At 68.3% G+C, this 85,722-nt stretch carries 77 protein-coding genes and 2 pseudogenes; 34 read left to right on the forward strand and 45 right to left on the reverse strand.

The window, feature by feature from the left end:
• Positions 1 to 104 precede the first annotated feature (104 nt).
• Positions 105 to 695, forward strand: a complete 591-nt coding sequence (locus tag ACRWNM_RS32770) for a hypothetical protein (RefSeq protein WP_431972031.1) — start codon at positions 105 to 107, stop codon at positions 693 to 695.
• A 116-nt stretch (positions 696 to 811) separates the two neighbouring features.
• Here ACRWNM_RS32770 and ACRWNM_RS32775 read toward each other — a convergent pair whose 3' ends face one another.
• From ACRWNM_RS32775 to ACRWNM_RS32785, 3 genes are read right to left on the reverse strand one after another with little or no spacing between them, the layout of a single operon-like run.
• Entirely contained in the window at positions 812 to 1,663 is an 852-nt protein-coding gene (locus ACRWNM_RS32775) for a helix-turn-helix domain-containing protein (RefSeq protein ID WP_431972032.1), read from the reverse strand.
• Positions 1,660 to 2,172 carry a DUF6879 family protein gene (locus ACRWNM_RS32780; RefSeq protein ID WP_431972033.1) on the reverse strand — a complete coding sequence of 171 codons (513 nt, stop codon included), beginning with the start codon at positions 2,170 to 2,172 and terminating at the stop codon, positions 1,660 to 1,662. Before ACRWNM_RS32780 ends, ACRWNM_RS32775 begins: the two co-directional genes overlap by 4 nt.
• Entirely contained in the window at positions 2,153 to 2,479 is a 327-nt protein-coding gene (locus ACRWNM_RS32785) for a hypothetical protein (RefSeq protein WP_431972034.1), read from the reverse strand. Before ACRWNM_RS32785 ends, ACRWNM_RS32780 begins: the two co-directional genes overlap by 20 nt.
• Positions 2,480 to 2,722: 243 nt before the next feature.
• On the opposite strand from ACRWNM_RS32785, the gene ACRWNM_RS32790 reads away from it, so the two are divergent.
• The 4 genes from ACRWNM_RS32790 to ACRWNM_RS32805 all read left to right on the forward strand — a co-directional run bounded on the left by ACRWNM_RS32790 (position 2,723) and on the right by ACRWNM_RS32805 (position 5,142).
• A complete protein-coding gene (locus ACRWNM_RS32790; protein ID WP_431972035.1) occupies positions 2,723 to 3,028 on the forward strand; it encodes a hypothetical protein in 306 nt (101 codons plus the stop codon).
• Positions 3,025 to 3,195 carry a hypothetical protein gene (locus ACRWNM_RS32795; RefSeq protein WP_431972036.1) on the forward strand — a complete coding sequence of 57 codons (171 nt, stop codon included), beginning with the start codon at positions 3,025 to 3,027 and terminating at the stop codon, positions 3,193 to 3,195. The genes ACRWNM_RS32790 and ACRWNM_RS32795 overlap by 4 nt, the downstream gene beginning before the upstream one ends.
• A 29-nt stretch (positions 3,196 to 3,224) precedes the next feature.
• Positions 3,225 to 3,698 (forward strand): hypothetical protein, encoded by a 474-nt coding sequence (locus tag ACRWNM_RS32800; protein WP_431972037.1) that lies wholly within the window; start codon positions 3,225 to 3,227, stop codon positions 3,696 to 3,698.
• 562 nt (positions 3,699 to 4,260) lie between these two features.
• Positions 4,261 to 5,142: an HNH endonuclease gene (locus tag ACRWNM_RS32805; protein ID WP_431972038.1), complete on the forward strand. Its 882-nt coding sequence runs from the start codon at positions 4,261 to 4,263 to the stop codon at positions 5,140 to 5,142.
• A 60-nt stretch (positions 5,143 to 5,202) separates the two neighbouring features.
• Here ACRWNM_RS32805 and ACRWNM_RS32810 read toward each other — a convergent pair whose 3' ends face one another.
• The 4 genes from ACRWNM_RS32810 to ACRWNM_RS32825 form a co-directional block, all read right to left on the reverse strand.
• Positions 5,203 to 6,234 (reverse strand): Shedu immune nuclease family protein, encoded by a 1,032-nt coding sequence (locus tag ACRWNM_RS32810; RefSeq protein WP_431972039.1) that lies wholly within the window; start codon positions 6,232 to 6,234, stop codon positions 5,203 to 5,205.
• Positions 6,235 to 6,423: 189 nt separating this feature from the next.
• The gene (locus ACRWNM_RS32815; protein WP_431972040.1) at positions 6,424 to 7,839 is read right to left on the reverse strand and encodes a vWA domain-containing protein; all 1,416 of its coding nucleotides are present in this window, start codon (positions 7,837 to 7,839) and stop codon (positions 6,424 to 6,426) included.
• A 148-nt stretch (positions 7,840 to 7,987) separates the two neighbouring features.
• A complete protein-coding gene (locus tag ACRWNM_RS32820; protein ID WP_431972041.1) occupies positions 7,988 to 8,869 on the reverse strand; it encodes an AAA family ATPase in 882 nt (293 codons plus the stop codon).
• An 80-nt stretch (positions 8,870 to 8,949) separates the two neighbouring features.
• Positions 8,950 to 10,314, reverse strand: a complete 1,365-nt coding sequence (locus ACRWNM_RS32825; RefSeq protein WP_431972042.1) for a DUF2252 domain-containing protein — start codon at positions 10,312 to 10,314, stop codon at positions 8,950 to 8,952.
• A gap of 490 nt (positions 10,315 to 10,804) precedes the next feature.
• On the opposite strand from ACRWNM_RS32825, the gene ACRWNM_RS32830 reads away from it, so the two are divergent.
• On the forward strand, positions 10,805 to 11,110 hold the full coding sequence (locus ACRWNM_RS32830; protein ID WP_431972043.1) for a hypothetical protein: 306 nt from the start codon (positions 10,805 to 10,807) through the stop codon (positions 11,108 to 11,110).
• Between the two features lie 67 nt (positions 11,111 to 11,177).
• Here ACRWNM_RS32830 and ilvC read toward each other — a convergent pair whose 3' ends face one another.
• The 3 genes from ilvC to ACRWNM_RS32845 all read right to left on the reverse strand — a co-directional run bounded on the left by ilvC (position 11,178) and on the right by ACRWNM_RS32845 (position 14,761).
• The gene (ilvC, locus tag ACRWNM_RS32835) at positions 11,178 to 12,179 is read right to left on the reverse strand and encodes a ketol-acid reductoisomerase (RefSeq protein WP_431972105.1); all 1,002 of its coding nucleotides are present in this window, start codon (positions 12,177 to 12,179) and stop codon (positions 11,178 to 11,180) included.
• A gap of 70 nt (positions 12,180 to 12,249) precedes the next feature.
• A complete protein-coding gene (ilvN, locus tag ACRWNM_RS32840) occupies positions 12,250 to 12,753 on the reverse strand; it encodes an acetolactate synthase small subunit (protein WP_067832673.1) in 504 nt (167 codons plus the stop codon).
• 73 nt (positions 12,754 to 12,826) lie between these two features.
• The gene (locus ACRWNM_RS32845) at positions 12,827 to 14,761 is read right to left on the reverse strand and encodes an acetolactate synthase large subunit (protein WP_431972044.1); all 1,935 of its coding nucleotides are present in this window, start codon (positions 14,759 to 14,761) and stop codon (positions 12,827 to 12,829) included.
• A 428-nt stretch (positions 14,762 to 15,189) separates the two neighbouring features.
• Between ACRWNM_RS32845 and ACRWNM_RS32850 the strand changes: the two genes are divergently transcribed.
• The 3 genes from ACRWNM_RS32850 (at position 15,190) to ACRWNM_RS32860 (ending at position 18,962) form a co-directional block, all read left to right on the forward strand.
• Positions 15,190 to 15,657, forward strand: a complete 468-nt coding sequence (locus tag ACRWNM_RS32850) for a PH domain-containing protein (protein ID WP_431972045.1) — start codon at positions 15,190 to 15,192, stop codon at positions 15,655 to 15,657.
• Positions 15,658 to 16,036: 379 nt separating this feature from the next.
• Positions 16,037 to 17,878: a dihydroxy-acid dehydratase gene (gene ilvD / locus ACRWNM_RS32855; RefSeq protein WP_431972046.1), complete on the forward strand. Its 1,842-nt coding sequence runs from the start codon at positions 16,037 to 16,039 to the stop codon at positions 17,876 to 17,878.
• 190 nt (positions 17,879 to 18,068) lie between these two features.
• The gene (locus tag ACRWNM_RS32860) at positions 18,069 to 18,962 is read left to right on the forward strand and encodes a hypothetical protein (RefSeq protein ID WP_431972047.1); all 894 of its coding nucleotides are present in this window, start codon (positions 18,069 to 18,071) and stop codon (positions 18,960 to 18,962) included.
• A 136-nt stretch (positions 18,963 to 19,098) separates the two neighbouring features.
• Here the strand turns inward: ACRWNM_RS32860 and ACRWNM_RS32865 are convergent, their stop codons facing one another.
• Positions 19,099 to 19,938 carry a DoxX family protein gene (locus ACRWNM_RS32865; protein WP_431972048.1) on the reverse strand — a complete coding sequence of 280 codons (840 nt, stop codon included), beginning with the start codon at positions 19,936 to 19,938 and terminating at the stop codon, positions 19,099 to 19,101.
• Between the two features lie 255 nt (positions 19,939 to 20,193).
• On the opposite strand from ACRWNM_RS32865, the gene ACRWNM_RS32870 reads away from it, so the two are divergent.
• Both ACRWNM_RS32870 and ACRWNM_RS32875 read left to right on the forward strand, forming a co-directional pair.
• Positions 20,194 to 21,294 (forward strand): PQQ-dependent sugar dehydrogenase, encoded by a 1,101-nt coding sequence (locus tag ACRWNM_RS32870; RefSeq protein WP_431972049.1) that lies wholly within the window; start codon positions 20,194 to 20,196, stop codon positions 21,292 to 21,294.
• A 98-nt stretch (positions 21,295 to 21,392) separates the two neighbouring features.
• Complete coding sequence (locus ACRWNM_RS32875; RefSeq protein ID WP_431972051.1) at positions 21,393 to 21,797, forward strand: DUF4259 domain-containing protein; 405 nt, start codon at positions 21,393 to 21,395, stop codon at positions 21,795 to 21,797.
• A gap of 157 nt (positions 21,798 to 21,954) precedes the next feature.
• On the opposite strand, the gene gatB is transcribed toward ACRWNM_RS32875, so the two are convergent.
• From gatB to ACRWNM_RS32920, 9 genes are all read right to left on the reverse strand, one after another.
• Positions 21,955 to 23,460, reverse strand: coding sequence for an Asp-tRNA(Asn)/Glu-tRNA(Gln) amidotransferase subunit GatB (gene gatB / locus ACRWNM_RS32880; protein ID WP_431972052.1), 1,506 nt, complete (start codon positions 23,458 to 23,460; stop codon positions 21,955 to 21,957).
• 65 nt (positions 23,461 to 23,525) lie between these two features.
• Entirely contained in the window at positions 23,526 to 24,905 is a 1,380-nt protein-coding gene (locus ACRWNM_RS32885) for an alpha/beta hydrolase family protein (RefSeq protein WP_431972053.1), read from the reverse strand.
• Between the two features lie 103 nt (positions 24,906 to 25,008).
• Positions 25,009 to 25,437: a hypothetical protein gene (locus tag ACRWNM_RS32890; protein WP_431972054.1), complete on the reverse strand. Its 429-nt coding sequence runs from the start codon at positions 25,435 to 25,437 to the stop codon at positions 25,009 to 25,011.
• A 33-nt stretch (positions 25,438 to 25,470) separates the two neighbouring features.
• Entirely contained in the window at positions 25,471 to 26,505 is a 1,035-nt protein-coding gene (locus ACRWNM_RS32895) for an ATP-dependent 6-phosphofructokinase (RefSeq protein ID WP_431972055.1), read from the reverse strand.
• A 149-nt stretch (positions 26,506 to 26,654) separates the two neighbouring features.
• Positions 26,655 to 27,536: a hypothetical protein gene (locus ACRWNM_RS32900; protein WP_431972056.1), complete on the reverse strand. Its 882-nt coding sequence runs from the start codon at positions 27,534 to 27,536 to the stop codon at positions 26,655 to 26,657.
• 564 nt (positions 27,537 to 28,100) lie between these two features.
• On the reverse strand, positions 28,101 to 28,532 hold the full coding sequence (locus tag ACRWNM_RS32905; protein ID WP_431972057.1) for a hypothetical protein: 432 nt from the start codon (positions 28,530 to 28,532) through the stop codon (positions 28,101 to 28,103).
• A gap of 397 nt (positions 28,533 to 28,929) precedes the next feature.
• Positions 28,930 to 31,011, reverse strand: coding sequence for a protein kinase domain-containing protein (locus ACRWNM_RS32910; RefSeq protein WP_431972058.1), 2,082 nt, complete (start codon positions 31,009 to 31,011; stop codon positions 28,930 to 28,932).
• Between the two features lie 51 nt (positions 31,012 to 31,062).
• Positions 31,063 to 31,752, reverse strand: coding sequence for a response regulator (locus ACRWNM_RS32915; RefSeq protein WP_431972059.1), 690 nt, complete (start codon positions 31,750 to 31,752; stop codon positions 31,063 to 31,065).
• The gene (locus tag ACRWNM_RS32920; protein WP_431972060.1) at positions 31,749 to 33,119 is read right to left on the reverse strand and encodes a sensor histidine kinase; all 1,371 of its coding nucleotides are present in this window, start codon (positions 33,117 to 33,119) and stop codon (positions 31,749 to 31,751) included. Before ACRWNM_RS32920 ends, ACRWNM_RS32915 begins: the two co-directional genes overlap by 4 nt.
• Positions 33,120 to 33,310: 191 nt before the next feature.
• Here ACRWNM_RS32920 and ACRWNM_RS32925 point away from each other — a divergent pair, with 191 nt between their 5' ends.
• The 3 genes from ACRWNM_RS32925 to ACRWNM_RS32935 are packed head-to-tail and all read left to right on the forward strand — an operon-like array spanning position 33,311 to position 36,901.
• Positions 33,311 to 33,631: a hypothetical protein gene (locus tag ACRWNM_RS32925; RefSeq protein WP_431972061.1), complete on the forward strand. Its 321-nt coding sequence runs from the start codon at positions 33,311 to 33,313 to the stop codon at positions 33,629 to 33,631.
• Positions 33,632 to 33,659: 28 nt separating this feature from the next.
• Entirely contained in the window at positions 33,660 to 34,412 is a 753-nt protein-coding gene (locus ACRWNM_RS32930; RefSeq protein WP_431972062.1) for an ABC transporter ATP-binding protein, read from the forward strand.
• Positions 34,409 to 36,901 (forward strand): FtsX-like permease family protein, encoded by a 2,493-nt coding sequence (locus tag ACRWNM_RS32935; RefSeq protein WP_431972063.1) that lies wholly within the window; start codon positions 34,409 to 34,411, stop codon positions 36,899 to 36,901. Before ACRWNM_RS32930 ends, ACRWNM_RS32935 begins: the two co-directional genes overlap by 4 nt.
• 36 nt (positions 36,902 to 36,937) lie before the next feature.
• Here the strand turns inward: ACRWNM_RS32935 and ACRWNM_RS32940 are convergent, their stop codons facing one another.
• Positions 36,938 to 40,579 (reverse strand): protein kinase domain-containing protein, encoded by a 3,642-nt coding sequence (locus ACRWNM_RS32940; RefSeq protein ID WP_431972064.1) that lies wholly within the window; start codon positions 40,577 to 40,579, stop codon positions 36,938 to 36,940.
• 391 nt (positions 40,580 to 40,970) lie between these two features.
• On the opposite strand from ACRWNM_RS32940, the gene ACRWNM_RS32945 reads away from it, so the two are divergent.
• On the forward strand, positions 40,971 to 41,867 hold the full coding sequence (locus ACRWNM_RS32945) for a hypothetical protein (protein ID WP_431972065.1): 897 nt from the start codon (positions 40,971 to 40,973) through the stop codon (positions 41,865 to 41,867).
• On the opposite strand, the gene ACRWNM_RS32950 is transcribed toward ACRWNM_RS32945, so the two are convergent.
• Both ACRWNM_RS32950 and ACRWNM_RS32955 read right to left on the reverse strand, forming a co-directional pair.
• Positions 41,868 to 42,533, reverse strand: a complete 666-nt coding sequence (locus ACRWNM_RS32950; RefSeq protein WP_431972066.1) for a response regulator — start codon at positions 42,531 to 42,533, stop codon at positions 41,868 to 41,870.
• A 55-nt stretch (positions 42,534 to 42,588) separates the two neighbouring features.
• Positions 42,589 to 43,806, reverse strand: a complete 1,218-nt coding sequence (locus ACRWNM_RS32955; protein ID WP_431972067.1) for a sensor histidine kinase — start codon at positions 43,804 to 43,806, stop codon at positions 42,589 to 42,591.
• Positions 43,807 to 43,974: 168 nt separating this feature from the next.
• On the opposite strand from ACRWNM_RS32955, the gene ACRWNM_RS32960 reads away from it, so the two are divergent.
• From ACRWNM_RS32960 to ACRWNM_RS32975, 4 genes are all read left to right on the forward strand, one after another.
• Positions 43,975 to 44,751 carry a hypothetical protein gene (locus ACRWNM_RS32960; protein ID WP_431972068.1) on the forward strand — a complete coding sequence of 259 codons (777 nt, stop codon included), beginning with the start codon at positions 43,975 to 43,977 and terminating at the stop codon, positions 44,749 to 44,751.
• Positions 44,748 to 46,160, forward strand: a complete 1,413-nt coding sequence (locus tag ACRWNM_RS32965; RefSeq protein WP_431972069.1) for an alpha/beta-hydrolase family protein — start codon at positions 44,748 to 44,750, stop codon at positions 46,158 to 46,160. The genes ACRWNM_RS32960 and ACRWNM_RS32965 overlap by 4 nt, the downstream gene beginning before the upstream one ends.
• A 316-nt stretch (positions 46,161 to 46,476) precedes the next feature.
• Positions 46,477 to 46,923 (forward strand): SRPBCC family protein, encoded by a 447-nt coding sequence (locus tag ACRWNM_RS32970; RefSeq protein ID WP_431972070.1) that lies wholly within the window; start codon positions 46,477 to 46,479, stop codon positions 46,921 to 46,923.
• Positions 46,924 to 47,013: 90 nt separating this feature from the next.
• Positions 47,014 to 48,258 (forward strand): SGNH/GDSL hydrolase family protein, encoded by a 1,245-nt coding sequence (locus ACRWNM_RS32975; protein ID WP_431972071.1) that lies wholly within the window; start codon positions 47,014 to 47,016, stop codon positions 48,256 to 48,258.
• 88 nt (positions 48,259 to 48,346) lie between these two features.
• On the opposite strand, the gene gatA is transcribed toward ACRWNM_RS32975, so the two are convergent.
• Both gatA and gatC read right to left on the reverse strand, forming a co-directional pair.
• Positions 48,347 to 49,873 carry an Asp-tRNA(Asn)/Glu-tRNA(Gln) amidotransferase subunit GatA gene (gatA, locus tag ACRWNM_RS32980; RefSeq protein ID WP_431972072.1) on the reverse strand — a complete coding sequence of 509 codons (1,527 nt, stop codon included), beginning with the start codon at positions 49,871 to 49,873 and terminating at the stop codon, positions 48,347 to 48,349.
• Positions 49,870 to 50,169: an Asp-tRNA(Asn)/Glu-tRNA(Gln) amidotransferase subunit GatC gene (gene gatC, locus ACRWNM_RS32985; protein ID WP_431972073.1), complete on the reverse strand. Its 300-nt coding sequence runs from the start codon at positions 50,167 to 50,169 to the stop codon at positions 49,870 to 49,872. Before gatC ends, gatA begins: the two co-directional genes overlap by 4 nt.
• Before the next feature lie 363 nt (positions 50,170 to 50,532).
• Here gatC and ACRWNM_RS32990 point away from each other — a divergent pair, with 363 nt between their 5' ends.
• On the forward strand, positions 50,533 to 51,183 hold the full coding sequence (locus tag ACRWNM_RS32990; RefSeq protein ID WP_431972074.1) for an amino acid-binding protein: 651 nt from the start codon (positions 50,533 to 50,535) through the stop codon (positions 51,181 to 51,183).
• Positions 51,184 to 51,233: 50 nt separating this feature from the next.
• Here the strand turns inward: ACRWNM_RS32990 and ACRWNM_RS32995 are convergent, their stop codons facing one another.
• The 3 genes from ACRWNM_RS32995 to ACRWNM_RS33005 all read right to left on the reverse strand — a co-directional run bounded on the left by ACRWNM_RS32995 (position 51,234) and on the right by ACRWNM_RS33005 (position 53,481).
• Positions 51,234 to 51,740: a GNAT family N-acetyltransferase gene (locus ACRWNM_RS32995; RefSeq protein ID WP_431972075.1), complete on the reverse strand. Its 507-nt coding sequence runs from the start codon at positions 51,738 to 51,740 to the stop codon at positions 51,234 to 51,236.
• A 123-nt stretch (positions 51,741 to 51,863) separates the two neighbouring features.
• Entirely contained in the window at positions 51,864 to 52,208 is a 345-nt protein-coding gene (locus ACRWNM_RS33000; RefSeq protein ID WP_431972076.1) for a hypothetical protein, read from the reverse strand.
• Positions 52,209 to 52,236: 28 nt separating this feature from the next.
• Entirely contained in the window at positions 52,237 to 53,481 is a 1,245-nt protein-coding gene (locus ACRWNM_RS33005; protein WP_431972077.1) for an AAA family ATPase, read from the reverse strand.
• Between the two features lie 160 nt (positions 53,482 to 53,641).
• On the opposite strand from ACRWNM_RS33005, the gene ACRWNM_RS33010 reads away from it, so the two are divergent.
• Positions 53,642 to 53,995 carry a hypothetical protein gene (locus ACRWNM_RS33010; RefSeq protein ID WP_431972078.1) on the forward strand — a complete coding sequence of 118 codons (354 nt, stop codon included), beginning with the start codon at positions 53,642 to 53,644 and terminating at the stop codon, positions 53,993 to 53,995.
• 117 nt (positions 53,996 to 54,112) lie between these two features.
• On the opposite strand, the gene ACRWNM_RS33015 is transcribed toward ACRWNM_RS33010, so the two are convergent.
• The 9 genes from ACRWNM_RS33015 to ACRWNM_RS33055 form a co-directional block, all read right to left on the reverse strand.
• Positions 54,113 to 55,180 carry an S-adenosylmethionine:tRNA ribosyltransferase-isomerase gene (locus tag ACRWNM_RS33015; protein ID WP_431972106.1) on the reverse strand — a complete coding sequence of 356 codons (1,068 nt, stop codon included), beginning with the start codon at positions 55,178 to 55,180 and terminating at the stop codon, positions 54,113 to 54,115.
• A gap of 118 nt (positions 55,181 to 55,298) precedes the next feature.
• Positions 55,299 to 55,991: an SDR family NAD(P)-dependent oxidoreductase gene (locus ACRWNM_RS33020; protein WP_431972079.1), complete on the reverse strand. Its 693-nt coding sequence runs from the start codon at positions 55,989 to 55,991 to the stop codon at positions 55,299 to 55,301.
• Between the two features lie 101 nt (positions 55,992 to 56,092).
• Positions 56,093 to 58,207, reverse strand: a complete 2,115-nt coding sequence (ligA, locus tag ACRWNM_RS33025) for an NAD-dependent DNA ligase LigA (RefSeq protein ID WP_431972080.1) — start codon at positions 58,205 to 58,207, stop codon at positions 56,093 to 56,095.
• Positions 58,208 to 58,277: 70 nt separating this feature from the next.
• On the reverse strand, positions 58,278 to 59,336 hold the full coding sequence (locus ACRWNM_RS33030; protein ID WP_431972107.1) for a methionine synthase: 1,059 nt from the start codon (positions 59,334 to 59,336) through the stop codon (positions 58,278 to 58,280).
• A gap of 254 nt (positions 59,337 to 59,590) precedes the next feature.
• Positions 59,591 to 60,706, reverse strand: coding sequence for a tRNA 2-thiouridine(34) synthase MnmA (gene mnmA / locus ACRWNM_RS33035; protein ID WP_431972081.1), 1,116 nt, complete (start codon positions 60,704 to 60,706; stop codon positions 59,591 to 59,593).
• The gene (locus ACRWNM_RS33040; RefSeq protein WP_431972082.1) at positions 60,706 to 61,935 is read right to left on the reverse strand and encodes a cysteine desulfurase family protein; all 1,230 of its coding nucleotides are present in this window, start codon (positions 61,933 to 61,935) and stop codon (positions 60,706 to 60,708) included. Before ACRWNM_RS33040 ends, mnmA begins: the two co-directional genes overlap by 1 nt.
• 291 nt (positions 61,936 to 62,226) lie before the next feature.
• Complete coding sequence (locus tag ACRWNM_RS33045; RefSeq protein ID WP_431972083.1) at positions 62,227 to 62,817, reverse strand: AAA family ATPase; 591 nt, start codon at positions 62,815 to 62,817, stop codon at positions 62,227 to 62,229.
• A 421-nt stretch (positions 62,818 to 63,238) separates the two neighbouring features.
• Positions 63,239 to 63,598 carry an MmcQ/YjbR family DNA-binding protein gene (locus ACRWNM_RS33050; protein ID WP_431972084.1) on the reverse strand — a complete coding sequence of 120 codons (360 nt, stop codon included), beginning with the start codon at positions 63,596 to 63,598 and terminating at the stop codon, positions 63,239 to 63,241.
• 206 nt (positions 63,599 to 63,804) lie between these two features.
• Positions 63,805 to 64,644, reverse strand: coding sequence for an alpha/beta fold hydrolase (locus ACRWNM_RS33055; protein ID WP_431972108.1), 840 nt, complete (start codon positions 64,642 to 64,644; stop codon positions 63,805 to 63,807).
• Between the two features lie 373 nt (positions 64,645 to 65,017).
• Between ACRWNM_RS33055 and ACRWNM_RS33060 the strand changes: the two genes are divergently transcribed.
• The 3 genes from ACRWNM_RS33060 to ACRWNM_RS33070 all read left to right on the forward strand — a co-directional run bounded on the left by ACRWNM_RS33060 (position 65,018) and on the right by ACRWNM_RS33070 (position 67,359).
• Positions 65,018 to 65,614 carry a hypothetical protein gene (locus ACRWNM_RS33060; RefSeq protein ID WP_431972085.1) on the forward strand — a complete coding sequence of 199 codons (597 nt, stop codon included), beginning with the start codon at positions 65,018 to 65,020 and terminating at the stop codon, positions 65,612 to 65,614.
• Position 65,615: 1 nt separating this feature from the next.
• Entirely contained in the window at positions 65,616 to 66,071 is a 456-nt protein-coding gene (locus ACRWNM_RS33065) for a hypothetical protein (RefSeq protein WP_431972086.1), read from the forward strand.
• A 1,012-nt stretch (positions 66,072 to 67,083) separates the two neighbouring features.
• Positions 67,084 to 67,359, forward strand: a complete 276-nt coding sequence (locus ACRWNM_RS33070; protein ID WP_431972087.1) for a hypothetical protein — start codon at positions 67,084 to 67,086, stop codon at positions 67,357 to 67,359.
• Between the two features lie 335 nt (positions 67,360 to 67,694).
• Here the strand turns inward: ACRWNM_RS33070 and ACRWNM_RS33075 are convergent.
• Positions 67,695 to 67,952, reverse strand: a pseudogene (locus ACRWNM_RS33075) (ATP-binding protein); the annotation flags it as partial.
• Positions 67,953 to 68,141: 189 nt separating this feature from the next.
• Here ACRWNM_RS33075 and ACRWNM_RS33080 point away from each other — a divergent pair.
• The 3 genes from ACRWNM_RS33080 to ACRWNM_RS33090 are packed head-to-tail and all read left to right on the forward strand — an operon-like array spanning position 68,142 to position 71,325.
• Positions 68,142 to 69,326: a tyrosine-type recombinase/integrase gene (locus ACRWNM_RS33080; protein WP_431972088.1), complete on the forward strand. Its 1,185-nt coding sequence runs from the start codon at positions 68,142 to 68,144 to the stop codon at positions 69,324 to 69,326.
• Positions 69,323 to 70,255 carry a tyrosine-type recombinase/integrase gene (locus ACRWNM_RS33085; protein WP_431972089.1) on the forward strand — a complete coding sequence of 311 codons (933 nt, stop codon included), beginning with the start codon at positions 69,323 to 69,325 and terminating at the stop codon, positions 70,253 to 70,255. Before ACRWNM_RS33080 ends, ACRWNM_RS33085 begins: the two co-directional genes overlap by 4 nt.
• Positions 70,252 to 71,325: a tyrosine-type recombinase/integrase gene (locus ACRWNM_RS33090; RefSeq protein WP_431972090.1), complete on the forward strand. Its 1,074-nt coding sequence runs from the start codon at positions 70,252 to 70,254 to the stop codon at positions 71,323 to 71,325. Before ACRWNM_RS33085 ends, ACRWNM_RS33090 begins: the two co-directional genes overlap by 4 nt.
• A 423-nt stretch (positions 71,326 to 71,748) precedes the next feature.
• On the opposite strand, the gene ACRWNM_RS33095 is transcribed toward ACRWNM_RS33090, so the two are convergent.
• A complete protein-coding gene (locus tag ACRWNM_RS33095; protein WP_431972092.1) occupies positions 71,749 to 72,369 on the reverse strand; it encodes a YdeI/OmpD-associated family protein in 621 nt (206 codons plus the stop codon).
• Positions 72,370 to 72,586: 217 nt separating this feature from the next.
• Here ACRWNM_RS33095 and ACRWNM_RS33100 point away from each other — a divergent pair, with 217 nt between their 5' ends.
• From ACRWNM_RS33100 to ACRWNM_RS33115, 4 genes and pseudogenes are all read left to right on the forward strand, one after another.
• The gene (locus ACRWNM_RS33100) at positions 72,587 to 72,799 is read left to right on the forward strand and encodes a hypothetical protein (RefSeq protein ID WP_431972093.1); all 213 of its coding nucleotides are present in this window, start codon (positions 72,587 to 72,589) and stop codon (positions 72,797 to 72,799) included.
• A gap of 298 nt (positions 72,800 to 73,097) precedes the next feature.
• A pseudogene (locus ACRWNM_RS33105) lies at positions 73,098 to 75,127 on the forward strand (FAD-dependent oxidoreductase); the annotation flags it as partial.
• Positions 75,128 to 75,537: 410 nt separating this feature from the next.
• The gene (locus tag ACRWNM_RS33110) at positions 75,538 to 76,554 is read left to right on the forward strand and encodes an alpha/beta fold hydrolase (RefSeq protein ID WP_431972094.1); all 1,017 of its coding nucleotides are present in this window, start codon (positions 75,538 to 75,540) and stop codon (positions 76,552 to 76,554) included.
• Positions 76,555 to 76,704: 150 nt separating this feature from the next.
• Positions 76,705 to 78,030, forward strand: a complete 1,326-nt coding sequence (locus ACRWNM_RS33115; protein WP_431972095.1) for a family 1 glycosylhydrolase — start codon at positions 76,705 to 76,707, stop codon at positions 78,028 to 78,030.
• A 70-nt stretch (positions 78,031 to 78,100) separates the two neighbouring features.
• Here ACRWNM_RS33115 and ACRWNM_RS33120 read toward each other — a convergent pair whose 3' ends face one another.
• Together ACRWNM_RS33120 and ACRWNM_RS33125 are read right to left on the reverse strand one after the other, a co-directional pair.
• Complete coding sequence (locus tag ACRWNM_RS33120) at positions 78,101 to 78,349, reverse strand: cytochrome P450 (protein ID WP_431972096.1); 249 nt, start codon at positions 78,347 to 78,349, stop codon at positions 78,101 to 78,103.
• A 21-nt stretch (positions 78,350 to 78,370) separates the two neighbouring features.
• A complete protein-coding gene (locus ACRWNM_RS33125) occupies positions 78,371 to 79,249 on the reverse strand; it encodes an NAD(P)-dependent oxidoreductase (RefSeq protein ID WP_431972097.1) in 879 nt (292 codons plus the stop codon).
• Between the two features lie 85 nt (positions 79,250 to 79,334).
• Between ACRWNM_RS33125 and ACRWNM_RS33130 the strand changes: the two genes are divergently transcribed.
• A complete protein-coding gene (locus ACRWNM_RS33130) occupies positions 79,335 to 79,652 on the forward strand; it encodes an ArsR/SmtB family transcription factor (RefSeq protein ID WP_431972098.1) in 318 nt (105 codons plus the stop codon).
• A 227-nt stretch (positions 79,653 to 79,879) separates the two neighbouring features.
• On the opposite strand, the gene ACRWNM_RS33135 is transcribed toward ACRWNM_RS33130, so the two are convergent.
• On the reverse strand, positions 79,880 to 80,671 hold the full coding sequence (locus ACRWNM_RS33135) for a helix-turn-helix domain-containing protein (RefSeq protein ID WP_431972099.1): 792 nt from the start codon (positions 80,669 to 80,671) through the stop codon (positions 79,880 to 79,882).
• Between the two features lie 73 nt (positions 80,672 to 80,744).
• Between ACRWNM_RS33135 and ACRWNM_RS33140 the strand changes: the two genes are divergently transcribed.
• The gene (locus ACRWNM_RS33140) at positions 80,745 to 81,206 is read left to right on the forward strand and encodes a hypothetical protein (protein WP_431972100.1); all 462 of its coding nucleotides are present in this window, start codon (positions 80,745 to 80,747) and stop codon (positions 81,204 to 81,206) included.
• A 442-nt stretch (positions 81,207 to 81,648) separates the two neighbouring features.
• Here ACRWNM_RS33140 and ACRWNM_RS33145 read toward each other — a convergent pair whose 3' ends face one another.
• From ACRWNM_RS33145 to ACRWNM_RS33155, 3 genes are all read right to left on the reverse strand, one after another.
• A complete protein-coding gene (locus ACRWNM_RS33145) occupies positions 81,649 to 81,825 on the reverse strand; it encodes a hypothetical protein (protein WP_431972101.1) in 177 nt (58 codons plus the stop codon).
• A 123-nt stretch (positions 81,826 to 81,948) separates the two neighbouring features.
• Positions 81,949 to 83,322 carry a PQQ-binding-like beta-propeller repeat protein gene (locus ACRWNM_RS33150; RefSeq protein WP_431972102.1) on the reverse strand — a complete coding sequence of 458 codons (1,374 nt, stop codon included), beginning with the start codon at positions 83,320 to 83,322 and terminating at the stop codon, positions 81,949 to 81,951.
• Positions 83,319 to 84,647 (reverse strand): hypothetical protein, encoded by a 1,329-nt coding sequence (locus ACRWNM_RS33155; RefSeq protein ID WP_431972103.1) that lies wholly within the window; start codon positions 84,645 to 84,647, stop codon positions 83,319 to 83,321. Before ACRWNM_RS33155 ends, ACRWNM_RS33150 begins: the two co-directional genes overlap by 4 nt.
• A 206-nt stretch (positions 84,648 to 84,853) precedes the next feature.
• On the opposite strand from ACRWNM_RS33155, the gene ACRWNM_RS33160 reads away from it, so the two are divergent.
• Positions 84,854 to 85,207 (forward strand): hypothetical protein, encoded by a 354-nt coding sequence (locus ACRWNM_RS33160; RefSeq protein ID WP_431972104.1) that lies wholly within the window; start codon positions 84,854 to 84,856, stop codon positions 85,205 to 85,207.
• Positions 85,208 to 85,722 lie beyond the last annotated feature (515 nt).

Here is an 85,722-nt window from a genome sequence, read left to right on the forward strand (position 1 = left end):
CAGATATATCTCATCTATGATCACACGGTCGGCGGGAGGGCCATGCGGGAGGCAAGCGGCCGACTTTCGAGCAGCCACGATCTAACGAGTCAGAGGGGAATGACATGTTCGAACGTCTGGCCATCGGCAGTTGGGTTGCCACGCAACGGGGTTGCCCAGTACGAGCCGCATCTGATGACGACGACGGAGACAGCGTAACGCTGATCTTCGGACCGTCACACGGGAGCGAGTTCGAGCTCTCGCTGGATCTCGGGACCTTGGGTGAAGTCGTTCGCTTGGGTGCCCGCGCGCTCACCCAGGCAACCCGAACAGTCGATTCAGCCCACGTATCGCTTCACGCGTCAGTGGATCCGCTCGAGATCAATCACGCCAGCATCGTTCCTAACGATGCAACGTCAGCAATCGAAGTCGTAGTCGCCCGGGATCCCGACGGGCCGACCGAGATACAGGTTTTCGTAGACGGATCCCCGAGAACGGTTACCGAGTACCACGTCGATCCGGGGGCAGGATGGACATGGACCGACTGGACGCGCGCTCGGGACCGCAATCTCGCAAACGCTTCGCACGCCGTCCGTGCAGCGCTCAGGGAGGTCTACGCGAATCCGCCAGGCGGTGAGTACATCAGTGACCGCGGCAGTGCGAGCTGGCTCGACGACGCAGAGGGCGACGGCGGAGAGCACGAAATCACCGCGTAAGAGTTCGCTGTCTGCATCCTTATCCATCTAGCTCAGATTCGTTGTCACGATAGTGACTGGCGAGCCCGCTAACCGGTCCTCAATGAGGTGGGGACTGCCGCAACCAGGAGCGGTGGCTAGCTCAGTTCGAAGCGGCCACGTCGGGTATCGAGTGCTGCCCCGATCAGCTTTCGCGCCGCCTCGCCCGTAACCGACTGCCGTGCAAGAGTGTCGAACGCCCGTCCGTAGAGGGCGATCTCCCGAGGTTGGGTGACGGTCAGTTCGGCGGTGATCGCTTCGACAAGGACGATCTTCTGATCGAACATCGAAAAGTTCGTTGGCGCGAACGGTATCCCCGCAGTCGCGGGCACGATCCCGAGCGTGACTCGGGGTAGCCCGGTCACAGCAAGCAACCGGTCCAGCTGCCCGGCCATTACACCATCGGCACCGACCGTTGTGTACAGCGCTTGCTCTCCTACTAGGAAGTGGAACCGGCGGTTCCCTCGGTACATGAGTTGTTGACGCTCCAGACGTTTCGCGACACCAACCTCTACATCGTTGGGTGTCTGGTAGAACGTGCTCACGTTCTGGAGCACCACCGCCGCGTACTCGGCAGTCTGGAGAAATCCGGGAATGAAGTGCGGGTTGTATACCCGGATGATCTGAGCCATCTCGGTCAGACTGACCAGGGCATGTTGACGCTGCTTGGTGCCTACACCGAGCACCTTCCGCCATTCGAGATAGGCGGTTTCGATGTTATGGCGGGTAGCGAGTAGGTCCGACAACTGGTCGTTGTTGCCGGTGTGGTGGCAGTAGGCGCGAATATCGTTGTCGGATGGATTGATCCGCCCGTACTCGATCTTCGGCACCTTGGTTTGATGCCATCCGTTTCGCCGGGCCAGTTCGGCGCCGGATAAGCCCGCGGCAAGGCGAAGCTCCCGGAGTCGGCCCCCGAAAGCTTCGCGCTGTTGCTGGATCGAACTCGTCACGTGGTGACGTACTCCGCGTACGGCGTCGCCAGGTCCCACAGCCGCGCTTGCACGCCCCGGCAGTACTCCGCGATCCGTGGATCGGTGGTAACCGCAGCGCCAGCCGGTCTGCCGTTGGCATCGGACAGATTGAAAGCGACATGTTCGTCATCGAACAACCACCAGTCATCTGGTGGGACTTCCCCGGCGAGATGGCGGGGCAGATACCGGATGTCTTCCCCGGATTCGATGTTCCGGCCCGTGATCGACAGTAGCCAACGGTGGTAGCCGCTGAGTGGCACGGTGACAACGCGGACCCGGCTCACGGATACGCCTCGGTCCGCGGTCTCCCGCATGAGGCCATGCCACGGGACAGGCGGCTCATCCGGTGGTGGGTCTCCGTCGAGGAACGCTCGCAGACGGTTGTTCTCGGCAGGCTCGGCGTACGAGTCCCGGACCTCGAGATGGAACGCGCTGCGTCGGAGCCCACGGAACCATTCCGGCCAGGGGTCACCGTCGACCAGTAGCACCGTAGAACGTCCTCACTCTCTTCTTGACCTCGATTGCCGTCTCATCGTCTGCCAGTTCGAGCTGTGCCAGCGTCTCAGGCTCGGTCACCGGTCGGCCCGACAGGGTGAACGTGCCTCGACCGGTGTCCGTCATGGTCGCACCGATGAACGTGTCTGGCTCGACGAATCCCGTTAGCATATGTGGGATTTCGACTGTCCCGGGCTCGTCGGTCTCCCATCCCTGGATCAAGTAACCGTGGTCGGTGGCGTACAGAGACGGGCATCCATTGGCTTCGCTTCCGCCTTTGCCAAGGAACGTAAGTCCCATGTCAGAGTCCTCCTGTCAGTTATGCACATGCATGGCATCGACAGATCCGAGTCTGACCGAAGAATGCCGATTGCGGGCTGGTATCCATCGATCCGTGCATTCCTGTGCATAGGCATGGACCCGAGACGCCGCCCTTTCGTAGCTTCAATTCCGCACGTGGCACCGGGTGAGTTCCAGTCACTAGGTCATCGGTAGGCGGCTTCCCCGGTGCCGGGTGCTGTCAATGGGAACAGGAGGGAAACCGTGTCGTTGGTGAAGCGCACCCCCAAGGCCAATCGCCCGTATCCGATGCCGGTTGCCCGGCCTGAGGATCCGGCGCGTAGCCGAAGCATCGACGCAGTGGGAACCGCCGAAGCGGTCGGCATGAGCGAGGTAATCCGGCCGATGCTGGAAGCGCTCTCAGCGCGTGCTGCGGTCCGCTCGCTCACGATCCGGCGTGTGAACCGGCCGCCGTATGGGTGGGAGATGTCCAACGATCACCGCGTCGTCTGCTCTGGGTCCCTGGACAGGCTCGCGGAGTGGCTGAACGCGGCAGAACGTCAGCCGTGATTGTGTTCGGTTGGGTTGTCGTGATCGGGCTACCGCTGGCGGTGACGGTCGGAGTGATCGTGTGGCCGGACCGGATTCCGAAGGGCCGCATCGCGAGAGAGATCCGCGAGCGGATCGAACGCAAGGACACGGGCGGGACGAAGCCCGACGCGTCACGGAAGACCTGATCGGTTGCGGACCGGTCAGGCTATTCAGAATGGAGACAACGTTGCTGTACAACACTTCTCGGCTTGTTGCGATAGCTGCGATGCTGGCCTCTGCGTTGGTCTTCAACGCGGGACCGGCCACCGCCGCACCGATCCAAGCGAAGAAACCTATATGCGACAACGGCTTCAGCCCATGGACCACACCAACGGTTTTACCGCCCAAGATTGAAGGCTACGGGTGGGCTGAATGCGATATGCCGACCGATGGCGACCCAGGTCTCACCCACGTGTACTACCTCACCATGCAGCGCCGTAACGCATCTGGCGGTTGGGATTCTGTGGGCGAGCATATCCGCACCAGTCTCGTCCCTTGGGCCCGCCAGACATACACAGCCAGCGCCCCATGCTCGGCTGGATACTGGCGGATCTTCTCGTCGGTGATGGGTACTATCCAGGGCAGGCAATACGGTCCCATCGAAACCGCGTCCGAAGCGCGGGCCGTCACAGCCGCCGAGTGCGGATAGAGGGGATGACATGGGTCTACCGAATGGACGACGTTACGCCGACTACATCGGCCCGGTCAGCATAAGCGCCCGGGTGACCGGGGTTGTCCGCGCGCTGGCGCTGACACTGCCACGTCGGCGGAAGCTGCATCCGCATGACACCGGTGGCGGGTACCAGGGCGTTCGCCGCGAGTTCGGTCGGTGGGTCGTACGACCCATGACTGGCCCTGGCTCGCGTCGTTGGGTTAGCAAGCCGCATTACGCCAACCGAGCCATTCCCCGCAACGATCTCAAAGCAGCCGAGGACTGGATGCTCGAGCGCCTCGGAATCTGACACTTCAAACGGCCATCGGCTGCGATCGAAGTGGACCCCGGTTTTCGCCGGGGCCTACGCAGTTATGCGCGCATCAAGGACATCGCTTGTCCCAAGGGTAGCCAACCTACGTCGCCGGTTCGAGGGTCGACTTAGTAGCCCTCACTAGCCGATCGGTGCATGGTGCACCCCGGGTGAATGACGCAGGTTCGCTCACGAATCCGTGACTGGCGAGGGTGAACATGGCACACTCCACACGTGGATCGTGGGGTGAAGCTGGAGCTCGAGTTGCGCGAGATGATCTTCGATCATCTCGCCCAGCAGGTGCAGGAGAAGGGTTCGTTGCACCGCGACGAGCTGTCCGCGTTTCCGCTCGAGGGTGGACCACGTCGTCTCATCGACCAGAACCGCGGCATCTGGAATCCCCGCGATCTGATGGCAACATTGTCGATCGTCTCGAATCCGAACAGCCCCTATGCGGATGAGGAGATCGGCGACTCCATGTTCGTGTACTCGTACCGAGCCGGAAGCACGGACGGCGACAACGCGAAGCTACGGAGAGCACACGAACTGCAACTGCCGATCATCCTCCTTCGATGGATTCGTGCAGGAATCTATGTTCCCGTGTTTCCTGTTTACGTCATCAACGACGACAAGGCGCGGAAGCGGTTCTTACTCGCGCTGGATAAGGATCTTGCGGAAGTTCCGGACCCGGACAACCTGAGTCCCCTGGAGCGGCGCTACACGCGCCGCCTGGCCAAACAACGACTGCACCAGCCCGAGTTCAGGGGAAGGGTTCTGGTTGCATACGACAATCGCTGCGGGATCTGCGGTCTCGGATACCGCCAACTGTTGGATGCAGCCCACATCATTGCAGACAACTACGAGCACGGGACGCCTGAAGTAACGAATGGCCTCTGCCTCTGCAAGATCCACCACGCCGCGTTCGACGCAAACCTGCTCGGCATCTCCCCCGACTTGGACATCGTCATCGGACCGAGGCTGATGAACGATCTCAGTGATGGACCGATGCTGCGACACGGGTTTCGCGAAATGAACGGCAAGCGACTAGTGCCGCCACCTCGACGGCGCGACCAGCCCTCACGGGATCGATTGAAAGAACGGTTCGCGTCTTTCGAGGCCGCCAGCTGATACCAAACCCGATCCGGCGGTGCGGACCGGACATCGCAAAATCGTCAGTTTGTTCGCGGCTCACTCATCGCTGACTGGTAGAGACGAGACCAACCACTCAGCCCTGGCATACAGCTCATCGAATGTCACTACTTCCGGCTCTACGAGCTGCCGACGGAAGAGTTCGAACGATCGGAACTTGTCCTGATGCTCCCCGCCGTCCGGGCCGACGAATTGAGACAGCTGACCTATGACCACATACGAACGCGGGCGCAGGAGATAGGTGAAGCGCCCCGGAAGATCGCTTCCGTCGGGAGCCTTGTCCTGCAGCCGCTCTTGGAGTTCCAAGACGGCGCGGTGAACCGTACCTTGCGACTGCGCCACTGCGCCCGACAAGGCCGTGGAGGGCGCCCAACAGCCAGAACGATATTTTGAACCCAGTAGACCCGTCTTGTGCGTCTTGAACTCGCCGAAAACCATCGATCGAATCCGACCGGATGTCCGCATGAGGGCATCCACCCGCTTGCCGACGCCGCCAACAGTGAAGCCCGCCACGACCTGTTCGAGGCTCCTGTCGTCCCACGAGGTCAGAAGTTGTGCGCCGACAGAAAGCCCAAAGATCCAGGGATTCTCATCGAAGAAGTTCTGCCAGACAGCCTCTGCTTTGCCCGATGCTGTGGCCGCGGCCTCCGCGTCGAAGAAGGCGTCGTCGGTAAGCAAGCGATGGAATCGATCGACCTGCTGCCTGCGATGAGCCATGGCCACGACATCGTGTGCTGCCTCGTCGTCCTCGATCAGCTTCCGGAAGAGAGCTGGGTTCGCTCGGTACGCCGCGATGAGCCGCGCCTCGTCCCTGCCAACACCTGCTGGCGCCACGAAACCGAACGCCTTACAAAGTATCTCGAAGAGCTCGGCGCCGCTCTCTCGGTCGAGCTGGAGCGATTGACTGCTCTTACGATGCGACGCGCGGTGCTCAGACCCGAATGTCGTCAGATGAAGCAGCGGCGAATCGTCGGCATCCTCGATCACCTGCCACTCGCACTCAACGCGGTTATCCAGTTTATGCGGCCGTACTTGTTGGCTATTCGGAAGAAATCCCTGAATTCGAGCCATGTCTGGACAATCCCCTCGCCGCGCCTCGACACCCCCTCCGAGACCAAAGCGAGCACCACACTGCTGGACGATTGTCCTGCAATGCCGAGTTGCTGTCAACGAATATTTCGACGGTGGACCTGAAATGCGCTCGATACCAGTCGATTTGACACAACACGAGGGCGCTTAACGGCGCCGATTCGGCTGACCTTACGCAGGGAGTAGGCGGCTGATCACTTCGGTCAGCTGACGCACATTGCGGCATTCGTGCATCGTCACGTGATCCGCGTAGGTCAACGCGGCGGAATCCCCCGTGGCCCACGACCGGGCCGGTTCCGGGTTCAACCAGTGGGCGTGTTTGGCTCGGTCGGTCATCGCCTCCAGGGCCGGGAGGTTGGGGTCGGTGCGGTTGGTGCGGGCGTCGCCGAGGATGAGGAGGGAGGTGCGGGGGCCGAGGGCTTCGAGGTGGGTGTCGGCGAAGGTGCGGAGGGCTTCGCCGTAGTTGCTGCTGCCGAAGCGAGAGACGTTCGCCTCGCGGATGATTCGGGTGGAGAGGCCGGGCTGGGGTGGTTCGCCGGGGGTGAAGAAGCCGGTGATCTCGTCGCAGGTGTCGATGAAGCCGAAGCTGCGGACTTTGCTGAATTGGTCTTGCAGCGCTTGGACGAGTTGGAGGGTGAATTCGGCGAAGCCGGTGACGGAGCCGGAGAGGTCGGCCAGGACGACGAGGTCGGGGCGGCCGTGTTTGCGGGCGCGCAGCACCGGGTTGACGGGGACGCCGCCGGTGGCCATGGAGCGGCGCAGGGTGCGGCGCATGTCGATCTGGCCGCGGACGGCCTTGCGGCGGCGGGCGGCGAGGCGGGTGGCGAGTTTGCGCGCCAACGGGTTGACGAGGCGGCGCATTTCGGCGAGGTCTTGTTCGCGGGCGCCGAGGAAATCGATCCGGTCGGTGGCGGTGTCGACGCCCCGGCGGGCGATGTAGTCGGTGCCGCGAAGGTCGGCCGAGCGCAGGCGCGCCTCGGTTTGTACGGCGCTGCGGAAGGCACGCAGCCGACGTTGCGCCTCGATGGTCTGGACGGCGGAGTCGAGTTCACCCGCGCCGCTCATGCCTGCGACGATCCGGTCCAGAAGTTCTTCCGGGCGAAGGGCTTTCATGGTCTGGTATGAGGACCAGCCCGCTCCGGAGGCGGTGGTGACCGGTCGGGAGGGTTGACCCGCCCCGCCCACTCCGCCGTAACCGCCTAGCTCGGTGAGTGTTTGGCGGGCGAGTTCGGCGAGGGCGGCCTGATCATCGGTGGCCAATGCGGCGGTCAGACGCTCGCGCAGCGTGTCGATGGATTCGGGAACCGTTGCGGGCGTTGGCCGCTCGGCGGTCAGGAAGTAGAGGTCGAAGAGTTGGTCGAAAACGGCGCGCTGGCCGTTGCGGCGGAGCAGACAGGCGGCCAGACCCGAACGCAGGCGGTCGCGGTTCTCGATGCCGAGCGCGACGATCGCCGCCGCGGCGTCGACGGTTTCGCTGGGTCCCGCGTGGATGCCGTGTTCGCGCAGCAGGCCGACGAAGTCGACGAGACGGTCTGTCAGCGTCTCGTCGGAACCGACCCGCAGGTCACGGTGGGACGGCGCGCTCACCATAGAGCCCTTTCCCCGGACCACCCGAGGCGCGACCTACCGCTGCCGCACCGACGGTCTCGCAGCTGGACGACACGAAATCCCCCACCGACGAAGGCGATTCGACAATTGCCCAGCTGCGGGACAACGCATTCGAGGCCGGGTCCCTTCATCGTCCGTCGCGCTCCGCGTCCGACAACGCCAGCTTCTCGACCGCGATGCGGTGGTCCGACTGATACTTCAACAGCACACCCAGTGTCGAGCGCACAACGCCGTTGGTCAGGTTCCGCGCCCCCAGCGCCACGAGCGTCTTCGCCCAATCGACGGTCTCGGCGATCGACGGCGATTTGCGCAGCGGCAGTTCGCGCAGCGCGCCGACCACCCGCACGATCGGCTCGCCGAGCGCCTCGTCCAGCTCGGGCACCTTCATCCGGACGATCGCGCGCTCGAGTTCTGCCGTCGGATAGTCGATGTGCAGGTAGAGGCAGCGCCGCTTCAGCGCTTCGGAGAGGTCGCGGTTGGCGTTGGAGGTGACGATGACGAACGGCTTGCGCACCGCGGTGACGGTGCCGAACTCGGGGATGCTGACCTGGAAGTCGCCGAGCACCTCGAGCAGCAGCCCTTCGAGTTCGACGTCGGCCTTATCGAGTTCGTCGATGAGCAGGACGGTGGGTTCGGGGTTGCGGATGGCGGCCAGCAGCGGGCGGTCGAGCAGGAACTCCTCGGTGAAGACGTGATCGCGCGTGCGGTTCCAGTCCTCGCTGTCGGCGGCGGTGATGCGCAGCAGCTGCTTGGCGTGGTTCCACTCGTAGAGGGCGCGCGCCTCGTCGATGCCCTCGTAGCACTGCAGGCGGATCAGTTCGGCCTGGGTCGCCGCGGCGACGGCCCTCGCCAGCTCGGTCTTGCCGACGCCTGCGGGACCCTCGATCAGCAACGGCTTGCCGAGGTGTCCGGCGAGGAACACGGCCGTGGCGATATCCAGGGACGGCAGGTAACCCGCCGCGGTCAGACGCCGGGTCACCTCGTCGACCGAATCGAAGAACTTACTCATCGGTAGCCAGTGTAGAAGGACTCTTCGACGCCGCTCGCTCGACCGCCGAACCGCGCACCCGCGACGGGCTCGGCTCGGTCTCACGCCTCCGGTTCGGCGGCGACGACGCGTCCGGTCTCGATCGCCTCGAGCAGCGCCTGGTGATCCTCGAGGGTCTGGTCCGCATACGCGAGGGCGAACGCCGCCATCGCGCGATCGAACGCATCACCGGTCCCGAGATACGCGGCGATGGCGACGCGATCGCCGGAGCGGGCGTGGGCACGCGCCAGGCTGTATCCGCACAGCGTGGCGTACTCGGTCAGCGCCGCGAAGGGCATGTCCTCGATCACCGCGGAGCCCTTCATGTCTCGCAGCTGACGCCAGTAGTAGTGGCGACCCTCCGGCCCGGTGGCCCAGCCGAGGAAGATGTCGCTGGCGGCCTGCATGAGTCGCTGCCCGTGGACCACCCGGTGGCCTTGGTGCCGGAACTGGCTCTTCGTCAGATGCGGGCTCAGCACCGACTCCTGGGCCTCTTTGACCTGGAGGAACAGCGGACCGGAGGTGTCGCGGTCGACGAGCAGGCCGATGAAGCATCTGGTGCCGACGCTGCCGACGCCTACCACCTTGCGGGCGACCTCGACCAACCGGTGCCGGTCCAGCAACACCCGGCGCTCCTCGGGCAGGCTGCGACGGTAAGCGGCGAATACCGACGAGACCGCCTCCTCTTCCGCCGGTTCGAGGGGCGTGAGCAACGGCGGACGGTGCCGGATCCGGACGCGACCGTCGGCGCCGGGCTCGGTGAGCTTCTCCAGCGCTTGCAGGCTGGTGCGGGCGCGCGCCGACGCCAGCGTCCGTTCGACGCCCTTGCGCCGCTTGGGATTGCGCACCACCGCCGCGACAGCGTCGGCGTTGACCTGCTGGTACCAGACCGTCATGCCGTCGAGCGCGGCGAACCGGAGCATCGCTTCGCGGTAGCCGCGGGCGGCGGCAAGCACGGCTTGCTCCGCGTCGACGTCGGGGCGGCCGTTGGCCCGGGCGGCGACCGCGATGCTGGCGGCCAAGCGCTTCACATCCCATTCGAACGGACCCGGCAAGGTCTCGTCGAAATCGTTCAGGTCGAACACCAGCGAGCGTTCCGGCGAGGCGAACAGGCCGAAGTTCGACAGGTGCGCGTCACCGCACAGTTGCACGGTCAACCCGGTGTTCGGGGACGCGGCCAGATCGGCGGCCATGATGGCGGGCGCGCCGCGCAGGAACGGGAACGGCGCGGCGGCCATCCGCGCGTAGCGAATGGGAACGAGCTCGGGGACACGGGTGGCAGCCTGGCGCTCCAGCGTGGTAACCGGATCGATGCGGTCGGCCGCAGATTGCCAGGCGCCGAGCGCGGAACGCGAGATCCGTTTGCGCGCCGCGCGTCCGAGCTCGGCGGCGGCCGAATCGGCTGACACCACAGACAGGGTTGTCATTTGCCCAGTCTGGCGCGTTGCGACGGCCGTGGCAAGGCTCGAGAGGCATCGTGGCGAGTCGGAACCGATTCGCGGGGAACCTTACACGCCGGGTCCATTGCCAGATAGTTGCTATTCGCGGGGTACAGGCACTGAGACGAGGTGAGCGCTCCGAACGCACGGGACGACGCGGCCGGTCGGCGGATACGTCTGCGGCGCAACGAGTACGCCAGGGCGGTCCGGTACAACCCCGGCGTCACACTCAGGGGATCCCCCCATCGGGGTAGTACTTCGGACTGAAAGTCTTCTCGAATGCCGATCTCCCAGTGACGTTTCGGCCCGAGTGGTGCAGAGTGTAGGCGTGCGGTCGCCCGCACGGCGGTATGTCCAGGGGGTCGCATTCCGGCGACGACGACGGCACGTCATGTCCCGACCCGTTCGCCCAGCTCAGGCGGACGTATCTCCGCGAGGGGATGGCGAACGAGCAGTTCGCCGCAGCGTGAAAGGATTGATGTTGTCCACCACAAGCAAGTCCGCGACCGGACGGATGCTGGCCCGCGTGGCCGTCGCAGGCGCGGTCGCCGCAATACCTTTGGCCGCCTTGGCCGTACCCGCAACGGCCGAGCCGGGCGCCCCCACCCTCACCGAGGTCCGCCACCACCCCAAGGATTGCCACGGGGACTGGGGCTGGGATCTCTGGGACAACGACTGGAACCGGTGGAACCAGTGGGATCGTTGCGACGGCTGGCACGACAACGGCTGGCACGGCAACGGTCACTGGGGCTGGCCGCGCGGCGTCTTCTTCGGCAGCAGCTAGACGCACAGCACCTGATAACAGAACGGCCCGGCACCTCGAGGTGCCGGGCCGTTCTGTGCCGCAACGATTACGCGGTCTCGGTGATCGGCCGGTCGACCCAGCTCATCAGGCCGCGCAGCTTGGCGCCGGTGACCTCGATGGGGTGCTCGGCGTTCTTCTTGCGCAGACCCTCGAGCTCCTTGTTGCCGCCCTCGACGTTGGCGACCAGGCGCTTGACGAAGGTACCGTCCTGGATGTCCTTGAGGATCGCCTTCATCCGCTCCTTGGTGTCGGCGTCGATGACGCGCGGACCCGACAGGTAGCCACCGAACTCGGCGGTGTCGGAGACGGAGTAGTTCATCCGCGCGATGCCGCCCTCGTACATCAGGTCGACGATCAGCTTCAGCTCGTGCAGCACCTCGAAGTAGGCCATCTCCGGCGCGTAACCGGCCTCGACCATGACCTCGAAACCGGTCTTCACCAGCTCCTCGGTACCACCGCACAGCACGGCCTGCTCACCGAACAGGTCGGTCTCGGTCTCTTCCTTGAAGGTGGTCTTGATGACGCCGGCGCGGGTGCCGCCGATGCCCTTGGCGTAGGACAGCGCCAGCGCCTGGCCCTCGCCCTTCGGGTCCTGGTCGATGGCGATCAGGGCGGGAACACCCTTGCCGTCGACGAACTGGCGACGCACCAGGTGGCCGGGGCCCTTCGGCGCGACCATGCCGATGGTCACCTCCGCCGGGGGCTTGATCAGGCCGAAGTGGATGTTCAGGCCGTGGCCGAAGAACAGCGCGTCGCCGTCCTTCAGGTTCGGCTCGATGTCGTTGGTGAAGATGGACGCCTGCGCGGTGTCGGGCGCCAGCACCATGATCACGTCGGCCCACTCCGAAACCTCGGCCGGGGTACCGACGGTCAGGCCGGCTTCCTCGGCCTTCGGGCGCGACTTCGAACCCTCAGCGAGACCGACGCGGACGTCCACGCCGGAGTCGCGCAGGCTCAGCGAGTGCGCGTGGCCCTGGCTGCCGTAGCCGATGACAGCGACCTTGCGGCCCTGGATGATCGACAGGTCGGCGTCGTTGTCGTAGAACATCTCGACTGCCACTTGGTTGGTTCCCTTCTAGTGATTCTTGATAGGTCTGTTTGTCCAGCGCGTCGCGGTGCTAGCGCGTTGCAGTAATTGATTTCGGCCCGCGGCCGACAGCGACCACACCGGACTGCACGATCTCGCGGATACCGTACGGCTCGAGCATGCGCAGCAGCGCGTCCAGCTTCGACCGGGTTCCGGTCGCCTCGACGGTCAGCGCGTCGGGCGAGACGTCGATCACCTTGGCGCGGAACAGCTGCACCGCCTCGATCACCTGGGTGCGCACGCTGGCGTCGGCGCGCACCTTCACCAGGATCAGCTCGCGCGCCACCGAGGCGTCGGCGTCCTGCTCGACGATCTTGATGACGTTCACCAGCTTGTTGAGCTGCTTGGTGACCTGCTCGAGCGGCAGGTCCTCGACCGTCACGACGATCGTCATGCGCGAGATCTCGGGGATCTCGGTGCCGCCGACCGCGAGCGACTCGATGTTGAACCCGCGGCGCGAGAACAGGCTCGCCACCCGCGCCAACACGCCCGGCTTGTCCTCGACGAGGACGCTCAGGGTGTGGGTGCTACTCATGCCTGCCCCTCGCTGACGCTCGGTGCCGGCATGCGTAGCGCACGCTGGCACATGATTCGTTCGCTGCGCTCACTCACGCCTCGGTCCCCTTGTTCTTCTCGTGCGACATCGCCTCGTGGATGACGGCGGGCTCGGCGGCCTGCTCGTCCTCGTCGAACAGCGGCCGGATGCCGCGCGCGGCCATGATCTCGTCGTTGCTGGTGCCCGCGGCGACCATCGGCCACACCTGCGCGTCCTTGCCGACGATGAAATCGATCACCACCGGACGGTCGTTGATGGACTGCGCCTCACGGATCGCGGCCTCGACGTCCTCTTCCTTCTCCACGCGAATGCCGTGGCAGCCCAGCGCCTCGGCCAGCTTGACGAAGTCGGGGATGCGCAGGGTGTGCGTGCCGAGGTCGGTGTTGGAGTAGCGCTCTTCGTAGAAGAGGGTCTGCCACTGCCGGACCATGCCCAGGTTGCCGTTGTTGATCAGCGCGACCTTGATCGGCACGCCCTCGACGGCGCAGGTGGCCAGCTCCTGATTGGTCATCTGGAAGCAGCCGTCGCCGTCGACCGCCCACACTTCCTTGTCCGGCGCGCCCATCTTGGCGCCCATGGCGGCCGGGACGGCGTAGCCCATGGTGCCGAGACCACCGGAGTTCAGCCAGGTGCGCGGCTTCTCGTACTTGATGAACTGAGCGGCCCACATCTGGTGCTGGCCGACGCCCGCGCAGTAGATCGCGTCCGGACCGGCCAGGCGGCCGAGCGCGTCGATGACGAACTCCGGCGACAGCGAGCCGTCCTTCGGCGGGGTCCAGCCGAGCGGGTACTGCTTGCGAATGCCGTCCAGGTAGGCCCACCACTCGGTGAGCTCGAGCAGCGGCGCCTCGCCCGCGGCCGGATCGGACTTCAGCGTCTCGATCAGCTCGGTGATGACCTCGCGGCAGTCGCCGACGATCGGGACGTCGGCGTGCCGGTTCTTGCCGATCTCGGCCGGGTCGATGTCGGCGTGGATCACCTTGGCGCCGGGCGCGAAGGAGTCCAGCTGGCCGGTGACGCGGTCGTCGAAGCGGGCGCCGAGGGTGATCAGCAGGTCGGACCTCTGCAGCGCCGCGACCGCGCCGACGGTGCCGTGCATGCCGGGCATGCCCATGTTCAGCTGGTGGCTGTCCGGGAACGCGCCGCGCGCCATCAGGGTGGTGACCACCGGGATGCCGGTCAGCTCGGCGAGCTCCAGCAGTTCGGCCGAGGCGTCGGCCTTGATCACGCCGCCGCCCACGTACAGCACGGGGGCCTTGGACTCGAGGATCATCCGCGCGGCCTCACGCACCTGCTTGCCGTGCGGCTTGGTGACCGGACGGTAGCCGGGCAGCCGCATCTCCGGCGGCCAGCTGAAGGTGGTCTGCGCCTGCAGCACGTCCTTCGGGATGTCGACGAGCACGGCGCCCGGCCTGCCCGAGGCGGCCAGGTAGAACGCCTCGGCGATCATGCGCGGGATGTCGACGCCGTCGGTGATCAGGAAGTTGTGCTTGGTGATCGGCATGGTGATGCCGGAGATGTCGGCTTCCTGGAAGGCGTCGGTGCCGATCAGGCTGCGGCCGACCTGGCCGGTGATCGCGACGATCGGCACCGAGTCCATCTGGGCGTCGGCGATCGGCGTCACCAGGTTGGTCGCGCCGGGACCGGATGTGGCCATACACACACCGACCTTGCCGGTCGCTTGCGCGTAACCGGTGGCCGCGTGACCCGCGCCCTGCTCGTGGCGCACCAGCACGTGGCGGACCTTGGTGGAGTCGAAGAGCGGGTCGTACACCGGGAGAATCGCGCCGCCGGGAATGCCGAATACGGTGTCGACGCCGAGCTCCTCGAGCGAGCGGACGACGGACTGCGCGCCGGTGACCCGCTCGGGCGGGACCTGGCGGCGGTTCGCCGCGGTCGTCGAGTTGCCAGCGGGCGATGCCTGCTGAGTAGCCGAAGGCGCTGACCTGCGGGCCGAGGGCCCGGGCCGTGCGGTTGGTGCGCTCACCGTCTTCGTTTCCTAACTTGTCGTTCTTGACCCCGGACAACACTGCTGTGCTTGACACGACCGGTCTTCGCGACCCGCCGCGCCGGAAAATGCCCGAACACAAAAAAGCCCCCGACCAGCGCTAGCTGTTCGAGGGTGGCGCGTCGCAACGCGAGCTGACGTATTCGACCTAGGTAGTCAGGCTCAACGCTGGACGCGCCGGCCGAGTACGAGCAACTCGTTTCGATTCACGCGCACGACGTTAAGCGGGCGTGAAGCGATGAGTCAAACAGATGACCCAGTGCATCCCATTATGTGGGACTCCAGTGGTTGCTTGTGTCCGATTACCAGGATGCGAGGATGGTGGTGTGTCATCACCGCATCAGTCCGTGCCACCGGCTAAATCGTCCCATACCTCCGACTCGGGATCGGATACGGGTCGACCGGAGGTGAAGGTCATCCGCATCCAGCCGCTCGCCTACCTCGGCGTGGTCGTGCTCGCGCTGTGCGTGTTCCTGTTCTTCGTCGGGTGGCCCGCGGGCCTGTGGTGGTTGCTGCTGCTTCCCGTGGTGGTGGCCGCCTGGGTGGCGCGCACCCGGACCGTCGTGTCCGACTCCGGACTCGACCTGCGCAGCCTCGTGGGATCGCGGCACCTCGACTGGGAGCAGATCAAGGGCGTGAGCATTCCCAAGCGCGGGTTCGTACGCGCGCACCTGACCGACGATTCGGAGGTGAAGCTGCCCGCGGTGAGTTACGACCAGCTGCGCACGCTGATCACCGCGTCGAAGGGGCGGCTGCCCGATCTGTTCGGCGCGGCCGCCGCTGCCGAGGCCGAGCGGGACGCCGAGGAGCGCGCGAGCGAGAAGCCGACCGGCCAGGACGCTCCGGAGACGGACAGCAAGTCGGAAGACGACTAGCGCCCGCGACACGACACGCGCCCCGCTCGCTCGCGCGGGACGAAACCCGATCGCGCACTCGGGTCTTCGCCGCGACGGAATATCGACTGGACGCGCGGCGCTAGTCTTGGCGTAGCCGCGCCGACGACGGACACCCGCCGCGCGGCTGGACGGTTCGAGTACCGACACACACTCGACGACACCGTCCGCGCCGACGACCACCACCCGCGGCGACCACGCGACGCGCACCACCGCCGCGGCGGATCGACTACCGCGACCGGCGAAATCGGCCCGCCACCCCCGGGAGTACCGTGGAACAGCCGCCGAGCGAGTTCCGCGCACGCCGAGCGAACTCCGCGCAGTCGCACCACAGCCCCCGCGACCCCCTCGAGGACCATCCATGCCACCGCTTCGTTCACGCACCACCACCGCCGGACGCAACGCCGCAGGCGCACGCGCGCTCTGGCGGGCCACCGGCCTCACCGATTCCGACTTCGGCAAGCCGATCGTCGCCATCGCGAACTCCTACACCCAGTTCGTGCCCGGCCACGTGCATCTGAAGGACGTCGGCGAGATCGTGGCCGAGGCGGTCCGCGCCGCGGGCGGCGTGCCGCGCGAATTCCACACCATCGCCGTGGACGACGGCATCGCGATGGGCCACGGCGGCATGCTCTACTCGCTGCCCTCCCGCGAGATCATCGCCGACTCTGTGGAATACATGGCCAACGCGCACACCGCCGACGCCCTGGTGTGCATCTCCAACTGCGACAAGATCACTCCCGGCATGCTGAACGCCGCCATGCGGCTCAACATCCCGGCCGTGTTCGTCTCCGGCGGTCCGATGGAGGCCGGTAAGGCCGTCGTGGTCGGCGGCGTCGCCCAGGCTCCGACGGACCTGATCACCGCGATCTCGGCCAGCGCCAACAGCAATGTCACCGAGGAAGGGCTGGACGAGGTCGAGCGCAGCGCCTGTCCGACCTGCGGCTCCTGCTCGGGCATGTTCACCGCCAACTCGATGAACTGCCTCACCGAGGCGCTGGGTCTCGCGCTGCCCGGCAACGGATCCACGCTCGCCACGCACGCCGCACGCCGCGCGCTGTTCGAGAGGGCGGGCCGGGTGATCGTCGACATCGCCAACCGCTGGTACCGCGAGGACGACGCCTCGGTGCTGCCGCGAAACGTGGCCAACGCGAAGGCGTTCCGCAACGCGATGGCGCTCGACGTGGCGATGGGCGGTTCCACCAACACGGTGCTGCACACCCTCGCCGCCGCCCAGGAGGGCGAGATCGATTTCGATCTGGGCACCATCGACGAGATCAGCCGCAAGGTGCCCTGCCTGTCGAAGGTCTCGCCGAACTCGGACTACCACATGGAGGACGTGCACCGGGCCGGCGGCATCCCCGCCATCCTCGGCGAGCTGCGCCGCGCCGGGCTGCTCGACTCCGACGTGACCACCGTGCACACCGCGAGCTTCGACGAGTGGCTCGACACCTGGGACATCCGCTCCGGCAAGGCATCCGACGAGGCCGTCGAATTGTTCCACGCCGCGCCCGGCGGAGTCCGCACTACCGAGCCGTTCTCCACGGAGAACCGGTGGTCCTCGCTGGACACCGACGCCGCGAACGGCTGCATCCGCGACAAGGAGCACGCCTACACCGTCGAGGGTGGTCTGGTCGTGCTGCGCGGCAACATCGCGCCGGACGGCGCGATCCTCAAGACCGCGGGCATCGACGAGGACCTGTTCTCCTTCCAGGGCCCTGCCGTCGTCGTGGAATCGCAGGAGGAGGCCGTGTCGGTCATCCTCGCCAAGCAGATCAAGCCGGGCGACGTGATCGTCGTGCGCTACGAAGGCCCTTCGGGCGGGCCGGGCATGCAGGAAATGCTGCACCCCACCGCGTTCCTGAAGGGCTCGGGCCTCGGCAAGCAGTGCGCGCTGATCACCGACGGCCGCTTCTCCGGAGGCACCTCGGGCCTGTCGATCGGCCACATCTCGCCCGAGGCGGCCAGCGGCGGCGTGATCGGACTCGTCGAGAACGGCGACCAGATCCGCATCGACGTCGCCACCCGCACCCTCGAGGTGCTGGTCGACGACGCCGTCCTCGCCGAGCGTCGCGCCAAGATGGAAGCCTCCGAGCGCCCCTGGCAGCCCGCCGACCGCGACCGCCCCGTCACCACCGCGCTGCGCGCCTACGCCGCCCTGGCCACCTCGGCCGACAAGGGCGCCGTCCGCCGCGTGCCCTGATCGCCCGCATGCGTAGAGGCCCCGGCACTCGCCCGGGGCCTCTACGCTGCGCGGTTCGCGGACGGGATCCGCGAAAAGGGTTGCCGCCGTGCGACTCAGCGCTGCTCACTGATCTCGACACACGAGCGAATCGCTCGACACGCGGGTATCGGGTGCGGTTCCGGTGGATTGCCGAACACACTTTCGATCGGTGCCCTACTGTGGCCGCCATGGTCGGTTCCCGCACGAAGCGATGCACCGGATCTTCCAGCACGACCCAGGCGTTTTCACGCGCGCCGTCCGGGCCCTCGGACTACCGTTCCTCGACCCTCTCGAGGTCGCGCTGCTACCCACCGATCTGACCGAGACCCGCCCGGTGGAACGCCGGGTCGACACTCTGCTGCGGATACGCACGGTCGACGGGGCGTTCCTGTTGTTGGTCGAAGCACAGGGAAAGATCGACCACGCCAAACCCGCAGCCTGGGCCTACTACCTGTCGCATCTGCACGCCAAATACCGGCTCCCGCCGGTGCTGCTGATCGTGTGCCAAGATCAGCAGACGGCCCACTGGGCGCGCAGGCCGTCTGCGATCGGCATGCCGTTCCGGCGCAGTCTCATCCTCGCCCCCATCGTCCTCGGTCCGCACAACGTTCCTGCCGTGACCGACCCAGCTACCGCGGCGGCCGACATCCCGCTGGCCGCGTTGTCCGCCGTCACCCACGCCAACGAGCCCGATATCAATGCCATACTGAAGGCGCTGGCTGCCGCGCTGCACGGATTCGACGAAGATCAGTCCATCTTCGCCGAACTCACCGAAATGGGGCTCGGGACCAGCCCGGCCGCCAAAACCTGGAGGAAGCTGATGTCTTTGGATCTGACGTTCTTCCGCTCGGAGAGCTCGCAGCGCCTGCGTGCCGAAGGGCACGCCGAAGGGCACGCCGAGGGTGTCTGCGGAAGCATCTTGCGTGTGCTCGAGCGCCGCGGTGTCGAGGTTCCGGCCGAGGCCCACGACCGGATCAATGCGTGCACCGATCAGGACACGCTGCACGCCTGGCTGGATCGGTCGCTGGTCGTCACCGACGTGCAAGACCTGTTTCACGACTGATCCTGGGAACGCGGAGCAGCGAACGTCCATAGTCCTGTCCTGACCGGGCTCGTCAGCAGGGGCGCGTCTGACCCGAACGAAGGAAAGGCCCCGGCTACCGGGGCCTTTCGCGTGTCCGCGTCTTCTCGGGCCGGTGTCAGTCGAAGGGGCCGATGCCGGTGAGGGGGTTGCCGCCGTGCAGGTACCAGTAGGTGCCTGCGGCGGCGGTGAGGGCGGCTGTCAGGGCGGCGAAGGAGCCGTAGGAGGGGCGGGTGGACCAGCCGCGGCCGCGGTCGAGGGACCAGCGGCCGGGGCCGGTGAGGATGATGACGGCGGCCGTGCCCGCGAGGATGGTCTCTAGTTCGACGCCGGTGGGGACCGAGCCCTTGTACTGGAAGCCGGGGATCATGCCCTGCTTCCACGCCCAGGCGTCGAGGATCACGGCGAGCACCGCGCCCGCGGCGAGCGGGGTGGCCAGGCCGAGGATCAGCAGTGCGCCGCCGCCGATCTCGCCCATGACGAGCAGGATCGTGGCGACGATCGAGTGGTCCCAACCGCCCTCGGCGATCATGTCGCGGGTGCCGTCCAGGCCCGCGCCGTGGAACCAGCCGGTGGCCTTCTGCAGGCCGTGGTAGACGAAGGTGGCTCCGACCATGAGCCGCAGCAGGAACAGGCCGAAATCGAGGGTGCCGCGCCGGTTTTCGGCCGCGCGGCGGAGCGCCGCCTTGCTCGGCTCACCTGGCGGGTTGGCCGCGGGCGGGATGCTGGCGTAGGAGTACGCGGACTCGCCGGATTCGGCCTGCTCGACACTCGGCACGTCGGGGTCGAGGCCGAGTTCGTCGTCGGTGCGTGGCACGTCGGCCGGGCGCGGCTTGGACATGTTCACCACGGGAAGCTGCTGGGTCGGCGAATCGAACGGGCTCGTGACCGTAGTCCCCGTGGCGGGCTGTTCTCCCGTGACAGGGGCGGTGGGAGTCTGTTTCGGCTTGTCGGTCACGGCCGGGCCTCGCTGCCCCTCGGCGCCGTGTTCGGTGAAAGCGCGGTGCCGATGCTTCGCTCGCTCATGCCTGCGCCTCGCTGACGCTCGGCTCCGGCGTGCGCGCAGCGCGCTGGCACACGATTCGCTCACTGCGTTCGCTCATGGGTGTACACCCTATGTCGCCCAGCGCGACGGCGGGAGTCGACGTGTTGTGGCGTGTCAACACGCACCCGGGAGCGGCGCGGGCGACGGTATTTCCGTAACGTCTGGGGCATGAGGTTGGTTGTCGTGGGGCGTCTCGCCTGGAGTGTGGCGCTCGCATCCGCTCTGCTGGCGGGGTGCGCACGGTTCGACGATTCCGCGTCGAGCCCGTTCACCCCCGAGCCGACGTTCAGTCCCGCGGATCCCAAGCCGCCGAAGCAGTCGCCGCCGTCGACGACCCGGCCGAGCGGGCCATGCATCGACCCCGACCCGGCGGTGGTCGCGACCTGCCTGGACACCACCGCCGGGATGGTCGGCGTCGCCGAGGGCGCACTGGTCGCCGAGCGGCGCACCGGCCGCATCCTGAAGGTGATCGATCCGGATCAGCCGCCGATCGAGATCGCCCGCCTCGACGTGGACGGCTCGGCCGACGGCGGGCTCAGCGATATCGCGCTCTCGCCCACCTACCGCGAGGACGGTCTGCTCTACGCCTACATCACCACGGCCAGCGACAACCGCGTCGTCCGCATCGCGGAAGGCGGCTCGCCCAAGGACATTCTCACCGGAATCCCCAAGGGCGCCAGCGGTAATCACGGTGCGATCGAATGGGCGAGCCCGGACCAGCTGCTGGTGCTGACCGGCGACGCGGGCAATCCGGGACTGGCCTCGACCCCGTCCTCTTTGGCGGGCAAGCTGCTGCGGGTGAACTCCCCCGCGCCGGGCAATGCGGCGCCGTCGGTCGCGGTCTCCGGCATCGGCATCGCGGGCGATCTGTGCCGCGACGGCAAGGACAGCGTCTGGTTCACCGACCGCACCCCCGTCGAGGACCGGCTGCAACGGCTCGGTCCGGACGGCTCGGTCAGCATCGCCTGGACGTGGCCGGACCGGCCGGGCGTCGCGGGCTGCGCCGCTGCCGCCGACGGTGTGGCGGTCTCGCTGACCAACGCCAAGGCGCTGGCCATCGCGGCGGCCGACGAGAACACCCGCGCCGTGACCACGGCCCCCAGCCTGCTCGCCCAGGACCGCTACGGCCAGCTCGGCGGCGCGACCATCGGACCCGACGGCAACGTCTGGGTCGGCACCGTGAACAAGACCGACGGCCAACCCGGTCCCAACGACGACCGCGTCGTTCGCATCCCACCGCAGAGCGGGGGCGGCACCGGACCGGACTAGGCCGCGACGCGCGGCACCGTGCCGCGCTCCGGCCCGGCCGGGATTTGTCGGACCTCGACGCTAACCTCGCCCGCACATCGGTCGAGGGAAGGAAAACCGTGGGCGCTTGGGGCGAGGGACCGTTCGACAACGACGGATCACACGACGCGTTGGCCGGTCTGCGCCACCGCGACCAGGCGGCGGCGGAGGCGCACATCCGCGAGATCTGCGACGGCGTGCTCGGCGAGGAGTACGTGGAGGTCTACGAGGCGCAAGCCGCCATCGGTATCGCCGCGCTCCTCACCCATCTGGTCGCCGAGGACGGCGGCGACCCCGAAACCGCCCGCCTCGCAACCGATATCGCGGTGACCCCGACGCGCGAACTGCGCGAGTCGATCGCGCGCTGCGTCCGTCGCATCCAGGACCCGGCCGACAACGAATGGTTCGACCTGTGGGACGAAACGAAAGACGGATTCGGCGAAACGATGGCGCGTTCCCTCGACCGCTACCGCGATGCCCTCTAGCGCTTCCGCACTCGAAATCGCTTGATCGGTAAGGGATCCCAGGCTGGTCCACGTGCAGCGGACCGCATCGAATGCCCGCTGGGACGCCCTCGAGATCAGGGAGCGGTGACCAACGCGCCGCCCGCGACCGGAGTCACGGGCGGCGCGACAAGCACGATCAGGAGCAGGCGGCGAGGACGAGTTCGCGCACGCGCGCGGCGTCGGCCTGTCCCCGGGTCGCCTTCATGACGTCACCGACGATCTTGCCCGCGGCCTGCACCTTGCCCGAGCGGATCTTCTCGGCGATGTCGGGATTGGCGGCGAGGGCCTTCTCGACCTCCGACTGCAGGGCGCTGTCGTCGCTGACCATGCCGAGGCCCTTGGCCTCGACGATCGCGGCGGGCTCGCCCTCGCCCGCGAGGACGAAGTCGACGACCTGCTTGGCGACCTTGCTGTTGACGGTCTTGGCCTCGACCAGCTTGGTCACCTCGGCCACTTGCGCCGGGGTGATGGGCAGGTCCTCGAGCCCGACTTCGCGTTCCTTGGCCTTCTCGGTGAGGTAGTTGACCCACCAGGAGCGCGCCTCGTTGGCCGGGGCGCCCGCTTCGACGGTGGCGATGATGGCGTCCAGCGCGCCCGCGTTCACCACGTCGCGCATGACCTCGTCCGACCAGCCCCAGTCGGCCTGGATCCTGGCCCGGCGCAGCCACGGGTACTCGGGGATGGTGCCGCGCAGCTGCTCGACCCATTCCGCGGCGGGCGCGACGGGTTCGAGGTCGGGCTCGGGGAAGTAGCGGTAGTCCTCCGCAGTCTCCTTGCGGCGGCCCGGCGAGGTGGTGCCGTCGGTCTCGTGGAAGTGGCGGGTCTCCTGCACGATGCTGCCGCCCTCGGCCAGCACAGCGGCCTGGCGGCGCATCTCGAAGCGCACCGCGACCTCGACGCTCTTGAGCGAGTTGACGTTCTTGGTCTCGGTGCGGGTGCCGAACTCGGTGGCGCCGATCGGCATCAGCGAGACGTTGGCGTCGCAGCGCAGCGAACCCTGCTCCATCTTGACGTCCGAAACGTCGAGCGCCTTCAGCAGATCCCGCAGCGCGGTGACGTAGGCGCGGGCCACCTCGGGCGCCCGCTCCCCGGCGCCGGTGATCGGCTTGGTGACGATCTCGATGAGCGGCACGCCCGCCCGGTTGTAGTCGAGCAGCGAGTGGCTCGCGCCGTGGATGCGGCCGGTGGCGCCGCCGACGTGCACCGACTTACCGGTGTCCTCCTCCATGTGGGCGCGTTCGATCTCCACGCGGAAGATGCTGCCGTCGTCGAGCACCACGTCCAGGTGGCCGTTGGTGGCGATCGGCTCGTCGTACTGGCTGATCTGGTAGTTCTTCGGCTGGTCCGGGTAGAAGTAGTTCTTCCGCGCGAACCGGCCCCACGGGGTGATCGAGCAGTTCAGCGACAGACCGATGCGGATCGCCGATTCCACGGCCTGATGGTTCACGACCGGCAGCGAACCGGGCAGGCCGAGGCACACCGGGCACACCTGAGTGTTGGGCTGCGCGCCGAATTCGGTGGCGCAGCCACAGAACATCTTGGTCGCGGTGGACAGCTCGACGTGGACCTCCATGCCGAGCACCGGCTCGTACCGGGCGATGACGTCGGTGTAGTCCATCAGCTCGACGGTGGTTGTGCTCATGCCGATCAGTCTAGGTAAGAGTCCGGCCGGCACCGCGCCGACCTCCGCGGTTCGCGCCGGGTCGATCACTTCGCCGGGAACCGCTTGGCGAGCCAGTCCGTCACGTAGGTGAGGACCTGTGGATCGATGGTCGTCTCGATCGTCGTGTACTCGCTGGGCAGCCCGGTCTGGGTAGGCTGCATCAGGTGGTTGAGGCCCGGGAAGACGTGCACGGTGGCATCCGGGTCACCGGCCAGCAGGGTGCGGGCGGGCGGCTCGTTCTGGGTGGCGAGCACCTGGAGATCCTTGTCGCCGAAGAAGGCGAGCACCGGGATCCGCAGCGCGGACAGGGCGGGCGCTGGATCGTAGGCGATCAACGCGGCGAAGTACGGGGTGATCTCGGCGCCCACCTGGCTGTCCGGCAGACGCTGATCCTCGGGCAGCGCCGCGTTGTTGCGCTTGGCCAGCGCCTTGGCCCCTTCCAGGTCACCCTTCTTCAGCAGACCGACCATCTCGGTGGTGTCGCGCACCTGCTTGTCGATCTCTTCGGGGGACGCGCCGTTGGCGGCGAGCAGCGCCCTGGTCTGTTCGATCAGCACGTCGCCGCCGGGCACCGTCGGCCCCGCCATCAGGATCGCGAAGGCCACGCCGCTGTCGGGTTGCGCCGCCACCATCGGTGCGAGATAGCCGCCCTCGCTGTGGCCGAGCAGCCCGACGCGCGCCGGGTCGATGTCGGGCCGGGCACGCAGGAAGCGCACGCCGGCGGCGACGTCGCCGGACAGGTCGGTGTAGTTCGACTGGTCGAGGTTGCCGCTGGTGCCGCCGACGCCGCGGTCGTCGGTGCGCAACACCGCGTAGCCCGCGCGGGTGAGGGTGTCGGCCAGCAGCAGGAAGGGCTTGTGGTGCATCAGCTCTTCGTTGCGGTCCTGCGGGCCGCTGCCGGTGATCAGCAGCACCGCGGGAAACGGTCCCGGTCCTTCGGGTTCGGTGAGGGTGCCCGCGATGGTGATGCCGCCGCTGGGGTAGCTCACGTCCTCGGAGCGATAAGGGAACGGCGGTCTCGGTTCCTGCGGCCGGGCGAGCGGCGCGACGGCGCCGCGCTCCAAGGTCAGCGGGAACGTCTGCCCGAACTGCCTGAAATCACCGGTGATCCGGTCGGATCCGGCGTCGTAGCTGCCCTTGAACACCGGGTCGCCCGGAATGTCCGGGATGGTGAAGGCGACGCCGCCGCGGTCGGATCGCACGTCCTTCAGCGGCTCGTCCTGCACGCCCTGCACCGGGATGTCGATGGTGGCGGTACCGTCGCCCGCGAAGGTCACCCCGATGTCCAGTGGCTGACCGGGGATCTCGATCGCACCGTGCCAGTCCCCCGTGGTCGGTTCGGGCGGGTTGGATTCCTCGGTGCAACTCGTCACCAGCGCGGCGACGACGAACAGGACCAATGCGAGCACTCGACCGGTACGCATGCCAGCGACAGTACCGATGACGACGCCCGACCGGGATCAACCGCGAGTCGCACGCGCGTACGCCGCGGGAATGATCCGGCCGCCACGACATCCCGGAGGCGGGTCACTCCCCGCGCGCGTACCTGACCGCGGCGGCGACGGCCGCCATGTCCATGTCCGGGTCCGCGACCTCGCGGAACTCGAGCATCGCGTCTTCGGCGGTGGTGCGCCGCGCCGAGGCGATCAGCTCGCGCCGCGCGAAATCGCCGAGCGCGTATCCGGCGGCGTGCGCCCTCCTGCCGAGCACAGACAGCGTCTCGGCGGGCAGGTCGTAGGTCGTGACGAGCGCCGACGCGTCCGGGTCGATCGCAGGCGTGACGTCGCGCCCCTCCGACTCGAGGAACTCGACGACGGAGTCCTCCGGCGTGCGCATCCGTGCCCGCGCGACGAGCTCCGCGCGCAGGTAATCGGCGACGGGAAGTTCGGCGGCGCGGGCACGGCGGCGCAGCACGGCGGCGGTGTCGGCGGGCAGATCGTCGATGGCAAGACCCATGGCGGCCAGCGTAATTGCCGCCGGGGCTGGGTGTCAGCCGAAGAACGCCTCCGCTTCGCGGTAGCGGTCGGCAGGCACCCGCTTGAGCTGCTTGGTGGCCTCCGAGAGCGGCACAAGGTCGATGGAGGTGCCGTGCAGGGCGACCATCTGCCCGAACCGCCCGGCGTGCACCGCCTCGGCGGCGTGCAGGCCGAACCGGGTGGCGAGCACGCGGTCGTAGGGCGTCGGGCTGCCGCCGCGCTGAACGTGGCCGAGCACGGTCGTGCGCACCTCCTTGCCGATGCGGCGTTCGATCTCGGCGCCGAGCTGCTGGGCGACACCGGTGAACCGCTCGTGCCCGAATTCGTCGATGCCGCCTTCGCGCAGCGCGAAGCCGGAGTCGGGCGCCGGATGCGAACCTTCCGCGACGACGCAGATGAAGTGCTTGTCGCCGCGCTGGAAGCGGCGCTTGACCATCGCGCAGACGTCGTCCACGTCGAACGGGACCTCGGGCACCAGCGTCAGGTGCGCGCCCGCGGCCATGCCGGAGTTGATCGCGATCCAGCCCGCGTGCCTGCCCATCACCTCCACCAGCATCACGCGCTGGTGCGATTCGGCGGTGGTGTGCAGGCGGTCGATCGCCTCGGTGGCGATGGAGAGGGCGGTGTCGTGGCCGAATGTGACATCGGTGCAGTCGATGTCGTTGTCGATGGTCTTGGGCACGCCGACCACCGGCACGCCCTCCTCGGACAGCCAGCTGGCGGCGGTGAGAGTGCCCTCGCCGCCGATCGGGATGAGTGCTTCGATGCCGTTGTCGTCGAGGGTCCGTTTGATCTGGCCGAGCCCGGCCCGCAACACGTCGGGATTGGTGCGAGCGGTGCCGAGCATGGTGCCGCCCTTGGTGAGCAGCCGGTCGGTGCGGTCGTCGTTGAGGATATTGATCTTCCGGTCTTCCAATAGGCCGCGCCAGCCGTCCTGGAAGCCGACGATCGCGTCCCCGTACCGTCCGTTCGCGGTGCGAACGACGGCGCGGATCACCGCGTTCAGTCCTGGACAGTCCCCGCCTCCGGTCAAGACTCCGATGCGCATGGCCGCTATCTTCCACCGCTCGGCGATGTTCGGCAGCCCCGCCCCCGTGAACCCTGGGTAACGTCCCGCTCAGCGCGGCATTCGCCGCGCGAGTCGGGCGTACCTGCGCCTTTCGGCGGTGCTTCGACGGCTCTGGTTCGGCGCGGCGCTCAGGGCCGGCACTTGCCGCCGGACAGTTCGTCGAGGTGTTCGGAGATCAGCGTGGCCATCTTGTCCAGCGCGCTCATGCCTTCCGCGAACGAGCCCGAATCGGGTTGGGCGGCAAAGGCGACGGCGATCTTCCCGGTCGGGCCGTCGATGATGCCGAACTGACGCACCAGGTAGTCGCCTGAGGCGTCGGGTCCCCAGCCGCCCTTGAACTCCGCGCCGCGAAAGGCGCCGAGGCCCCAGCGGTGGTTCGGGACGATCTGGCCCATCAGGTCCATGACGGTCTCCGACTGCGGTAGGCAGGGCAGCCGCGAGGCGAAACGGGCCTGTTCGGACAACGACCATTCCGCCTGACCGAACGCCGAATGCTCGGCGCGGCTACGCGTCGCGGGCACAGCGGTCTTGCTGTCGCCGCCCTCGCGCAACACCGCCTCGACGGCCTTGGCCGCCTCTTGCGGACTGCCGAGGCCCTGCCACAGTGTGTCGGCCGCGGCGTTGTCGGAGGAGATGATCGCGAGTGTCATGGCGTAGGTCGAGGCGTCGGGATCGCGGCGCTGCGCGGCGATGACCAGAGGCACCTTCATGGTCGACCAGGCGGGTCCGGTGGTCCAATCACCGAAGGTCAGGATCCGCTCACCACCCACCGGCATGGCCGCCATGCCGTAATGGCCGCGCAGCCCGGCGCGCAATTCCTGGAAGCCCGCCGCCAGCGTGCCCGGCAGCGTGAACTCCAGGTTCATCTGGTCGCTGCGCGCGGCGGCCTCGGTGATGGTCGTCGCCTCGGCGGAATCGCTGGAGCCGGTGCTGCACGAGGTCAGCATCGCCACGGCGAGCAGGCCCGCGCCCAGCGCCTTTCCGAAGCGCCCGCATCGATCAGTAGACATCTTTCGGTACATCCTCGTCGCGAACTCCCCCCGGTCTCGGTGTCAGTAGAGCGTGCCGACACCGTACTGGGGACGTCTGTCGATCACCCATTTCCGCCGGACGGCGGCCTATGCCGAACTGCCACGGCGGATTCCACGCGCCCTCTGGCCGCGGGTCGTCCGGCCGGCGCTCGGGGCGCGGACCAGCGAAGTTGTGGATCGGCCGGTTTCGGACACGCCGGACACGCCGGGCACGGCGCCCGGAACGCGGACGTGTACACGCGATCACGCGAGTACGCTCGTCGTCGCCGAACCGGGCGGGGACAACGGGAGAATCAGGAGGGGGCACCTTCACCTTCCAGCCAGGCTTCGCCGGGCGGTCGGAATCGGTACCGACACGCGCGTATTGCTGGCGGCCGATCCTACCCGGAACTCGCCCGTTGTGACCCCTTGAACCGCATGAGATTCCGCGACTCTGCCATGCCATTTCGACATCACCGCAGCGCAGAGCCTACGGCGGCGGCACTCCGAAAGTGCCGGCTCGCCATCCGACTGGACGGCTGGCCGCCAACGAAATTCGGGACGTCAGCGGTCGTAGGTCATCAGCACCGCCAACGACCCGACGATCTGCGCGCATCGCAACGGCGCGAGCTCCGGGGGAATCGTCACCGCGACTCCGCGCAGCACCTCCAGCGCCGTCGTGTGGCCGCCCCGCCGCTCCACCAACCGGGCGCCATGGACCGCCAGTTCCGCCATCTCCCGCCGATCCTCCAGGCACGCGGCGTCGGCGAGATCGAGAGCCGTTTGATATCGCCCGAGCTCCTCCTCGCTCGCCGCGGCGGCGAGATCGACGCCTGCCAGTTCGGACTCGAGCACGAGATCGGCGGGCTCGAGCGACGCGCCCGCGCGGTCGGGACGATCACCCGACGCAGCCCGCGGCCCGGCGTAGCCGAGCAGTGCGAGACAGGTCGCGAGGGCGAGGGCCGCCCCGAGGACGACCGTCCACACCTCCGACATCCGCTGCGGACCGTACGTGAGCCGCGTCGGAGATCGCCCCCGCGGGCTGCGGGACGTGGAGCGGACGATCGACGAGAGGGCGGGCATCGCGCCTCCTGCAGGGTCGCTGGCAGTTAACCAATCGATCGGTGTCGCGGTCGGCATCATTACGCCGCCCACCGCACCGAGTCCGCCGCCGATCGGCGCACTCTGGTCGCGGATTCCCATTAATACGCTTCCCACCTCGCGAAGCACGGAAAGCTACCAGTTCGTGACCTAGCAGGACACGCTGGTGGATTCGACGCACCTCATGCGTATTCTGGTCGCCGAACCAAGATAACTGGCCGTGCGCGATACCGATCTGATCGCCAATCGGCAAGCAGCAGGACGAACCGCCATCGCCTGACGCGAAATCACGTCAGTAGACGTAGACCACCGCGTTCTCACCGCCGGTGCAGACCACGACCTGCCCTTGGGCCGCGCACGTCATCGTGTAGCTCCGGCCGGTGACCGGGCTGACGGCTACCACCGACCGAGAGCCGCCCGCGCTGCCCGCCGCGGCGTAGGCCTTCCGCACTTCCTCGGCGAACGGGCAGCTGGTGACGGCGTTGCCGACTGCGGCCCTGGAGAACGCGCCGGATCCCTGACCCGCGCCGCACGGGGTCGCGCCGTCCGGGAGCCGCGCAGGAGCGGTGGACGTCGAGGCCGGAGCGGTCGTGCGCGCGGCCGAGGTGGCGGACGCGCCAGGCGGACGCGCCGAGGTCAGAGACGTGCCCGTGCTGCCTTCGGCGGCGGTGTCGACCACGCCGCCGCGGGAGCTCATCGTCTGCCAGACGACCGCGCCCGACACGGTGACCACGACGATCACCAGCACCGCGAACAGCAGCGGCAACACGATGGACCGGCGCGGCCCCTCCGCGGAATACGGAGAGGAATAGGGGTCGGCGTGGTCGTAGCGCTCGCCGTAGGCGTCGGCGCCGTACCCTCCGGGCGGATACGGTTCGCCGACCGGTCCCTGCGCGACGTAGTCCGCGTAGGTCGGCTGCGGGACGGGTTGCGCGCCGTGCCGCGGCTGGTGCGGCGGGGCGAACGGCGCTTCGGGGTACCGCTGGGTCTCGGGCGCGGGTTGCGGCACCTCGGGCACCGGGGGGACAACGTAGCGCTGCGTCTCGGGCGCGGGTTGCGGCACCTCGGGCACCGGGGGGACAACGTAGCGCTGCGTCTCGGGCGCGGGTTGCGGCGCCTCGGGCACCGGAGGGACCGCGTAGCGCCGGGTCTCCGGCGCGGTGAACTGCGCGGGCTCTTGCGGCGCCGGGTACGGATCCGCGTACCGGGGCTCGTTGTATCCGGTTTCGTGATTCTCGGCGTACTGGGGTTCGGCGTACCGCTGGGACTCGGGGTAGAGATGCGCGTCGGGAAACGGCCGCACCTGCGGCAGCGGTCCGGTCGCGGCCGGCGCTTGCGGCTGCTGGGGCGGCAGCGGGGTGAACTGGATGTCGGCGGGACGGATCTCGGTCGGCGCGGTCGGATGGATGATCGCGGGAACCGATAGCTCCCCGGTGGATTCCGGCGGCACCGTCGCCCCGCGCGCGGTGCGATCCGACTGCCCGAACCGAGCGGGATCGGGGGCGCGCACCACGAACATGGGCCCGGTCGCGGCGGGCGACGGCGATCCCACCACCGCGCGGGCCGCGCGCGCCAGCTCGCTCGCGGTCGCGAAACGGTCCGCGGGATCCTTGGCCATGCCGCGCGCGATCACTTCGTCCAGGGCGGGCGGGATCCCGGGACGCTCGACGCTCGGCTGCGGCGGTGGATCGGAAAGATGGGACTTGATCAGCACACTCATGCTCGCCGCCGGGAACGGCGTTGCCCCGGTGAGGCATTCGTGCAGCACGCAGGCCAGCGAGTAGATGTCGGCGCGGCCGGTCACCGGGCCGACGTCGAAACGCTCCGGCGCCATGTAGATGTAGGAGCCGACCGCCATGCCGACCTGGGTGACCGCCGAGTCGCCCTCGGTGTGCGCGATGCCGAAATCGACCAGGTAGGCGAAGTCGGCGTCGGTGACGAGAATGTTGGCGGGTTTGACGTCGCGGTGCACCAGACCGCTCTCGTGCGCGGCATCGAGCGCGGCGGCGATCTGTTCGATGAGGAAGACGGCGCGTTGCGGGCTGATCGGCCCCTGCCCGCGCAGCACGGTGCGCAGGTCGACGCCGTTGACCAGCCGCATATCGATGAACAGGACGCCGTCGATCACGCCCCAGTCGTGGATCGGGATGACGTGCGGCTCGGCCAGTCGCGCCGCGGCCTGCGATTCCCTGCGGAAACGCACCTGGTACACAGGGTCTTTGGCGAGTTCCTCGGACAGCAGCTTGACCGCGACCACCCGGTCCTTCACCGTGTCATAGGCCTCGTAGACCTCGCCCATGCCCCCTTTGCCCAGCAGCGAGCGCAACTCGTACGGCCCGAACCGACTACCGACTCGCCATCCAGGTCCGTCCACCCCGTGCAACCTCCACATCCCAGGCGGCGACCCATGGGTGCGGGCTGCCCGTCAGGGGGTAGATTCTCCGGGTGCGACCACCCCGTGGTCAAACGCAAAGACGATCGCCGCGGCGCGATCTCGCAGGTCGAGCTTGCCGAATATGTGCCCGACATGGCTTTTCACGGTGACTTCCGAGATGCCCAGTTGCCTGGCGATTTCCGCGTTGGCGCGGCCGCGGCCGATGAGTTCGAGCACCTCGTACTCGCGCGCGGTCAAGTCCGCGAGCCTGTTGTCGGTGCGGGTGGGCACCGGCCGGGCCGTTCGATAGGTCGACAGCACCCGGTCGGTCACCGAGGGATCGAGCCATGCCCCGCCGGTGGCCACCATCCGCACCGCGCGGATCAGGTCCTCGGCGGGCGAATCCTTGAGGATGAACCCGGCGGCGCCCGCGCGCAGCGCGCCGGACAGCAACTGGTCGTCGTCGAACGTGGTGAGCACCAGCACCGGCGGCGCGCCCTCGACGGCGCGCAGCAGCCGGGTGGCGTCGATGCCGCCGACGCGTTTCATGCGCAGATCCATCAGCACCACGTCCGGCTTGTCGGCGGCCACCGCGGCAGGCACCTCGTCACCGTCGGCGCATTCGGTCACCAGGAAACCGTCGCGACGGCGCAGGATGCGGCGCAGACCGCCGCGCACCAATTCCTGATCGTCGACGACGAGGACGGCGATGGTGTCGGCGTCCGGCGCAGCGGCTGTCACGCACCCTCCCGCAGGATGTTCCGCGGCTTGGAGCCGATGGGCGGTACTGCGGCGGCGTCGGCGAACAGCCCCGGCAGCGAACACGCCCACGCCTTGGTGGCGGCCAGCGGAAATTCCGCCCGCACCGACCAGCCGTCCTCGGTGGGTCCCGCGGTCAGCCGCCCGCCGAGCAGTTCGGCGCGCTGCCACATGCCGGACAGACCCATGCCGTGTCCCCGCTGCGCGGGCAATCCGGCGGGCAGCGTGTTGCTCACCGTGAGCGCGGCCGTGGCATCGTCCACCGTGAGCAGCACGCTCGCCGTCGCGCCCGGCGCGTGCTTGACCACGTTGGCCAGCGACTCCTGGCCGATGCGGTACAGCGCGAGACCCACCGCCGCCGACACCGGGGACAGATCGTCGGTGCACCGGTATCGCACGTCGAGTCCGGCGCGCACGAAATCGCCGACCAGGTCGTCGATGTCGCCGACGCTCGGTTCCGGAACCAGCTTCGAGGGTCGCTTGTCCAGCAGTCCCACGGTGCGCCGGATGTCGGCCATCGCCTGGCGGCCGAGGCGTTCGGCGTCGACCAGTGCCTCCACCGCCTCGTCCACATCGCGGTCGGTTTCCAGCGCGTGCCTGGCCGCGGTGAGGTGCAGTAGCGTGATGCTGAGCGAATGCGCGATCACGTCGTGCACCTCGCGGGCTATCCTGCGGCGCTCCTCCTCGGCCGCCTGGGCGGCGCGCATGCTCTGATAGTGGCGTTCCTGGTAGAGGAAGCGGCGCTGGTATTGCAGCATCAGCCCGCACAGCAGCCCGAGCAGGACGCCGATGCTGTACATCGGCATCCCTTGGAAGCGTTCGTTGTCGGCGCTCCACAGCACGTGGCCGAAGATGTCGAAGGCCACCAGTTCGGCGATCGCGCCGACGGCCACCGCGATGCCGACCCGCACCGACGCGATCGCCGCCACCTCGCCGACGATGATGACCAGCACGAACGGCGCGACATCCGTCGAGACCGGCTGGAGCAGGAACAGCGCCGCCGCCGCCATCCCGCACACGCCGAGGGTGCCCGGATTGGGCACGACGCCGAGCAGGCAGAACGCCGGGACCGCCATGAACAGCAGCAACACGGCCACCAAGGGCAACGCCGTCGGGAAGTAGGCGTGCCGCTGCACGGTCGCCGCGACGCCGATCACGAACGTCATGATGTCGGCGATGATGATGACTTTCGGCGGATAGTCGAACGGCAACTCCGTCAGACTGCGGTGGAACATGCCGATCGGATCGCGCACGAACTCGCGGACGCGATCGCGCACCCGCCCGAGCTCGCGCAGCGGAATCGCCTGCCTGGCGCCCGTCTCCGAAGGGATGACCTGCGTCACGTCCATGTAGCCAGGTTAGTCGGCCGTCGGCCGCCGACGCATCGTCCCGGGAACGGTCCGGTTCTCCTACCACGGTAGGAGATCGATTCTCGTCTCCGGGACGACGACACCCGTGGCCGCGCTCCGTAGCGTTGGCCGCATCCTCGCCGTACGGCCCGATCGGCGGTGCGGCGGACGCATCACGAAAGGCCGATGTCATGTCCTGGGAAGATCAACACGCTCGGACCGAAATCGTGCACACCGTGCTCGCCCGCGCGGCGGCCGATCCGGAGAGTCCCGACCTGTTCGACGGGATACCGGGGCTGGATCGGCTGTTCGGCGGCCCGGAGGGGGTACTGCTCGCTCTGAAGTACCGGTGGCAACTGCATTTGGACGTCAAAATGGAGCAGGCCTTGACGCAGGGGCAGTCCGCGGTCGAGGCCTATCTCGAGCTCGCCGCGGAGCAGCCCGTGCTGCGCGCGGTGCTCGATTGCCAGTATCGTCGCCGCCACCGGGCGTCCGAGGCGCTGGCGCGATAGCACAGTCGAAAGAAAGTGGGGGAACCACATGTCGGAACCGGCCATGCTGGAACTGTCGGACATCATCAAGCAGTACCGGGTCGGGGAGCAGACGGTGCGCGCGCTCGACGGAATCGGATTGCGGATAGAGACAGGCGAATTCACGTCGATCATCGGACCGTCCGGCTCCGGCAAGAGCACGCTGCTGCATCTGCTCGGCGCGCTGGACAGTCCCGACGCGGGGTCGATTCGCTTCCAGGGAAACGAGATCGGCGCGCTGAACGAGGAACAGCAGTCCGAGTTCCGCCGCCACCAAGTGGGATTCATCTTCCAGTTCTTCAACCTGCTGCCCACGCTGTCCGCCTGGGAGAACGTCGCGATTCCGAAGTTGCTGGACGGCACCGGATTACGCAAGGCCAAGCCGAAGGCGCTGGAACTGCTCGAGCGCGTCGGGCTGAGCAACCGGGCCGAGCATCGTCCCGCCGAGTTGTCCGGCGGCCAGATGCAGCGGGTGGCGGTGGCCAGGGCGTTGATCATGGACCCGCCGCTCATCCTGGCCGACGAACCGACCGGCAACCTGGACTCCAAGACCGGCGCGGCGATCCTGGAACTGCTCGGTGACATTGCGGGCAACGGCAATTCGGTGGTCATGGTGACCCACGACATGGGCGCGGTGGAGTACTGCGACCGGGTGATCACGCTGCGCGACGGCAAGATCGGCTCCAACGACCGGGTCGAGCGAAGGGTCCGCACCGAGCCGGACGAGGACTCGGCGCTGAACGAGGGCTCGGTGCGCGCGTGATCAGGGCGGCATGGGATCGGCTGCGGCTGTTCAACTTCGGCGAACTGCTCGCGCACCGCGGGCGGACGATCATGTCACTGACCGTGATGGGCGTGTCCGCCTCGCTGCTCGTCGCGGTGCTGAGCATCTCCGGTTCGGTCACCGGGTCGGTGGACCAGCTCACCAAGTCGCTCGGCGGGAAGGCGGTGCTGGAGATCACCGGCATCACCGACGCCGGCTTCGATCAGCAACTGCTGCCGCGTATTTCCGCGACACCGGGCGTCGACAAGGCGGTGCCCATGCTGCGCGCCCAGCTCGGCACGGGCGAGGATCGCGCGCTGCTGCTCGGCGCCGACGCGAGCATCACGGCGCTGGGCAGCGAAATCGCCGGGCCGATGGGCGCGCAGGCAGGCAAGTTGATCACCACGCCCAACGGCGTCCTCGTCGGCGCCGCGATGGGGCACGCCGAGGGTGACCGGTTCCCGCTCGGTGCGGGCACTGTCACGGTGGCGGGTGTGCTCGACGCGGAGGCGTCGGACAAGCTCAACGGCGGGTACATCATCGCCGCCCCACTGGGTTTGGCGCAGATGCTGACCGGCCGGGCGGGCAAGCTGGACTCGGTGCAGATCATCGCGACCGACGGCGCCGACCTGGGCGCGTTGCGCACCGCGCTGACCGCGGCGGTGGACGGGCGCGCCGTCGTCGCCGATCCGGATCTGCGCACCGCGCAGGCGAGCGGGGCGATCCAGATCGTCCGCTACTCGACGCTGATGTCCTCGGCCGCCGCGCTGATCGTCTCGGCGTTCCTGATCTACAACGCGATGAGCATGGCGGTCGCCCAGCGCAGGCCGACGCTGTCGCTGCTGCGCGCCATCGGCGGCAAGCGCGCACCGATGGTGCGCGATCTGCTCGCCGAGGCCGCGCTGCTCGGCCTGTTCGGCGGCGCGGTCGGCGCCGTCATCGGTATGTTCATGGGCCGCACCGCGATCGACCGCCTGCCCGCGGCCATGGTGCAGTCGGTGGAGGCGCGCACCGAGTACATGGTGCCCGGCTACGCGATTCCGGCCGCCGTGGCGGCCTGCGTCCTGGCCAGCGTCATCGCCTCCGCCCTCGCCGCCAGGCAGGTCTACAAGGTGCAGCCGATCGAGGCGCTCGCGCCGGTCGGCGTCGGCCAGACCGACTCCGTCCGCCCGACGCTGCGCTGGGCCGCGGCGGCATTCGGCATCGGGCTCGCGGTGGCCGCCGTGTTCGTCGCCAGGGCCGACCTCGGCAGGCTTTCGCTCGCGTCCATCACGATGGCGTTCACAGCGACGGTGCTCGTCTGCTTCGCGGCCACCGGGCCTATCGTGCGCACCGCTGCCGTCATCGCCCGCCGGTTCGGCGCACCGGGCGCGCTCGGCTCGACCACCTTGGAACGCGCGCCGCGCCGGGTCTGGGCGACGGCGATGACCGTGATGATCGGCGTATCCGCCACCGTGGCGATGGGCGGCGCGTCCGCCAACATGGTCGACTCGGCCACCGCCTCGTTCGAGGACCTGGGCCACACGGACGTCTACGTCAGCCCGACGGCGATGGAGCAGTTCCCGACCGGGCCGGTGTTGCCCGCCGGACTGGCGGACACCATTGCGCGCCTGCCGGGCGTCGAACAGGCGAATCCCACGCAGATGGCCTTCGCCACCCTCGGCACCGGGCGGGTCATGCTGCAGGGCTACCCGACCGTGCGTGGCGATGTGCGCACCAGCTCCGTCGATCGGAACATGTTGCCGCGCATGGCCTCCGGTGAAGGCGTGGTGATCTCCCGCGACGTGGCGCGTTCGCTCGGGGTGAGCGCCGGCTCGGAGCTGACCCTGCAGACCCCGACCGGCCCGCACCCGGTCGAGGTGTTGCAGGTGATCCCGTACATGTCCGCGATCTCGGGCATCGTGATGATGGACATCGAGTATCTGCGGCAGTGGTATCAGCGGCCGGGTGAGACCATCCTCGCCGTCGATATCGAGCCCGGCGCCGACCGGGCCGCGGTGCAGGCCGCCATCCGCGCTGCCGTACCGGAGGAGATCTACGTGACCTCGGGCGCGGACGCCGTGACCGCGATCTCGTCGAGTCTGCGGCAGGGTTCGGTGATGAGCCGGGCGATCCTGTGGATCGTGGTGCTTGTGGCGACCGTCGCGCTGCTGAACACCCTGATGCTCTCGGTGCTCGAACGCCGCCGCGAACTCGGCGTGCTGCGCGCCATGGGCACCAGTCGCAAGTTCCTGCTGCGCTCGGTGCTCGCCGAAGCGGCGGGCATCGGACTCATCGGCGCGGCAATAGGTCTCGCGGTCGGCACGGCGATCCAGTATCTGGCCACCGTCGCCATCGGCCACGCCATGACCATCGACATCGTCTACGAGCCGAGCCCGATGCTGCTGGTCTACGGCACCGCGGCACTCGGGCTCGCGCTGCTCGGCTCGATCCCGCCCGCGTTGCGTGCGGCGCGGATGCCGATCGTGGAGGCGTTGGCGGTCGACTGAACGACCGGGCGGTGCGGCGGCGCGTCGCACCACCGGTCACAGTGGCGTCGTCGTCCACCACTCCGCGAGCTCGTCCTCGGCGGGCCGCAGCGGCGACTGCGGATTCCGGGCCGGGCCCCGATGGCTCGCGTACACAAGGTAATTCGCGTGGTTCGTGTCGGTTGGAAAGCCGACCACGAGTTTCGCCGTGTAGTAATGCGACGGCACCGGTCCCGGCGGGTCCGCCCTGATCCACAGGTGCTGGGTGAACGGCACACCCGACTTGCGCCCGGGCGTCGCCGCGTTGGTGGGCAGCGTCTCGATCACCGCACGCGCCGCGGCGGCGGACTGGTACTCCAGCACGGTGTAGCTCATGCCGAACGGGTTGTCGACGTCGCGGCGGCATTCCCAGGCGAGGACCCACGGGCTCGAGGTGAGCGCCTCCTCGTCGATGCTCAACCGGTCCCCGCGCTTCTCGGCGTAACAGGTGGCCTCCTCGAAGCCCTCGCCGATGTTGCCCGCCTCCTGTGGTAGCAGCGTCGGAAACGCTCGTCTGCTCGCCGCCAGTGGATCCGGGGCGGGCGCGGGCGAGGCCGCCTTCGGTAGCGCGGTCGCCGGGGCGGCCGCGGTCCCCTCCCCCGCGTCGGACCGCGACACCAGCACGACGACCATTCCGACCGTCAGCGCGACGACCACCGCCAACCCCAGTGCCAGCACACCGATCAGCCCGGCGAGCCGACGTCGCGGCGGCACCGGCTGGGCCCCAGGGGGATTCGGCCCGTGCGGATACCCCGGAGGCGGACCTGACGCACCGTTGACCGGCCCCGGCCCCGGCCCCGGCCCCGGCCCCGTCATCGGCGGCATGGCCTGCGGCGGTGGCCCGCCGAGGTTCTGCGGTGGCGCGGAGGCGGAGCCCTGGTGTTGCGCGGCGGCTGCGGCACCGCCACTGGACGGCCGGCTACCCGGCGCGCCCGCGTGCTCGGAACGCTCGCTCGCCGTCGACTTCGCTTCGCCGCCTATGAACTTCGTTCGGTCCGCGGTCGACTCGACGAAACCCCCGACCTCCGAGCGTGACCGCGCCCCCTCCAGGCCCGACGCGGCCTCCTGTGGAGACGACTGCGATGGCTCCGCAGGACTTCCGGCCGTGGACGACTCCGAGTCCCCCGTGGCGCTTTCCAGCTCGCCCTGCGCACCAGGCGCCGCTGCCGTCTCCCCATCTGCTTGCGGCACAACGGCTTCAGCGCTTCGCCCCGGCACACTGTGCGGCGAGCCCATCGCGGCACCCTGCACTGACGAAGCGCCACGCGAACCCTCCCCCTCGACCGGCTGCACAGCCCCCGACGCAGGGTGTGCCCCGCCGCTCGCCTCGGATGCGTTCTGCGGCATCGGCAATGGGGTGGATACCGGCGAAACCGACTGCGCCATCGAGTCGGCCAACGGCTGTGCGGCGGCCGGTTGGTCCGATCCAGGCGGAGGCGCGTTGGACGGCAACGGTATCTGCATGGATTCCAGCGAACCCGGCGACTGCGGCACCGGCTGCGGCGCCAACGAGTCGGCTGACGGCTGCACTGCCGCTGGCCCGCCCGAACCAGGAAGGGGCGCGTTGGGCGGCATCGGCAACGGGGCAGGTTGCGGCGGAACCGGTGGCCGCGCCATCGGGTCGGCCAACGGCTGTGCGACGGCAGGCCAGCCCAGGTCAGACGGAGATGCGTTGGGCTGCACTGACCTCGGGTCCGGCTGCGGCGGAACCGACTGGGACGCAGGGGCGGCCAACGGCTGAGGAGAGGCCAGTTGGCCTCCGCCACGCGCGGATGCGTTCGGCGGAACCGGAATCCGATCCGGTTGCGACTGAACCGGCGGTGGCGCCGACGAGTCGGCTGACGGTCGCACCGCGGCAGGCCCGCCCGACCCAGGGGGAGGCACGTTGGGCGGCATCGGCAACGGGGCAGATTGCGGCGGAACTGGCGGCTGAGCAATCCGGTCGGCCAATGGCGGCGCGGCGGCCGACTGGTCTGATCCAGGTGGAGACACGTTCGACGGCGGCGGCATCGCGCCAGGTTCCGGCGGCTGCGGCATCGGCTGCATTGCCGCAGGTCGGCTCGCGCCAGGCGCAGATGCATTCGGCGGCATCGAAACCGAGCTCGGTTGCGGCGTGCCCGGCGGCGCGGACTCGGGCAACGGCGGCGGGGCGGCAGGCTGACCCGCCCCAGGCCGATATGCGTTGGGCTGCACTGGCATCGGGGCAGGTTGCGCCGGAACCGACGGCTGTACAGCCGGGTCGGCCATCGGCTGCGGCGAAGGCGGTTGGCCGACGCCGGGCGCAGATGCGTTCGGTGGCATCGGAATCGGAGCCGGTCGCGGCAGGACCGGCAGTGGTGCCGACGCGTCGACTGACGGTTGCACCGCGGCAGGCATGCCCGGCCCAGGTGCGGATGCGGTGGGCGGAACCGGCATCGAACCAGGTGGCGGCGGTACCGGTGGTTGCGGCGCAGGATTGGCCGACGGATGCACCGCGCCAGGCCGACCCGGAGGCGCGTTCGGCGGAATTGGCATGGGAGCCGCGAGAGGTGGCGGCGGCATGGGCTGCGGTGGCGCCTGCATCGGCACCGGCTGTTGCGGCACGGGCGGCGGCGCAGGCTGCGGTGTTGCCTGCATCGGCACCGGCTGTTGCGGCACCAGGTGCGGAGGAACCGGCTGTGGCGGCACCGGCTGAGATGGAACCTGCCTCGGAACCGGTTGCGGCGGAACGGGTTGCGGCGGCATCGCGTGCGGCGGCAGCGGCATGGGCTGCGGGTAGCCGGGTGGTGCGGGGTACGGCTGGGGCGGGTAGGCCGGTGGCGGGATGACCGGCAGCGGGGGCGGGCCGACGGCGGTCAGCGCCTTGCGGGCCGCGGCGGCGAACTCGGTACAGGAGCGGTAGCGGTGTTCCGGGCGTTTCGCCATGCCCGCCGCGAGCACCGCGTCCAGGGCAGGGTTCAGGTTCGGCCTGCGCAACCGGACCGAGGGCAGCGGGAGCTGGAGATGGCCGTGGATGATGTCGGCGGGATTGTCGGCGTCGAACGGCCCGACGCCGGCCAGCAGCCAGTACAGCGCGCAGGCCAGCGAGTACTGATCGGAGCGGTTGCCCAAGGGCGCGCCGGTCATCTGCTCCGGCGAGGCGTAGGCGAGGGTGGCGGTGAACATGCCGGTCTGGGTCAGGTGGGCGGAATCCTCGCGCAGCCTGGCGATGCCGAAATCGGTGAGGAAGACCCGCTCGCCCTGCCCGCCGCTGGACCTGGCCAGCATGATGTTGGCAGGCTTCACGTCCCGGTGCAGAACGCCCATGCCATGCGCGTAATCCAGTGCGTCCGCGACGCCTTCGATGATCTGCACGGCCCGCTCGGGCGGCAGCGTCAGCGGATTCACCGCCGCCGCGTCGACCCCGTCGACGTACTGCATGGAGATCCACAGCTGACCGTCCTCGGAGCCCCGATCGTAGACCGCGACGATGCCGGGGTGATCCAGCTGCGCGGCCAGATCGGCCTCCCGCTCGAAGCGCGCCCGCACCTCGTTGTCCAGGAACAGCTCGCGGCTGAGGAGCTTGAGCGCGGTCCGCCGGGACAACCTGGGGTGCCGCGCGAGGTAGACCGACCCCATTCCGCCCTGCCCGAGCAGCCGTTCCACGGTGAATCCCGCGAACACCTCACCGCTAGTGAGCAAGGCGATCCCCTTCCGGTCCAGAACAGCCAGCCTAATTCACGGCCGTGCCGGAGGCGGGAGGTACGGACAGCGAGCACAGCCGGACACAGTCGCACGGCCGGAGCGACAGCGAGGAGGTACGCACGACGAGCGCAGCCGGACACAGTCCGCCGACCGCGCCGCGCACGGCCGGAAGGCGGAGGTACACGCATTCGCCCTGCTCAGAACACTCGGTTTCGAATTCTGCGCGATGATCGGCAAACTATGTACAGCACATCATCATCGCGTCACTTCCCACGAGCGAGCACGGTGGTGGGTTCTCGGCCGGTGATTCACCCGGACGGGTTGGACGGGTAGAAGGCACCGCCGAGGCAAGCGCGGGACGCGCAGGGCGGTGGGGAGGTGCACGGTGGTGGAGTCGGCTCGAATCGTTTCGCTATGTCGTCCGGTGCTGCGTGTCGGCGTCGCGACAACATTGCTGGCCATGGTCTCGTGCGGCCTCGGCCCCGAGCGGGCGGAGAAGCACACCACCGCGACCGTGGCCGCGCAGACGGCGGGCACCTGGGCCGCGGGACGCACGGTGAGCCTGCCGAACTCGCTGGCGGCCGACTTCACTCAGCTCCAGCCCAGCCTGCCGGGGCAGGTCGGCCTGGCGGTCATGCCGGTGGGCGGTACCCGGATCACCGTCTTCGGGGATTGGACCAGCGGCATCGCCTGGTCGACCATCAAGGTTCCGCTGGCCATCGCGGCGCTGCGCCACGACCCCGAGGGCGCGATGCTCGACGCCGAAGCGGCCATCACCATCTCCGACAACGCCGCCGCCGACGCGCTGTGGAATTCGCTCGGCGACGGGCTGGAGGCGGCCCAAGCCGTGCAGCAGGTGCTCGACGAGGCAGGCGACGCCGTCACCGGTGTGGCCGGCCCGCGCACCCGGCTCGACTACGAGGCGTTCGGCGCGACCGAGTGGTCGCTGACCGATCAGGTCCGGTTCGCCTCGCGCCTACCGTGTCTGCCGCAGACCGAGACGGTGACCCGGCTGATGGGCGAGATCGTTCCCGACCAGCTCTGGGGTCTCGGGACCTTGGAGGGCGCCGAGTTCAAGGGCGGCTGGGGTCCCGACGACGACACCGGGGTCTACACGGCGCGCCAGTTCGGGCTGCTGCCGTCCCGGTCCGGTCTGGTGGCGATCGCCCTTGCGGCGCAGGCGGATTCGGGCGGCTTCGCGGACGCGACGGCGCTGCTCGACAGCCTCGCCGCGCTGCTCGGCCGCCACGTGGACGAGCTGCGCGGCGGCAAGTGCCCGGACTGATCAGCCGGGAGTGACCAGACCGGATTCGTAGGCGAGCACGACGGCTTGCGCCCGGTCGCGCAGGTTCAGCTTCGAGAAGACCTTGGAGACATGGGTTTTCACGGTCTGCTCGGCCACGAACAGCGCCTCGGCGATCTCGGTGTTGGACATGCCCTTCGCGATCAGCTCCAGCACCTCGCGCTCCCGCGGCGTGAGCGCGGCCAGTTGCGGCGCGGGTTTGGTGCGCGCCGCGGCGCGGCGGCTGGTGACATCGGCGATGAGCCTGCGGGTGACGGTCGGCGCGAGCAGCGCTTGCCCATCGGCGACCACCCGCACCGCGCGCACCAGTTCCTCGGCGGGCGCGTCTTTGAGCAGGAACCCGCTGGCGCCCAGACTGAGCGCCTCGTACACGTAGTCGTCGATGTCGAACGTGGTCAGCATCAGCACCCGCACCGGCGGGTCGAAACCCGCCGCGAGGATGGCGCGCGCCGCGTCCAGTCCGTTCATCTCCGGCATGCGCACGTCCATCAGCACGACGTCGGGACGCAGCCGCTTGGCCTCCGCCACCGCGACCTTGCCGTCGGGAGCGTCGCCGACGACGCTGATGTCCGGTTGGGCGGCGAGCAGCGCGCCGAAGCCTTGGCGCACCATCGCTTGGTCGTCGGCGATCAAAACCGTTATTGCCACGCGCCCACCCTAATTGCCGCGCCGAGTGTGCGAGCGTGCGCCCGAATCGCGGAGATCAGGACACGGTCGGCGGCGCGACCGCCGCCGTGACCTCGGCAGGCGCCGGGCCGAGCGGCAGGCGGGCCCGCACCTCGAACCCGCCGTCCGGGCTCGCCTCGGCGGTGACCTCACCACCGGCGGCCAACGCCCTGGCCCGCATGCCCGCGATGCCGTGCCCGCCGTTGCCGACCGGCCGCGCAGGCGTCGCGCCTGCCCCGTTCACGACCCGCAGGTGCAGCTCTGTACCGCAGACGATCTCCACCCGTACCGGGGCTCCCGGCGCGTGCCGCGAGGCGTTCGAGAGCGACTCCTGGGCGATCCGGTACAGCGCGAGCCCGGTGGTCTCGGGCACCGAGCCGAGCTCGCCCTCGACCGTCCAGTCGATGGTGACGCCCGCGCGCCGGGCGCCGTCGAACAGGGCGAGCACGTCCTCGGCCTTCGGCTGGGGCGCGTGTTCGGGCAGCTGTCCGTCGCTGCGCAGCACGCCGAGCATGCCGCGGATCTCGTTGAGCGCCTCGCGCGCGGTGGCGCCGATCGATTCGAATTCGGCGCGCGCGGCCGGGGTCACGCCCTCCACCCGGTACGGCGCGGTCTGCGCCTGCACCACCACCAGGGACATGTGGTGGGCGACCACATCGTGCAGGTCGCGGGCGATGCGCGCCTTCTCCTCGAGAATGGCGCGGCGGGCCCGCTCCAGCTCGTTCTCTTCCTCCTGACGCACCAGTTCCTTGCGCGAGAGCGCCAGCCACCGGACGAGCAGGGCGAACAGCACCACCGCCGCCAGCGCGATGGGCCAGCCCCAGGCGGCGTTGGCGAACGCCTCGCCCTCGCCCGGCATGGTGGTGCCGAACAACAGCGAGGTCGCGCCCCAGGCGACCGCCACGATCTGCACCGGAGCGCGCAGCCCCACCGCGAACAGCAGCGCGATCAGCACGATCACCTGCACCACCTGGAACGGCAGATCGTTGTTCGGCTGGTGCGGGATGGCCAGCGCGATGAGCAGCGCCGAACCCGCAGAGATGGCCCAGCCGAGTGCCGGGTTGACCCGCACCAGCAGGATCGGGAACGCGGCCAGCGCGGCGATGAACGGCTGCGCTCCCGGCGACACGGCGTGCGTGAGGTGCAGCGTCGGCCACGCCACCGAGTAGAGGATCAGCGCGGTGAGCACGACGGACACGTCGAACCAGGCGCGCGCGTCCATCCGCTCGGTCAGACCACGGGTCTTCTGCTTCATGATGACGACCCTAGGAACCCGGCCCGCCGCGTGCCTCATACCCACGGGTGAATTCGCACCCCGTACCTCGGTGGGAGGCGAAGGGGCCGCTCCCCCGACGGCACGGCGACGGAAACCGCACCGCGGCGGGAGGCCGGTGAGCATGGGCCGTTCCTAGCGTCGAGGCCCATGAGGATCGAGACCATCGCCGCCCCCGCCCGCCGCCCGGACGCCGCCCCCACCGGGCTGCGCCGGGTAGCGGCGCTGACGGCCGCGGCGCTGACCACGATGTCGGCCACCGTCGCCCTGGCCCCGGCGGCGCAAGCGGCGAGCGTCGCGCATCCCGCCGTCGAGAACATCGCGGCCGCCACCGCGATCGCCGCCCTCACCGCCGGCGAAACCGATTCGGCCGCAGCGCTTCCCGACGACTTCGCGACCGTGCTGGGTTATCGGCCGGTACCGATGCGCGGCCTGTTGACCAATCCGGGCGGTGACTGCTCCTCGCCCGTCCCGCTGCCCGCCGAGTTCGAGACCGCCTGCAAGGCACACGATCTCGGCTACGACCTGCTGCGTTACGCGGACCGGCGCGGCGAGCCGCTCGGCCCGTGGGCGAGGCAGGCCGTGGACGCGGCGCTGGACCGCAGGATGCGGGAGGCGTGCGACGTTCGCACCGAATCGTGGGGGCGGGCCAGGTGCTACGCGATGGCGGATATCGCCGATACCGTGGTGGATCTGAACTCGCGCCGCCAGCACTACGGCGCACCCGTCGTGGAGACGCTGCTCGGCGCGGGCGGTGCGGCGACCGGACGCAGCGGATGGCTGGTCGGTCTCGCCGGACTGGGCTTACTCGGACTCGGCGGGCTTTCGGCGCTGGTCCTCGGTGCGCTGCGATCGGCGGCCGACGGTCGATCAGCTCGTGCCAGCGACTTCACCAACAACGCTGTCGCCATGGAGGTTTCGGCGTGACGACGACGCGGCAGCACACCGAGCCCGCCGAAAGCCCCCGCCTCGAACCTGATACGCCGAAGTCCCGGCAATGGTCCGAATTCGCCACACCGCGCATCGGGACGACACTGGGAGTCGTTGCGGGAGTGTTCATCTCGCTCGCGCCGGGTCTGCTCCCCCGCACACCCGGTGCACAGGCGGTGCTCACCGCCCTGATGGTCGCGTGTTCGCTCGGACTCGCCGGCGCGCTACGATTCCTGCTGGGCCGCTGGAACTTCGACGTCGACGCGCGTTTCGGCCGCTACCGCCGTCCGCTGCTCGCGGTGGCCGGCCTGGTCGTGGCGTTCGCCGCCTGGCGCGCCGGGCATTGGCAGAACGAGCTGCGCGCCGCGATGGGGACCCCGCCGATCGGTCCCGGCTACTGGGTGCGCTGCGCACTGACCGCGACACTGCTCACCGCCGTTGTCGTCGGAGTGGCCAAGGCGCTGGGCTGGGCACTGCGCAAACTGGGCCTGCTTCGTGGACTGGTGATGGGACTGATCACCGCGGCGCTGGGTTACCTCGTGCTCGCGCCCGCGGTGGTCGGATGGCGGCAGCAGGTGTACGCGGCGGCCAATGTCGCGATGGATCCCGCTGTGACGCAACCTGTTTCGCACACCAGGTCGGGCAGCGCCGAGTCGGCGGCCAGCTGGCCGTCACTGGGCGCTCAGGGCCGCAAGTTCGTCAGCGGAACGCCGGAAGGACCGGTCCGGGTCTATGTCGGCGTGGATTCCGCCCCGGATCTGGACTCCCGTGTGGCACTGGCGATCCGGGAGCTGGAGCGCTCGGGCGGGCTGTACCGGTCCAATATCGTGGTCGCACTGCCGACGGGTTCCGGCTGGATCGACGCCAACGCGGTGACCGGCTTCGCCGAACGCTTCGGCGGTGACGTGGCGGTGGTCGGTCTCCAGTACTCCTACGCGCCGAGCTGGGTGACGTTCCTCTTCGGCCGCGCCCACGCGGTGCGGGCGGCGCGCGCCCTCTTCGACGCCGTGGAACGCCGCCTGCACGCCATGGCCGAGCCGCCCCGGCTGTTCGTCTACGGCCAGAGCCTCGGCGCGCTCGGCGGCAGCGCGATCTTCGCCAACGACGCCGAGCAGGACCGCCGCACCTGCGCCGCGCTCTGGGCCGGTCCGCCCGCGGGCGACGCGCACCGCGCGGGCGCGACCGTGCTGGCCAACAGCTCCGATCCGGTCGTGCACTGGTCGCCCGCGCTGCTGTGGCGCGCGCCCGACCTGACCGGCGTACGGGTCGACGCTCCCGTCCCGCGCTGGCTTCCCGTGGTGAGTTTCCTACAGACCAGCGCGGACTTGCTCGCCGCCCTCGACGCGCCGCCCGGCCACGGCCACCGCTACGGCACCGACCAGGGCACGGCGCTGGGTTCGTGCTGAGTGCCCAGTCTGCGCCAGGTTTCGTGCCGAGCGCTCCGGTCCGCGCCAGGTTCGCGCCGAGCGCATCGGTCCGCGCCAGGTTCGTGCCCAACGCACCGATCCGCGCCAGGTTCGCGCCGATCGCACCGATCCGCGCCAGGTTCGCGCCGATCGCACCGATCCGCGCCAGGTTCATACCAAGCGCACCGATCCGCGCCGGCTCCGTACCGAGTGGGCCGGTCGGCGCCGAGTCCTGCCGAGCGCACCGATCGGCGCCATCTCCCGCTGAGCGAGCCGTTCATTGACGCAGCGGTAGAACTTGTTCTAATTTGCTCCCATGGGCTTTGTCATCGACGCGGCGGTGTACATCGACGCACCGGCCGACCTGGTGTGGCAGGTGATCACGGACCTCCCCCGTTACGGCGAGTGGAACCCCTTCGTCACCGAATGCGAGAGCACGCTGACGCCCGGTGCGCCGATCGACATGCTCGTGCAGGTCTACGGCTCCACCCCGCGGCGTCAGCGCGAATGGATTCGCAGCCACACACCGGGCCGCGAGCTCAGCTACTCGATGAAACCCGTGCCCCTCGGCGCGCTGCACAGCCTCCGCTCGCACACCGTCACCGCGGTGAGCCCCGAACGCACCCGGTACGAATCGCATTTCGAGCTCGGCGGCTGGTTCCACCCGGTGGTGGCCGCGGTGCTCGGCGCGAATCTGCGCCGCGGTTTCGAAGGCATGACCGCCGGTATCCAGCGTCGCGCCGAGATGCTGCGTACCGCCTGACACACGCCGGGAATCGTCTCGTCCCTCTCGTGGTTGTGTCGTCCTGTTCGGCGATTCGCCGAGTTCGACCACGAGAGAACGGATTACGTCGTGCGCGTCGTTCGAGCCCTGCTGGCTCTGCTGCTGATCCTGCTACCGTTCACCGCCGCGGGCGCGGCGGCCCGTCCCGCGGACCCGCCGGGCTGGACCACGGCGTGGGCGACGTCGCCGCATCTGCCGAGCCGCGCGTTCGTGACCAACTGGGCCAAGGAAGGCTTCGCGAATCAGACGCTGCGCCAGGTGGTTCGGGTCAGCGAGGGCGGGCTCACCACCCGGGTGCGGCTGACCAACCGCTACGGCGCCGCGCCGCTGACGATCACCGGCGCGACCATCGCGCGGACCGCGGGCGCGGGCGCCATCCGGCCCGAGACCTTGTCGCACCTGACCGTCGGGCTGTCACCCACTTTCGTGATCCCGCCGGGCGCCGACCTCCTCACCGATCCGGTCGCGTTGCCGCTCAACGCCTTCGACTCGATCACCATCACGCTGTTCTTCGCCGAGCCGACCGGCCCCGCCACGCAGCACGCGCAGGCCATCGCCACCACCTACCGCGCCGCGGGCGATCACCGCGCCGACCCGACCGCCGCGGCGTTCACCGAGACCACCCCGACCTGGTACTACCTGGCGGGCGTCGAGGTGGCCGATCTCGCGCCGAACCCGCCCGCCGTGGTGGCCTTCGGCGACTCCATCACCGACGGCGTCGGCTCGGCCACCGACGCGGACAACCGCTTCCCCGACGAACTCGCCGAACGCCTCGCCGCGGCGGGCGCCCCGCGCGCGGTGCTGAACCAGGGCATCGGCGGCAACCGGGTGACCGTCGACTCCGATTGGCTCGGCGAGAGCGCACTGCGCCGCTTCCAGCACGACGTCCTCGACCAGCCGGGCGTCGGCACGGTGATCATCCTGGAGGGCGCCAACGACATCGGTCTCAGCACGGGCGCGGCCAACCTGGGTGAACCGCCGGTGCCGGTCTCGGCCGACCAGCTGATCGCCGCGCACCGGGAGCTGATCGCCCTGGCCCGCGCCGCCGGACTTCGCGTCATCGGCGCGACCATCCTGCCGCTGGGTGGTTCGCCGTACGACACGCCGGAGGCCGAGGCCAAGCGGTTGGCCGTCAACGAGTGGATCCGCACCTCCGGTGAATACGACGCGGTCGTCGACACCGCCGCCGCGCTCGCCGATCCGGCGGACCCGAGCCGACTGCACCCCGCCTTCGACAGCGGAGATCGCTTGCACCCCAACGACGCGGGCTACCGCGCGATGGCGCAGGCCGTGAACCTCACCGATCTGCGCTGAGGCGACAGATCGGCCGGACACGAGCATCGAAACGGCGAGCGGGCCGGGGCATCGCGCCCCGGCCCGCTCGCCGTTGTCCGGTCTACCGTCAGGCGACGGGTCCGCGGGCGGCCTCGTAGGCCGCGCCCACCCGGTACAGCCGATCGTCGGCCAACGCGGGGGCCATGATCTGCAGACCCACCGGCATGCCGTCGTCCTTGCTCAGCCCCGACGGCACCGACATGGCCGGGTGCCCGGCCAGGTTGGTGGGCAGCGTGCACAGGTCCGACAGGTACATGGCCAGCGGGTCGTCGACCTTCTCGCCCAGCTTCCACGGGGTGAACGGGCTCGTCGGCGAGACCAGAACGTCGACCTGCTCGTAGGCGGCGTCGAAGTCGCGCGCGATCAGCGTGCGGACCTTGAGCGCCTGACCGTAGTAGGCGTCGTAGTAGCCCGCCGAGAGGGCGTAGGTGCCGATCATGATGCGGCGCTTGACCTCGGGGCCGAAGCCCGCCGCGCGGGTCATCGCCATGACCTGCTCGGCGCTGTGCGTGCCGTCGTCGCCGACGCGCAGGCCGTAGCGCATGGCGTCGAAGCGCGCCAGGTTCGACGACACCTCGGACGGCATCACCAGGTAGTAGGACGGCAGGCCGTATTCGAAGTGCGGGCACGACACCTCGACCACCTCGGCGCCCAGCTCCTTCAGCACGCCGACCGCGGCGTCGAAGGAGGCGAGCACGCCGGGCTGGTAGCTGTCGGAGTGCAGTTCCTTGACCACGCCGATCTTCACGCCGCGCAGATCGCCCGCGGCGCCCGCGCGCGCGGCGGCCACCACCGGCGGCACCGGGACGTCGCGCGAGGTCGAGTCCCTGGGGTCGTATCCGGCGATCACCTCGTGCAGCAGCGCGGTGTCGAGCACCGTGCGGCCACACGGCCCGCCCTGATCCAGCGAGGACGCGCAGGCGACCAGGCCGAAGCGCGAGACCGTGCCGTAGGTCGGCTTGGTGCCGACGGTCGCGGTCACCGCGGCGGGCTGCCGGATCGAGCCGCCGGTGTCGGTGCCGATGGCCAGCGGCGCCTGGTGCGAGGCCAGCGCGGCCGCCGAGCCGCCGCCGGAACCACCCGGGATCCTGGTGGTGTCCCAGGGGTTGCGGGTCGGGCCGTACGCGGAGTTCTCGGTCGACGAGCCCATCGCGAACTCGTCCATGTTGGTCTTGCCGAGGATCGGGATACCAGCCGCGCGCAGCTTGCCGGTCAGCGTCGCGTCGTACGGCGACATCCAGCCCTCGAGGATCTTCGAGGCACAGGTGGTCGGCATGTCCGTGGTGGTGAAGACGTCCTTGAGCGCCAACGGAACTCCGGCCAGCGGCGAGGCCGGAGCTTGCCCCTCGGCCAGCGCCGTGTCCACCGCGGCCGCGGCAGCGAGCGCCTGCTCGCCCGCGACGTGCAGGAACGCGTTGATCTCGCCGTCCACCTCGGCGATCCGATCCAGGTGCGCCTGGGTGACCTCGGCCGAGGACACCTCGCGGGCGTGGATCTTCGCGGCCAGTTCGGCCGCGCTGAGGGTGGTCAGCTCTGGCCCACCCGTCTCCCGGCCCCCGCCCCTCACGGAATCGCCCTGCGATGCTGTACTCATTCGCCCTCTCCCAGAATCTGCGGCACCATGAAGCGCTGCTCGTCGACCGCGGGCGCGGCCGCCAACGCCTCGTGCGGCGTCAGGCCGGGTACGAGCTCGTCGGCGCGGGTCACGTTGGTCGCCGGATTCGGCGAGGACGTGGCCGGGACGTCGGCGGCGGCGACCTCGGAGATGGTCCGCACGTGGCTCAGGATCGAATCCAGCTGACCGGCGAACTGATCCAGTTCGGCGTCGGACAGCGCGAGCCGGGACAGCCGGGCGAGGTGTGCGACCTCGTCGCGGGAGATGGCGGGCACCGCGGAACCCCTTTCGGCATGGTTGTGCATGGGTGGCCGTGCACGACGACCGCGCTTGCGCTCGGCTCACATCGTGCACGGAAGATGTTAGTCCGCGACCGGGATCGCTCCGCCCACCCGGTCACCGCCGGGCAGCGGTGGACACATCGACAGTACGCCGGGCCACTCACCGCCCGTCCGACCGCACGAACTCCGACGACACACCGTCAGATCTAGCCCGACACGCCGTGATGGCGCGAAACCGCCACGTGGCGTTCGTCACTGACCCCTCCTCGAGTCGATAACGGGCCGTCAGGGGTGTAAGTATTGCGTCATCCGGGTATCCGACCACCAGGCTCGGCCGGCCAGAGGAAAGGAACGCGCGTGTCTTACCTGCTTCGCGTGCAACTTCCGGATCGCCCGGGAAGCCTCGGCGCACTCGCGCTCGCATTGGGTTCCGTCGGCGCCGACATCCTCTCGCTGGATGTCGTGGAACGCGGGGCAGGCTTCGCCGTGGATGATCTCGTCGTGGAAGTTCCACCCAACGCACTACCCGACACCCTCATCACCGCCGCGGAATCGATCGGCGACGTGCACGTGGACTCCATCCGCCCCTATTCGGGCGTGCTGGACACCCACCGCGAGCTCGAGCTCATCGACCAGGTGGCCAGCGCCCGCGACGACCGGCTGCAAGTGCTCGTCGACGGCGTGCCGCGGGTGCTGCGGGTCGGCTGGAGCACTGTGATCGACCTGGGCCTGCACGGCGCCTACCGGGTGGTCGGGAGCCAGAGCGCGCCGCAGACGCAGGCCGGTTCGGCGCCGTGGATGCCGCTGGAGAAGCCCTCGGTGCTCGACCCCGAGGCCGACTGGGTGCCGCAGATCTGGCGCGATATGGACACCAAGCTGGCCGCCGCGCCGCTGGGCAACACCGGCAAGGTGCTGCTGCTCGGCAGGCCGGGCGGGCCGGACTTCCGTCCGTCGGAGGTGGCGCGGCTCGGCTACCTGGCGGGCATCGTCGCGACCGTTCTCGGCTGAACCGGGACCATCCCGGGCGGGCTTGGCGCGCAGGCCGACTCGCGCGGCGGTCAGTAGGAAGACAGGGGCAAGCGCAACACGGTGAGCAGTTCGCCCGCCGGCGTCGTCCAATCCCGTTCCGGCACGGCGACGAAACCGAAGCGGTCGTAGATGCGGCGGGCGTCGACCATCGCGGGCATGGTGGTCAGCGCCACCGCTTCGCACGATTCCGCGGCCGCCATTTCGATCACGGTGCGCACCAGAGCCGTTCCGGCACCGAGGCCGCGCGCCCGCTTCGCGACCGCGAGCATGCGGAACTCCAGCTCACCGGGCCGGGCGATCTCCGCGTAGGGCATGCCGTAGCGGGCGACGGTGAGCGAGCCGACCACCCGATCGTCGTGCACCGCGACCAAGACCTGGGCCGCGGCCGCCCTGCGCACGGTGTCGGCGAGCTCGGCGGCGTACGGGCTGCCCGGCGGGACATAGCCCTCGCTCACGTAGACGTCGACGGTCAGCTCGCCGATCGCGGCGTACTCCTCCGGAGTCGCCGTCCGGATGACCATCTCGCACACGCTCATGCCTGCGCCTCGCTGACGCTCGGCTCCGGCATGCGCGAAGCGCGCTGGCACATGATTCGCTCACTCCGTTCGCTCACACCGGCATCCTGCCACCGGCGCGGGCGACCTTGACATCCGACCAGTTCAGAAACCCAGGCCGGGACGGCCGCCAGGGTGAGCTATCTGCCACCGGTCCGGCTTGCCCTGCGGGTAGACCACCGGGATGTAATCGCCGATCGCGGGCCACTGGCTCACGTCCCAGACGAAGCGGCCGTACACCACGGTCTCCGGCACCGAGGGGCCGAACAGATTGCCGGTGATGGTGACGAACTGCTCACCCTCGGCGTCCGGGAGCGGGCTCACGCCCGTGACGTACAGCGTGCCGGACTCCGGTTCGGCGGGCTGGAAGCCCTGCCGCCCCCGGCGATAGGCCACCAGCAGCGCCACGAGCGTGGTGACCATGATCACCAGCATTGCGAATTCCAGCATGTCCCCATCGTATGGCGGACGTGTCCGCTCAGAGCGCGGCGAGTTCGCTGGCTCCGCGCTCGGTGCGGCGGACCTGCCAGACCGCCGTGCGGGTGCGCTGCGAACGCCCGTTGCCCCGATCGATCAGCGAGCGGTTGTCGGTGGTGAAGACCAGTTGGGCGCCGTTGGCATTGGTCTCCGGATTCTGGAACAGCTGGATCAGCCGGTCGGCCTGCTCGGCGGGCAACTGCGCGCCGATGTCGTCGACCGCGAGCACCCGTCCGTTGTCGAGCGCGTCCAGCATGGTCGGCAGCAGCCGGAGCAGCGAGAGCGTCGCGGCGGATTCGTCGGTGATGTCGAACGGGGCGTCGATGCCCGCGTGGACCAAGCTCAGGCCGACGCCGCGCCGGGCCACCATGCGGGTGTAGAGCGCGTCGCGGGCGGCGCGCAGATTCGTCAGCTCCCGCTCCAGCATCAGCGGGGTGATCCCGTTGTCGCGCAGCAGGCGGTCGGCGTGGCCGGGCGAGGTGGCGCACAGCTCGGCCTGTTCGGCGGCGCCCTCGATGTCGGCGTCGAGTTCGCGGAGATAGTCGGCGTAGAGCGGATCGTCATCGGCGATCAGCAGATCGGTGATACCCAGCTCAGCGGCGCGCAGCAACAGCAGCAGCCGAGCCGCGTTGTCCGGGGAACGCGAGATGTGGCTGCCCAGCCGGTGCGCCACCGCGTCCGGCTCGACCGCGCCGCGCTGCACCTCGAGCATCGAGGAGAACCAGCGGTACGCGGGCACCAGCGCCTCGGCGTACATCTGCCCGGCGAGGCTGAGCAGCAACGCGTTCGGGCGCACCAGCGGCATCAGCGCGGCAATGCCGTAGCGCGCGGCCTCGAACATGGGACCGATCTTGATCTGTTCGCCGTTGCGCTCGAACACGATTCGCTTGCGCGAGCGCGGATGGCTGTGCAACCACTCGGCCGTCACCTCGGCGTTGTCCAGCTGGAAGCCGTAGGTGAACGGGCAGCCCTCCGCGACGAACCCCACGACGAACTCGGTCGGCCGATCCGGAAAACCCAAGTGCGGCGCGCGAACCGGGCCCGCGTACGGATCCCAGCCGGTGACCGAGTGCAGCACCGCGTCGCGCATGTGCCCGAGCGCATCGATCAGGCTCGTCTTCCCCGCCGCCGTCCCACCGTGCACCGCGGTCACCGGGACCGCCACCGGCCCGCTCCCCTTGGTCAGCCGCAACTCCTGGCGGTCGGCCAGCGATCTGTGGTTGGTCACCTGAAAACTCCGCAGCATGCCGCCATACTTCCGTCTCGCCCGCCGCGAGGCGACACCAACCCTCCGTCCGGCCCCGGCGGACGCGGGGACAGCGGGAGCGATCGGGGTTAGCATGCTGGCGCTAGCTCCTGTTGGGGGCGTGGCTGTCCGAACGTCTCCGAATGGATGAGGTCCAGCGATGACACGTACGCTTCGTCGGCTCGTGATCCGAGGCTCGGTGATCGGCGCGATCGCCGCCGGTGCGGTGGTCGCGCTGCCGCAGACGGCGGTCGCCGAGGCGCCGTGCCCGGATGGCACCGCGCGGGTGTTTCTCAACGACGCCACCAACGTGTGCCAGAGCGGCAGCGCGACTTACACCGCTCGACCGGCGGTGAGCAAGGTGTGTTCGACGGGAGGCACCTCGGTCGTGGTGGAGACCACCGGTCCGCGCCGGATCAACCGGCGGCATATCGAACTCGAACCAGGCGGGTACTGCGCGCGCCTCGAAATCGAGGGCCAGGAAAGCGCCACCGTGCAGGTCCAGCCCGCCTGATCGACACCGCTTCCGAACTCGGCAAGTACCGCGTCTCCGATCCGATGCGCGATAGGAGCGGTGGGAGACCTGGGCGCCTTGGGAGACCTGATGCGCCGCAGTGCCGGTCACGCCCCGCTAGCCGCCGCCGCGCCACAGCAGCGCGCTGTCGCCGAACTCGTGCCATAAGTAGCCGGTGTCGAGCGCTTCCCCGTACGCGCGGCGCACGGTGGAGTCCCCGGCGACCGCGACCAGCAGGTCCAGGTGCGACGCGCCGGGCGCGTGCCAGCCGGTGATCAGCCCGTCGACCACCCGGACGGGACGACCCGCGCCGAGGACGAGCTCGGTCCACCCGTTCTCGGGGCGCACCCGCCCGTCCGTGTCGGCAGCGGATTCGAGCGCCCTGGTGACCGTGGTACCGACCGCGACGACCCGGCCGTTCGCGGCTCTGGTGTCGTTCACCAGACGTGCCGTGGCCGCGGGCACGGCGAAGCGCTCCGGGCACGGCGGTTCCCCGGCTTCCGGTGAGGAGACGCCCGTGTGCAAGGTGATCGGAGCGAGGGCGATCCCGGAGCTGACCAGGTCCAGCACCACGTCGTGCGTGAACGGCCGTGCGGCGCTGGGCATTTCCGCGCTGCCAGGGATCCGTCCGAACACCGTCGTGTAGTACGAGGGCGACCAGCGGCGCGGCACGTAGGAGTAGGTGATCGGTCGTCCGTGCTCGTTCATGAGAACTCGCGGATCCATGGTGACGTCGGCGATCCACAGCCTGCGCGCTCCCGGCAGCCACGGCTCGCGCAGTGTCGCGCGTGCGCCGTCCGGCAGCTCGATCACGGTGCCCGCCCGCAGTTCCCGGCTCGGCAGCGGGGTGCGCTCGCGGGTCCGCGCCTCGACCACCCAGCCACCGTCGTCCAGCCAGGTGGCGAAGTGCAGGGTGATCGGCAGGTCCGCGATGGCGGCGTCGACAGCGGCGGAGGTGGTCGCCGAATTGTTCACCACCACCAGATCGCCCGGGCGCAGGTAGCGAGGCAGCTCGCGGAATCGCGCGTGGGTTGGCCGATCTCCGGCGACCAGCAGCCGGACGTCGTCCCGCGCCGTGCCGCGCGTCTCGGGCGGGGCCTCGGCGTTGTAGCGGTCGGGCAGTTCGAAGGACCGCGCCCATCCCGCGGAACCCGTTCCGGCCCCGGCATTTCCGTGTTTCGACAGCGGACGGTGCCGCGATGCGCCCCGCGCGGGCGCGGTCGATGCTTCGCTGCTCACGCCTGCACCTCGCCAGCGCTCGGCTCCGGCGTGCGCGACGCTCGCTGGAACATGATTCGCTCCCTCATCGCGCCACCGCGAAATCCGCCGCGGTGTAGCGGCCGTTCTTCGGACGTTCGTCGAGCAACCGCAGCAGTGCGGGCACGACGCTGTCCGGCTCGGGCCGATCGGAGATGTCCTCGCCGGGGAACGCGGCTTGGTGCATCTCGGTGCGCATATCGCCCGGATCGAAGGAGTAGACGGCCAGCTCCGGATGCTCGGCCGCGAGGATCGCGGTGAGCTGGTCCAGCGCCGCTTTGGCCGAACCGTACCCGCCCCACCCCGGATACGGTTCCACGGCGGCGTCGGAACTGATGTCGACCACGACACTGCCGAGATCGAGCAGCGGCAGCACCGCCTGGAGAATCGCCAGCGGCGCCACCACGTTCGTGCGATAGACGGCCTCGAGCTCGTCGAGCGGATAGTCGGCCAACCGGGGCTGCGGACTCGGTCCGAGCCTGCTGGCATTGTTCACCACGAGGTCGAGCGGTCCTGCGCCCGCGGCGATTTCGGCCAGCCGAGCGCGGTGCGCGGGATCGGTGACGTCTCCGGTGACGGCGATGAACGCGGCGCCCAGCTCGGCGCGGACCCGGTCGAGCCGGTCGCCACGACGAGCGGTGCCGATCACTCGCCAGCCGCGCCCGGCCAGCGCGCGCGAGAGTGCGAGGCCGAGCCCGGCGGATGCGCCGGTGATCAGGGCGGTGGGACGGTGAGTCATGACGGTCTCCTGACAGTTGCCTACCAGACCGATCGTCGTACCTGAAGCAAGGTTCAGGTCAAGTGCCGTTCCCCACCGCGTGAAATCACCGGCCGCGGCGGCTATTCCTCGACGACTTCTTCGGCGTCGGACGCCGTGGGGGCCACCGCCTCCGGCCCGCGCTCCAGCAGCAGCCGGAATCCGTCCTCGTCCAGGATCGGCACGCCGAGTTCCTCGGCCTTGGCCGCCTTCGACCCCGGCGCCTCGCCGATCACCACGAACGCCGTCTTCTTGGAGACCGAGCCCGCCGCCTTGCCGCCGCGGATCAGGATGGCCTCCTTCGCGCCGTCGCGGGAAAAACCTTGCAGCGAACCGGTGACGACGATCGACAGGCCCTCCAGCGTGCGTTCGATGGACTCGTCGCGCTCGTCCTCCATCCGCACGCCTGCCGCGCGCCACTTGTCCACGATCGCGCGGTGCCAGTCGACGGTGAACCACTCGGCCGCCGCGGCGGCGATGGTCGGGCCGACGCCGTCGGCGGCGCCCAGCTCCTCGGCGGTGGCCGACTCGATCCGCGCCATGCTGCCGAATTCGGCGGCCAGCGCCCTGGCTGCGGTGGGGCCGACATGCCGGATGGACAGGCCGACCAGCACCCGCCACAGCGGACGGTCCTTGGCGGAGTCGAGGTTGTCGAGCAGCCGTTTGCCGTTCGCGGAGAGGCTGCCGTTCTTGTTGGCGAACAGCGAGGTGGTGAGCAAGCGAGGCTCGTCGAGGTCGAACAGGTCGCCCTCGTCGGTGATCGCGCCGGACTTCAGCAGGTCGATGGCCGCTTCGTAGCCGAGCGCTTCGATGTCGAAGGCATTGCGGCTGGCCACGTGGTACACCCGCTCTCGCAGCTGCGCGGGGCAGGAACGCTGGTTCGGGCAGCGGATGTCGGCGTCGCCCTCCTTCTCCGGAGCCAGCTCGGTGCCGCACTCGGGACAGTGCGTCGGCATGACGAACTCGCGTTCCTCGCCGGTGCGCGCGTCCACCACCGGGCCGAGGACCTCGGGGATCACGTCGCCCGCCTTGCGGATGGTGACCGTGTCGCCGATCAGCACACCCTTGCGCTTGACCTCGGAGGCGTTGTGCAGCGTCGCCATGGCGACGGTCGACCCCGCGATGGACACCGGCTCCATCACCGCGAACGGGGTGACCCGCCCGGTGCGGCCCACGTTGACCTCGATGTTGCGCAGCTTGGTCGTGGCTTCCTCGGGCGGGTACTTGTAGGCGATCGCCCAGCGCGGCGCCCGCGAGGTCGAACCGAGGCGGCGTTGCAGCGACATCTCGTCGACCTTGATGACCTGACCGTCGATCTCGTGCTCGATGTCGTGGCGGTGTTCACCCCAGTAGGCCACCCGCTCGATCACCGCTTCCACGCCTTGCACCCGCCTGGTGTGCTCGGAGACCGGCAGCTTCCATGCCGCCAGCGCGCGGTACGCGTCGTGTTGCGAGGCCGGGGTGTAGCCCTCGATGCGGCCGAAGCCGTGACAGATCATCCGCAGCCGCCTGCGCGCGGTGACCGACGGGTCCTTCTGCCGCAGCGAGCCTGCCGCGGTGTTGCGCGGATTCGCGTACGGCGGCTTGCCCTCGGCGACGATGGACGCGTTGAGTGTCTCGAAATCCTCCAGCCGCATGTAGACCTCGCCGCGCACCTCGAGCAGGTCCGGTACGGGGAACTCGTCGGAGGCGGCGAGTTCGGTCGGGATATCGTCGATGGTGCGCGCGTTCAGGGTGACGTCCTCACCGGTGCGGCCGTCGCCGCGGGTCGCGGCGCGCACCAGCCTGCCCTTCTCGTAGACCAGGTTGAGCGCGACGCCGTCGATCTTCACCTCGCACAGGTAGTGCAGGTTCGGACCGGTCTCGGCCTCCACCCGCGCAGCCCAGGCGCGTAGCTCGTCGTAGCTGAAGACGTTGTCCAGCGAGAGCATCCGCTCCAGATGGTCGACCGCGGTGAAATCGGTCGCGAAGCCGCCGCCGACCAGCTGGGTCGGCGAATCGGGGGTCAGCAGATCAGGGTGTTCTTCTTCCATGGCCTGCAGCCGCCGCAGCAGCTCGTCGAACTCCCCGTCGGAGATGATCGGCGCGTCACGCACGTAGTAGCGGAACTGGTGCTCGCGCACCTCGTCCGCGAGCTGCTGCCACTGCACCCGCTGCTCTGCCGTCGCCGGAACCACCGCACTGTCGCTGTCACTCACGAGAGGCACAGTAGTCGAGCGCACCGACACATTCCCGCACGTCGACGCCCTGTCGCCCGGTCGGGACCGGTCAGGAGAAGGTCAGCGACTCCGGGTCCTCGGCGTAGGCGCGAGCCACCTCGTTCGCCAGGCTCAGCGCGCGCCGCGCCCAGGACAGCGGCGCGCCCGCCAGCCCGCACGCCGGAGCGACGAGCACGCTGTCCGCGAGCGCGGTGCGCGGAAAACCGAGGCGATCGATGAGCCGGACGCCGGGTTCCGCGATCTCCCGCCAGGTCACCGGTGTCGGTGCCGCTGTGCTCTTGGTCGCCTGCGCTGCGGTCCTGATCGCGGGGTCGGTGGTCGGCACAAGCCCGAGCACCAGCCGCTTCCCCGCATCGAGCGTCTCGCCGATGCTGTCGAGATCGCGGGTGCCGATCGTCGCGACGTCGAAGCCGACCGCGGCGGCCGCGCTGCGGCGCATGAAGCCCAGCGCGGGCGGTGCGGCGCAACTGTGCACCAGCACCGGGGCCGATTGCGCCTCGACGACGCCGTCGAACACCGCGAGCGCCTCGGGCTCCGGCATCGCGCGCACGGTGTCCAGCACGCTGACACCGCGCAGCGAACCGTTCAGCACGTCGGTCAGCGACGGCTCGTCGAGTTGCAGCACGACCCGCGCGCCGAGCCGTTTGCCCACCTCGGCTACGTGCTGGGCGAGACCCTCCGCGAGGGATTCCGAAAGATCCCGCAGCGCACCGGAATCGGTGAGCGCGCGGTGTCCGCCGGGCAGCTCGACCTCGGCGGCCAGCGTGAGCGGACCGGTGGCCTGAACCTTGACGACGCGTCCGGTGCCCGCCGAACCCGATGTCTCCCAAGCCTCTTCGAGCGCGTCCAGGTCGGCGCGCAGCAGATCGCGAGCGCGGCGGGAGACCGCGCCGGGGCGCGACGCCAGCCGATAGCCGCGGGTACTGGTGTCGAAGCGCATGTCCACCAGCAGGGCCGAAACGCGGCCGATCATGTCCGCGCCGAGACCACGGCCCGGGAGCTCGGGCAGGTGGGTCAGCTCGGCCAGCTCGCCGAGCACGGTGTTCGCGGCCTCGCGCGGATCGCCGCCCGGCCACGACCCCACGGCCGTCGCGATGCCGCCGGACAGCGGGTCGGCGTCGCTCCGATCGGCGGAAGCCGCAGCGTTAGTTCCGGTTTCGCTCACCACGTCCTACCCATGTCGATGTGTGCTTGTCCGCCGCCGCGGTACACCGGTGGCTCGACGCCAGATGCCCGGATCCGTCGTGTCCCGCCCGGCCGCGGCATCGTGACACTAGCGCGTATCGAAGCCCGGGCGATCACGGCGTGCGGGTCGGGGTGGCGGCGTGTACGCCAGCACGGCAGCCCGTCGTCCGGTCGGCGTTACCGCGCCTCGACCGCCGCGTCGTCCACGGAGTGCTCCTCGCGCGAGGTGTCGCTGATGGTGCCGCTGCCGATGACCTCGTCGCCGAGCGCGTCCGGCCGGTACAGCACGACGGCCTGCCCACGGGCGACGCCGGTCAGTGGTTCGCGCAGCCGCACCTCGAGGCCGCCGTCCACCGCCTCGGCGATCGCGGGCGCGGTGCCGCCGTGCGCGCGCACCTGCGCGACGCACTCGATCGGGCCGTCCGGCGCCGAGCCCGAGGTCCAGATCGCGCGCTCGGCCCGCACCGTCCAGACCCGCAGGTCCTCGGCCGAGCCGACGCGCACGGTGCCGGACACGGGGTCGATGTCGGTGACGTAGCGCGGCTTGCCGTCGGCCCCCGGGCCCGCCAATCCGAGGCCTTTGCGCTGGCCGATGGTGAAGCCGTGCACACCCTCGTGCTCGGCGAGCACCGTGCCTTCGGCGTCCACTACGGCGCCGGGGCGGATGCCGATCTTGGCGCCGAGGAAGGCGCGCGTGTCACCGGAGGGGATGAAGCAGATGTCGTGGCTGTCCGGCTTGTTCGCCACCGCGAGTCCACGCTCGGCGGCCTCGGCCCTGATCTGCGGCTTCGGGGTGTCGCCGACCGGGAACATGGCGCGCGACAGCTGCTCGGCGGTGAGCACGGCAAGCACGTAGGACTGGTCCTTGTCCGCGTCCACCGCGCGGCGCAGCACGCCGTCCTCGAGCCGGGCGTAGTGACCGGTGACGACGGCGTCGAAGCCGAGCGCCACCGCGCGGTCGGCCAGCGCCGAGAACTTGATCTTCTCATTGCAGCGCAGGCACGGGTTGGGCGTCTCGCCCGCCGCGTAGGCCGCCACGAAGTCGTCGATCACGTCTTCCTTGAAGCGGTCCGCGAAATCCCAGACGTAGAAGGGGATTCCGAGCACGTCGGCGGCGCGGCGCGCGTCGCCCGCGTCCTCCTTCGAGCAGCAACCGCGCGAACCGGTGCGCAGCGTGCCCGGGGTAGCCGAGAGCGCCAGATGCACGCCGACCACCTCGTGCCCGGCGTCGACGGCGCGCGCCGCCGCGACGGCGGAGTCGACACCACCGCTCATCGCCGCGAGTACCCGCATCACACACCACCTTTCGCACCGGCAAGACCAGCGGCCCTGGCCCGCTCCACCACTTGGGGCAAGACATCGAGGAGGGCGTCCACGTCGGCGCGGGTCGACGTGTGTCCCAACGAGAATCGCAACGAACCCCGCGCCACCCATGGCTCGACGCCCATGGCGATCAGCACGTGACTCGGCGTGGCCACGCCCGCGTTGCAGGCGGAGCCGGTCGAGCATTCGATCCCGGCGGCGTCCAGCAGCATCAGCAGCGAATCACCCTCGCAGCCGGGGAACGTGAAGTGCGCGTTGCCGGGCAGACGCCGCGCGCCTGCCGGGCCGTTCAACACGGCCTCCGGCACGGCTTCGGTCACGCCCGCGATGAGCGCGTCCCGCAGCGCGGCCAATTCGGCAGTGCGCGTGGGCAGTTCGGTGACGGTGACGTCCAGCGCGGTGGCCAGGCCGACCGCGGCCGCGGTGTCCGAGGTGCCGGAGCGCAGGTCGCGCTCGTGGCCGCCGCCGTGCAGCAGTGGCACGCACGCCACCTGCCTGCCGAGCAGCAGCACGCCGACACCGTGCGGTCCACCGACCTTGTGCCCGGCGAAGCTGGCCGCGGACAGGCCGCTCGCGGCGAAGTCGATCGGCAGCTGGGCCGCGGCCTGGATCGCGTCGCTGTGCATGGGGACGCCGAATTCCTGTGCCACCGCGGCTAATTCGGCGATCGGCTGGATGGCGCCGACCTCGTTGTTGGCCCACATGACGGTGACGAGGGCGACCTCGTCGGGATGCTCGGCCAGCGCCGCTCGCAGCATGCGCGGCGACACCACGCCGTCGGCGTCCACCGGCAGCCACGTCGCGTGCGCGCCCTCGTGCTGCTCCAGCCACTCCACCGCGTCGATGACCGCGTGATGCTCGATCGAGCTTGCGATGATCCTGGTGCGGCGCGGCTCGGCGTCCCTGCGCGCCCAGTAGATGCCCTTGACCGCCAGATTGTCGCTCTCGGTGCCGCCGGAGGTGAAGATCACCTCGGACGGCCGGGCGCCCAGATTCGCGGCGATCGACTCACGCGCCTCCTCGAGCGACCGGCGCGCGGCGCGCCCCGATCCGTGCACCGACGAGGCGTTCCCCGGCCGTGCCATGGCAGCCGTCATCGCCTCGATCGCGGCAGGCAGCATCGGTGTGGTGGCCGCATGATCGAGGTAGACCGTCTGGGGCGCAGCACCGGTGACCGGACCCGAAAAAGCCGACTTCATGACCGATAAAGCCTATACCACCGCTGACCTGGGCATTTTTCGGGTACACCCCTGCTTTCTACGATGTTTCTACGATTTACCCAGGATCCTCAACGCATGTATCACCAATCGGTATTCCTGGATCGGCGGTTCAGAGGCCAGGAATCCGCTCGAAACGACCGGCGCCGAGGGGTTCGCGCCTTCCGCGCTTGCGCGGCGGGCAAGGACTCCAGGGTTCGTCGTCGAAGCTCACCGACGTCGTCCAGCCATACCGCCATCGGAGGTAGGACCGGATCGCCGGTCAGAGCTGACTCAGCTCGAGACGAGGTAGTCGACGACGCGCGTGCCGTTGTGGGCGAGCTCCGAGTCCAGCACACCGGTGCGGTAGGTCTCCCGGTCAGCGAGCTTCGGCTGATCGCGCTCGGCACCACGGTGGGCCATCCGCTCCCGAAGCCGGGTGGTGTCGGTGTCAACCCACACCGTGCGGATCGCGATTTCACCACCGGTGATTGTGGGATGTAGTCGACTGAGCCGCTGTCCCTGTTCACTGGCGGCGGCGATGTAGCCGAGGAACGGGGCGTCGGCCACGACCGGGCAGCGACGGGCGATCGTGACGGCCTGCTCGACCAGAGCCGCGTAGAGGTGCGGGGAGACGACGCGGCGGTAGAGGTCGCGGTCGCGGTCGTGAGGGTTGCCGGTCAGCTCGGCCATCACCGACTCCTCGAGCCGCGACGCGAAGGTGTCCTTGTCGAGCACGACCGGGTCCACCAGCTCAGCCAGCAGCCGGGCCGCGGTGGTCTTGCCCGCTGCCGGGACCTGCAGACCAGGGTCACTCCGGTGGCCGCGGGGATGCAAGAGCGCGCAGCGCCTGGTGCGCCGTCGCCGAGAACGGCACCGGGCCAACGGGTCCAGTCATCACGATGTCCTCCAGACCGGGCTAGGGATAACCCTGACGTCGCGTTCCTCAACCTCCTGGTCTAGGCGATCTGCCACGTCTTTCGGCTGAGTCCGCTCGCGACCACCGGCTGCAGCGAGGGCTGATCGGGGCACTCAGTATGTGCCCGCAGCGGCAACTAATTGCGACCATGACGTACTCGGTGGCGGATGCGGTTGAAGTCGTCGGAGGACGCGATCAGGCACTTGTGTCAGCGGCCAGGTGGAATTCCCCACTCACGGCCACTTAGCGGGGAGCTATCTGGCCGCCGGGGCTAGCAAGTAGCAAACGATCGGGCGACGGAAGCTGGCGGCATGAGCGCGCGTTCGGTGCACCCGCGTGGCGTTCATGTACTGCGACGTCGACGACCGGATTTGCGGAGTCCGAGCCTCAGACCCACCCGTGGGGATCAGCGAGATCGTAAGCGCGGGAAAGTTTCTTGGGAACGACCATGCGCCATGCATCGACGACGAGTTCACGGGCCTCGGTCGGGTCCAGGGCCGCGAGGTCGGACTCGATCCAGTTGAAGCGCATGTCCGATGCCGATGGCATCTGAAACTTGTGCGGCTCGCTCGCGATGAGCGCCGCTCGCTCCTCCCTGGGGAACGCGAAGCCCATCACGGTCTCGTCGAGGGAGAACGCCACGTAGACGATTTGCTTGACGCGGAACTTCAGCCTGCCACGTACATAGACCTGGTACGAGCGTTCCAGCTCGGCCCCCAGTGGGCTGACGTCTTCGATCACCGCCATGGTCGGACTCCTTCGGTTCCGCGTGAATGCGCCCTCAGGTACTGGTGCCCGCCATCGCCGCTGCGGCGCACGCGATTTCGCCACGTCGGCAGGTCAGTCATGTCTGGACTCCTGTCTTTCGGTCTATCCAGAAGTTTCGACGAGGGAGCCACCCGAAATTCATCATCGTGCGTTCCGCCGGCTCAGGATGCCTACCAGCCGGGCGGTTACAGGGTGAGCATGGCGGCAGCGACCTGGTCGGCCGCGGCGTGGCGCAGAGCGGTACCCATGTCGTCGAGGACGAGCAGTCGCGCCCCGGGGATTTCGGCGGCGAGGACCTCACCGTTGCCGACCGGGAAGAACGGGTCGGCGCGACCGTGCACCACGAGCGTCGGCACGTCGAGCTCACCGAGCCGGCCCCGCCAGCGCGGGGCGCAGTCGAGCCGGGAGAACACCATCCCGAGCTGGTTCGCCTGGTGCACTGCGGGATCGCTCGACGGCGTCCGGTCCCAGATTCGGACCGCCGTCGCCCGCGCCTGCTGCGGATCGTTGCCCATCGGCTCGGCGCCCTCGGCGGCGAACGCCGCGACAGCGTCCCGGTCGGTCCAGTCCGGCCGTTGGCGCGAGAACATCGCGCCCATGACCGCGCGGTCATGGTCGGGCAGGTCCTCGTCGACCGGGCCCGGCGCCACCGGCCGAGTGCCGACGAGGGTCAGTGCGGAGAACACGTCCGGGTGGTCCAGCGCGGCGACCTGAGCGACCATCCCACCGACGCCGATTCCACCGAGATGGGCGGTTCTGGCACCGAGCACCCCGACCAGCGCGGCCGCGTCGGAGACGAGATCCCGCAGGTTGTAGGCCGGATTCTCCGGGTCGAGGGTCGTCGACGCGCCGGAGTCACGCAGGTCGTAGCGGACCACGCGCCGCCCGCCCGACGCGAGCCGCTCGCACAGCGCGTCGGGCCATGACAACATCGTTGTGCCGCCGACCAGCAGGACCAGCGGATCGTCCTCGCGGCCGAAGCTCTGGATGCCCAGATCCACACCGTTCGCCCGTACTGAGGTCATGCCCAATCGAAACGGTCTCGTCATGCCTGGACTCCTGTCTGTCGGTATACCCAACGGTATCGACGACAGATTCACCCGAAAATCATCGGTGCAGCCGAGATCGTGTCCGCACTCCCCCAATCACCCGGAATCGGCATTACCGCGCGTTCAAGATATTTGCTGACAATGTGCCCGACTATGCGAACTGGCCGCCTACGGGGACTCGCATCTGGCCGTTCGTGGGGAATTTTCATTGGCCGCTGTCACACTTGCACCCCGCCGTACAGGACCGATCCCGACAGGACACCTGGGCACCCTCAGCAGCGGCGCCGACTACATAGCCACTGCATCAACAAACATGGCCCTGCCCGTTGCGGAGTACCACACAGGCACCGTGGATCTCAGAAACGGTATCAAATCGGCGATCTCGAACGCTGCGTGGGCAGCTGGAGCCATTGTCGTCACCGGGATCCTGCTCACCGCGTTCACCGCAGCCCTGAGCGACGTTGCCGCGGCCGGAGGCGCCATCGTAGTAGTTGGAAACACAGTACGCACCATCAAATCCGTCTACGACGGCATCAAAATCTGGCGTGTCCTAGCTGCTGCAGCGGCTGCCGCCGGCGGAGCGGCAGTTATCGCCAACTTCGACAAAGTGCCCTCTGCAACCGACATCGGCTTGGCTGCAATTATCTCGATGAAAGTGTTCATTGACGAAGCTCTCGACGACGAGATCGACGAGGACGGCCCTGCCTACAATTTCGAAGGTACCGGATATTCCCTCGAGGAACTCGCAGAATTCGCACGCGGACACGCCGGTGACGACAACCCGGCGATGGGTCGCCCAACCATGAGGGAAATAGAGGAAGCATTACGGAAGGGCACAACTTCACCAGGTTCTGGAAACTCGGTGCGCTATGATTACAATGGAGTCAGAGTAATTATCAATCGTGATGTACCTCTCAAGTCTACTACCTACTACCCGAGCCGGTGATATGAACGAGAAGTTGATCGAAGGTATACGCTCAAACTTTTCTGAGGCAGAATTGAACGAGCTAGAAGAGTGTCGCCATAAGATAAATGACACACGATCGTTCGGCACATTGGATCTGCTGACCAGCTGGGCTCTGCACGTCGACAAGATCGACAAGGATCGAGCTCGAACAGCGAACGACCCGAGCGTTTGGGGAGGCTATGACCTGGTCGGCGCACTATCGATACGAGATTTCTTGTCCGGCTGCATCGACCGTCTTTCCGAACCCCTCCGTAAAAAGGTTGCTGCCGTCGCGGATGGATACGACGAACAGTTCCGGGCAGTTACGAAGTTCGACGAGAATCGGTCGATCGAACGATTCACCGACTCCGGCCTGGAAGCCGCGCCATGGTGGTGGCATCGAATTCCCAATTCAGGCCCGTTACTTGTGGAGCTGATTGGTTCGGAATCAGGGTAGCGACACTGCTACCAGCACGCCGCCGGCGCGGAGGCCGATTCGGTGACCGGGCTATGAACCCGCCGATCACGCGATCGGGCGTTCCCGTGGCGGGTTGACCACCAAAGTCCACCTGGCCACCGACAGCGCCGGTCGAGGCCTGGCCGTGCTGCTCACGTCCGGCCAGACCAATGACTCACCGCTGCTGCCAGCAGTGCTGGACGCGCTCGTGGTGCCGCGCCTGGAAGGCGGGCCGCCGCGCCGCAACCGGACGTGGTCATCGCTGACCGCGCCTACTCTGCGCTGCCCAGACAGTCCACACCGACCCGACGCAATCACCGCGCGCACAATCCAGCAGTGTCGACCGCGCACAGCACGGCCGACACCCGGCCCGAACCCGTTATTCGGCGGCCTCCTAGCGGCCCGTCGACTGGCCCGGGCGGCTCGTCGACCATCGAGCGTCCGATCGAATGTGGTGCCCTCGTGACACCACCGCGCAGCCTAGATCCCGTTGAAGCCGCTGAGTATTCCCGCCGCCTGCAGGAGCAACGACTGGTTGTGCCAGTGAATTCCGGTGTCGTTTATCGGCGAAATCGGACACCTTGTGTGTCAGTGCAGCCGTGATCACGACGGTGAATAGTGACGTTACCGCGCGCTCATGACGAGGGTCCTATGCCCCTCCTAGCTTGTTGCCGGCGGTGTTTGCAGCGTCCTGCCAGACTGCTTGGATGATCGTCACAGTGAACCGCGAACTATTGCGGAAGGTTCCCCGGCCACTGACCTGTGAAGGTCAGATTTACGGCCCGGGATAGGTTCGAGGACGTCCTTTTGTGGACACCGTTCAGCTGTCTGGAGTTGCGCGGCTGGCGTCGTTGTCGACGCCGAACCACTCACCACATGGTGAGCGCGGCCCAGCGCCCCCGCGGCCGGGCGCCCAAAGCTTGCGTCGGCCACGATCAGCGTCACGAAATCCGGGCTGCCGACCGCCGCCGACCCGGACACGCTCGCCGAACGCGCCGAGTACGTGCGCGGCTTGCTCGGTGAGCGTCGCGATCAGGTGGAAATCAACGTCGCCATCTGGGGCGTGGCCTCCCCGTCCGAACGCGACACCCTTGGCCAACAGGTGCGCGCGTTTCTGCCCGGATTCACCGACGACCAGATCGATGCCACCCCCACGGTCATGATCGGCACTCCTCGGCAGATCGCCGAAAACGTGCGCGAATTCCGCGAGCGCCACGGAATCACGTATTTCACTGTGCAGGAACCGGCTATGGAGAAATTCGCACCGGTCATCGAACTACTGAAGTAGCCGGCCCGAGCGGTTGCAGCAGCGGGCCGCCAGCAGGACGACATCCAGCCGGATCACGGTCCCACTGGGTCGAATAGCGCGCGTTGGCCGGTTGCGCCCGCCTCGCTCCGACACCGGCGCACGGTGCCGGTCTGACCATGCGCTGGAACTCCGGTCCGGTCGAGGGCCGGGTCAATCACATCAAAATGATCAAGAGGCAGATGTTCGGCAGGGCTGGCCTTCCACTGCTACGCAAACGCGTGCTTCCCACGGCCGCGCAACGATGACGCCAGATCTGTGGTTCTGCGGCACAACACCTTTCGTCACGGAAAGTGGGCCAGAACCGAATTTCGACGTCATCTCGCCGCGGCCACTGCTTGCGCTGTCCGGGCGAGGCGGTAGGAGTCGGTGCCGGTTTCGATGATATGGCCGCCGAAGGTGAGGCGGTCCACGATCGCGGCGCAAAGTCTCGGGTCGGTGAAGGTTTTCGTCCAGCCGGAGAACGATTCGTTGGAAGCGATCGCGACGGAGTTCTTCTCCTCACGCTCGGTGTGGACCTGGAACAGCAGTTCCGCTCCGCGGCGGTCGAGTTCCATGTAGCCGAGTTCGTCGACCTATGCCGACGGCGGCATAGATCGATCTATGCCGAGGCCGGGACTATGCCGCGCCGATCGCCGCATGACGTGAATCCCCTGGTAAGGGCAGCGGAAGGGCCTCGTTTGCCGGCGCAGCAGCCCACATAGTTCCGTCGTCGGCTCCGATACTTCATCTGATGGATGAGTGCGTCGGACGGAGGCGTGATCATGGTCGGAACTCGCAGGAAACCGGGCCGCATGGGCCCCTACATCGCCGGTTACCGAAATCATCTGGAGCAGCAGCGATACACGCCGGGCACGATCCGGAACATGCTGAAGATCATCGGCGATCTGGGGCGGTGGATGATCGAGCAGGACCTCACAGCCGAGCAGTTGACGGCGGCGTCGATCGAGGAATTCCGGCGGTTCTGCTGCGTTACGCTGCGCCGTCCGCCGTCGGCAAAGAGCCTGAACCCGCTGCGAGAGTTCTTGAAATCCCAAGGGCTGCTGACAGATCCGCCGATCAACTGCGACCCTTTGGACTCGATTGTCGCCGAGTACTGCGACTGGCTGGTGGCCGACCGCGCTCTGGCAGCTGCCACGATCGTCCGCTACGAGAAGCTGGCCCACCGCTTCCTGAGAGAAGCATCCGCTCGTGGGATCGGTGAGCTGACCGGCGCCGACATCGTGGCGTTCTTGCTCGCCGAAAGCCCACGCGTCAGCGTCGGCGCGATCAAGGGCCGCGTCGCAGAACTACGGTCGCTACTGAGGTTCCTCTACCTGCGCGGACTACTGCCGCGCCCGTTGACCTCGGCGGTCCCGCCGGTCGCGGGCTGGCATGGCACCGGCATCCCGAAGTCGATCACCGCCGCACAGGTTCAGCGGTTGCTCGATGCCTGTGACCGCGACGATCCGGTGCAGGTCCGTGACTACGCGATGCTGACCCTGGTCGCGCGACTGGGACTGCGGTCGATCGAGGTCGCCCGGCTCGAGGTCGGCGACATCGACTGGCGTGGCGGTCGGATCAAACTGCGCGGCAAAGCATCCCGGGAGGACGCCATGCCGATGCCGTTCGACGTCGGGGAAGCGGTCAGCGCCTACCTGACGACCGCTCGGCCGGCGACGACGTTGCGGCCGGTGTTCGTGACCTGCAAGGCGCCGCTGCGCGGAATCCGCGCTGACCTGGTCAGCGACGTCACCCGCCGCGCCTGCGACCGCGCGGGGCTGCCTCGCGTCGGCGCCCATCGGTTGCGCCACTCGCTGGCCACCGAGATGCTGCGCCGCGGAGTCCCTCTCGTCGATATCAGCCAGGTCCTGCGCCACCGGGATCTGGCCACGACCGCGATCTACGCGAAGGTCGACTTGGCCACTCTGCGCGACCTCGCCGCCGAATGGCCAGGAGCGCCACGATGAGCCGGCTGTCCGAGGCCGCGGCCGACTACCTGAAACTACGCAATCGGCTCGGCCACGATCTGGCCGAACACCATCGGCTGCTGCCGCGGTTCGTCGGCTATCTCGACGAGATCGCCGCACCCACAGTTACGATCGCAGCTGCGCTGGACTGGGCGTTTGCTCCCGGGGTCGATGCGTCGTCGTCGAATCCGGCACGTCGGATGACGATCGCCCGCAGGTTCGCCCAGCATATGGCCGGGCTGGATCCGCGCACCGAAATACCACCGCCAGGGTTGATCTCGTTCCCGCAACGCTGGCATCCACCGTTCATCTTCACCCGCACCGACCTGGAGACACTGACCGCTCAGGCGCGACATCGAGTTCGCGGACGACTGTCGGCGGCGACCCATTCCACGATGTTGGGCCTGCTCGGCGCGACCGGGCTGCGGGTCGGGGAAGCGATCCGCCTGGACTGCACCGACATCGACTGGGCCGACGAGGCTCTGCTGATCCGGGAGTCGAAGTTCGGCAAGTCCCGGGTGGTTCCGGTCCTGCCGTCGACCGTCGCGGCCCTGCGCGACTACGCCGGCATCCGCGACGAGCACCACCCGATGCCGACGACAGCGAGTTTCTTCGTCTCTCGCCGCGGCAACCGAATGGTCTATCCCTGCGTCCATGAGACTTTTCGGAACTTGTGTCGCACGACCGGAATCGGCGCGGACGCAGACCGGCGGCCCCGCATCCACGACCTGCGGCACTCGTTCGCGGTCAACACGCTGCTGCGCTGGCACCGCTCCGGGGATGACGTCGAGGCGAAACTTCCGACGTTGTCGACCTATCTCGGTCACCGCGACCCGCGCTCGACCTACTGGTATCTGTCGGCGGCCCCCGAGCTGCTGAGTCTGGCCGCCCAGCGACTCGAATACTCGATCCAGGCCAGGCCCTCATGACCGCGATCTCCGCCACACTGCAGAACTTCTTCACCGAACGGCTCGTCAAGCACCGTCACGTCAGTCCGCGCACGGTCGCCTCCTACCGGGACTCGCTAAAACTGTTGCTGGGCTTCGTCTCTCAACGAACCAAGAAGCCGCCAGCCGAGCTGGACTGGTCCGACTTGGACGTCGAGGCCATCACCGCGTTCCTGGACTACCTAGAGCACGAGCGGAGCAACAGTCCCCGCACCCGCAACCTGCGCCTGACCGCGATCCGGTCGCTGTTTACCTACGCATCACTGCGCCATCCCGAACACGCCGAACTGATCCAGCGCGTGCTGGCCATCCCGCCCAAACGATTCGACAAACAGCTCGTCGCGTTCCTGAACCGCACCGAGATCGACGCCATGCTCGCCGCGCCGAATCGCGACCACTGGGAAGGCCGACGCGATCACGCCCTGCTGCTGGTCGCGGTCCAAACCGGGCTACGGGTCTCGGAACTGGTCGGACTCAACTGCGGCGACATCACCCTCGGCGGCGGCGCGAACCTCCGATGCCTCGGCAAGGGCCGCAAACACCGGGCCGTCCCGCTCACCACACCCACCCAGCGCGTCCTGCGCGTCTGGATTGCCGAACGCGGCGACCATGCCGATCAGCCGCTGTTCCCGACCCGCACCGGCCGCCGGCTCAGCTCCGATGCCGTCGAGCGCCTGGTCCGGCGCCACGCCGCCACCGCGGCCCTATCCTGCCCCAGCATCCGCCCCGCCGAGCTGCATCCGCACGTCCTGCGCCACAGCTGCGCGATGGCGCTGCTGCACGCGGGCGTCGACACCGCGGTCATCGCGCTCTGGCTCGGCCACGCCGACATCCGATCCACCGGCATCTATCTCCACGCCGACATGACGATCAAACAACGTGCTCTCGACCAGACCACCCCGACTTCGACGCCGCCGGCGTCTATCGCCCGACCGACAGCCTCCTGGCCTTCCTGGAGAGCCTGTGATCAGGCCGACAACCGGTCCACTCGGCAGGCCGAACATGCTGCACTACTTCATATCTCAGGTCATGCGGCGATCGGCGCGGCATAGTCCCGGCCTCGGCATAGGTCGATGCAGAGCAGGTCTACCCGGCCGTAGCGGGCGATGGTCTTGGTCAACTGTTTCTCGTCGACGCACACCGAGCAAATGCGACCATCCGCGCCGGACAACCGGGCCGACCGACACGAGCGCGTCACACCCCGCCCCCTCTCGATCACGAACGCCCGCTTCACCGAACTTGTTACAAAACAACAACATTGAGCCGCGTCCGGCTCTACTCACATGCGCGCTCAGCGGCATTACTGTACGTGCGACGCGTATCTGCTCGGTGCTGCTGTCGATCTGGCGCGTGACATCGGCGCAGAGTATGGGCGGCCGACGCCGGAGAGGAGGCGATCCACCGTCCTGAACTCGGCATGATGCCCAGTCTGCAACTTGGAGACCGAGGCCTGGTCGATACGCGCGCGATGATGTTCACCCGCGGGCGCGTCGACCGTCGTGTGCCTCGGTGACGACGTGGGTGATCCGATTCGCTCGTGTGGCGTCTCGCGCGGCGCTGACGATCCACCACAGCATCATCTTGCGCGCGCTGGGCGGGAATCGGTCCCAGTGGGCGCGGGCCGGTGGGTCCCGGTCGAGGGCCGCCGCCAGTTCGGGTGGCTCTCGGAGGTCTTCGATTTGGTCGGCGATGGTCCACCAGCCGTTGGACTTCGCCGCCGCGATGGCGCGGCGGCCCGCGTCGGTCATGAGGCCCTGGTCGGCCATGTCGGCTGCGCGTCGGCGGTTGAGCCGGGTCCACGCGCTCTTGGTGCGGCGTGGCGTGAACAGCTGCAAGCCGCGCTCGTCGTCGAGGATGGTGTTGGTGGAGTCGATCCATCCGAAGCAGATGGCCTCCTCGACGGCCTCGGAGTACGGGCAGCGTGGGCGTTCGGCACCGGCGCGCCAGGAGCACAACCACACGCCGCGAGTGGATGCGTGGTTGTGCCCGAGCCAGTTCCGCCATTGTGCCCGGGTCTCGGCGTGGAAGATCGGGTAGTCGAACTTCCAGGTCGCGGCGTGGTCGGATGCCGATCGCGGCGATTCCGATGAGGTCATGTGTCCTCCGTAAGGTGAGTGGCCAGGCGCCGGACGGTGTTTGCGAGTTCGGCCGGTTCGATGACCGTGACCGAGGCGGTGAGCGCGATGCGGGCGACCGTCATGGCGAGGCGTACCGCAGCAAACGCAACGCGCACAAGGGATTCGCTGCTGCCCAGCGCAATTCACACATCCTCGCACGTAACACATAGTGCGCACGAAGCCGAAGGACGCGCCTGTGATCGAAGACCGGCTGGCCATGACTCCATTCGACAACGACATGCTGGAATTCGCTTGCGCGTGGGCGCCGTTTGGCGGCAACGACGAGGAAGCGTTCATCCGGTTCGGGCTGCGGCCGAAAGAGTTCCATGCTGCTGCGGTTTCTTCGATCCCTAGCCGCACGGGTGATCAGCGGACCGACGCTGAACTCACTGCAGCAGCAGTGCCGTGAACGGTTGACGAGCCCCGCCAAAAACGCCTCGTGATCGGCCCCGCGTGCGAGCGCGCACGGTCGGGCCCAGCCCATCACCACCGGCCTGGTCGAGGACATCCGAAGCTCGAATTACGCGCAGTAGTCTCCACGATCCAGGTCAGCACACCTGCAACACCGCGAAATACTTCTCCGGCCCCGGCTCCGCGCGAGGGCACCCCAGCAGACCGAGCGCCGGCGGAATCGCCGTTGTCCTAGCTCCGAGAGCTTGATGGTCCGGCGCGACAAACAGCCCCGACGAACGAACCGTGAGATCTCGATGAATACGAGCGCGTACCCGCATCTACTCCAGCCGCTGGACCTGGGATTCACCAGCCTGCGCAACCGCGTACTGATGGGGTCGATGCACGTCGGCCTGGAAGAAGCGCCCCAGGGCTTCGAGCGCATGGCCGCCTTCTATGCCGAGCGCGCCCGCGGCGGCGTCGGGCTCATCGTCACCGGTGGCATCGCGCCGAACGAAGCCGCACGCCCCTACCCGGGCGGGGCGATGCTGACCGAGGAAGCCGAGGCGGACCGCCATCGTGTGGTCACCGATGCCGTGCACGCCGCCAGCGGCAAGATCACCCTGCAGATCCTGCATTTCGGGCGCTACGCCTACCATCCCGAGCTGGTCGCGCCGAGTCCGTTGCAGGCTCCGATCAGTCCGTTCCCGCCACGCGAACTCTCCGACGTCGAGGTCGAGGCGACGATCGAGGACTTCGTGCGCTGCGCGAGGCTGGCGAAGCTGGCCGGCTACGACGGGGTGGAAATCATGGGGTCGGAGGGCTACCTGATCAACGAGTTCATCGCCACCCACACCAACAAGCGCACCGATCGCTGGGGCGGCAGCTATGAGAACCGCATCCGGTTCCCGGTCCAGATCGTTCGCCGCGTCCGCGAAGCGGTCGGCACGGAGTTCATCATCATCTATCGGCTCTCCATGCTGGACCTGGTACCCGACGGATCGACCTTCGACGAGGTCGTCGAGCTCGCGCAGCGCATCGAAGCGGCGGGCGCGACGATCATCAACACCGGAATCGGCTGGCACGAGGCGCGGATCCCGACCATCGCGACCTCGGTGCCACGGGGCGCGTACGCCTGGGTGACCAGGAAGCTGATGGGCTCGGTATCCATCCCGCTGGTCACCAGCAACCGGTTCAACACTCCGGACACCGCCGAGCAGCTCCTGGCCGACGGCTACGCCGACATGGTGTCGCTGGCCCGGCCCTTCCTCGCCGACCCCGACTTCGTGAACAAGGCCGCCGCGGGCACCCCGGAGCGGATCAATACCTGCATCGGCTGCAACCAGGCCTGCCTGGACCACACCTTCAGCCTGAAAATCACCTCCTGCCTGGTGAATCCGCGCGCATGCCACGGAACCGAACTCGTGCTGGGCCCGATACGGGTCCGCAAACGGATCGCAGTCGTCGGTGCCGGACCCGCCGGACTCGCGTTCGCCACCGCCGCGGCCGAACGCGGGCACCGAGTGGAGCTGTTCGAAGCCAGCTCGCAGATCGGCGGGCAGTTCGAGATCGCCCGCCGGATACCCGGCAAGGGCGAATTCGACGAAACCCTGCGCTACTTCCGTCACCGCCTGGTGCAAACCGGGGTTCAGGTGCATCTCGACACCGCCGCCACGGTGGAGCGTCTGACCAACGACGATTCGACGAGGTGGTCATCGCGACCGGTGTCAACCCCCGCGTCCCCGCGGAGCTGCCCGGCGTCGATCACCCGATGGTGCTGGGCTACCTCGACGTCCTGCGCGACAAAGCTCCCGTAGGGCCACGAGTGGCGATCCTGGGCGCCGGCGGTATCGGATTCGATGTTGCCGAGTTCCTGACCACCCCGGATCCCGGTGCCGAACCCGACATCGGCGAGTTCCTCGCCACTTGGGGCGTCGACGCCGAACACCGTCACCGCGGCGGCCTCGCGCTGGCCGTGCGCCACACGGCGCCACGGCAGGTGACCCTGCTGCAGCGCAAGACGAGCAAGGTCGGCGCCGGGCTGGGCAAGACCACGGGATGGATCCACCGTGCCGAGTTGAAGAACCGCGGCGTTGAGACGATCGCTGGTGCCCGCTACGAACGCATCGACGACCTCGGCTTGCATTTCTCTGTGAATGAGCAATCCCATCTGCTCGAGGTCGACACCATCGTCCTGTGCACCGGCCAAGAGCCCAACAGGACACTCTACGACGCCCTCGTCGCCGCGGGCACGATGCCGGTTCACCTCATCGGCGGCGCGAACGAGGCCGCCGAGCTCGACGCCAAACGCGCGATAAACCGCTCGACTTGCGTGGTGCCTTCGATCGACCTCGCGCAGCAGCTCCGCCGGGCAACCCGGCACGCAGCCCGGTGGCGGCCAGGCTCTCGGTGACTCCCGCCAGAGCCCACCTCGAGCAGTCACACGCATGCCAGTGGCCATGGCACGTGCAGCAGGGGAGTTGCTGCTGCACGAGGCCCGTGCCGCCCTGTCCGCTCCCCCCCCCAGCTCACAGTGTTCGACGAGGTGTATCGCCCCAGGTGAATGGCCGCGCATGAGTGACGTCGGGATCACCTGGATCGCGGTGGACGAGTTCCCGACGACTCGGACCGGCGAAGATCTCCACCGTCGACAGTTGTGTGGGCTAGGCGAGCCGTCTGCACCGTCTCGGCCAGAAACGGGGGTCGCGGCGACGATCCGCCGTGAACTGCATGCCTCACGGACCGGACCGCACTGGGATGAACGCCACGACAGTTTCCCGGCCGGTTTCTACGATTCAAATATTTGCTGCCAATTTGCTCTTCACTGCGTTCGTTGTCGTCCAGACTTGGTTGACCATGAAGTTCCGGCGATCGGAGGTAAGTAGCGTGAGCGAGGAAGCCAGCACTCCCATCCGCCCGACCTGGGTGCCGGAAAGCCTGTACCCGTATTCCAGTCATTTCGCCGAGATCGACGGCTCGCGTGTGCACTACCTCGACGAAGGCAGCGGGCCACCGCTGGTTCTGCTGCACGGCAATCCGACCTGGTCATTCCTCTACCGCGATATCATCGCCGGTCTGCGTGACCGGTTCCGCTGCATCGCGGTGGACTATCCCGGCTTCGGGCTGTCCCGGGCGGCGCCCGGCTACGGCTTCACACCCGTCGAGCATGCCCGGGTCGTGTCGGAACTGGTGTCCCGGCTCGACCTGCGCGAGGCGACGCTGATGGTGCAGGACTGGGGTGGACCGATCGGATTCGCCGCGGCAGGCAGGCACCCGGATCGCTTCGTGGCCTTCATCATCGGAAATACTTGGGCCTGGCCGAAATCCGACCCGAGCACGCAGGCCTTCTCGCGATTTCTGGGCGGCCCGGTCGGCGGTTGGCTGATCCGGCAGCGCAACTTCTTCGTCGAACGGATCATCCCCGCAGGTGTGCGCCGCAAGAAACTGGACAAGACGGTAATGGACGCCTACCGAGGCCCCTTCCCGACACCGGAATCGCGCGAGCCGGTCCATGTGTTCCCACGCGAAATCCTGGCGAGCCGACCGTTTCTCGCCGATGTCGAGCGTGGCCTCGATGCGGTGCGGGACCGGCCGGCACTGATCGTGTGGGGCACCAAGGATATCGCCTTCCGCGCCCCCGAACGCCGTCACTGGGAGGAACTGTTCGCCGATCATCGGACGGTCCTTCTCGACGGCGCCGGCCACTACATCCAGGAAGACGCCGCCGACGAAATAGTCGCCGCGGTCCGGCAGTGGCGACCGGCCGACAACTGACTCAGGACCGGGTATCGAGCGCCGGTCGATTGTGGCTCGAAAGATTCAGCAATCCGACAGTTACGTTTGGCGATCATCGTGTGGGCCCGGCGGCGATCGAGCTCCGGGCGGTGCGCACGATCGAGCAGCGCCGGACGGGACGGGAGCTCGATGCGTACACGAAAGCGCTGGCACACCCAGGTCGCACTCGTTACGATCGCGGCGGCACTGCTCTTGCCCGGGGTCGTGGTCCCCTCGGCGAACGCGACCGTCGTGCCGTTCGGCAACGAGTTCCTCTGGGGTGTCGCGTCGTCCGGGTTCCAGTCCGAGGGGTACGCACCCGAGAGCAACTGGACCCGCTACATCGATTCGGGTGCGGCCGGGGACGAGTATCCGAATTCGGTCGACTTCGTCAACCACTATGCCTCCGATATCAATCTGGCCGCGCGGCTCGGGGTTCGGGTGTACCGGATCGGGATCGAATGGGCTCGATTGCAGCCGGAACCGGGAACCTGGGACGCGTCGGCATTCCGGTTCTACGACGACGTGATCGCCCGTATCGTCGCGGCCGGGATGCGGCCGATGCTCACTCTGGACCACTGGGTGTACCCGGGCTGGGCGAGTGATCGCGGCGGCTGGCGCAATCCGGACATGGTCGAGGATTGGCTGGCCAATATGCGAAAGGTGGTGAACCGCTATGCCTCTCGCAACCCGCTGTGGGTCACTTTCAACGAGCCCGCCGCATATGTCGGAACCGAGCTGCGTATCGGCGCCATCACCGTCGACGAGGCTCCCGCGATGCTGGACCGAATGGCTCAGGCCCACAACACGATTTACGACACCATCCACCGCGCCGCGCCCAACGCACAGGTCACCAGCAACCTCGGCTACGTAGCGGGCGCCGAGACCGAGGTCAACCAGCCAATGGTCGACCGGATCGCCGACAAGCTCGACTTCATCGGCGTCGACTACTATTTCGCGGTGCTGCCGGAATCCGGTCAGTCGGTACAGGGCGGTTCGAACCAGGGCCCGGCGATTTGGGAACTGCCGATTCGCACCGAGGGCATCTACTACGCGCTGCGGCACTATTCACGCCTGTTCCCGGACCGCCCGCTGTACGTCGTCGAGAACGGCATGCCCACCGAGAACGGCCTCCCGCGGGCGGACGGGTACACCCGCTCCGAACACCTCCGCGACACCGTCTACTGGCTGCAGCGCGCCAAGGCCGATGGCATCGACGTGGTCGGCTACAACTACTGGAGCCTGACCGACAACTACGAATGGGGCAGTTACACACCCCGTTTCGGCCTCTACACCGTCGACGTCCGCACCGACCCCACCCTGGTCCGCCAGCCGACGGACGCCGTCGAGACCTACCGCACGATCATCCGATCCGGCGGGGTCCCCGCGAACTACCGACCGACTCGCCCGCCCGCCGAATGCGGACTGGTAGACCCGCCCGAAAGCTGCGATCAAACGATCGGCCTCCCTGATTAGACTGCGAGCACTCCGACTGCCCGGTGTCGAGGGAGTAGCTGTGTGCCGTACAGATGCCAGAGCGCGCCATTCAGCAGCGCGCCATGACATGCGGCGCTACATTTGTCTCACAGTCTTGTTGCTGGTTCGCAGGTGAGATCGCAGTCGTAGACCCGCGGATTCGAGGGTGAGGTTCGCAGACGTCGAGTCGGTAGTCCGGGTCGGGTTCCAGGTCGAACTGGTGCAGGATCGCGGCCAAGGCGGCAGTGATCTGATGCTGGGCGAACTGTCGACCGATGCGGGCGCGTGGACCCGTGCCGAACGCACCGAGTAGACGCACCGCGCGTCGTCACCGCATCGATCAGGCCGCGGGCCTGGCGGCGACGGCGTCGACCAGGCGAGCCAGACCGTCGGCCCCGAAACCGGAATCGACGGCGCGCTGCACGAGGCCCTGCGATGCCTGGAACATCGTGGCGTCGAAGCCGAGGGTTCGAGCGCTCTCGGTGAGGTGCGAGAGGCCCGCCGACGCCGAGGCGATGGTCGATATGCCGCCGGGGCAGTCGTCCGCCTCGACCTGGCTGGCGAACCGATCCAGCATCTCCGGCAGTAGCCCGGTGATGTTCGCGGCGAAAGGCGCGAGGTCGGCCCCGGAGATTCCTTCCGCACGCGCCATCGCGAGGCCATGGACGACGCCGAGCACCGACAACCAGAACAGCGACAGCACCGCGGCGTCGTACCCGGCGGCGCGGCCGACGTCCTCGCCTACATACACCGCCCGGCCGCCCAACTCCGCAAGCACCGCCTGATGCGCCTGGTAAATCTGCTCGGCGCCGGAGTACAGAATCAACGCTCCCGGCCCGCCGATGGTCGGCGTCGGAGTGAGGATGGCTCCGTCGAGATAGGCGATCCCGTGCCGCGCCGCCCATTCCCCTCGCGATCGCGACTGGTGCGGCGCGGTGGACGTGAGGTTCACCAGCGTGCGGCCGCGCAACACATCGGCGGCGGGCTCGAGCACGGCGGCGACCGCCTCGTCGTCCACCAGGCAGACAACCACCAGATCGGACGAGCGCACCGCATCGGCCACGGTCTCCGCGTGCACGGCGCCCCGGCCGATGAGCGCCTCGGCACGGACCGACGTGCGATTCCAGACCGTTGTTCGAACACCGCCGTCGATGAACGCACCGGCAAGAGCCTGCCCCATCGGACCGAGACCGACGACGGCAACAGTGGGCACTGACACCAGGAAACCTCCCAAGACTGTTTGAAGTATGTCCAACAATTATTGTTGGATGACCGCAAAACAATCAAACCGAGGGAGATCGACCATGCCGCGTGTGCCCTTCCAGCCTGCGACAGCCGACATCACCCTCGTCGGCGTGATGCACGCGCTCTCCGACCCGGCGCGACTCGAGATCGCCTCCCGCCTCGCGGACAGCGACGGCGAGAACTGCTCGGGCATCGGCGAGGACATCGACCTGCACAAATCGACCCTGTCGCACCACTACCGCGTGCTGCGCGAGGCCGGGGTCACCGCGACCACGATCGAGGGCCGCACGCGCGTCGTGCGGCTACGGCGAGACGACCTGGAAGCTCGCTTTCCCGGGCTGCTCGACGCCGTGCTCAACGCGTATGGCGATCGCTGAGAATCGCCGCAGTCTCCGACTGCGGTCGGCGACCAAGGGCCGTCGCGGGCCGCATGCTGGGTCACGCGATCCAGAGCAGGGAGCGCTACCGCTGCCGTCACGACGCCGCGGTTCGCCCAAGCGTCAGGTACTCGACTACCGGACGCACTCGCTCCCTGGAGGCCCGCTTTCTCAGGCTGCTCGACGCCGCATTAACCCGGACAGCGATCGCTGAGAATCGCCGCTGTCTAGGCGGTTTCACTCGCGCGGTGGATAACTCGGCTACCGGACTCACTTGCTCGCGAGCTGCCGTAGGGCACGCTCGGACGGAGCGAGCCCGGCTCGGCGGCGAACAAATCCAGCCCGAAGCACGATGGCGCGGCGGGCAGGGCGACGAGCTCGCCGTGCAAGGCCAGCTCGCCGACGATCGGGTGGTGCAACACGTATGTCCGGTTCCGGACCTGCGCGACAGGATGTTTCGCCCAGAGGCGCGCGAAATCCGTGCTCAGTTCCCGCAATTGGTCGATGTGCGCCGCGAGGGCCGGGTCCCCGCGGAACCGGCCGAGCAGCACGCGCAGATGCGCCACGTGCTCGCGCGCCACTCGCTCCCACTCGGCGCCGTGCAGCTCGCGCCGGTGGGGCTCGGCGAACAGCAGGTGCGAGAGCGTGCGGCGATGGTCTGGAAGCAGAGGGAAGTCGCCGAACACCGCCACGGCGAGCCGGTTCCAGCCGACGATCTGGGTGTACCGACCGACCACCAGCGCCGGGGTCATCACGAACGACTCGAGCAGATACCGCAGTCCCGCAGGCACATCCGAAGCGTCCGCCGCGCAGGGTGTCGGACGTCGCGCGATACGGCGCAGGTAGGCCAGTTCGTCCGGTTCCAAGCGCAGCGCGGCACCGATGGCTGCCAGGACTTCGTCCGAGACGCTGTCGCCGTTGCCCTGTTCCAGGCGCGTGTAGTGGGCGATGCTCACCCCGGCGAGCAGGGCCGACTCTGCACTCCTATGGCCAGGAGCAGCCCGCGCGATCAGCGGCATTACCGGACATTCTGCGGAAGAATCACCTCCTCGACCGCGAATAGCCGGGACGGAGATACGTTAAGGAGTGCAGATGGCAGACATGACCATGACCTGGGAGCTCGCTGGCACAGGCTGGGTTCGTGTTCACGTTTCCGACAACGGCAACGAGGCCAAAGCTATCGCCTCTTATCTCACCGAAGCCCCGGAAGACATGCTCAACGCTGTGGCCAGCCTCCGGAGCGGGGACGCTACTGCCCGGGTGTTTTTCGAAGCCGAGCCGAATGCCTACATCTGGCTGTTCGACAGCACGGACTCAAAGGTACATATCCGCCTGGTGGGACGGGAGTACAGTGACGACCCGGACTCCGCCGAAACAGAGCTGTGGTCCACCTACCAGACTCTTGATCATCTCGTGTGCACTGTGATCGGAGCGTTCGAGGAAGTAGCACGGCAACACGGCGACGACGGCTACCTGAAGGAGTGGTGTAGGCCCTTCCCCCATGCCGCACTTCAGGCGCTTGTCGAGGCCCAATCCAACGCGAGGCGTCACTGAGAAGACCGATGATCTTGTTCGGGCTGGCGCGTCGATCAAGACCATAATCGGCATTTCAGGATGCTTATACCGACTTGGTGGTAGCAATGTGGTCGAAGACCGGTCTGGGGGCATCCGTCCGCGCCGGACCCCGTGTCCCGGGTCCGCGGATTTGTGGTGGCGGTTCGGCCACTGCCTAACCGATCAACCACGATCCGCGCTCTCGCCGCGCCGAATCATGGGGCTGCTGTAGGGAGTAGGGAGAGGTGACATCGTCGTCTCCCTCCCCGTATGCGGGCATTTTAGGAGTGCGTAACCGATATGTCACCCCAGCCAGATGTGAGCGCCACGCACTAGATCACCGACGACAGGCCACGACCGCCAAGGACAAGCCGGGTCATTGCGCAGCCCCCGGGGTCACGCACCAAACAACCGCACATCGGCAGTAGCGTGCGTTGAGTTGTCATGTGCCCGAGGCCATGTAGGCGGCCAAGATGTAGTTCGCGTGCCGGTCGAGGTTGGTTCGAGCGCGGTCGTTGCGCATGGTCGTCCGCGGGTCGCCATGGCGAGCCGCGATCTGAACATCACGCAGGTCGACACCAGCGTCGAGCAGGGTTGTGACGAAGGTGTGGCGCAGCATGTGCGGGTCTACATGCAGGTGCGGTAGAAGCCGGTCACCACCGTGCTCTTGTTGGCGCTCGGACTCGGGCCCACGCCGGAACGTATGAATCAGCTCTGGCCGCGAGGAGTTGGCGATTCGGTGTCAGTGTTCGAGGTGCCGGAGTCCGATTATTGTTCGGGCGCTGGCGTAGGTGTAGTGGCCCTTACCGTGTGCGGCGAGTTGGCTGGGTCCGGTGAGGGCCTCGGTGTCGGTGTTCACGGCGAGGAATGGAATGTCCCAGGAGATGGTGCCGGTCCGGGGGTCGATTGCCCAGAGTCCGGTGTAATCGGAGTGGACTACGGTGTGGCCGTCCCAGCCCAGGATCGTGCCGAAGCGGGTGGTGTCGGTCCGCCACAGCCGGTGTCCGGTGCGTAGGTCGAGGCCGGTTGTGGTGTGCGCGTCGGTGTCTTGCAGGAGCGCGACGTCGCCGAAGATCGCCGCTGCGGTGCCGGTCGTGGCGTTGGTTTCCCGGGGTGCGGAAATCAGGTCGGAGCTGGTCCAGAGGAGGCTACCGGTGCGGCGGTCATAGCCGCTGTCGCCGAGCAGGACGGGGACGGTGTCGTCGGTGGGGAGGTCGATCGAAAGGGTCTGGGCGACTGTGCTGTCGGAGGTGGCAATGGTGCGGCCGGTGCGGTCGAGGAGGTCGCTGCCGGTGATGTCGTGGCCGCCGTATTCGGTTCGGGCGCGCACGAGCAATGCGCCGCCGGTTGCGCCGGCATCGGAGCATCCATCCTGGGTGGTGGTCCAAGTCGGCTTCCCGCTGGCGAGGTCGAACCCGGCGATATCGGCGCCGAGGGTGAAGACGCCCTGGCCGTGGGACACGTCCACGGCGTCGAAGGGCAGGTCTTCCCACAACGTACCCATGTCGAATGCCTGAGACCAGTACGCATCCGGGTCGGCGAGGGTGCCGGCGTGGACGCGCACGTCGTCGGATTCGACGTCGCCCTCGGCGACGTACACGCGATCATCGAGTGTCGCGATGGCGAAGGGAAACCACTCCGTCGGTGTGCGGGTGGCATCTCCGGTGGTGAGGTCGTAGCCGACGAGTGCTCCGTCGGAGCTGAAACAGACGACCTGGCCATCGACAGGGGTAGACCCGCAACCGGTCAGCTCCACGGCGGGGGTCTGCCAGCGCTTCGCGCCGGTGCCGGCATCGATGCCGACCAGCACCGGATCTCGCAGGTGCCCGTCGTCCGGCACACCGAGCACCGTCACAAGTGTGTCACCACCGTCGACGAATCCTGATCCGTCGGTATCGAATTCGGTGCCCGCCCGCGGATCGCGGAACTCCGCGCCCGCTCGTCCGAACCCGGCAGCGCTTGTCGACCACGCGAGGCCGGGAGCGGAGTCCGCGGTGCCGGTGATCTTGCGCGTGGTGTCCTCGTATTGTAGATGGACCACCACCGCACCGGCAGTGGCGACTACGGCCGCCGCAGCGGCGAGCACGAGGTTGCGCAGCCCGGGAATCGTTCTCATCGCGACACCTCCAGTCCCGGATTCGAGGCGATCGCCTCGAGTAACTCGAACGGCAACGGCTCGGCGGGACCATCGCCGGAGGTGACCTGGATCCGGGTCCCGGACGGGCGGGTGACGGTCACAGTGCGGGTCGTTTGCGTGGAGGGTGACGGCTCCATCACCGTGCTTCGCGATTCGCGCGTTTCGACCACCGTTTCGTCCGGCAGCCGACGTGACGTCGCGCCGTCATTCGGCGAAAGCTCCTGCGGGAGAGGCTGCCCGGTCGTGATCGCCACGCTCAACCGTGATCGACGGCCAGGTGTGGTCACCCGAACTACCTGGCACACCCCGCCTGTGCTTGCCGGTAGCAGCGCTCCCAGCGGCGGGTCGAGGGTCAAGCCGTCGAGTGGAATCTGCGCCAGGACCGCGTCCCATCGACGAGCCTGGGCCTGATCGATGGCGGAGGAGGACTCCGCCCAGATATTGCAGGACTCGGGTGGGTTCGGCGTTCCGGGCGGAACCGGGGCGGTGACGCGGAGTCCGGGGACGGTGACGAGCGCGACGAGATCATCGATGGTCAGCGGGACGGTTCCGGTATAGCCGCTTCCGTCAGCGGCGTCGTCGGTGGCGTAGGCGTGGGCGACGGAGCCGTCGGGCAGGTAAGCGGTGGCCGAGCGGAAGAGGGCGCGAACACCATTCGTCTCGTACCAGGTGTCGTGGGTATCGACGATCGTGCCGTCGGGAAGGCGGCGTCTCTCATCGAGATCGCCGGCGACGCACGGCGGGATCGGCATGGTGGACTCGCGAACGGTCACCGACAGCGAGCCCGATCGGTCGCCGCGCAGCAGCGTGGCGCGCGCGTCGGTCCAACCGCCGAACCCCTTGTCCTCCGTGGGGTCGTCGAGGATCGGCTGGAATACCAGTGACCGATCCACCGGTGCGAAGGCGATCTCGACACCAGCGGGCAGCGCCGCACGCAGCGCCTGCGTCATCGCGACGGCCTTGGGCCCGGAGAACCACGGATAGGACGGGTTGTCGTATCCGGGTGTTTCGAAGGTAACCATCGAAAATCCTTGCCCCGGCTGTGGCGGCTCCACGACATCACAACCCGGGATCTGCACCGGAAATGTCACCGGCGGAGTGACATACGAATATTCGGCCGGTTCCGGCGGCGGCGCCGAAGTGGTGGGGGTGATCGGTGCGGTCGTCAACTCCGGCTCCCGCTCGTACAGCAGCCCGGCGACCAGGTAGCCGGTCGCGACGATCGCCACACATGTCAAACCCACCGTCCAGTGGTGAACGGCGGGGGAGGGTGCGGTCGCGTCCTTGTCATCACCGTTTTCCATGTCCTGCATTGTGTCTGCCCGTTCGCGGCTGCTCATGCCCCAGGTTCTGGGTGAGCTTGGCGGCGTGCTCGAGCTTGTCCAGATCGACCCGGGATCTGAGAAACGTCGAGGTAGCCGATCGGCAGTTGTGTGGGACTCGGGGTCCCAGGCGAGGTCGAATTCTCGGTCGACGAGTCGGGCAACATCGGTTCGACAACGCTCAACCCGTGCGGTTCGACCTCGAGTGGAAGTACCGAATCAGACCACACCTGCACCAGCCAGGACGTCAACGGCGAGACCGCGTTCGCCGACGCGTGCAGCGGCGTGACCGAGGGATCGTCGTACCAAGCGGCACGCGCTGGACCAGCAAGGAAGTGGTCATCCGTGCTGAACAAAGCCTCACGAAAGGCCAGTGGAGAGAGCAACGGCACCTAACAGAATTTGAGATAGAAAACGACCTGCGCGAAGGGCTGATTACTGAAGAGGAAGCCCAAGCCCGTAGGTCCGCCCTGGAGGAGGACAGCTACGCCGGTACCGCCATTGTCGCGTCGGTGCGCTGGCCCTTGGAAGTCGCAGACTGAGTCTATCTCCCCTGGGTCGCGAAGCCCGCGTTCGTTCGGATACGCGCTTCTCGGCATTTCAGGATGCTGACACCGACTTGATGGCAGCAATGTGGTCGAGGACCGATCTGGAGACTTCCATCCGCGCCGGACCCGGTGTCCCCGGGGCCGCGGACCGGAGGGTAGCGGTTCCCCGACTGCCTGACTGATCAATCGCGATCCGCGCTTTCGCCGCGCCGAATCATGGGGCCGCCTGTATAGAGAGGTGACATCGTCGTCTCCCTCCTGTGTTCGGGTATTCGAGGAATGTGTAACCGAGATCTCACCCCAGCCAGATGTGCGCACTACGTACTCCATGTCGCCTGAGCAGCGCGAAGAAGAGCTCAGAATTCCTCCTCAGTTCCACCACCAACCGGGTTGGCCGATTCAGTCAGCGCCCAGGAGGCATTTCGAGTGCCAGACAGGCTGTCCGACCGCGCGATAGGCGGCATGTGCGGATGTCTGTGATGCTGGTGTCTTGGGCGGAGCGAATAACT

Source organism: Nocardia sp. bgisy134 (assembly GCF_965341865.1).
Classification (GTDB): domain Bacteria; phylum Actinomycetota; class Actinomycetes; order Mycobacteriales; family Mycobacteriaceae; genus Nocardia.

Excerpts from the sequence above, each read along its gene's own strand:
- ACRWNM_RS32890 (WP_431972054.1), bottom strand. The coding sequence starts at position 25,437 with ATGGGTCTTGCCATCGACGATCTGCCCGCCGACACCGCCGCCGTGCTG.
- ACRWNM_RS32955 (WP_431972067.1), bottom strand. The coding sequence starts at position 43,806 with ATGAAGCAGAAGACCCGTGGTCTGACCGAGCGGATGGACGCGCGCGCC.
- ACRWNM_RS33155 (WP_431972103.1), bottom strand. The coding sequence starts at position 84,647 with ATGGAAAACGGTGATGACAAGGACGCGACCGCACCCTCCCCCGCCGTT.
- ACRWNM_RS33080 (WP_431972088.1), top strand. The coding sequence starts at position 68,142 with ATGGTCGGAACTCGCAGGAAACCGGGCCGCATGGGCCCCTACATCGCC.
- ACRWNM_RS33085 (WP_431972089.1), top strand. The coding sequence starts at position 69,323 with ATGAGCCGGCTGTCCGAGGCCGCGGCCGACTACCTGAAACTACGCAAT.
- ACRWNM_RS33055 (WP_431972108.1), bottom strand. The coding sequence starts at position 64,644 with ATGACCTCAGTACGGGCGAACGGTGTGGATCTGGGCATCCAGAGCTTC.
- ACRWNM_RS33090 (WP_431972090.1), top strand. The coding sequence starts at position 70,252 with ATGACCGCGATCTCCGCCACACTGCAGAACTTCTTCACCGAACGGCTC.
- ACRWNM_RS32800 (WP_431972037.1), top strand. The coding sequence starts at position 3,225 with ATGGAGACAACGTTGCTGTACAACACTTCTCGGCTTGTTGCGATAGCT.
- ACRWNM_RS33020 (WP_431972079.1), bottom strand. The coding sequence starts at position 55,991 with ATGACTCACCGTCCCACCGCCCTGATCACCGGCGCATCCGCCGGGCTC.
- ACRWNM_RS33135 (WP_431972099.1), bottom strand. The coding sequence starts at position 80,671 with ATGCCGCTGATCGCGCGGGCTGCTCCTGGCCATAGGAGTGCAGAGTCG.
- ACRWNM_RS32930 (WP_431972062.1), top strand. The coding sequence starts at position 33,660 with ATGTCGGAACCGGCCATGCTGGAACTGTCGGACATCATCAAGCAGTAC.
- ilvD (WP_431972046.1), top strand. The coding sequence starts at position 16,037 with ATGCCACCGCTTCGTTCACGCACCACCACCGCCGGACGCAACGCCGCA.
- ACRWNM_RS33095 (WP_431972092.1), bottom strand. The coding sequence starts at position 72,369 with ATGACCTCATCGGAATCGCCGCGATCGGCATCCGACCACGCCGCGACC.
- ACRWNM_RS32960 (WP_431972068.1), top strand. The coding sequence starts at position 43,975 with ATGAGGATCGAGACCATCGCCGCCCCCGCCCGCCGCCCGGACGCCGCC.
- ACRWNM_RS32900 (WP_431972056.1), bottom strand. The coding sequence starts at position 27,536 with ATGTCTACTGATCGATGCGGGCGCTTCGGAAAGGCGCTGGGCGCGGGC.
- ACRWNM_RS33040 (WP_431972082.1), bottom strand. The coding sequence starts at position 61,935 with ATGAAGTCGGCTTTTTCGGGTCCGGTCACCGGTGCTGCGCCCCAGACG.
- ilvN (WP_067832673.1), bottom strand. The coding sequence starts at position 12,753 with ATGAGTAGCACCCACACCCTGAGCGTCCTCGTCGAGGACAAGCCGGGC.
- ACRWNM_RS33140 (WP_431972100.1), top strand. The coding sequence starts at position 80,745 with ATGGCAGACATGACCATGACCTGGGAGCTCGCTGGCACAGGCTGGGTT.
- ACRWNM_RS32830 (WP_431972043.1), top strand. The coding sequence starts at position 10,805 with ATGTTGTCCACCACAAGCAAGTCCGCGACCGGACGGATGCTGGCCCGC.
- ACRWNM_RS33150 (WP_431972102.1), bottom strand. The coding sequence starts at position 83,322 with ATGAGAACGATTCCCGGGCTGCGCAACCTCGTGCTCGCCGCTGCGGCG.
- ACRWNM_RS33000 (WP_431972076.1), bottom strand. The coding sequence starts at position 52,208 with ATGCTGGAATTCGCAATGCTGGTGATCATGGTCACCACGCTCGTGGCG.
- ACRWNM_RS32970 (WP_431972070.1), top strand. The coding sequence starts at position 46,477 with ATGGGCTTTGTCATCGACGCGGCGGTGTACATCGACGCACCGGCCGAC.
- ilvC (WP_431972105.1), bottom strand. The coding sequence starts at position 12,179 with ATGTTCTACGACAACGACGCCGACCTGTCGATCATCCAGGGCCGCAAG.
- gatA (WP_431972072.1), bottom strand. The coding sequence starts at position 49,873 with ATGAGTACAGCATCGCAGGGCGATTCCGTGAGGGGCGGGGGCCGGGAG.
- ACRWNM_RS32810 (WP_431972039.1), bottom strand. The coding sequence starts at position 6,234 with ATGGCTCGAATTCAGGGATTTCTTCCGAATAGCCAACAAGTACGGCCG.
- ACRWNM_RS33130 (WP_431972098.1), top strand. The coding sequence starts at position 79,335 with ATGCCGCGTGTGCCCTTCCAGCCTGCGACAGCCGACATCACCCTCGTC.
- ACRWNM_RS32920 (WP_431972060.1), bottom strand. The coding sequence starts at position 33,119 with ATGGACGTGACGCAGGTCATCCCTTCGGAGACGGGCGCCAGGCAGGCG.
- ACRWNM_RS32870 (WP_431972049.1), top strand. The coding sequence starts at position 20,194 with ATGAGGTTGGTTGTCGTGGGGCGTCTCGCCTGGAGTGTGGCGCTCGCA.
- mnmA (WP_431972081.1), bottom strand. The coding sequence starts at position 60,706 with ATGCGGGTACTCGCGGCGATGAGCGGTGGTGTCGACTCCGCCGTCGCG.
- ACRWNM_RS33050 (WP_431972084.1), bottom strand. The coding sequence starts at position 63,598 with ATGGCGGTGATCGAAGACGTCAGCCCACTGGGGGCCGAGCTGGAACGC.
- ACRWNM_RS33145 (WP_431972101.1), bottom strand. The coding sequence starts at position 81,825 with ATGCTGCGCCACACCTTCGTCACAACCCTGCTCGACGCTGGTGTCGAC.
- ACRWNM_RS33065 (WP_431972086.1), top strand. The coding sequence starts at position 65,616 with ATGAACGAGAAGTTGATCGAAGGTATACGCTCAAACTTTTCTGAGGCA.
- ACRWNM_RS32995 (WP_431972075.1), bottom strand. The coding sequence starts at position 51,740 with ATGAGCGTGTGCGAGATGGTCATCCGGACGGCGACTCCGGAGGAGTAC.
- ACRWNM_RS33005 (WP_431972077.1), bottom strand. The coding sequence starts at position 53,481 with ATGCTGCGGAGTTTTCAGGTGACCAACCACAGATCGCTGGCCGACCGC.
- ACRWNM_RS32820 (WP_431972041.1), bottom strand. The coding sequence starts at position 8,869 with ATGAGTAAGTTCTTCGATTCGGTCGACGAGGTGACCCGGCGTCTGACC.
- ACRWNM_RS32925 (WP_431972061.1), top strand. The coding sequence starts at position 33,311 with ATGTCCTGGGAAGATCAACACGCTCGGACCGAAATCGTGCACACCGTG.
- gatB (WP_431972052.1), bottom strand. The coding sequence starts at position 23,460 with ATGAGCACAACCACCGTCGAGCTGATGGACTACACCGACGTCATCGCC.
- ACRWNM_RS33010 (WP_431972078.1), top strand. The coding sequence starts at position 53,642 with ATGACACGTACGCTTCGTCGGCTCGTGATCCGAGGCTCGGTGATCGGC.
- ACRWNM_RS32785 (WP_431972034.1), bottom strand. The coding sequence starts at position 2,479 with ATGGGACTTACGTTCCTTGGCAAAGGCGGAAGCGAAGCCAATGGATGC.
- ACRWNM_RS32770 (WP_431972031.1), top strand. The coding sequence starts at position 105 with ATGTTCGAACGTCTGGCCATCGGCAGTTGGGTTGCCACGCAACGGGGT.
- ACRWNM_RS33110 (WP_431972094.1), top strand. The coding sequence starts at position 75,538 with ATGAACGCCACGACAGTTTCCCGGCCGGTTTCTACGATTCAAATATTT.
- ACRWNM_RS32895 (WP_431972055.1), bottom strand. The coding sequence starts at position 26,505 with ATGCGCATCGGAGTCTTGACCGGAGGCGGGGACTGTCCAGGACTGAAC.
- ACRWNM_RS32885 (WP_431972053.1), bottom strand. The coding sequence starts at position 24,905 with ATGCGTACCGGTCGAGTGCTCGCATTGGTCCTGTTCGTCGTCGCCGCG.
- ACRWNM_RS33115 (WP_431972095.1), top strand. The coding sequence starts at position 76,705 with ATGCGTACACGAAAGCGCTGGCACACCCAGGTCGCACTCGTTACGATC.
- ACRWNM_RS32905 (WP_431972057.1), bottom strand. The coding sequence starts at position 28,532 with ATGTCGGAGGTGTGGACGGTCGTCCTCGGGGCGGCCCTCGCCCTCGCG.
- ACRWNM_RS32825 (WP_431972042.1), bottom strand. The coding sequence starts at position 10,314 with ATGACAACCCTGTCTGTGGTGTCAGCCGATTCGGCCGCCGCCGAGCTC.